The sequence below is a fragment of the Vibrio natriegens NBRC 15636 = ATCC 14048 = DSM 759 genome, assembly GCF_035621455.1.
Taxonomy (GTDB): domain Bacteria; phylum Pseudomonadota; class Gammaproteobacteria; order Enterobacterales; family Vibrionaceae; genus Vibrio; species Vibrio natriegens.
In genome coordinates this window covers 1,960,585-2,075,927 of sequence record NZ_CP141822.1, presented here as the reverse complement: position 1 = coordinate 2,075,927, position 115,343 = coordinate 1,960,585, and the positions used below count along the sequence as shown (strand labels likewise).

The window sequence follows — 115,343 nt, the reverse complement described above, 5'->3', positions numbered from 1 at the left end:
TGGGTATCGCATACGCGTTCGTTTACTTCTTTGTTTTCCGTTGGTTTATCGTTAAGTTCGACATTAAAACTCCGGGTCGCAAAGGCAGCGCAGTAGCGGTTGTATCTAAGAAAGACTACCACGCAGCGAAAGGCGGTGCTGGTGACAACCAAAAAGCAAAAGACATGATCGAAGCACTTGGTGGTGCTGAGAACATCGTTGACGTTGATGCTTGTATCACTCGTCTACGTATCACTGTGAAAAGTGGTGCTGAAGTTAAAGATAACGATTACTGGACTCAGGAGCTTGGTGCTCGTGGTCTAGTTAAAGTTGGCGACACTGGTATTCAGGCTATTTACGGTGCTGAAGCTGCTGGTTACAAAGCTCAAATTAACTCGCTACTTGGTAAATAATGAGTATTGGTGACAAATTTCGTAGAACAGGCGCATTCGTTGTCGACCTGATGATAGCTAAGATGTTTACTCAGGTCGTCTTGTCTGTTCTCGCACTTCTCGTGTCTAGTTTATGGAGCGATAAGGTTTCGGGCTTATCACTCAACGATGATATGGCTCTGCCGGTTTTATTGGCAACGGTAGTGATTATGCTGTTGACCTATATCGGCATCTACCTAGGATACTGCGCGGTTTGTTTTAAAATGATAAACAAGTCGCTAGGTAAGTATCTGCTTCAAGTAGAGAACAGTCGCGGGATTGCGCAACTTGATTTGTCATCATATTTATCTCGTGAAAGAGAGAAGATTGTATATTTTCTTGCAACGCTAGGGCTTTATGCAGCGTACTCAGCGATACAGTTTTACATGTATGACAGAGAACCTTTGCATGAGGTCCACGCCCAGCAAGCTCAGAAGTAACATTTCTTTCTAGTAAAAGCCCGCGATAAGTCAGCGGGCTTTTTTATATTCTAAAAAGCCTAAACTCATCATCCCTTCATTTTTAATTTATTCTCGATTTCAGCATCCTAAGTGCTATTTATCGCCTATGCTTCTGATAGATTTTTTCGTCAATTTATAGATCTGGTGTTTATTGAACTCATAATTGACGCTGCGATTTTGTCTACTTTATTCTTTTAGTGATATTCGCCGTATTTATATTTACCAATAAGGCATTGATGGGCGGTATGAGTCGCATTTTTTAGAGTAATTTGCCAATCAATTTGTTGTTTTCGTGATCTTGAAAGGATTATTGTCATCGAACTTTGAGGGTTATCAATAATATATTTTGAGCCATAAAATATACTCAATTTGTGGTTACATCTTAATTGGGTGCTAACATTTAGGCTACGGGGGGTGGCCGTTAGTACCCAAATAATACTTATATACTTATCAGGAGCTTGAACATGTTCAAAAACCTTTTTGCTAACCTGCAAAAAGTCGGTAAATCACTGATGCTTCCAGTATCGGTATTGCCGGTTGCAGGTATTCTTCTGGGTGTTGGTGCTGCCCATCTGAGTTTCATTCCAGAGATTGTTTCTAACCTAATGGAACAAGCTGGTGGTTCTGTATTTGGCCAAATGGCCTTGCTATTTGCTGTCGGTGTTGCTCTAGGCTTCACAAATAACGATGGTGTAGCAGGTCTGGCTGCAATCGTTGGTTACGGTATTATGACAGCGACGCTTGGTGTAATGGCTGGCGTCATGGGTGTTGAAAAAATCGATACTGGTGTACTAGGCGGTATCTTAAGTGGTGGTTTGGCTGCTTGGGCATTCAACCGTTTCTTCAAGATTCAGCTACCTGAATACCTTGGCTTCTTCGCGGGTAAACGTGCAGTGCCAATCATCACAGGCTTTGGTGCGATCATTCTTGGTGTTATCCTTTCTGTAATCTGGCCACCAATTGGTAGCGGTATCAGTGCGTTCTCTCACTGGGCGGCGGATCAAAACCCACAGCTAGCATTTGGTATCTACGGTATTGTTGAGCGTTCACTGATTCCATTCGGTCTACACCATGTATGGAACGTGCCTTTCTTCTTCGAAGCAGGTAAATGTGTTAACGCTGCAGGCCAAGCTCAAAACGGCGTGTTAACTTGTTACCTTGTTGCTGATGAAGCATCACGTGCTGCTGGTAATGGCTTCGGTCAGCTAGCGGGTGGTTACATGTTCAAAATGTTCGGTCTACCAGCGGCAGCTATTGCTATTGCTCATTGTGCTAAGCCTGAAAACCGCGCGAAGGTAATGGGTATCATGGCGTCAGCTGCGTTAACATCATTCCTTACTGGTATTACTGAGCCAATCGAGTTCTCGTTCCTATTCGTTGCTCCGCTACTATACGGAATCCACGCGCTACTAGCTGGTTCTGCATACGTTGTTTCGAACACGCTAGGCTTTGTTCACGGTACTTCTTTCTCTCACGGTCTTATCGACTTCTTAGTGTTGTCTGGTAATGCTCAGAAGATGGTTCTGATGATTGGTGTAGGTCTGGTTTACGCGGTTATCTACTACGTTGTGTTCCGTGCAGTAATCACTGCTCTTGACCTAAAAACACCGGGCCGTGAAGATGAAGCTGAAGCAGCTGCAACAACTTCTGGCTCAGACATGGGCGGTGAACTCGTAGCAGCATTCGGTGGCAAAGCGAACATCACAGGTTTAGATGCATGTATTACTCGTCTGCGTGTTGCAGTAGCTGATACTGCAGCTGTCGACCAAGACAAACTAAAACAGCTAGGCGCAGCAGGTGTTGTTGTTGTAGCTGGTGGTGTTCAGGCTATCTTCGGTACTAAGTCTGATAATCTAAAAACAGAAATGGATGAGTGGATTCGTAACCACGGCTAATCTCAGTTATCCATTACTTATGTGAAAGGGGGCTTCGGCCTCCTTTTTAATGTCTGCGTGCTCTAACCTCATACGTGAATCACCTCATAGTTGTACAAACTTCCTATATCGATACTTCTTCCTTAAAGTGCTTTGCTGTATTCATGTGACAATAAACTCATCTTTACTTTTTTGAGCGTATCCCTACATCCTTCTTACCCTTCATTGACATTATAAAATCCAGTCGTGTTTGAATTATGCACGATGTTTTTTTAAGAATTGATAATGGTTATGAAGAAGAAACTAATAATACTGGCAGCAGGACTGACGTCTGGCGCTGCAATGGCGGCTAATGGAACATCTGATTTAGCTGTTGGTATGGCAGTCGATCAGCAATTGAGTGTTGTTGTTGAGATAGATAATACGTACCGTGGAATTATCGGTAACGACGGCATGGCTTTTGACTACATTGCTAAACGTGGTACGTTCGACCAAAACGTGCCAGTGACTTGGTATGTCGGTGTTGGTGGTTGGTATGAGTGGGACGATGAATTTGGTGTGCGCGTACCACTAGGTGTCAATTGGGACCTATCTCAGGGCTGGGATGTGTATGCACAGCTACATCCAGAGCTTGACCTGTACAAAGGTGTAGACTTACAGCTTGGTGGTGCAGTGGGCGTGAAATACAGCTTCTAATACCAATTTGATTAACGTCCAATAAAAAATGCCGGCTAAGTAAGCCGGCATTTTTATTGTTAACGTTACGGTTATTGTTTATTCATCGCTCGTTTGATACAAACGGCGGCACCACCCCAAGTAATACCTAAACCAAGAACCATCATGATGATTGCACTGACTGTCATTTTGTTTTCTCCTTGCGGTTTACTGCGTTAATTAATAGCCCGAAGATAAAGAGTGCTGCGATCAACGCCCAGCCCAATGTCAAATCGTAACCACCGTAGCCGTCGGTAAATAGAGCATAAAGCTTGGTTGCTAAGATTACAGCTAGCATAAGTGGTGTTACGAAACGCAAGCAGATTTCAAACCATTGGCCGATTGAGAAGTCCGAACGCTCGTTAACGTAGCCACGAACTTCTGATACACGGTTTAGTAGCCATGCCATCAATACGATTTCTACTAAGCCACCGACCATGATACCGACGTTGTTTGCAAAATGATCGACCAGGTCGAGCAATAGCAGACCACCATTGGTTGCGAATGCCATGGATACGACGAAACCAGTACCGATAACCACGTTTGCGGCTTTCTTACGACTCCAGTTTAATTTGTCGATAATTGCTGAGGTTACTGCTTCCATGATTGAGATATGAGAGCTTAAGCCTGCTACAACTAGAGCAAAGAAGAACAGTGGACCAAGAATGTAAGGTGCTGGCAATAAGTTAATTGCCGCTGGTAACGTTACAAACGCAAGACCAACACCCGCAGAAACCACCTCTGTTAATGGTTTACCTTGCTCCTGAGCCATGTAGCCCAATACCGAGAAGATCATGATGCCGGATAGGATAGAGAAACCACAGTTAATCAATACCGTCATGAACGCATTGTTTGTGATGTCTGATTTCTCTGGCAAGTAGCTAGAGTAGGCCAGCATGATGGCAAAACCAATACTTAGGGTAAAGAAGATCTGACCATAAGCGGCTGCCCATACTTTAACGTCCCAAATTTTGCTGAAGTCTGGTTCGAACATGTAGTTCACGCCGTTCAGTGCACCTGGTAAGAACACCATGCGCCCGATAAGGAACAGCACCATCAAGAAAAGAATTGGCATCATGATTTTAGATGCACGCTCGATTCCTGACTTCACGCCGCTTGCAATCGCAACATAAGTAACGGCCCAAGCTATCACCATAGACAACGCAATCTTCCATTGGATACTGCCTAGATTCGTTGGTGAATTATCACCTAACTTTAGGTATTCACTGAAGAAAAACGCGTTTGTATCTGCTCCCCAACCTTGGCTGAACGACAGACCAAAGTAAGAAATAGACCAGCCGATCACGGCTACATAGTAAACGGCGATGACTGCTGCGACACCCACCTGAAACCAACCAAGCCACTCAAATTTTGAATGAATCTTTGCTAGTGTCTTTGGTGCTGAGCCACGGTATTTTTGACCCATACTGAACTCTAGGATCATGAATGGAATACCTGCAGTGATCATGGCAAAAAGGTAAGGAATAAAAAATGCGCCGCCACCGTTTTCGTAGGCCATGTATGGGAAACGCCAAATGTTACCCAGACCGATCGCTGAACCTACTGCTGCTAAGATGAACCCTGCGCGGGATCCCCATTGTTCTCGCTTCATATTTGACTCCTGTACAACTCCCTAAGGAATGAAGCTCTTTCTGTAAAGCAGGGCAATTTATTAAAAGTTAGGGAAACTGCTATCCATCAGTTTTTATGGCCTAAATTCTAAGTAGTTATTGATTTGCCGTTTTTTATTCTGCTTCACATGAAAGAATTTAGAGTTTAACTCTTAAATTTATGATGTGTGTTTGATAAAACTGAAATATTTATCTGTTTTCGCTATTCAGACTAACTTCTAATAATTACAAGCGCAACAGATTCTAAATGTTAATAATAGTATTTTGTCTGGTTATAATATGGTTAATATTCGTTTTTCTGGAGTTTATTTGAGTTGTGTAAGCTTGATCTCAAAACAAATGACTGCAATGAGGTCGATTACATGGTTATAAGGACTATTTTGATTATTTAGGGTGTACGTCTAGCTTTTGTACACCATCTAGACGATGTTTCGTCATTGTGTTGCAGTTAAAAGCGAAAACTAATTCCGACATTAGATTGAAATTGGTTCATCCAATCGGTGTCATACTTGATGATGCAGTTGGAGCCATCAGATGGCAATGTGCATGAACCTGAAGTGTCGTTGTCGACGACTGTACCTAGCCAACGTAGTTGTGCCGTTAAAGCAATTGCTTGAGAGTATTCATATTCAATACCGGCAAACGCACTCGCAGAAAACCCCACTTTTTTATCCGCCCAGTTCACATCAGTATAAGAGCCGCCTAACCCCAAGCCGGCGTATGTCTGCCAACCCTGTGCAATGGGATAGGCGAGGCTACTTTGAAACTGCAGGTAATGAATGTCTGCTGAGTTGGACAGTGATTTTAGTTCTGTTGGTTGATAGGAATAAAAAAGACCGACTCGCCCCTTAAGAAAAGGTGTTTCGATTGCCAACGCGTAACTCGTCGCTGCATCGATGTCGTAGGTATTGGCATCCGTGTCCTCCACTTTGCCGCCAGCGGTATATCCAATAAATGGTGTGACGATTACATTTGCTTGGACGTTGAAAGCAACGCTCATCAAAATAGTTCCAATCAAATAGCCGACGTTATTCTTCATGCCCTATCTCCTTATTATGCCTAAGCTAATTGTGATGGCTTAGTCAAAATCGTGCGAACAAATTAAGCAAATCTTGAACATGTTTCACGCTGGTGTTATTAATTTGTTACAGTTCAAGGAGGTGTTTATGGAACACGATCTCAAATCCGCACTAATCATCGTTGCCGCTGTTTTCGCAGTTCTTTTGTCATACGGAATTATTGCGATTACTTCGGCTTAATCTAAGTTTAGCTTTATTAGAAGACTTAAGCCGATGATACGTAACAGCGGTATAATCACCGATAGCCATACTGAACTCGATATCAATGTTTACGAACATTTCAGACATGGCAAAACTGCTCTTGTCACGCAAGGAGGAGGGCAGCGAGGAATTTTTACCGCTGGAGTGCTTGATGCATTTTTACTTTCCAACTTTGATCCCTTCGATGAATTCTATGGTACCTCAGCAGGTGCTCTAAACCTTTGCCCTTATTTATGCCGTCAGCATGGGATGGGTAAGGCGTTTATTACCGAATTGACCACCTCGCCTGAGTTTTTTAACCTTTTTCGTTACATTCGTAAGCAGCAATACTTGGGGCTGGAGTGGGCGCTGGAAAGAATTCAGGATTTCCCCTATAAACTGGACCTTGATATGGGGCGCAAAGCACTGGGCATTAGAGGGGCTTTTGCTGCCGTGACTGATGTAGAGACGCTTTCCGATCAGTACCTTCCTATGCTGGGCGATTCCTGGTTTCAAACCATGTTGGCAACGTGTGCGATTCCCAAACTATACCTTGGCCCAGTCGATGTTGGCGGGCGTAAGTTTGTCGATGGTGGCGTTTCCGCCTCAATCCCTGCTCAGGAGGCGTGGAGACAGAATGCGCGCAATATTATTGTTATCCGAACGGAGCCTTACTCAGAAATCGACGCAAGAGTACAAAGTGAAGTCGGGGATAAGTCTGTCCAGTGGTATCGAGAATCGATAAACTCCGTGCAGCAATCGTGGCAACAGAAAGTGAGCCAGTGGAAGTCAGACTGGGCATCCTTTTTTCAGCAGAAAATTAACACGGCCCATCAATCTAAGCTGGCTGGCGAAATGCTTTTGAATGGCGGGCGATGGCTGTTTGGGGCGGATAACTTGTATCGATTGAGTCATCTTATCGGGGAAAACTTCGACTCCGGTTTGGCTGATATGTTGATGATCCATTATCAAACATTCGAGCTGACACAAGCGTTTCTCTCTACACCACCAGATGATACTTTTATTCTACAGATTGCACCCAGAGAAGTGCTTCGGTCCTCTTCTTTGTTAAGCGACCCTGAAGATTTAGAACATGACTATCAGTTGGGTTTGCAGGCTGGTTATAACTTCGTTCAGCTTTATGACCAACTGAATATTGATCTTGACTTAGATGGGCGTGAAAGCGCGTAGTGTTTTCATTCGCTTCAGATGAAAATAAAAAGGGCTCCAATTGGAGCCCTAGATTTTTGTACAGATATATTATGCCGGCATAATACGCATACAGTTGGTTGAACCAACGACATCCATTACGTCACCTTGAGTAATGATGACCAAATCTCCGTCGTTTAAAAAACCTTGTTCTTTTAAGCAGCTAATCGCATCCTGCGCGGTTGGCAATCCTGCATCGCCTTTAGAGTTAAAATAGACTGGTGTGACGCCTCGGTATAACGCAGCACGATTCAGTGTCGATTCATTTCTTGATAAGGCAAAGATAGGCAATCCTGAGCTCAGACGAGACATCATTAAAGCGGTTCTGCCAGACTCGGTTAAGGAGATCATTGCCTTAATACCTTCCATATGGTTGGCAGAATACATGGTTGCCATCGCAATGGTTTCTTCTGCGGTTTCGAAGGAACGTTCAAGGCGATAGGTCGACAGACTGGCTTCAGACATTTTCTCTGCGCCCATACAGACTTCAGCCATCGATTTAACGGTTTCAACGGGGTATTCACCTGCCGCGGTTTCTCCTGACAGCATGACCGCATCGGTACCATCTAAAACAGCATTTGCCACGTCCATGACTTCAGCACGGGTAGGCATTGGGCTTGTAATCATCGATTCCATCATCTGGGTTGCCGTAATGACGATTCGGTTTAAGCTGCGTGCACGACGAATGAGCTTCTTCTGAACACCAATAAGCTCTGGGTCACCGATCTCTACCCCTAAGTCTCCGCGAGCGACCATGACCACATCAGAGGCCATAATGATATCGTCAATTGACTCACTACTCTCTACCGTTTCGGCGCGCTCTACTTTGGCGACCAATTTTGCTTCCAGGCCTGCATCTCGCGCTAAGCGTCGCGCATAGTGCATATCTTCACCATTACGTGGGAAAGAAATCGCTAAATAATCGACTTTGATTTCTGCGGCAGTAAGAATGTCTGCCTTATCTTTGTCCGTTAAGGCTTCTGCGGATAAACCGCCGCCTTTTTTGTTAATGCCTTTGTTGTTTGACAGGGCACCACCAACCGTGACGCGAGTATGTACTTTATTACCTTCTACGCTGGTGACTTGTAACTGAACGCGGCCATCGTCGAGTAACAGAACATCATTAGGTGCGACGTCTTGTGGCAATTCTTTGTAGTCTAAACCGACAGTTTCTTGGCTGCCTTCACCTTTTGGTAAGTCGCTATCTAAGGTGAATTTGTCACCGACTTTGAGCATCACTTTGCCATCTTTGAATGTAGATACGCGGATTTTCGGACCCTGCAAGTCGCCTAAGATAGCAACCTGTCGTCCTAGTTTTGCGGCAATTGCACGGACTTTGTTTGCACGTTGAATATGATCTTCGCTGCTACCGTGTGAAAAGTTCAGCCGCACAACGTTCGCGCCAGCTTTGATGATCTCCTCAAGTACATTGTCTTTATCAGTTGAAGGCCCAAGTGTGGTAACGATTTTTGTTCTTCTCAATTTGGATGTCATAGATTCTCCGAAGAATGCTAGTGTGGGACAAGGTAACTCGAATTGTATTTAAGTATATGCACAGAATGCTTTGGTTAAGATGAACACGAGCAAAAAGTTCTCCATCTTTATAAAAAACCAACTGCATAGATTCGCTTGATGTTTTTAGTGATAGCCACTCGCGTGGAGTGGATGACTAATTTGGTCAAAAAATTAAGTTATTTTTTACACAATTTAACAGGTGTAAATTTTCCGTTATTTGACTAAATACACAAACAAACAGGTTTCTGCGTGATGCTTGTCACGGGGATCTATTAATTCACTTCACAATTAGTTCGCAAAGTAAAAAAATTGCCGTGTTATAGAATTTTGGAGTGCACAATGTACATGGCTCAACCGGGCCATATTGATCATATCAAACAGATCAATGCTGGTCGGGTATACAAACTAATTGACTTAAAGGGTCCAATATCTCGAATTGATTTGTCCAAGCAAAGTGAGCTTGCACCCGCAAGTATTACTAAAATCACTCGAGAATTAATTGAAGCACACTTGATTCATGAAACAACCGTTCAAGAGGCCACCAGTCGTGGTCGTCCCGCTGTCGGTTTGCAGGTTAATAATGAAGGTTGGCAGTTCCTGTCGATGCGTTTAGGCCGTGGTTATTTGACAATCGCTCTCCATGAGCTCGGCGGCGATGTATTAATTGATACTAAAATCGAAATTCATGAGCTAGACCAAGACGATGTGCTTGAGCGTCTGCTTTATGAAATTGATGAGTTTTTTCAAACCTATGCTGATCAGCTAGATCGTGTTACCAGTATCGCAATTACGCTGCCTGGCCTCGTTAACTCAGAGCAAGGTATCGTGTTACAAATGCCGCATTACAACGTAGAAAATTTAGCTCTGGGGCCTGAAATATATAAGGCAACCGGCTTACCCGTCTTTGTGGCTAATGACACGCGAGCTTGGGCATTAGCGGAGAAACTGTTTGGTCACTCTAAAGAGAATGAAAACTCAGTTCTGATTTCGATTCACCATGGTTTAGGTGCCGGTATTATTCTCGACGGTCGCGTGCTGTTAGGCCGTCACGGTAATATCGGTGAATTAGGTCATATTCAAATCGATCCAAATGGTAAACGCTGTCACTGTGGCAATATTGGATGTTTGGAAACGGTAGCAAGCTCACAGGCTATTCGTGAAGAAGTCGTCAGACGGATTGCTGATGGTGAGGCGTCCAGCCTTGCTGAGCAAGAAGAGATGAGTATCGAGAGCATCTGTGAAGCAGCCGCTAATGGTGATCCCCTTGCTGTGGATGTGATTGAAAAACTAGGCCGTTACCTAGGTTCTGCGATTGCGATAGTGATTAACCTGTTTAACCCAGAAAAGATCTTGATTGGTGGCGTCATCAACCAAGCGAAAGACATTCTTTACCCAGCTATTCGTCGTTGTATCGAAGAGCAAAGTTTGCCGGTTTATCACCAAGATCTGGAACTGGTAGAGTCTCGTTTCTACAAACAAGCGACAATGCCGGGTGCAGCACTGGTAAAACAAGCGTTGTATGACGGACAACTGTTGATGAAAGTGGTAGAGGGTTAATCTCTTTTACTGACTTTATTACCGACCTATTAAAGGGATGAGACTTGGGTTCTCATCCCTTTTTGTTATTTACTGCGGTTGGTATCCTTCCTAAACACTAGTGAAAGTCTCGTGATTTGCTTTGTAACGCCGCTAAGTGATGAGTGCAATCAATCAGTTTGCCTGCGATTACGTGTGTCACATCTCCCTCCCTCTCTAAAATTCCTTTTACCATCATCACTTTGGATGTGAGATAAGCTTGCTTTTGGGCTCGGGCAGTCGCACTCCAAACCACGACATTAATATTCCCGGTATCATCTTCTAAAGTGATAAAGGTAACACCCGCAGCGGTACCGGGAGATTGACGTCCGGTGACGAGCCCGACAACGGTCACCAGTGATTTATGTTCTTTCTCGACTAACTGCTGCATGCGAGTAAAGCGAGGCAGCTTACCTGCTTGATCCAATAAAGTAATCGGATGACGATTGAGAGAAAGCCCGGTACTGGCATAATCTTCAATCAGGTTTTCGTACTCAGAAGGTTGGGTTTGATAGCCAGCAACAGGCTCTTGTACATCCTGAAACAGAGGTAGGTCTGATAGGGAGTCCATGGCTGCCCAACGAGCACTGTAGCGATTGCCAGATAATATCTGTAACGCATTCGCGGATGCTAACAGCTCGATATCGCGGCGACTTCTCAACACCTGCTTTACCTCCTGAATTGAGCGATAGCCGTTTTGAGGGCGGCGCTTAAGGAGTTGGTTCGCGCTCTCTTCACTGAGCCCTTTGACTAAGCGAAAGCCAAGCTGCACGGCTAACCGACCGTTAGGGCGCTGGATCAGGTGGTGCTGATAGTGTGAAAGATTAACGCAGACTGGCAAGACTTCGATGCCATGGCGGCGAGCATCCTGCACCAATTGAGAAGGGCTGTAAAAGCCCATAGGTTGACTGTTCAATAGCGCTGTATAAAACTCGGCAGGGTAGTAGTATTTCAGCCATGACGAACAATACGCCAGCACCGCAAATGAAGCGGAATGACTTTCCGGGAAGCCGTATTCGCCAAAACCACAAATTTGCTCAAAGATACGTTCCGCGAATGCTAAATCGTAGCCTCGCTCACGCATACCATCGATAAGCTTAGGTCTGAATTTTGCGAGATCGCCATTCTTTTTCCAGGCAGCCATCGCCCGACGTAGTTGGTCGGCTTCACCGCCACTAAAGCCTGCAGCAACCATTGCGAGCTTGATGACCTGTTCCTGAAAAATCGGAACACCCATGGTTCGCTCTAAGACACTTTTCACGGCTTCTGAAGGGTAGCTGACGGGTTCTTCACCATTGCGCCTTTTCAGGAAGGGGTGAACCATATCACCCTGAATAGGACCTGGACGTACAATCGCTATTTGAATCACCAAGTCGTAATAACAGGCGGGCTTTAAGCGAGGGAGCATGCTCATTTGTGCCCTGGATTCGATCTGAAATACCCCGACGGTGTCTGCTTTCTGGATCATGCGATACACATTGGGATCATCCTGAAGTCGGGTGATCTCAGCAATGGACAGTGATCGCTGGTGGTGCTTTTCGACCAGTTGAAAGCACTTTCTGATCGCATTCAGCATGCCTAATGCGAGCACATCGACCTTGAGCAGTTTTAAGCTTTCTAAATCATCTTTATCCCACTGTATGATAGTACGATCTTCCATCGCCGCGTTTTCCACCGGAACTAACTCGTATAGCGGTCCGGAAGAAATCACAAAGCCACCGACGTGTTGAGACAAGTGGCGAGGAAAGCCGATGATCTCGTTCACCAGTTGAATAAATTGTTGCCCCTTGAGTGATTCCGGATGCAATCCGAGTTCGACAATCTGCGCTTGCCAGCCTTGGCTACGATCGCGGCGATTCACGTTCTTAATGAAAAAGTCGAGCTGGGTTTCTTCAATCCCCAGAGCTTTACCGACTTCTCTGACTGCACTTTTGAAGCGATAGCTGATCACGGTTGCAGCCAGAGCTGCTCGCTCACGACCATATTTCTTATAGATGTATTGAATGACTTCTTCCCGTCGCTCGTGCTCAAAATCGACATCAATATCTGGCGGCTCATCTCGTTCTTTGCTGATAAAACGTTCGAATAGTACCGCGATTTGCCTTGGATCCACGGAGGTGATTTCCAGGCAATAGCACACGACTGAGTTTGCCGCAGAGCCGCGTCCCTGGTAGAGAATGCCTTGCTTTTTTGCAAACATCACGATGTCGTGAATAGTTAAAAAGTAATAGTGGTATTTTAGCTCTTTGATTAATGCGAGCTCATTCTCGATCGTTTGCTGGATAGTTTCTGGAACACCTTCAGGAAAACGTCTTTTCTTGCCGCGCTCAACCAGCATACGTAGGTAAGAATCGGGTGTGTAACCGTCGGGGATGAGCTCGGCAGGGTATTCGTATTTCAGGTCACTCAGCTTAAATTCACACAAATTAGCGATGTGCTGGCTTTCTGCAAGCCATTTTGGTTTGTAGACTCGGGCTATTTTGCTTAGTGGGCGTAGTGCACGTTCTGCGTTGGATAGTCGTTCAAACCCCAGCTTATCGACGCTGCAACCGTGTTTCACTGCTGTAAGTACGTGCTGTAATGGCAGGCGTTCGACCGAGTGCATGAGTACACCACCACAAGCTGTGATAGGTAACTGAAGTTCATGGGCGAGCTTTTCACAATGGTTGGTATATGCCGAATCATCGCCACCAAGGTGACGCTGGATGGCAACCCATAAGCGGTTTGGATGATGTTGGTTTAACCAGCGTCCCCAGTAATGATCGCTGTTTTGGTGGGTTGGGAGCCATAAAACAAAACAGTGACGAATCGACATCAAATCCCATTCAGAGAGTTGATAGCTGCCTTTTTCACTGCGTCGTCTTGCGTTGGTGATGATACGGCACAATTCTGCATAAGCTTTACGGCATGGACACAATAAGACCACTTGGCATTCATCATTGAGCCAAAACATACTTCCTACGATTTGTTTGATATCGAGCTTATGTTGCTGGATCGTGGAATAGGCTTTTACAACACCTGCGACGGAACATTCATCGGTGATTGCAATGGCTTGATAGCGGTAAAAAGCGGCTTGCAGAACCAGCTCTTCTGCATGAGAAGCTCCGGTAAGAAAAGAGAAATTGGACTGACAAAACAGCTCTGCGTAATTCATAACGACTTAACAAAAAAATCCATGAAGAAACCAATGTTTGTATTGATCGCGGAACACCCATAACCAGCGACCTTGCTTGGTGTGTGCAATGTAGTAATCACGCATGATTTCATCGCCATCCCACCACCCTGAAACAATTCGTTCTGGTCCGTGTACCAGAGAGACCTGTTCTTGGAGCGGCATTGGTCTCGGTAACTGCATTGCCGGACGCAGCAACTGAGGAATCGAAGAAAGCGCGACATCGGGTTCATCGGCCGAACGGTATTGGCAGGCTTTTTCTGGCCTTGGGTCGTAGGCAATATCAGGCTTGAGTACGGAGTGTTTTCCCATTTTTGCTTGCAACAAAGAGAGCAGCTCTAACGGATGCATTTGGCCTTTCTGCCCCGCAAAGAGGTCGCAAGCGCTGCTGATTGGTTCACCTTGGCGAATGACCTGTAAAGTCAGGCCAATCACAGGGCCATTGAGTGCCAGAGACTCCAGGCTCAAACTGGCGAGTTGTTGCCAGCGGTGGCATAAGTAGTCGCCTTGTGCTGAGGTAAGCGGCACCGACTGTGTGTGTTTATCTCGCTGGTGGAGCGTTAAGCAAAGCTCAAAAGCAACTTTGTCTCTTAATTTTAGAAAGGTTTCGAGTTGCTTCAGCAGTTTGGCCAAGGGCTTCTCAATCCACTGAACATTTTCTAGCTCAAACAGCAACTCCAAATACACCCTGAATGATTCTGTTGGATGATAAAAATCGACAGGGTGTTTAAATTGGCCAGTCAGACGACCTACATAGTTCACTAAATCAATATCAAAACGGCGAGCGATATCCTGCAGCGGTAACTCAAGCAGGTCTTGTAAAGTACTTACGCCAACACGCTGCAATTTATCCACCGTCACAGTGGATAAATCTGTCAGTGTGAGTGGCAAAGAGGAGAGTGATTGTTGAATAGACGCTTTGTCTTCAATCAACTGGTTACTTCCAGACAGTGCCATGAGTTTGGCTGATAATGGAGAAAACCCACAGCCAAACTGCACACTCAGTTTTAGTGTGGCGAGGTGGGCGGAGACTTTGTGCCAGTAGTTTTGCAACCCATCATAGAGGCTGAGCATGGGTGTTGCGCGTAGCAGGAGCCCCTGATTTGGCATCAGAACCACATCAGACGTGATCAGATATAGCCACTGGGCAACCTCCTGCAATTTCTTCAGTTCAGTTTGGGGATGGTGAGGGTGGACTTGTAAGTCTCGACATAAAGACGCAGCGCTGCCCAATCCCATATTTAGCTTGATGCCTTGCTGCTCAGCAACATCGTTGTATTGAATGATGCGACAACGCTGGCTTTCGACTATCACTACAGGCTGTTCTTGGTTGCCACTAAAAAGTGTGTCCAATTGCAGACGAGGGAAGTGTAAGTAGATCCATAAAGACATGTTGTTATTACCCTTGATTTAACATCGGGAAATTTACGACTGTCGATGGAGTATGAGTCTTAAGCGGCATGACCAGTTGTGGGTAATGATGCTGGTAGTTAATCTCGACCTGACCTTTGCTCCAGCCACCTTTACGTTTTAATACCTCAACGCTTACGCCTTGCTCACTCCCTTGTACTTTGAGGCTGAGTGAGACAGGCAGGGATAGACGGTTTGCTCGGATTGGCTTCAACATAAACAGAGGGCAAGAGCCCTGCTCACTGGCGACCTGTAGACGTTTGACTTGATGGATTTCAAGCTCGTCTTGCCACAATAATACATTGCTACACACACTACTTTTTAGACACTGCTCCGCAGCCCAGAGTGCATCACGCTGATGCTCCGGTGTGATGACCCAGACTTGATTGATATCCAAGCCGATACTGTGCAGAAAGAGTGGATTCATTAACGCTGGCGGTTGAATAAACGCAGTAACGCCTTTAGTTAGCGATGATTTCAAATAAGGCGCTAATAAACGCAATTCACCGACACTGCCCACAGACTCCATTTCGATCACGCCGTGAGGTGGAAAACCTCCGCCCAGTAGAGCGTCCAGCTCAGGAAAAGCAGAGCTGTTGAGGAACTGATGTGAGTCCGCTTTGGTTAAATTTGCCTGCCAAACAAGGTGTTGGCTTTTTAAGTGCTGAATAATATCTTGCATAATTAAATACCTGTATGTATGTACAGTATATTTCTGTGGTGAAAAGTAGCAAGATTTTTGTGGCGAGAAAAATAAAAAAGGCAGCGTTGGCTGCCTTTTCAATCAGTTATGTGAAGGAGTGAGAACGGAATCACTTACGCTTTGGTTGCGCGTCGATACACTGGCCATTCACGTCAGTCACACTCGGATCCATCAGATGCAGGTACAGTGGCATCAGATCTTGTGGTGTTTTTAGTTTGTTAGAATCTTCACCCGGGTATGCTTTTTCACGCATGCGAGTACGTGTGGCACCTGGGTTGATGGCATTAACACGCATTGTTGTATCACTTAGCTCATCAGCCAGCGTTTGCATCATGCCTTCTACTGCGAACTTAGAGATCGCGTATGGACCCCAGAAAGCACGACCAGAGTGACCAACAGTAGAAGAGGTAAAGACAATACGACCCGCTTCAGCTTTACGCATCACAGGTAGCAGCGCCTGAGTCATCAGAACTTCGGCTTTCACGTTAATTTGCATGATGTCATCGAAGTCATCTTCTTTGATTTGTTCAAATGGACAAAGTGTGCTCAGAACCCCTGCGTTGTGCAACAGGCCATCAAGGCGGCCAAACTGGCCTTCGATTGTCTCTGCCATATCGATGTAGTTCTGTTTTGTCGCCCCTTTTAAATCAAGAGGGATAATGGCAGCTTGCGGGTAACCCGCTGCTTCGATTTCATCGTAAATGGATTCAAGGTTTTGAACGTTTCTGCCCAATAAAATCACCGTTGCACCGTGCTTTGCGTATGAAAGTGCGGCTTGACGGCCAATGCCATTACCTGCGCCAGTAACAAGAATGACTTTATCTTTTAAGGCATCTGCTGAAACGGAGTAGTCCACGGTGTTTAATCCTTATTATTGTAAGAGGGTCCATGATAGTTAATTGGCGCAAATTACGCCGCTTTCTTAATGGAAAATCTTGGTAATCGTGACAAGATGGTTACAATACACCAATTCATGTGTTATACCAATTCCAGAACGTTGGTTAGGTATGCTATCAATCAGAACAAGTGGTTACAAACCACGTTGCCTTCTCTCTGATTTTTCGGTGTAGCATAGCAACATATTCTCTGGAGTGAGATAAAGGAGCTCTCATTGGAATTTTTATTAGATTACGGTTTATTCTTGGCCAAGATTGTCACAGTCGTCGCTGCGATCATTGTCATTCTAATCCTGGTTAAATCGGTAGGTGGTAAATCAGGTGCTGCAAAAGGTGAACTTGAGATCACCAACCTTTCTGAGCAGCATAAACAGTCTGTTGAGCAATTAGAGCATCATTTACACGATGACGCTTTCCTCAAGGCTCGTGACAAAGCCATCAAGAAAGAAGAAAAAGAAAAGAACAAATCCCGCGAGAAAGAGATCAAACAAGCCAGTAAAGAAGGTGAGCTAGATAGCAAGCGCGAACCACACCTGTTTGTTCTTGACTTCAAAGGTAGCATTGATGCGAAAGAAGTGAATTCATTACGTGAAGAGATCACCGCCATTTTGGCTGTGGCTCGTGAAGGCGATGAAATCTTACTGCGTTTAGAGTCAGGTGGTGGCATGGTCCACGGCTACGGCTTGGCATCTTCTCAGCTTGATCGCATTAAAGCCGCTGGTTTGCCATTAACTATCGCCGTGGATAAAGTTGCGGCAAGTGGTGGTTATATGATGGCGTGTGTGGCAGATAAAATTGTCTCTGCACCATTTGCAATTGTTGGCTCAATTGGCGTGATCGCACAAATTCCAAACTTCAATAAGTTATTGAAGAAGCATGATATCGAGTACGAACAACTTACCGCAGGTGAGTACAAGCGTACCCTGACGATGTTTGGAGAAAACACCGACAAAGCTCGTGATAAATTCAAACAAGAGCTAGAAGAAACTCACGTACTGTTCAAAGACTTCATTCGTGAGCGCCGCCCAAGCTTAGAGCTAGAGAAAGTAGCGACTGGCGAACACTGGTTTGGTACTCAGGCAAAAGAGCGTGGGCTGGTCGATGAAATCTGCACGTCTGATGATCTCGTTGTTGCGGCATGCAAAGACAAGACAGTCTTAGCCGTTCACTACGTACCGAAGAAAAAACTGGCTGATAAGCTAGCGGGTGTTGCGAGCAAAGTGGCAGACAGTGTTATCTTAAAATTGGCTGAGCGTGGTCAAAAGCCAATCGTGTAATCACGAAAACTGATATCCAATTTGAACATGGCGAGGGTGAGAGCTCTCGCCATTTTTATTTGAGTTTTTAAATTTACTTATAAATCAGGCTGCTCATGCAGTGTGATGCATGGAATGACATTTTTCCTCGCCCGAAAGGGCAATTTCCCTTATAATGCGCGCCTCGAAAACCGAGCAATTTGCTAAAAGAAATAAAAGGTGGAGAAGAACATGTCCTCTCAAACTCCGGTTGTAACCGTAGATGGACCGAGTGGTGCAGGTAAAGGCACTTTGTGTATGTTGCTGGCGAAAAAGTTGGGTTTCCAACTCTTAGACTCTGGCGCGATTTATCGAGTACTTGCACTGGCTGCTATTCACCATGGTGTTGATACTGAGTCTGAGGACGCACTTGTCCCATTGGCTACACACCTAGATGTTCAATTTATCGCTGAAGGTGACTTGGTTAAGGTTATCTTAGAAGGCGAAGATGTCTCCGGTGAGCTTCGTAAAGAAGAAACGGGTATGGCTGCATCTAAAGTCGCTGCGCTACCACGTGTTCGTGAAGCATTATTGCGTCGTCAGCGTGCCTTTGAAACGGCACCAGGTTTGGTTGCTGATGGCCGTGATATGGGAACCGTTGTATTCCCACAAGCACAAGCGAAAATTTTCCTTGATGCGAGCGCAGAAGAGCGTGCAAATAGACGCCTTAAACAGTTGCAAGATAAAGGGTTAGATGTTAGATTTGCTGACCTTTTAAGCGAGATCCAAGAGCGTGACGATCGCGATCGTAACCGCCCAGTGGCGCCACTACGCCCTGCAAAGGATGCGCTTGTGCTAGATTCTACGTCGATGACTATCGACGAAGTGGTAGAAAAGGCACTACAATATATCGAATCGAAGCGAGTTGAGTAACGATACTCAACTAGGCTAAGAGCGTTGGTCGCAAGGATGATGACTGGCGAATTTAATAACCCCATGCGGTAGGATACCCGTGGACGTTTAATTTATTGAAGATTAAATAAATGACTGAATCTTTTGCTCAACTCTTTGAAGAGTTTCTAAACGAAACAGAATTCCAACAAGGCAGCATCGTTAAAGGTACTGTAGTAGCTATCGAGAACGGTTTCGTTCTTGTTGACGCTGGTCTTAAGTCTGAATCTGCTATCCCTGCTGAACAGTTCAAGAACGCTGCTGGCGAACTTGAAGTTGAAGTTGGTGCTGAAGTAGACGTAGCTCTAGACGCTGTTGAAGATGGTTTCGGTGAAACTCAACTTTCTCGTGAGAAAGCTAAGCGTCACGAAGCTTGGATCGTACTTGAGAAAGCTTACGAAGAAGCTGAAACTGTTGTTGGTATCATCAACGGTAAAGTTAAAGGCGGTTTCACTGTTGAACTAAACGGTATCCGTGCTTTCCTTCCTGGCTCACTAGTAGACGTACGTCCAATCCGCGACACTGCTCACCTAGAAAACAAAGAGCTAGAGTTCAAAGTTATCAAACTTGACCAAAAACGTAACAACGTAGTTGTTTCACGTCGTGCAGTTATCGAATCTGAGAACAGCGTTGAGCGTGACGAGCTTCTAGAAACTCTACAAGAAGGTTCTGAAGTTAAAGGTATCGTTAAGAACCTTACTGACTACGGTGCGTTCGTTGACCTAGGTGGCGTTGACGGTCTTCTACATATCACAGATATGGCTTGGAAGCGCGTTAAGCACCCATCTGAAATCGTTAACGTTGGTGACGAGATCCAAGTTAAAGTTCTTAAGTTCGACCGTGAGCGTACTCGCGTATCACTAGGTCTTAAGCAACTAGGCGAAGATCCATGGGTAGCAATCGCTAAGCGTTACCCAGAAGGTCACAAACTAACTGGTCGCGTAACTAACCTAACTGACTACGGCTGCTTCGTTGAAATCGAAGAAGGCGTTGAAGGTCTAGTTCACGTTTCAGAAATGGATTGGACTAACAAGAACATCCACCCATCTAAAGTTGTTAATGTTGGCGACGAAGTTGAGGTTATGGTTCTTGAAATCGACGAAGAGCGTCGTCGTATCTCTCTAGGTCTGAAACAGTGTAAAGCTAACCCATGGCAGTCATTCGCTGAAGCACAAGCTAAAGGCGACAAAGTTACTGGTAAGATCAAGTCTATCACTGACTTCGGTATCTTCATCGGTCTAGAAGGCGGCATCGACGGTCTAGTTCACCTATCTGACATTTCTTGGAATGTTGCTGGCGAAGAAGCTGTACGTGAGTACAAGAAAGGCGACGAGATCTCTGCAGTTGTTCTAGCAGTAGACGCAGAGCGTGAGCGTATCTCTCTAGGCGTTAAGCAAATGGAAAACGACCCATTCAATGCTTACGTTGCAGACAACAAGAAAGGTACTCTAGTTAACGCTACTGTAACTGCTGTTGACGCTAAAGGTGCTACTGTTGAAATCGCAGAAGGCGTTGAAGGTTACATCCGTGCTTCTGAAGTATCTCGCGATCGCGTAGAAGATGCTTCTCTAATCCTAAGCGCTGGTGATGTTGTTGAAGCTAAGTTCACAGGTGTAGACCGTAAGAACCGCGTAATCAACCTATCTATCAAAGCTAAAGACGAAGCTGAAGAGCAAGAAGCAATGGCATCTATCAACAAGCAAGATGACAATGCATTCGGTAACGCAATGGCTGACGCTTTCAAAGCAGCTAAAGGCGAATAATATACTCGCTTAAGCAAAAAAGGAGCCGCAAGGCTCCTTTTTTATATTTATTGCAATAAAAGTAGTAATACTAATATCGGTAAACTATCTTAATAAAAGACATTTCTTCAATGCATACTTTGCGTAAAAATTGTCTAGAATTACGAGCAAGTGTTTGTTGGAATTAGTATTACTTACTATAATGAGTGAGAAAGATACTCAAAGAGGGCAACTATGACTAAGTCTGAACTGATTGAAAGACTCTGCGCTGAGCAAACGCATTTATCAGCGAAAGAGGTAGAGGATGCTGTAAAAGATATTCTAGAGCACATGGCCTCTACATTAGAGAGTGGTGACCGTATCGAGATCCGCGGCTTTGGTAGTTTTTCTCTTCATTACCGTGAGCCTCGCGTAGGTCGCAACCCTAAAACTGGTGATAAAGTGGAACTAGACGGTAAATTCGTCCCACACTTCAAACCAGGTAAAGAACTTCGTGAGCGCGTAAATATTGGCTAATGCTCTCTGATTAGTTTGAAAAAGCGGCATACTTTTGTGTATGCCGCTTTTTTATAATATGTCCAGTAAGACCAATTCCAGTCATTATCTCATCGTTATTGCTGGTTCAAATCGCTGACAACTGCATTAGAACTTTTGTCATTAACACCGCTGGTTACTGCAAGTTCTTCCTTGTTCTAAGCGATTTCTCCTACTCAACTTTCTGATAATTAAATTATTGGTATTAGTGTCAATTATCTCAACTTGCCTTACTCTGGACGGTTTATCGTGCCATAAGTTGAATGTTTATCTATCCAGATTGCTATTAACTTCGATTGTGTGTCTACAAACCGGGTTTCTTGAGGTTACTTGGGTATAGATTATTGCTAATATACGTGGTCTGAAGAAACATTTTACTGCATAATCTGACCTACTTACTCCTCTAAGGGTGATGTAATATGAAAATTATAAAAATCGTTGCTATTTTCGCTCTCTTTTTAATTGCACTAGCATTAGGCTCACAAAACCAAGAGGTTGTGACCTTTAACTATCTTTTAGCAAAAGGAGAGTTCCATCTATCAACGCTATTAGGCGTGGTATTTGTGGTTGGTTTTGGCTTGGCTTGGGTTATCTTCGCTAGCATCCAACTAAAGACTCAACTTCAAGTTCGACGTCTTAAGAAGAAACTGAAAAAGTACGAGCCAGCTAACGCAGAAACTGCTGCTAAGCCTGCTATCGACAAACAGGCATAAGGATAAGGCTTCACTTTAATGCTTGAACTACTCTTCTTGTTATTGCCTATAGCTGCTGCGTATGGCTGGTATATGGGGCATCGCAGCGCTCAACAAGACAAGCAGAAGCAATCACATCAAATTTCTCGTCAATATATGACGGGTCTGAACTTACTGCTTTCTGATCAATCAGATAAAGCAGTAGACCACTTTATTGAATTGCTCCAAGTAGATAACGAAACCATAGATACCCACCTTGCGTTGGGTAATCTTTTTCGTTCTCGTGGAGAAGTCGACCGCGCAATTCGTATTCACCAAAATCTTATTTCCCGCTCGGGTCTGACTCTAGACCAGAAAAATCTCGCCCTTCAGCAACTTGCTAAAGACTACATGGTTTCTGGTTTTCTGGATCGTGCGGAAAAGATATTTGAACAGTTAGTCGAAGAGCCAGAACATCGAGAAGGTGCACTTCAGCAGCTTGTGACCATTTACCAGCAAACGCGTGAATGGGAAAAAGCGATTCACTACGCTAACCAGCTAGCAAAAATGAGTAATAAGCGCTCTAGAATGCGAGCGAATATTGCTCACTATTGGTGTGAAATTGCCATGCTAGATCAAGCTGATGGCAATAAGAGCAAAGCGGTTCAGCATTTCAAAAAAGCACTCTCGGAAGACCCAAAATGTGTGCGTGCCAGTATTGCTTTGGGCCGTATGTATTTAGAGTCGGAAGATTACAAACAAACCATTAAATACTTAACTTCAATCCTGGAGCAAGACAAAGACTTTATTAGCGATGTTTTGCCTACGATTGCAGAGTGCTACCACCACTTAGGGCAAGAAGATGAGCTGGTGGAATTCCTTCGGGCTTGTATCGATAAGAAAGCCGGAGTGTCAGCAGAATTAATGCTGGCACAGCTGGTTGCGCATCACGAAAGTGTGGGCGCAGCACAGGAGCTGTTGACCAAGCAGCTACTGAAAAATCCGACCATGAAAGGTTTCTACCGTCTGATTGATTACCATATTGCAGAGGCGGAAGATGGTCGTGCAAAAGACAGTCTTTCAACCTTACAAGCCATGGTTGGTGAACAGCTAAAAGTGAAACCTCATTATCGATGCAGAAAATGTGGTTTTTCTACTCATTCCCTGTATTGGCATTGCCCGTCTTGTAAGGGGTGGGGAACGATCAAACCAATCCGTGGATTGGATGGTGAGTAATTTTAGTGCAGCTGGCAGGTTTTCTGTCCGCTGCATTTTTTTAGAAAAAAGAAAATTTTAGGAGATGAAATGATCGACCAAAAAGTTATTGTCGCACTGGATTATGATAACCAAGCTGATGCGCTTGCGTTTGTAGATCGCATTGATCCTGCGTCATGCCGTTTAAAAGTCGGCAAAGAGATGTTTACACTATTTGGTCCTGATTTCGTACGTGAGCTACACAAACGTGGTTTCTCTGTATTTTTGGATTTAAAATTTCACGATATCCCAAATACTTGTTCGAAAGCCGTGCGTGCGGCCGCGGAACTGGGTGTTTGGATGGTGAATGTTCATGCAAGCGGCGGTGAACGTATGATGACAGCATCTCGTGAGATTCTGGAACCATATGGTAAAGATCGTCCGTTGCTGATTGGTGTAACGGTACTAACCAGCATGGAACAGAGTGATTTGGCAGGTATAGGTTTGAATGTTGCTCCTCAAGAGCAAGTGATCCGCCTTGCAACACTAACGAAAAACTCGGGTCTTGATGGCGTAGTATGTTCTGCGCAAGAAGCTTCAATGCTGAAAGGCGAGCTAGGCAAAGAGTTTAAGCTGGTGACACCTGGTATTCGTCCTGCTGGTTCTGAGCAAGGTGACCAGCGTCGTATCATGACACCAGTAGACGCGATTCAAGCTGGATCTGACTACTTAGTTATTGGCCGTCCTATTACTCAGGCGAGTGATCCTGCTGCGGTATTGAAGTCAATCAATGACAGCCTAGCGAACATGTAATTACTAAACGCAATGATTGTATTATTGATTTCAAAGGTGGGGCAGTGATGTCCCACCTTTTTCTATTTACTCGATTGGTATTGGATCTGCTAGCCTAAGTTGGAGTGTTTAGGTTTAATGCTCTACGGTCAATCGACTTTGGACTAGGGCATAACACTATGTCGGTCACAATTTCATAACATAAACCGCTGTGATAAACAGAAAATGCAAGCGGGTGTTATTGATGGGTTGCGTTACAAATAGGTTACTAATACTATGACGGAGATGCATTTACTGCGTTGTAAGGTCTAGGATGACCTGGTGAATCTCTTTGAAATTAATGCAGAAGTTGGCAGGACGTCGCTTCGTATTATACTTTTTTACTTTCCTGTCTGCGTAGGGCTATTCTCGCAGATCTTGTGAGCTTCACTCACGGTCTTCCTTGTATCTACCTTAGATCGCAAATCATAACAAGGAAGAAAAATGACCAAGAAACTGCCATTTTCAGTATTAGCAATACTAACGGCGACCAGTTTTCAGCTGAATGCGGCTGAATTGCCAGCCAATATTGAATGGACTTCAAACAACAATGAGCCTCTGTTCGCTTCAGAAGAAGCGGTTCATGGCGGCACTTATCGCACTTATATTCAAAGCTTCCCACAAACATTACGTAGTGTTGGCCCTGATGCAAACTCAGGCTTACGCCAATACCTGATGGATGGTACGCCAAAAATGGCGCAACGCCATCCAAATACGGGCAAATGGATTCCGCAACTTGCTAAGGCATGGGGATTTGGTGAAGATAATAAAACGGTTTATTTTCAGCTAGATGAAACCGCAAAATGGTCGGATGGTGAGAAGATTACTGCCGACGATTACGTCTTTATGATGCAGTACTACACATCGAAAGACATCATTGACCCTTGGTACAATGACTTCTTTACCAACAGTATCGTGAGTGTCGAAAAGATTGATGACTACACCATCCGAGTGAACCTTGCTGTTGCTCAAAGCCATGACTCCCTGATGGTGATGATCAATATGCCTAGTAATGGCTTCCAGCCTCGTCCGAAACATTTCTTCGAAGGTGAAAAAGACGAAAATAATGATGGCATGCCAGACAACTTCGTACGCAAATACAACTTCAAAGCGGAACCAACCGCAGCCCCTTACTACTTGGATCAAATCAAAAAAGGTAAAAGCGTTACCTTTAAACATGTTGGTGAAGACTGGTGGGGTTACAACAATCGTTACTACAAGAACCGTTACAACGTAGATAAAGTACGCATTACCGTCATTCGTGACCCGGATATCGCGCTTAAGCACTTTGAAAAAGGAAATCTAGATTACTTTGAAATGGTGCTACCTAACTATTGGCACGATAAGACCAACACCGATGTTTATAAAAACGGTTATATCGAGAAATATTGGGGTTTCAACCAAGCACCACAAGGTGCTGGTGGTGTTTGGATGAACACAGCAATGCCATTGCTTGATAACCTTGAAGTGCGTAAAGGCATCATGGTTGCGACCGATTTTGACGGTATGATTGAGAATATCATGCGCGGTGACTACTCGCGTAAGCCACATGGCCTTGGTTTTGGCCATGGTGAGTATGACGATCCGAATAATGCACCACCGAAGTTTGATGTAGCTGCAGCCGTGAAACATTTTGAGAAAGCCGGGTTTGATACTGTTGGGGCGGATGGTATTCGTGTGAACGACAAGGGCCAGCGCCTGAGCTTTGCGATTACTTATGGCTACAACTCCTGGACGCCACGCATTGCTTACCTCAAGGAGCAAGCGAAGTTGGCAGGTCTTGAATTTACCTTAAACCTGGTAGACGGTTCATCTGCGTTTAAATATATCCTGGAGAAGAAACATCAACTGGCTTTCTTGAACATGGGGTCGGGTGAGATTCCAGCATACTGGGAATACCTCCACTCAGATAATGCGAACAAACCTCAGACGAACGCACACACTAACTTCAGCAGCCCAGAGCTGGATAAGTTGATTGAGGCGTATGACTCAGAATTTGATCAGCAAAAACGTTATGAACTGTCCCACCAGATTCAAGACTATGTGACCAAAGCAAATATTATTGTCCCTGGTTACATGGTGCCTTATTCACGTGTGGCTCATTGGCGTTGGGTGAAAATTCCAAAAGATGGCATGACAAAAGCGACAGAATGGGTCCTTCATCCAATGGATATTGGTAACTTCTGGATTGATCCTGACGTGAAAAAAGAAACGGAAAAGGCGATGAACGACGGAAAAACATTCCCTGAAGTTAGCGTTGTTGATGACCGTTACAAGTTGTAGTTTTAGCTTCAACTAAAATGTAAGCCCTGTCTCAAAGAGATAGGGCTTTTTACTTTTCGCTACGCGTCTTGTTATCTAACCAAATATGAAGCTTCGAGAAGATAGGTTTTTACATCGCCTAAAGAAGAAAATGCTTGGTCGATGGCTTTGAAACGCTCATCGATAGAATCACTAGAGATGATGTTAACAAACGTTGTAATCGAGAAAGCTTCGTTGGCTTTAAAAAAACGATGCACATTTTCTAGCTGAACTTTATGAATATGCTCAACCTTATTTAGTGCATTGGTTAGGTCTGAGATTGTGATTGACATTGCTACTCTAATTCTTATTCGTGGTCGAAAACCAACCCGTTGTTGGCGGTCTACATTTTCCGCTAGAGTAGCATCAGCATGCTGAAGATGGACTGACGAAGATCAATGTGTTCTGTTCACCACGGTGTATTTAGTTAGATAATGATATTTATTCTTATTCCGTATATTTGCTATTTAAATGAGTAAATAGACATTTAATCTATCTTTCATATTAATTCCAGTTACTAATGTCATCCCCATTTTTACTATATTTTTTTAACTCGATTTAATGTTGCGCCTGCATGACAAAAATATGAATCTTGGCAAGATTGTGGTCTTGGTTAGGATATTTCTACGTCACACATTTAATTTTGTTTTGTTACTAACTATTTCAGAATAACCTAGAGTAATATCACAACATAAAGTATTTAATCTGTCTCATAAGTTATATTTTGTTAATAAACTTTACATATCAATAGATTATGACTAATTTTTAAAGATGGATTTTTGGGTTTGATTTTATGAAGTACTTAGTTACTGGAGCCGCCGGTTTTATTGGTAGCGCAACGGTGAAAAAACTCAATGCTCAGGGACATGAAGTCGTCGGTATTGATAACATCAATGATTACTACGATGTCGAGCTAAAACACGCAAGGTTAAGTTTTATCAAGAATCCGTCATTTCGATTCTTACAAATTGATATTTCAAATAGGGCGGAAATGGAAGCTTTATTTGAGAAAGAGAACTTTGATCGGGTCATTCATCTTGCTGCACAGGCTGGCGTTAGATACTCACTTGAAAACCCTCACTGTTACGTTGAATCAAATGTAACCGGCTACCTGAACATACTAGAGGGTTGTCGTCAGAATAGTGTTCAGCACCTGGTGTACGCCTCTTCTAGCTCCGTTTATGGCTTGAATAGTAAAGTCCCTTTTGCAACGTCTGATAGTGTCGACCATCCCGTATCTCTATATGCCGCGACGAAAAAATCGAATGAGTTAATGGCGCATTGCTATTCTCATTTGTATCAAATTCCTACTACTGGATTACGATTTTTTACTGTCTATGGCTCTTGGGGACGTCCCGACATGGCACCATTTATCTTCACCAAAAAGATACTTGACGGGGAATCGATAGACATTAACAACAACGGTGAGTTGTGGAGAGACTTTACACATATTATCGACATCGTTGAAGGTATCGTTCGCATAGCCGATGTCATTCCTGCCCAAAATGCTCAATGGCAAGTAGAGACGGGCTCGCCAGCGAGTAGCTCTGCGCCGTTTGCGGTTTACAATGTCGGTCACGGGTCGCCTATCAACCTGATGGACTTTATATACGGGATAGAAAATGAGCTCGGCATTGAAGCGAAAAAGAATTTTCGGGATATGCAGCCCGGTGATGTTTATCAAACGTACGCAGATACCGAAGATCTTTATGCAGTAACGGGGTACAGACCTGTGGTATCGATACAAGAAGGTATTGCAGAGTTTGTTTCTTGGTACCGAGAGTTTTATAACAAGTAAAAATAAAGTAAGGCTATAGGGCTTGTCTTTATAGCTTGCTATGACAAGGTTAGAGTGAATGTTGCCGAGTATATCAGTCGTTATTCCTGCTAAAAATGAACAAGGGAATATCGGGAAGTTAGTGAAAGAAATTCATGATAGCTTGAAGGCTTATCCAGAAGTAGAAATTGTGATTACTGACGACGGAAGCACAGATAACACAGTGCAGGAAGCCCTTGATGCTGCGCAGGAGTGTGGTTGTAATCTCCAAGTTGTTAGTCACGAGCAAAGTTGCGGACAAAGCACCGCAGTTTTGACGGCGGTTAAACACGCAAAAGGTGAGTGGATTATTACCTCTGACGCAGATGGTCAGAACGACCCGTCTGACATGCCAAGCATGTTAGAACTCGCAGCTAAAGTGACTAATCCGCATTTTTGTATTGCGGGTTACCGGGCGAAGCGCTTGGATACGGCTTGGGTTCGCTTTCAGTCCAAAGTCGCTAATAAAGTGCGTCATACTTTATTGGGTGATGGTGTGCCCGATTCCGGTTGTGGTCTCAAAGTTATTCCCAAAGCGACTTACTTACGTCTACCTTACTTTGATCATATGCATCGTTTTCTCCCTGCATTGATTAAGTCGCTTAATGGTGAAATTGTGGTTCATCAAGTCGCGCACCGAGACCGAGAAGCAGGGACGTCAAACTATAATGCCTGGAATAGAGCGTGGGTTGGTATCGTTGATTTGTTTGGTGTGATTTGGTTACAAAGACGCACTAAAAATCCACTGGTTAAAGCGGTGAGTGTTGCAGGTACAGAACAACAAGAATGAAGTGGCTGAAGCTTTTTTTATTAATTGCTGTCGGGGTTCTGATTGCGAATCAGCTTGATAACCCCGTCTTGGTGCATTTAACGGATAAAAACTGGCTAGTTGGTTATATCCAACAAAATGGTATGACGGGAGAGCTGGTGGTATTCACTTTCAGCGTTATATTTTTATCCTTAAGTGGGCCTAAGCAAGCAATCGCACTCGTGTTTGGGTATTTATATAATATAAACCTAGGCGTGGTTCTGACATTATTAGCCTGTGTTGTCGGTGCCACATTCAATTATTATTGCGCTCGGTTTATCTTCGCCAACTGGTTATATAGTCATTTCCCTAAAAAAATGATCAAATTCAATTCATTCGCCAGCCGAAAACCATTTTATAAAATCTTGCTGTTGCGTTTGTTCCCTATCGGAAATAATGTTGTCACTAACGTTTTATCGGGCAGCGTGCGAGTTCCTTTTTTTGCTTTCCTTTCTGCAAGTGTACTTGGCTATCTCCCACAAGTGATTATATTCGCGCTAATGGGAGCAGGTATTCAGTCATCAAGTAATACAATGATATATCTCAGTATTTTCTTTGGTGTTGTCAGTGCTTTACTGACTGGTTTTCTGTATAGAGATCATATTAAAAGCCGCGTTGAACTATTAAATATGGAAGAGGAACTATGAATCCTGTTGTTGCGAAGTCCAGGCAAGTTTGGCAAAACGAAGACTATTACCAAACGCTCTGCTTCTTATTGATCCTCGCTATTATCATTATTTTTTCTGGAATTGGCCTACGTGATCCTTGGCCTGCAGATGAACCTCGTTTTGTCGAAGTTGCTCGTGAAATGGTTCAATCAGGTAACTGGTTTTTCCCGATGCGAGGAGGAGAGCTTTATCCGGATAAACCGCCAGTATTTATGTGGTCAATGGCGGCCTTTTATTGGCTGACTGGCAGTATAAAAGCGACCTTCATGTTGCCCAATGCGATTGTTAGCCTGGTCGCATTAATTTGTTGTTATGACATTTCGGCAAAACTGTGGAATGTGAAAACTGCTCGTAGTGTCGGCTTTTTATTACTGCTGGCTCCGCAATTTATTATCCAGTCTAAAGCGGCTCAAATTGATGCTATGGTCGCGGCTTGGATTACCATTGCGATGTATGGGCTGTTGCGACATTTCTTTGTAAAGACCAGTTGGGGATGGTACGGCGTTGCGTGGATTTTCATGGGGCTGGGCATTATAACGAAAGGTGTTGGCTTCCTGCCTGCCTTGTTCTTAGTGCCAGTTTTGTTGCTTCATTTTACGGGCAAACATCGATTCGAAGATGCAGTCTCCTGGAAACTGCTGCTTGGTCCCGTGTTTATGTTAGCAACCATTGCATGCTGGCTGTTACCAATGATTTCGATTGTTGAGATAAGCCACAACCCGGATTTTGCAGCATATAAAGATAATATCTTGTTTAAGCAAACGGGAGAGCGCTACGCAAATTCTTGGGGACATATTAAGCCTTGGCACTATTTCGTCGTCAGTGTCATTCCGGTTATGTGGTTCCCGCTTTACTTTATCTTCTTTAACAAGAACTTCTGGAAACAGTTACGTTTGTCGCCTGCACTTATCAGTGTGCTGTCGTGGATTGTACTGGTTATCGTATTCTTTAGTATCAGCCCAGGGAAACGAGGTGTATACATCTTGCCAGCACTACCAATGATGGCGATTTTAGCTGGCTATGCCTTTAGTCATCAGTCTTGGCCTTCATGGACAAGTAAAGTGCTAAAAGCTCTGACACTAGTTCTTGGCGTGGTTCTTTTTGTGGGTGCAGTGCTGGTAGCGCTGGAGGTGAAAGCAATCACCAAACATTTAGACGATTACGATTCGGCATTACCTTTCGCGGCATTCTTTTTAGTCGCGGCAATAATATGGGGAATAGCTTTCTTCAAATCTCGTACGGTTCCTGCCATTGGCGCGTTTTGGGTAGCGCTGTCACTAACATGGGTTTGGTACAGCTTTGCGGGTTACATGCTGCTCAATCCAATCCGTACGCCAGCAAAAGAAATAATGGCGCAAGCTCATAAGGCGATTGGTGAGGATGGGGAGTTGGGGCTTACTGAGTTTAAAGAGCAGTTTCTACTATTCTCTCCAATATCATTAACGCACTTCAGTTATTTATCTGATCATATAGAGCAAGAGCGCAATGCATGGCTATGGATAAATGAAAAGCCAAATCGTTACATTCTTACCCATGATGGTCATGAGAAGCTTTGTTTTGATATCAATAAAGCGAAGTCACTTGGTAACGCACATCGTAAAGACTGGATGTTATTGAATGAAGAGAGTGCGCTGGACGATTGTGAGCCACCTAAAACCATCAAACGTTATGAGTTACATGTCGTCGAGCCTTACTCATGATAGGTAGTCGGTATATATAGAAAAGGGGAGCAATACGCTCCCCTTTTTTGGCTTTACCTAAACTCTTACAGTTGTTGCGCGATGTTGTCTGTAAGATTTTCCAGTCCGGCCGAAAGTGCACCAACCAGAGCATCGTAACCTTCATCCTGTAAAGGCATTAGGATTTTAACTGGCGAGCGATGTCGGACTTTGCCATTAGCATCAATCAACATCCATTCGCCCTCAAGCTCGGCGTTACCTTGGTAATTTCCATTGAACCTACTCAAACTTAGCTGGAGCTTATTTTCGCTACTTTGATCTATTAGGCTATGTACTTTAACTGGCCAATAATGGCTTTGCTTTTGGCGCAGGTCGTCAATGATTCGCTGAGTTATCTGCTCTGAAATGCTTTGCGCCCATTGGTTGTGTTTAGCCTGAATAATTTGTGATTCAGAAGTACGATACACAATGCCACTATTATTGAGATAGCTGGCCAGCTCAACTGGGCGAACAATCAAAAGAGGGCGTTCAGCCACTGCCGCGCTACTCAACGTTTGAGACTCTACTTTCGGTAACAGATACATCGAACTGGTTGGTTCTGGTGCGCTGCTACAACCTGCTAATAGTGCAGAAACTAAAAGAAATACACGCTTCATTATTTTTGCCCTCTGACAGGTACCGGATCACTGGTTTCTTCTTCTCCAAACACGAGTGAGTTTGGTTTTTCATTGAGTTGTTTGAGTACCGGTTTAAACTCGGTCATTACGCTTTCAAGTTCTTTGAGCGTAGATTCCATTTCGCTGTACATGGTTGAGTTAGGACCGTAACCATCGAGTGTTTTTTGTAGCTGCTGCAGGCTCTGACGAATATCCGCAGGGATCTGCTGAGTATCGTTCTGGCTCAACAATTTATCGATACTGCTTGCCACACGCTCCGCCGAAGCCAACGTACGTTCTGAAGTCTTCAGCGTTTCATTTAACGAGTTTAGCGTGTCTTCCATTGGTAACTTGTTGAGCTTATCCAGGAAATCATTCACTTGCTTTTGAACCTGGGCAAATCCGCCACGCATGGTAGGGAAAACCTCTAAGCCCAAAAACTCGTCTGGTACGTATTTCTCGGCATCTGGATAGAAGTCAGTATCAATGTATAGAGCTCCAGTAATTAAGCTACCGGTTTTCAACGTACCACGAAGGCCTTTGGCAAACTCTAGTTTTAATTTCTCGCTGTAGTCAGACATCGAATCCGTGTGGAAGTGCTCGAACAGGCGGCCTAATTCGATACGCACCAATACCGGAATTCTTTTCACTGAAAAACTTTCTTCTTGAGTCGGGAAGCGCAGTGGTACTCTCATGACGGTACCAATTCGCAGACCTCGGTACTCAACAGGTGCTTTTGCTTTTAGACCACGGACGGATTCATCGAATAACATAACAAATTCAATGTACTCGTCGTACATGCCTTCACGAAGCTGTTTAGCATCATCGTATAAGCGAAAACTTGCCATTTCTTCCGTGAGTGGTTCACCTGAGTCCATGCCGGGAATGGAGTCGAAAGTTACGCCACCTGTCAGTAAGCTTTCAAGAGAGCCGAATTTTAATTCAAAGCCCTCGGTATTGAGTTGTAAATCGACGCCGGAATTGAGCCAAAACTTGGTGCGCGTACGAACTAGATTGTCATACGGCTTAAAGATAAAGAGTTGATAAAGCGCCTGACGGGAATCAACATCAAAACTGGTTTTCTCTACGCGGCCAACGGTAAAACCTTTAAAGATAACCGGATCGCCAACCCCCAGCTTTCCTGCCTCACGGTGAGTTAAGACCAGTCTCAATCCTTCAGCATCGGGAGCTGCAACGGGCGGAACATCTAGTACCGTGAACTTTTCTTTCTCTTCATCTGACTTACCAGGCTGTAGCTGAATGTAAGCGCCAGAAAGTAAGGTTTCTAGTCCAGAAACGCCTTCACGGCCAATACGAGGTTTGACGACCCAAAACATGGTGTCGTCTCTCAGCATACGCGCCGCGTCTTTGTTCATCTGTGCTTTAGCGATGATGTGATCATAATCTTCGCTGAGTGTGACTTCGGTAATAACGCCCACTTTTACGTTAAGCGCTCTTATCTCCGTCTTGCCTGCTTCAATGCCATCGGCTGTCGGTAGCTGCAATGTGATTTGTGGGCCGGTACTGTTGATGTATTGAAACAGCATCCACGCCCCCATAACTAGCGCAAGGATTGGAACAATCCAAATAGCAGAAACCTGCTTTTGCGGTTTTATTTGAGCGGTTGTGTTGTTCTCATCACTCATATTTGGCTTTCTCTTTTAAGTCAGGCATCGGCTCTTGCACATCATTCTGTGGCGATTGCCACAATAAGCGTGAGTCAAAAATCATGGCAGAGAGCATGGTGAAAATAACCACTGCAGCAAATGACAACGCAGCAGGGCCGGGATAAATCGCCATCAGGTTTTGCAACTGAACCAGTGCAACCAAAATAGCGACGACAAAAATATCAATCATTGACCAGCGGCCAATAAATTCAGTTAAGCGATAAATCTTTAAGCGTGAAATACTTTCTTCCGGTGGAAGGTATCGCGCTTTCTGAGCTTGAATGTACAACCACGCCAGAGCGAACATTTTCGCCATCGGAATGAAAACACTGGCAAAGAAAATCACCATAGCGATTGGGTAGGAGCCCAAGTGCCAGAGCAAAATGACCCCTTCCATAATGGTAGAGCCTTCTGAATGCCCAAGGCTAACGGTGTACATCATCGGGTAGAGGTTCGCTGGGATATAAAAAACTATCGACGCAAAAAGTAGAGCCCACGCTTTTTGTAAGTTGTCGGTAGGGTTGTATCGGTGAAGCGGGCTTTTGCAGCGAATACAGGCTTTATCTTCGATGCGGTTTATCTGATGACAAGTATGGCAGCCAATATGATTGTGATTGTGGTGGGTATCACCTTCTGCTACTCCAGGCACCTCTACGGCAGGAATAAAGTGACCCCATAGCCAGCTTCTATCGACCATCGAAATGCACTTTACGACTAAAACGGTGTAAACGCAGAAAGCCCAGAAAGAGGTTCCCATACCGATATCGGCGAGAGAAGCAATTTTGATCAAGCTGACCAGTACACCAATCAAAAAGACATCCACCATCAGCCAGGGCTCGACCTTAAACAGAATACGGCACAAGACTTTTGTCATCCTCTGCTGCTTTTTAGAGGGGGAGTGTTTGAGTGTTTTCAGTGCTTCAAGGTGGAGGAAAAGAATTAAACCCACGTAGATGGTTGGCAGAACAACAACCGTTGCTAATAGCAGTACGCCAAGTAGGACATTTTTGAATTCGGCCAGCATTTTGGCTGCGTGCAGTAACGTGATCTCTTGAGATAAGCCTTGCACACTGAAAGACATAAATGGAAACGAAACGCTGAGTACCAACATAATCAAACATGCCGACGAGATAGCAATGACACTTTGATACGGTTTCGCATTCACTTTGGTAAGTGAGTGTGAACAGCGTGGGCACTGTGCTTTTTGCCCCAGTTCTATCTCAGGAATACGGACAACAAGACCACATTCTTCACATGCTATTAACTGACTTGAGTTTGGTTGAGTGCTCATGGAATAGGATTGTAAATCATTTGCCCGAAAGAATACTCTGTTTTACAGCAGATACTTATATAAGGCAAAGATTTTAACACAAATTCTACTTGCATTTTAGTGACTAATTGGTGTAGATGATTTCTAGGATGGTATTTATTTTGTGCGCAAATAAATTGAGCGCAAAATAGAGGGTGTGTTCAAGGTTAACCTTTTTATGAAAGGGGTTACCTGTCGAATGGCTAACCCTATCTCAGTTGGTGGAATAGAAATCCTGCTCCCAATTAAGGAGCAGGTATTGTTACCTTATTTAACAGTAGTGCTTTCAAACGCATTAGCGCCGATTTGCTTACCATTCAGCGTCTTACCGTAGTAGCCTTGGTGCTGGTGGTACTTTTCAGCGTTCGCGGCAACACTGCCTTTAAAGCGAGGGTCTTGAGGGCGCTCGTGACTATTGACGTACGCGGCCACATCCCATGCTTCTTGTTCTGTCAACTGCACACTTTTGCCAAGCGGCATATTCTCGTAAATAAAGTAAGCCGCGGTGTTGATACGGTGCATGCCTGCGCCCCAGTTATATGCGTTTGCCCCCCAAAGTGGTGGGATGTAAGAGTGACCATCGCTGCCTTTGATGCCAGAGCCATCAACGCTGTGGCAAGTTTCACAGTTCTTTGCGTAAACCAATGCGCCTCGCTCTGGTGACGGTGTTTGCTCTGGTGCCGGTATTTTCGGGTAACCGCGTCCGGCAAGGTTGCCGCGTTCTTCCACAGGTAACGCCTGAGCAATGGTTTCTGGCAGAGGGAAATCTGGCGCTTTCCCGCCCGTTTGCAATGTTTTAGCGTCTATCTCAGGAATTGGTTCATCGCTCATGCCATACTGGTCCAGCAAGCCACCCATGGCAAGCCAGTAGGCGTAAGAACTCAGCGCGATAATCTCTGGTGAATCATAAGCGGGTGCTTTACCGTTCATGGAATATTCGAAGCAGCCTTGAATGCGGTCGGCGTAACTGTTGAGGCGATCGTTTTTCTTACGATAAGCAGGGTAAGCCATGTAAGCTGCCCACAAAGGTGCCGCATTGGCTTTGCGTCCGGCTTCCATATGACAGTTCACACAGTTTTGCTCATTGCCTACGTACGTTCCGCGCATCTGTTGTGAGTTCACAAACAACGAATAGCCACGTTTTACTTGCTCGCCAAACTCTGTGTTGGCAATGGTGCTGAGATCGCGTGGCTTGAGGTATTTATTTTGGCTTTCTTTTTCAACCGCTGGCAGTTCTTTTTGGCGATCGGGCAGTTGGTCATTTGCTATTGCAGCAGCAGAAACCACAGGCAACACGAATAAAGAATAGAAAAGTTTCATGTTTGCTCCTAATAACGCAGTGAGGCAAAGTAGTAGGAAAGGTTTTCGATCTCTTTATCGGTGAGATTCTTCGCGATGGTGCTCATCATATTGAGCGGGTCACCACTGCGAGTTCCGTTTTTCCAAGCCATTAATTGTGCTTTTAAATAATCGGCGTGCTGACTGGCGAGACGAGGGAACTTATCGACCCCCATACCGCTGGCACCATGGCAAGTTGCACAGGCTGGAATGTTGCGGTCCCAGTCTCCCTGGAAAATTAACTTGCGATAAGGGCTGAGAATGTTGGCTTGGTCGCCGCGTTTCTCTGGGTTTGTGAACTCATAGCTTGGTAAGTTTGCGTAGTATTCGAGTACTTCTTTGCGAACGCTCGGATCGCTCACTTCTTGAGCCATACCTTGCATGACCGCATTTTGTCGCTCACCGCTAAGGAACAGCTCTATTTGAGAATTGAGGTAATTAGCATTTAAACCGGCAATCATTGGGGCGATATTGGCCTGGCCCATACCATCTTGACCATGGCAACCGCTACACACACCAGCTTTTTCAGGAATAGACGAGGCGCTAACGCTCATTGTGGTTGCCAGCAAACTGGCTGCGACCACTGAAAGAACTTTTGACATGGTGACTCACTTTGTCTTTTTTAGAATCGCAATATTGTCTTCCTTGTCAATAAGTGGCGGTATTGTGGATTTCCACATATTTGACGGTGAGAACGTGAGAGGGCTGCCCCAAAAGGACAGCCCCGAAGGTTAAGCTTTGATTATCTTAGCTGGCAGGGATTGACGTGCCGCTGCGCCGACCACCCAATCCAATAACACGCCTTTTCCTTCTCGGGTTGGATCTATCAAGCCAATGTCATTGATGTTGACGCCATCCTGGCGGCGAGTTTTCACTGGCTGCTGCTTATCGCCAATCCAGTGCGCGCGTTGTCCTAACTCGGTATGACCAAATCCATGTTCAAAGCCGAGAGTTCCCGGTCGAATGCCGTTAACTACCATCGCGAGCGCTTTGGTGCTTGCCGACGGGGTTTCGATAATAAACTCATCGCCGGTTTCAAGACCTGCTCGCTCGGCATCGATAGGGTGGATATAAACCGGGTTAACCCCTTTGATGGAGTTCAATCTTGGCGATAAATTTGACACCGCACTGTGAATGTTGGACTTAAAATTCGTCAGGCTAAAAGGCCACTCAGAACTCGGGTATTTTTCCTCCAAAGGCGTACCGTCCGCCAGTTTCTGCGGATGCCATGTCGGACATCCGGAATAGAAATCGCCCGTCATGGTGTTTCTTGCGCTACCAACACGCTCGTTCCATATCGCAACTGGACGCGTCCACTTATGTTTCATTTGCTCATCTTGATAGGCTTCTGTGGTGTTTTCGAATCGGCCACCACGAGCAAAAATAAAGGCTACGCGTTTCATCTCCTCTGCGGTGAGTGTTTTTTGCATGGCTGGCATCAAACGCTCTAAGCCCGACCATGCAATATCTTCTGCCGAAACTTCAGGCACGCCGCCTTTCACATAAGCCAAGTTTGCCGCAGAGCGTAGGTAGAAATCTTCTGCGTTATGGAGAGCGTGCCAGTGACCTTGAGCGTCCTGAATTGCTTTGTCTCCAAATCCGCCCAGTTGCATTTTCTTGGCGACATCAATCAAAAAGTTCTCTAAGCAAATCGAGCGGCCGTCGGCGGTTTTATCGGTTCTTGCTTCCACAATCGGCCAGCGAGCGGTCACGGTTTTCACGGGTACGCCATGCCAAGGTGTTGCCATACCCCAGCTTTCATAGGTGACGGTGTCTGGCACAATGTAATCCGATAACGCGGTAGTTTCGTTGATGAAAGCATCGACGGAGACAATTAAACCAAGCTGTTTTGGATCTTTGAGCTTGTCTTCCAGCAATGTTTTTAAACCTGGGACGCCATACATTGGGTTCGCCATATGGTTGACCCAGGCCTTTACTCGGTATGGGTAGCCATCGATGGCTGCCGACAAGTGCTCAGTAAGCAGTGGCGCCGCAAATGGATACCAAGGCGCGCGTGTTGGGTATGGGGATTCACCAGCTTCAACGCGACGTTTGTATTCACTGGTCTTGTGATACGGGAATTTACTGCGAGAGAGAAAGACGCCCTTCGGACCGACTTTGCCTTGAAATTGGGTGAAGTCATAGCGTGGACCATTAGCGGAGGTTGGATAGCCACCTGCTTTCGCCATCGCGCCGCCTTTCATGTTGATATTCCCAATCAGTGCGTTGAGCATCATGATGGTAAACGCATTGTAGAAACCATTAGTGTGCATGTTGCCACCGTGGGTATCGACGACTGCTTTTGTACCGTGACTGGTAAATCGCGTTGCTAATTCCACAATTTGTTCGACAGGGATTTCACACTGTTGACTGTAAAACTCCAGGTTGTATTTAAACGCCTCTTCTTTGAGTCTTTGCAGCGACGATTTTACCCGAACATCACCCGATGTGAGTGTCACGGTTTTATCGACAAACAGTTCTGCTTCATCGGACTGAGTATGAATACTCAATTCACCGCTCTGGGCATCGACAATGACATATGGGTCTGAGTCAGAAAACACATCGCCAGCGAATGACATGTTGAGATCGGACGCACGTAAAAACGTCCCGTTTCTAGGGTGCTGCTCATCGCTGATCACCAGATGAGTGGCATTGCACCAGTGCGCGGTGCCTGCGCGTTTCATTGCGTTTGCGCCTGGCTGGGCTAAGAAGGTTTTATTGTAGCGTTGGTTTTCCATGATCCACTGGATCATGCCAAGCACAAGGGCAGAATCGGTTCCGGGTTTAATCGGAATCCAGCGGTTATTGTCTCCAGCCGCCAAGCTTGACGAACCCGCAGGCAAGCTTGGCGTAATGATGCTGTACTCCAGTTTACCGTTGGTCCGCGCATTGGCGAGTTGCCGAGCCTGACGCTTAAATGGATTACCAGCTTGAGCGGGTGACATACCGATGAAGATAATGTATTCCGCGTTGTCAAAGTCTGGTTTCAAATGCGCGTACTTGTCTAAATCATTCATGAATGCGCCGCTGCCAGCGCGAAATGCATAGCCGCAGTATGAACCGTGGTGACCGAAGTTACGCGTGCCATAACTGTTGAAAGCGAAACGCTTAAAGATGTCGTCCCGGCCTTCGTTGCCGGCATTTGTCATTAACAGTTGGTTGGCTTTGGGGCCATATTCTGGATTATCAGGATCGACTGGTGTCTTTAAATCTCGAATTGCACGCAAGCCATCGACATGACCTTCACCAAACAAATCACCGCCTTCGACGACTTCTTCAATCAACTTATCGTAGCTAATCGGAGTCCATTTTCCTTCGCCTCGCTTTCCTGCTCGTTTAAGTGGTTGGGTAATGCGGTACGGACTGTTACGAATCTCTAGCATGCCATTGCCACGAGCACATGCAGTCGATCGACCTTCAAGACCCGCTTCTCCCGCCAAACTTAAATAGGCGTCTTTGACTGGCGTTTCGAAGGGAATATGTTGCTGTTGAGAGAGTGGGTGATATGGGTTGCCACTGATACGCAAAATTTCGTCAGTACGGTTGTCAATGCGCACACGAAGGCCACACAGTGACCAGCAGCCAAAGCACATCGACGGCGCAACGCGCTGATTTGAATTCGGGATCAGATTGCCTTTGTCACTGACTGTGTATTCAGGTTCCAGAGAGTTGCCGTGGTGACTATCGCGAGTCTTTTTACCCGCAGTGCCTTCAAGCGCACCTTCTACCATATGTTTAGTGGTGGTGGCATAACCTGCAGCGAATGCGCCAAGCCCACCAACGGCAAGCCCTGATTTCAAAAACTGACGGCGTTTGTTATCCATAATGAAATCCTCTTTGATTAGCGTTCGGTTAAGGTGAGTGAAGTCGTTTTTCTATCGGTGTTTTGTTTGGACTGAACCAGTTCTGAGCCGAGTAAGGCCAGTGCTAGCCACAACCCGAACATGCCAATAATGCCGAGCCAGCCATTTCCATTCATAGTCAATTGGTACGGATACAGACCGGCATCGAATTTGGCGATGGTCTGCACTTCCATGATGGTGAACCAGCGAACCAGCCACGCGCTTGCAAGTGAGGTTAATGACATGCAAGACAACCCAAAGATGCGGCGAAAGTGAGAAGATGTGGACGTTTTACTGTCTCTCAACGTAATGAACGCGAGCAACATACTGCCTAAAATTATCAAGGTGATCAGGGCAATGTTTTGTACCCATTGGTCGCTTGAATAAAGTGAGAATGTCGAGTTATTGGATGCCCAAATTGGCATGAGAATCAGGGTTAAGCCTCCGCTTATTAACACAGACTTTTTCAGTAAATTGGTATCGCCCGAGGATAGGCTTTTTGAGTGGTTTGGTAGTAGTAGCCAGATCAGCAGAGCAAAACCAACTGCGCCCATAAATGCAGTGACGAACCAAAGAATAGGCGAAGCAGGTTGATGCCATAAAGAGCGTGACTGAACGACGGCGATTTCAGCACCCGTATAGAGTGCGATGGTTAAGCCAGAAAACACGGTGATCATAGATATCATCAGCATGGCTTTACGGGAGATTTGCCACTCACCAAACGATAACTTCGACAATAAAGGCAGTATTTTCCCCGGTTGCTCACGCAAATTGATCAGGTCCTGACGCAGGTACAGCCAGGCTGTCATCACAGCTAGACCAGAAAATACGGGCAGGAACAGCGAGCCTAAAGACATCCACGACCACGGGGTGAAATGCGCGTAAAAATGCCAAGCGCGCCCCGGCTGGTGTAGATCGCCCGTTAACGCCAACGGTCCCACGATAGCACCTATGGCCAAGGTTAGTACCAATGCAGCGCGCAGCCGGTGGCTGGTGTATTGTTCAAACAGTAAAGCAATCAAAAACAGAATGGCTGCCGCATAAGCAGAACCGATATAGAAGAAATACTGCACTGCCCACGGGAGCCAGGCCATCGCTTGAGGTTGGACTAACACTTCGGTGATGTTCATGCGTGTTCTCCTTGTGGGTCGTAAATCGCTGGTTGTCCGTCTATGTGGTCGGTAAAGCGTTCATCCATGCCGATATAAAAAACGTGCGGTTTGGTGCTTTGTTTGGGCTTGAGCACTTTGATGTCGTTTTGATGTTCTGCAATCAAGCGGCGGATTTCACTTGATGGGTCATTCAAATCTCCAATCACGCGAGCACCGCCCACACAAGTCTCCACGCAAGCTGGCAATAAGCCATTTTCTAGTCGATGTGCGCAGAAGGTGCATTTGTCAGCAGTAAGTGTGTCTTCATTGATAAAACGAGCGTCGTAAGGGCAAGCTTGTACACAATACGCGCAGGCGACGCAGCGGCTGTTGTCCACCATGACGATCCCATCTTCGCGCTGGAAAGTCGCCTGAACGGGACAAACTGCCACGCAGGGCGGGTTGTCACAGTGGTTACAAAGGCGAGGGAGCATAAAGGATTTAGACTCTTGAGTGGCGATAGAACCATCATCGAGCGTCACCTCGTATTGTTTTACTGTGGTTCGGAACTGTCCGATAGGCGCTTGGTTTTCGATACTGCAACCTACAGTACAAGCTTGGCAGCCGACGCATTTGCGTAAATCAATCACCATGGCGTAACGTTTACCGACCTGTCCTTTTCGGTCGGGGGAGTGGTTATTTCGAATGACATTACCCGCGGTGGCAGTGCCAATACCAGCAATTGGGATCAGCGCGGCACCGGCTGTGACAGCGCTGAGAAAGCGACGTTTGGTGGAATCCATAACTCACCTGCTTAGTTGAATTTGAACTGACTGATTCCATTGTGAGAAATGCGCTGCGAGGTCGATATAGTGGATTTCCACATACCCAGATCAAAGTTGATCTAAAACAAATGTGGTTTAGGGAATGTAGCTGTTATTCTTGTTCCATCATTTGCTTAGGGAATATTCAACCTCATCATGAAAAAAACATCGCTGCTGTGTCAGGTTTGGATTCTTTTCTTGGCTGTGTTCTCCTCTTTGGTTCAGGCAACGTCTTCGGTACAAATTGAGCAACAAGGCGTGAAACAGCCTGAAATAAAGAAGAATGAGGTTAAGCAGACAGTTGACGTCGGTGTTTTGGCAATACGTGGTCATCTCTATGCGGAGCAGAGGTGGCAACCGACTATTGATTGGTTAAATAAGCAAATTTCTGAAGTTCACTTTGTTCTTCATCCTCTGAACTTAGATGAAATGGGAGAGGCGGTGAAATTTCAGACCATGGATTTCATCGTAACCAATCCCGGACAAGCGGTTCGATTAGGCAGACAATACGCGCTTTCCTGGATGGCGACCCTGACCAGTCGCGCCCCACAAAACTCAAACTATGGCATTGGGTCAGCGCTGGTGGTGCGGGCAAACTCTCCGTATCAAACACTAAAAGCGGTGTCTGGGTTGCCAGTGGCCGCGGTGTCGGAAAAAGCTTTTGGTGGTTACTTAACTTTGCGCTACCAGATAGTTGAGTTGGGGTTTGACCCGAACGACTTTTTTGCTGATGTTCGCTACCTCGGCTTCCCTATTGACGCCAATCTTTACCAATTACGTGACGGCAATGTCGAAGCCGCTGTGGTGCCCGCCTGTTTATTGGAGAAGATGCAAGATGAAGGTCTGTTACAACAAGGCGGTTTCAGAGTCTTAAATCAACTGCAGTATGAACAAGCCTCCTGTGCGGTGTCGACTCCGCTTTATCCTAACTGGTCATTTGCCAAAACAGAGCGAGGCTCTTCTCTTGTGGCGAAAAAAGTCGCTCAGGTATTGCTTGCGATGCCGCCAGAGCATCCAGCGATTATTGCTGCTGGCGCATCGGGATGGACGTCACCAGTGAGTTTGTTGAGCATTGATAAACTCTATCAAGCTTTAGATTTGCATCCCTTGCAGCAACCTTGGTGGCAGGATGCACTGCGTTGGCTGCGTAACCATCAGGAATGGGCGTGGGCGCTGTTCATTTTTGTGATTGTGTTGAACGCTTACCACTTTTGGCTTGAATATCGTTTTAGTAAAAGCAAGCAGGCGTTGGAGCAGACTTCGCTGAGGCTGAAAGAGAAAAGTGAGCAGTTAGAGCATTCGCAGAGAGTTGCCATTGTCGGAGAAATCGGCAGCAGTCTCGCTCATGAATTAAACCAGCCATTGGCGGCGATTCGAAATTACAGTGAGGGCGGTTTGCTGCGTTTAGCGAAGAAGCGCCCTTACGAAGATATTGTTCCTGTTTTTGATAAGATACAGGGTCAAGTAGAGAGAGCCGACGCGATCATTCAACGTCTAAGAACCTTAATCCGTAAGCGTAGCGTCGATAAAGCGCCATGCGATATTCAAGCGTTAATTGATGACACGGTTGAGTTGCTCCATTTCCGACTGCAAAAGCAAAATGTATCGGTTGTGACCAGTACCGAAGGGGAGGTTCGCCACATTTTGGCCGATGCCGTGGGTGTTCAACAGGTTTTGGTTAATGTGATCAACAACGCGATTGATGCTTGCACTTTGTTTCAGGAGAAATATCACTCGTCCGGTTATCAAGGTAAAATTGCCCTGCACAGTGACTACCAAGGTCATCAGCTTTCCATTCGTGTATTGGATAACGGGACAGGGTTACAGCAAGAAAACCCTACTCAAGCATTTGTGAGCACAAAGGAAGAAGGACTTGGGTTAGGTTTGGCGATTTGTCGTGACGTGTTGGAATTGCACGGTGGCGAGTTTCTTATTCAATCGACCACGCCACACGGTTGTCTGGTTGAGCTTGTGTTTCCATATCAAGACTAACCTGTACTAGGAGCATTCATGAGTAGTACTGAAAAACAGTTACCTGTTTATGTCGTTGACGATGATGAATCGGTGCGTGATTCGCTGGCGTTTATGTTGGAGGAACATGACTTCAGTGTAATGACCTTTGCTGATGGGCAAGCCTTTCTCGATGCGGTAGACATTCAACAGGCGGGTTGTGTCATTCTCGATAGCCGAATGCCCAATCTTCGTGGTCAGCAAGTGCATCAAATTCTTAACGATGCCAATAGCCCACTCGCGGTGATTTATCTGACTGGTCATGGCGATGTGCCGATGGCTGTTGAGGCTTTACAATCGGGGGCGGTGAACTTCTTCCAGAAACCCGTCAAAGGTGATGCACTGGCGCAAGCCATTTTACAGGGGCAGGTACAGTCGGCAGCAAGTTTCGATATGGCTGGAGCAAAGTTGGCGTATGAGTCACTCACGCCTCGCGAAAAGGATATTTTACGTTTAATCATCGAAGGTAAGCGCAATATACGCATCGCCGATGAACTGTGTATTGCAATGAGAACCGTAGAAGTACATCGAGCCAGTTTGTTGAAAAAATTCTCAGCCAAAACGGTCGCAGAGCTAGCGTACATTTACGGTAAATTAGCGCTTGAGTAATCTGATTTTAAGAACTTCAGATTTATACTCTAGCTACATCGACTGAAACACTCAGGTTGTGAGTTTCACCACCATCAAACACGACTCCCTGCAAGGGTGGCACATCAGCGTAGTCGCGTCCCCAGCCAGTAACAATATGTTGATCGTTAGCGATGAGGTCGTTAGTCGGGTCAAATTCCACCCAGCCAAGATCCGGTACAAAAATCGCAAACCAGGCGTGAGAAGCATCAGCACCGACGAGCTTTTCCTGACCTGGAGGCGGCAGAGTCTCTATATAACCACTCATATAACGTGCTGCTAGGCCAACAGAGCGCAGGCAGCCTATCGCCAGTTGGGCATAATCCTGACAAACGCCCCGTTTCTCTTTAAGAACCTGTTCGGTTGGCGTTGTTACGTCGGTTGCGGTTGGATCAAAAGTAAACTCAGTAAAGATTTTATGGGTAAATGCCAAGGCGGCTTTTAACACGGGCTGATTGTCACTAAACAATTCTTGCGCATATTGCCTTAAATTTTCAGAGCGTTTGATTTGTAGTGAGTCGAGGCAAAATTCCTGCGCTAACCTGATGTCCGCACTTTCAGCATTGGCCATGATACTTCGAAGTTCACCGCAGGTAAGCTGATGGTTCTCGATGATGTCGGCCCAGTTGTGAGGCTTTACCTCTAAAAAGCTGGTGACATCAATGGTGAGTTCCTTATGTGGCTCTTGAATAGAGAAGTAAAACGTTTCGTTCCCAAAATAATCCTGTCCTTCGTTTTGGTACAACGGCCTTGGTGTCACTCTAATCTTTCGGTTAAAGCAGCGCTGGTTGTCGGTATCCCTTGGCAACAGGTGAGCCATGTTGTAGCACAGGGTCACTGGCGAACTGTAGGAGTAGGTCGTTTTATGCTGGACTTTATATCTCATACATTCAATTTCCATTTGGGTTTTATCAACTGCTGCGGTCCAGCGGTGTGATCAAAGTATTTGTCGCTTATCAGTGAAGTAAATTGCTCTAATTGGCCGATTATCTTATCCATCAGAGCGCCAAACTCTTCTCTGGTTTGGTTATTTGGATTCGCCTTAGCGAGTTGTTCGAGATCCGTAAGTTGAATGTCGTTCAGCGTGAGTAGGATCAGCCTGGTTTCGCTGGTGAGTCCGCCGGGAATAAAGGCATGATTATCCGGTAGCATATCCAGAAACTCTTTCAGCTTTTCGGTCTGGTAGACCAATGAGCGCGGGTTCGAAGGATCAACCATTAGCAGATCCAAGCCAAACGCCACGCGAGCTCGGGTGCGATAGCGTCTTCTGAAAGAAATGAGCGCTTCCATGCTGAGGAGTACCGACTCCAGCACTTGTTGCTGCGACAAACTTTCTAGCTTGATAATTAGCGTTGACTGGAACAGTTTTGCGGTCTGAATTGCCCTTTCGGTACGCTGGCCAATCTGCTGAAATATCCAGTCTTCTCCTCTAAGCATGCTGTCTTTACTCAGCCCCGACAGTGCCAGTAGCATGGTCATCAAGTTATCCAGTGATTCTTCTGGCGCTTCAGGCAGGCCACTGGTGTAGGCTCTATCCAGCTCGTTAAGGTGGTCACGTAGCTTGTTCAGTACTATTCGGGTGTCGGCAGACAGGCGATCCCGCACATTATCACTGCAAGAAAGCATGGCCAGTAAGTTGGATTTTATACTGCCAATTCGTTTGCCATTCACCACCAAGTCGGCCAGCTCGGCATCTGGATTTTCCAGCAGTTCGGCATTCCCCTCAACAAATCCCGGCAGGCAATTTGTTTGTAAAGAGATCGCCTCCAAAAGGGTCGTCCTTGCTTGAGGTGAGAGCTCTTCGATACCATTCAGTTGTTTAAATAACACCCGCATCAGGCGAATGCTTAACTCAGCGCGTTCCGCATAGCGTCCAAACCAGAAGAAGTTTTCGACTACGCGGCTTGGTACATTCCCGTGCTGAGCAACGTGCAAACCAGGCTCGTCTAGCAGGGACTGATGAGTCAGATCAGGCTTGTTGGCTGTTACCCAGGTATCCTTACTGCGAGCACCCGATAAACTGGTAACGATGTAGTCGTCATCGGATTGAGTCACCCGACTTAATGCACCTGGCATCACGCAATATCGGTCACCGTCAGCGACAGTAAAGGCTTTCAACAGGCTATGTCGGTTTTTTATTTTTGAGCCGGAACAGACAGGCACCGTAGAGCCGGGGATATAAGTCTGCGCTACATACTGTTTTGGATTTGCCTTAATCATCTCCAGCGTTTTTATCTTTTCTTCCGCCGATAAGCAGTGGCCGTAAATTGTCTGGCTGCGAGCTTTTCGATATGAAGGCTTGATAATCAGGTTTTCGAGGTTTTGTTCAACAAACTCTATGGTTCCGTCAACACCGCACCAGTAAGTATCAACGCTATGGAGTTTCAAAGGCTCACCCAGCAAGTATTCACATATCTTGGGAAGAAACGCCATCAGTACCGGAGATTCAAGAACAGCGCTTCCCAGCGGGTTGGCTAATACCACATTGCCGCTGCGTGCCGCTTCTAACAGTCCTGGAATACCAAAAAGAGAGTCAGGTCGCAGCTCTGACTGGTCGCAGTCGTTGTCGTCCGTACGGCGCAGAATGACATCAACTGGCGTTAAACCAGAGAGGGACTTGAGCCAAACTTTTCCGCCTCTTACCGTTAAATCGCCAGCTTGCACCAGCGGGTATCCTAAATAGTTGGCTAAATAGGTGTGTTCAAAATAGGTGCTACTTGATGATCCCGGTGTTAAAAGAACAACTCTAGGTTCGTCGGTTTTATGTGCAGCAAGTTGGTTAAGAGTGTTTCTCATGGTTTGGAAGAAACTGGAAAGACGTCTCACATTACTATGACGAAATACGGATGGCAGCACGCGCGAGATGACGGTTCGGTTTTCCAACGCATAGCCCGCCCCTGAAGGCGCTTGAGTTCTGTCACTGATGACCACGTAAGAGCCGTCTGAGTCTCGCACTAAATCGATGGAATGAAAGATAAGGTTTTTTAGCCCTGGAATGTCAATCCCAAAGCACTGGCGTAAAAAGCCAGGGTGAGAAAAAATAATCTCTGCCGGTATCACACCATCTTTGATAAGGCGTTGTTCGCCGTAGATGTCTTTTAATATCCGATCAAATAACTCTGAGCGTTGTGCCAGACCTTGTTCTGTATCTTTCCATTCGCTCTGAGCGATGATATTAGGCAGCACGTCCAGAGACCAAACTGTAGGCGAAAGTGGATCGTTTTTAAGATCATAAGTCGCACCGTCATCTCTCAGAATTCTCTGAGCACGCTTTTGTAAATCTTCCAGATTACCATTTTCCAGTTTCTCTAAATGCGTAAAGAGAGGCTGCCAGTGCAGTCTGGTTTGCTTGATGTCATCATACGCCTCATCGTAGGCCTTTTTGGATGCCTGATAAGGACCAATCAAGGGCGGGTTTTCTCCCGCCCCAGCGAAGTCTGAAACGAATTGACTCATACTATTTTTTGCTACTACCTTGAGAGTTATTGCCTAGTATATACCACTCGGAAAAGACAACCAGCTGAGTAGAGTTTATACGATTCAATTTTCGCGATGATCTCATCCAATACGTCGACTGCGTTTGCGAAGATCCAGAGTGTTTGGATATTCGTGGCAGATTTCCTCTTTGGGTGGTGCCATTGGGCGCGGCGCAGTCTTGTTCTCATAGAAATTGCGCAGAGCGTTGAACTCCGGTGGCGGGTTAAACGTTCCCTGAGTAAATCCGTGATCCCAGAAACGATTCACCCTCCGAGCCTCAGCCTCATTTCCGTTGACTGGGAAGGTTTCATAGCTTCTTCCCCCAGGATGGCTGACATGGTACGTACAGCCGCCAATCGAGACACCGTTCCAGCTGTCTATCAAATCGAACACCAGTGGAGAATCTATTCCCAGTGTTGGGTGTAGCGCTGAAGGCGGAGCCCAGGCTCTGTATCGCACGGCTGCCACGAATTCGCCTTGTCTGCCCGTCGGTCTCAATGGTATCCGACGGCCGTTACACGTTAGTACATAACGGCTTTCCGTCATTCCCGTCAGGCGAACTTGCAGGCGCTCAACCGACGAGTCGACAAAGCGGCTGGTGCCAGTCTGCGTGACTTCCTCACCGAGAACATGCCAAGGCTCGATTGCCCAGCGCAGTTCGATTTCAATGCCATCTATCTGTTGCCTTCCGTAATGAGGGAAGCGGAACTCTTCAAACGGTGCCAGCCACTCCAATTTAAACGGGAACCCGTGTTGTTGAAGATCGTCCACCACCTCTTTGATATCCTGCCAGACGTAATAGGGCATCATGAACTTATCGTGCAGGGTAGTTCCCCAACGTATCAAAGGCTTGTGGTAAGGATCTTTCCAAAAGCGTGCAACTAAACAGCGCAGTAATAGCGTTTGTACCAATGCCATTCTGGCGTGCGGTGGCATTTCAAAACCACGGAATTCCAGTAGTCCTTGTCTGCCGCTGCTGGTACCTGCCGCATATAACTTATCGATACAAAACTCGGAACGGTGAGTGTTACCCGTCACGTCCACGAGAAGGTTTCTCATCAGTCTGTCGGCCAGCCAAGGCTGATCGACCAGTCCATCCGGAAAGTTCTGGAAGGCTATCTCCATTTCGTACAGGGCTTCGTCTCTTCCTTCATCAGGGCGTGGTGCCTGACTTGTCGGACCAATAAACATGCCGGAGAAGAGGTAAGACAAGCCTGGATGGTGTTGCCAGTAGTTAACCAGACTTCTCAACAGATCTGGTTTTCTCAATAGAGGGCTATCCGCTGGTGTGAGACCGCCAAGCGTAATGTGGTTGCCACCGCCAGTACCGGTATGACGGCCATCCAGCATAAACTTCTCTGTCCCAAGTCGGCATTGGTGCGCCTGCTCGTAGAGCGTTTCGGTGTTTTCTACCAACTCTTGCCAGTTTTTTGCAGGGTGAATATTCACCTCGATCACGCCCGGATCGGGTGTGATAAGGAATTTCTGCAAACGGTAATCTTTCGGTGGCTCGTAACCTTCAATGACAACCGGAATGGAGAGCGCGCTTGCCGTCGCTTCTATTTGATAGATGAGCTCAACATAATGCTCCAGATGGGTCACTGGTGGTAGAAACAGATGTAGTCGGCCATCTCTCGGCTCGACACAAATTGAAGTGCGGATAACATCAACCGTCTTTTTGCTACTTTCCTTGTCTTCGGGTGGAGGTTGTTGAGATTGCTGGCGTTGCGCGACATTCTCCGTTAACGAATAGACAGGCAATGCCTCTCTGGCTTCAAACGGATCACGTTCCGGCGGGATTTCCTCTTCGCTGACCTGCGGCAGAGAATCCAGCGGAAGTCGATACCCCATTGGACTGTCTCCGGGGATAAGCGTGATCACGTCACTTCGCATTGGCCATAGCGAGCTTTGCCAGCCTTGTTCGTCAAATGAAACCGGAAGCACGTAGCCGCTGATGCTTTCTAGGCCTCGTCCTAGCAGCTTTGCCAGACGACGTCTTTCCAAATCATCGCTCAGCTTGGCTTTTTTTGGATTCGCCGACTTTGGCAAGGAACGTTCTAGCCAGAGATAGTAAAGCGAGTCTTCATAGGCCGGTTGCAAATATTGGTTATGGATGCCCAACCGTTCACAAAGCAACTGCCCGAAACGCTCGGCATCCTCAATCGTATGTTGGTAATCTTTGTCCACACGAGCCAGCAAAGACGGATCGTGCCACAGTGCTTCACCATCGGTACGCCAAAAGCAGCCGAGCGCCCAACGTGGTAACTCTTCGCCGGGATACCACTTACCTTGACCGTAGTGCAACAGTGCGTGGGTGTTGAACTTGTCCTTCAGGCTGATGAGCAGATCTTTTGCCAGTTTGAGCTTATCCGCACCTAACGCTTTGGTGTTCCATTGCGCCGAGTCCATATCATCAATCGAGACAAAGGTTGGTTCACCACCCATAGTCAGTCGCACGTCCATCTCATCCAGCTGCTCGTCCACCGCGCAACCGAGCGCTTTGATGTTTTCCCACTCATCATCCGTGTAAGGTTTGGTTACTCGCGGGTCTTCATGAATTCGAATCACCGTATTGCTGTATACAAATTCGCATTCGCATTCGTCGGTCGCACCAGTAATAGGGGCGGCCGAGACAGGATCAGCGGTACAGGCAAGGGGAATATGTCCTTCTCCGGCAAACAAACCGCTGGTCGGGTCAAGGCCAATCCAGCCTGCGCCAGGCAGATAAACTTCACACCAGGCGTGCAGGTCAGTGAAGTCCTCCTCCGGCCCGGATGGCCCATCTAAAGATTTAATATCAGAAGTCAACTGAACCAGATAACCAGAAGCAAATCGTGCAGCCAGCCCAAGGCTGCGAAGGATCTGAACCAGCAACCAAGAGGTATCACGGCAGGAGCCTTTTTTCAGGGTTAGCGTTTCCTGACAGGTTTGTACGCCCGGTTCCATACGAATGCCGTACTCTATCTGTCCAGCCAACTTACTGTTTAGCTCTACCAGAAAATCGACGATGCGCTTTTTGCTGCGGTCGACATCTGCCAGCCATTTTTCGAGTTCTTTACTCGATTCAGTCACCGATAGGTAAGGTGCAAGTTCCTCCTGTAGGAGATCGTCGTATTTGAACGGAAAGTTCTCAGCGTACTCTTCGATAAAGAAGTCGAATGGATTAATCACCGTCATATCGGCGATAACTTCGACCTCAAACTTCAGTTCGCGCATCTTCTCCGGGAAGACCAATCTGGCCTGATAGTTGCCAAACGGGTCCTGCTGCCAGTTAATAAAGTGTTCTTCCGGCTCTACTTTGAGTGAGTAACCATGGATATGAGTACGTGAGTGAGGGGCCGGTCTCAACCTCAATAGGTGAGGTGATACCTTCACGTCGCGGTCGAACTTATACGAGGTTTTGTGCTGAATAGCTACACGTATGGTCATGCCGCTTCTCCGTGATCAAAGTGGAACCAAGTTTCACCAATCTCTGCTTGCAGGCTAATCAATGCCAACTGAATATCGTTCAGGTAGTCACTGAACGCCTGACAGATACTTTCGTTGTGTTCAATGCTGTAGGTGGTATCCAACAACTGTTCTATGTGCAGGATGATCTCTTCGTGTCGTGGCAGATACATTGCCGCGCTTTTGATTTGCTTCAGACAGAATGCTTGCGAGCGAGGAAAATCTTCGTCAGTAAGTAAGAAGGTTGTGGTATTGACACCATCGATACCACAGCGCATGGTTCTCAGGTAGTTCTGATAAGCGCTTTGCGACTTGAGCACCTTCGGCCAGATAATCTGTTCTAGCAAGACCTCTTCTTCCGGTAGGGCTTTTATCTTTAAGCTGACAGCGGAATCCAGAATGCGCGTATTCATATCCGCCCGCTCGAGATAACGTCCCATAATAATAAAGCTCCATGCGGCATCTCGGCTCATGGCGTTACTGAGCAAACCAATGATCTTTCGGCAGCCTTCAAGCACATTGTTTAGATAGTCATAGCGCTCACCCCGATTTATTCCCTTTTGTAGATTCTTGCGAGCATAGATGTCCAGCTCATTAATCAGCTCCCACATCTCTTCGGGAAGGACATCTCGGGTGGTACGGATATTTTCACGTACCATTTTCAGTGAAGATAACATCGAGCATGGGTTATCCTCACTGGCAAGAAGAAAGCGCACTACGTTTCTTTCGTTCTTATCTTTGTACTTTTTATTAAACACCTGCGCACTGCCGCTTATCTCTATCAGGTTGTACCATGAAATACGTACATCCTTTGGTAAATCAAACAATAGCTCATCGTAAACACTGATCAGACGGACAATATTTTCAACGCGTTCCAGGTAACGGGCACTCCAGAACAGTCGTTCAGCAACTCTTGATAGCATCACTTATCTCCTTCTGTTTTTACGATCCAGGTATCTTTACTGCCACCACCCTGAGAGGAATTCACCACCAGAGAGCCTTTTTTCATCGCGACCCGGGTAAGGCCACCAGCGGTCACATAGGTTTTCTTGCTTTGAAGGATAAACGGACGTAGATCCAAGTGTCTCGGCTCCAGTTTTCCTTTTTCTATCAGTGTCGGCGCTGTGGAAAGCTTAAGAGTCGGCTGGGCGATATAGTTGCGAGGGTTGTTTTTAATAAGTTCGGCAAACACGGCCTGTTCTTTTTTGCTGGAGTGAGGACCGACTAACATGCCATAGCCGCCAGATTCATTGGCTGGTTTTACTACGAGCTTATCTAAGTTTTTCAGCACGTATTCTCTGTCATCTTTATCTTCACATAAGAAGGTTTCGACATTAGGCAGGATTGGCTCTTCATCCAGATAGTATTTGATAAGTTGTGGCACATAGGCGTACACCACTTTATCATCTGCGACACCTGCACCTGGAGCGTTCGCTAGCGCAACGTTGCCTTGCTTCCATGCTCGCATCAGTCCAGGAACACCAAGCATAGAGTCTGGGTCGAATGCTTCAGGATCTAAAAACATGTCGTCGATGCGGCGATAGATCACATCCACGCGTTCAGGGCCGTAGATGGTTTTCATGTAGACGCAGTCGTCTTTACCGACATAGAGATCTCCGCCTTCGACTAACTCAGCGCCCATCTGCTGAGCAAGAAAAGCGTGTTCAAAATAGGCGGAATTGTAGATGCCAGGGGTTAAAACGACGATTTCTGGTCGCGGAATATCTCTTGGTGAGAGCGCTTGTAGCGTATCCAGAAGCTGAGAAGGGTAGGAGTCCACTTTTCTGATGTTGTCGTTTTCAAACAGCTCTGGTAGCACCCTTTTCGTGACGGCTCGGTTTTCCAACATATAAGAAACGCCTGAAGGGACACGGAGGTTATCTTCCAGCACGTAAAACTGTCCGTCATCGGCACGCACCAAATCGGTGCCACAAATATGCGCCCATACACCAAAAGGGGGCGAGACACCGACACACTCAGGACGAAAATTTTTCGATTCTTTAATGATATGAGCAGGGATAATGCCGTCTTTAATACAGTTCTGGTCGTGATAAAGATCGTCGATAAAGCGGTTTAGTGCGGTAAGGCGCTGCTTGAGTCCTTTCTCTGCAGTTTCCCAGTCTTTTGCATCTATTGTTCTGGGAATAATATCAAATGGCCAAGCGCGGTCGATGTTGCCTTCTTCGGTATAGACAGTAAAGCTGATACCCATTTCCTGAATTGTAGCTTCCGCCGCCAGCTTACGTTTATCAAGCTCTTCTGGGGGTAAGCTATCGATATAGCTCAGCAGTCTGCATGAAGAGTCTCTGTATTTACCTGCGCTGTCGATCAGCTCGTCAAAGTACTCTCCACTGTCGTACCCTTCGGTTAATTTACTCATAGCGGGGATCCATCCTCTTGCTTTTGAACTCACTTCCCGGCCGTACTTCACTTTTATCCCTAGCAGCAACTTTAGATATTCAAAGAAAAAACCGGCGAGATTTGATGTTCCTGTTTTGATTAGTTTTATTCTTTATTTATTGCATAAGCATGCATCTATCTCATGACAGTAATAAGAATAAAAGCAAATAACAGACCGGAAATTACATAGTCATGGAAGATTAATAATTCTAAAGTGAGTTTAGTCGCTATGAGCAATTGCATGAATAAATCTGGTCAGCGCTAATTTTTTCTAAGCATATTCACTCGTTTGAGTATTCATTACAAAAATTAAGGTATTGATTCTTTTGTGTTTATCAGTTGCAGTGCTTGCCTTGAACGTTTAGATTACCCAAAACAGTATTAAAAAGCGTGGTTGAGAGTTGGCAGATGTGGGACAAATTGAATTTAAGAAAGTTAATCCTGATCCTATGTGTGTTCAGCGTTGTAGTCACATTGCTTAATGCTTTTTACTCTATTTATCGAGTGCAACATAATCTGATTATCAGCAATACAATGGAGTCCAACCGTGTTTACGCTGAGAAAATGGCGGAGATGACGGATGCTTTTATTGATTCTGCAATGTCTCAGCTTGAATACAGTGCAAATACCCTCCGTACGAAAATGGCTGATCCTGATGTCCTGGAAGAAGAAGTTAATCGCTTAAGAACCCAAACCGATTACTTTAACTCTGTGCTCATCGTCAATGCAGAAGGGGTGATCGTTTCTGTTTCTCCAGAAGCGTTACAAGTGAAAGGCATGCGTCTAAGCGGTAAGCGTTTCTTGCAATCTCTGCACTCGCAAGCGCCAAAAATTACAGACCCGTTCGTCTCTCCAGTAGGGAACTATCTAACCAGTATGTCATATCCTATTTTCTCTGAAAGTGGCGAATATCTGGGCTATGTTACGGGCACCATCTATCTCGAACAAAAAAACATACTGAAGACTTTATTGGGACAACATAGCTACAAAGATGGGTCTTATCTGTATGTTGTCGACCAAAATCACACACTGATTTACCATCCAGACAAACGCAGGATCGGACAAAAAATCACCAACAATGATGCAATCAATGCGGTTGTTGAGGGCCAAAAAGGGCAGCAGGACATTGTAAATTCTCTGGGAATCGAAATGCTCGCCGGTTATGCGCCAGTAAATCAATCCGGGTGGGGGATCGTCGCACAGAAGCCTAAAAATCTCACCTTATCCGTACTCGATGACCAAATGTGGACCGTGTTTCTTGAGACATTGCCTATTGGCGCGCTCACACTGTTGCTTATTTGGGTATCTTCCGTTTTTATATCCAAGCCATTGTGGCAGTTAGCCAGTGCTGTAAAGAACTTCGAGAACCATACTTCGAGTGACAACGATTTTACACAGATTAAGCCATGGTATTTTGAAGCGAGTTATCTGAAACGCAGTTTTCTAAGTGCAATGAATATTGTATCTCACACCATTGATCAGCTTCATCTGGACACCTTAACGGATGCGATGACGGGGTTATTGAATCGTAGAGGGTTAGACAAGGCGGTAGAAAGTCTGCGTGAGCAAAATACGCCATTTTCTGTTCTGGCTCTGGATGTTGATTACTTTAAAAAAGTAAATGATACCTTCGGCCATGATGCGGGAGATGCGTTATTAAAGAGTGTTGCGAGTTTGATTCAGGATCAAGCGAGAAAGGGTGACGTCGTGTGTCGCTCTGGCGGGGAAGAGTTTATTGTCTTTTTGACCAAAACCGATCTGGATCAGGCATTTATGGTCGCAGAGCGAGTAAGAAAATCGATTGAATCTCACGAATTTGACACCGTTGGGAATGTAACGATTTCGGTTGGTATATCCCATTGGGATGGAACGAATGAGCCAATCAACGCAGTGCTTAAAAATGCTGATGATGCACTGTATCAAGCTAAACACAATGGTCGCAATCAAACGGTGTTGAGATACTGACGATTTAGAGTTGCTAAATTAGAAAGCGTTCTTGCTGATTCAGAATCACCAGCCAGAGCGCTTCTAAAGCGACTCCACACGTTCGACCTATATGTTTAGCGTCTGCTGTCATTCCACTTTCTACTGTTTCTAACTCTCGAGCAAAGCTTGTTTGGTGCCGATGCCTTCTACACAGAAAGGCGCTTTAATAACGGCGAGTATTCAATATCGAAGTTTTTCTCCTTTTCCTTATTTTTAAAATCGTGAAATAGAGTGGTTTGCACTTAATTCTTTTAGGCGACTCGCATTTTTAATTTTGGTTTGCGTTTAGTGGCGGTTCATCTGGCTTCAGAGTTTGAAGTTTGGTGTTATATTTCAGCATCTTGGCGCGTCTCTAAGATTCCAGTGTACAGCATTGTCTTGATTCCCTACACGCGGCGTTTTTAGTGTGTCAGTTCTTCTCATGTATCCGTTGGAAAGTCGTATCGAGCCCACCGCCAGACATGAAAAACGTTTTACTTTAAGAAATAATTTTAAAGCTAGGGAAAATAATGGAATTAAAAGTATTAGTTGATAACAACACAATCATTGATCGTTATTTTTTAGCCGAACCAGCCGTGTCTTATCTGATTACTGATGAGAATATAAAAATATTATTTGATGTAGGTTATTCAGACGTGTTTATTCAAAATGCAAAGAAAATGGCTGAGTCACTAATGGATATAAATTACGTTGTAATTTCACATGGGCACAATGATCATACCGGAGGTTTGGTTCCACTTGTTAAGCATTACTCTGAGGCGAAAGCTGAGGGGAAAAGCTACGTAAATCCAATAGTTGTCGCCCATCCAGATGCCTTTGCATATAAAGAGTATTCAGGCGATGACATCGGCTCTATCTTAGATGAAACGAGAATAGGTAGATATTTTGGTACTAAAATATCTAAAGAGCCATTCTGGATAACCGACAACATCGTTTTTTTAGGAGAAATCGAAAGAACGAATGACTTTGAGAACATCGACCCGGTAGGAAGGTGTGAACGAGATGGCTCTCTGGGCGATGACTATGTGAAAGATGACTCGGCGTTAGTGTATAAATCGCCTGAAGGCTTAGTGATTATAACGGGCTGCTCCCATTCCGGTATTTGTAATATTATTGAGTATTCAAAAAAAGTTTGTGGCGATAATCGAATCATAGATGTTATCGGTGGCTTTCACTTGATTCAGCCAAGTCCAAAACAATCGAAAGGGACTCTGGATTATTTTAAAAATCAGAAAATCAACGCTATACATCCATGCCATTGCACCAATCTGGAATACAAAATTAAGTTATCTAAATACTCTAGCGTAAAAGATGTGGGCGTTGGCTTATCACTTAATTTTCAATGATTTTTGTAAATAAATAGATCGGAATATCAGGTAAGGGTAGTGATTGCGGTACATTTGGTATGAGATCTTCTAACTCAGGTTGATCTGCGACGTTGTATGCTCCTGTGGGTGGGCTATTGTTTGTATAACCTTTTAAATTTGTACGTCGGTTATGCTGATTGTACACAGTCTTGGAAAGTTCAAAAGGTGTTTAACCATTGGTTTATTGGAGTCGACTTTAAATCATCAATTTCTACAAGAAGAAGGATGTAAAAGTGAAAATCGCTATTTTATCAAGGAATAAGAACCTTTACTCCACGCGCAGATTAAAAGAGGCAGGTGAGGCTCGCGGCCATGAAGTAGACGTTATTGATACGTTACACTGCTACATGGATATCACCAGCAGCAAACCTGCAGTGAGGTTCAAAGGTGAGCAATTACCGCATTACGACGCGATTATTCCACGAATTGGTGCGAGCATTTCGTTCTACGGAACATCAGTAGTCAGGCAGTTTGAGATGACGGGTAGTTTTAGTGTCAATGAATCCGTCGCTATCAGTCGTTCACGAGATAAATTACGCTCTATGCAGCTTCTCTCACGTAAAGGTATTGGATTGCCACGTACAGGGTTTGCTAACCGACCAGACAATGTGAAAGATTTAATCAGAAACGTTGGTGGCGCACCATGTGTGATTAAACTTTTAGAGGGGACACAAGGTATTGGCGTTGTATTAGCGGATACCGCAAAATCTGCAGAGGCTATCGTTGAAGCATTCATGGGGCTAAAAGCCGATATCCTGATACAAGAATTTATCAAAGAAGCGGGTGGCGCTGATATTCGCTGTTTCGTTATCGGTGAGAGGGTTGTCGCTGCAATGAAACGACAAGGCGCAGAAGGTGAGTTTCGTTCAAATCTACACCGGGGTGGCTCGGCAACGTTAGTCAAACTATCTAAAGAAGAACGTGCTACTGCGATCGCTGCGGCTAAAGTGATGGGGCTTAAAGTGTGTGGTGTCGATATTCTAAGAGCGGAACGCGGGCCTGTTGTGATGGAAGTTAACTCTTCACCAGGACTTGAAGGCATTGAAACGGCAACAAAAAAAGATGTCGCAGATTTAATTTTTCAGTTTATCGAAAAGAACGCGAAACCTTACAGAACGAGAACGTTAGGTAAAGGTTGATACTAAAAGTACATATCTGACTCACTTCACTAAGTGATACGGATGTCGGCGTTCTGTAGTCAAACCGGATCACACTGTGGTCGATGCAGCCGATGCAAAGTTGAGATTTCTCTCATCGCATATAGAGCTGATTCGGTTTGACTTGAGCTTTCACCTGACTCGCGTATTATTCTCAGCGTTTCTTCTTTCATTCGATTTTTTATGATCTTATTGGGTTCACGACATCGCGCGCCGCAGAAGCAGGCGAAGTGGCTCCTGGCTATCATTGGCTGGGTCATTGTCGTGTGCCTGATGCAAAACTCCGGCTTTGTATCGTCGTGTTCCATGACCGGAGAGGCGGTTGCGAGCGCTTTGGTCGCTGTAGAAAAGGTTCATGATACTAAGTCAAAAAGTGCCAACAAGTGTGAATTGTCTGAGAAGCTCATTCAGTTTGCTAAACACCATCTCGGGCTGTTCATTGTTATTTTGTTTGTGGGCATTACATTGGTGGCGGTCTGTCGACGTGGTGTATTTGCACAGTTAAGGCAATGGACCGAACCAATACCCTATAAACATCGGGTTCATCTTACATTTTGTGTTTTCCGTGAATGACAAGTGACTTCTGGCTTATGTAGCCAGCGAACTTCTACACTTGTTTTTTATCAGGAATCACTATGAACCATATGACTAAAATGACTCGAGTCGCGTTGATATTCATGACAACGTTACTGTTAAGTTTGTTTTCCTTCCAGCTTTCCGCTCAGACACCCGATACAGGCTGGATGAGCAACCCTCAACATCCACCGGTACAAACACGCTTTGTACTGACCGGCTTGCAAGATCCTCAAGCCAAAACGGTCACTGGCTATCTGGATGTAAAGCTATCGGGAGATTGGAAAACCTATTGGCGCTCACCGGGTGAAGGTGGGGTTGCCCCATCAATTGACTGGCAAGCGTCGAACAATTTGAACAAAGTCGATTGGCTTTGGCCCTACCCACAAAAGTTCGAACTACTGGGCATAGAGACGCAGGGCTACAAGGGCGACACATTATTCCCGATCACGCTGCATATCGAAGACATGAGCAAACCCGTTGCTATTGATGCGGTATTAACGTTGTCTTCCTGCACCACGATTTGTGTTTTGACGGACTATCCAATTCAACTGACGTTTCTGCCTTCAGATTTACAGGTTGATGAAGAGGTGATGTTTCGTTATGCACAAGCACTGAGTAATGTTCCGCAACCTTCGCCATTTATTGAAGTCACGCAGGCAGATTGGGATGCCAATCAATCGATACTGCAGGTAAAGCTGACAAATACCCAAGGTTGGAATCATCCGCAGGTATTGGTAGATGGTGTTGATGACTCCACGCGAGATTACAGCTTCAAGTTAAAAGGAACTTATTTGCAAGGCAATATCCTGACGGCTAGTTATAAAGTGAATACCTGGCTGGGAGAGGTTGACCTTAATAACCAGCCGCTGTTTGTTTCAATCAAGGACGATAACTTATTAGCGGAAGAGGTTAGCCAAGCGCAAGCTGCAGCGATCGTAGATGCGTTACCAGATACGTCTTTAACAAGCGTATTTGTTTTTGCTCTGCTTGGTGGTCTGATTCTTAATATCATGCCTTGTGTTCTTCCTGTGCTTGGGATGAAGCTGAGTAGTATCGTTACTGCTCACGGGGTCGAACGTCGTCAGATTCGCGCACAGTTCGTCGCTTCTTCATTGGGAATTTTGACGTCGTTCTGGATTCTGGCGGGTTTTATCACTGCGCTTAAAATGACAGGCAGTGCGATCGGGTGGGGTGTACAGTTCCAGAGCGTTTGGTTTCTTGGCTTGATGGTGCTGGTTACTGGGCTTTTTGGCGCCAATATGCTGGGGCTATTTCAAATTCGTCTTTCATCTGGCACGAATACGTGGCTGGCTTCCAAAGGCAATAACACTCTTATTGGCCATTATGTTCAGGGTATGTTTGCGACTTTACTTGCGACACCATGTTCTGCGCCATTTTTGGGGACGGCGGTGGCCTTCGCGCTTGGGGCTGATGTGTTTACGTTATTTGCCGTCTTTACTGCGTTGGCAATCGGTATGGCGTTGCCGTGGATTCTGGTCGCTGTTTTTCCGAGTATTGCGCGTAAATTGCCAAAGCCAGGTAAGTGGATGAATGTGGTTAAACTTGGTTTTGGTGTGATGATGCTGGCAACCAGTATTTGGTTGCTGACCTTGATTGCTAATCACTTACCGTTGTTCTGGGTCATTCTGGCTGGCTTGGTCGGGTTTATTTTTATCATGGCGAGGGTCAAAACCGTTTACGGCGAAAAAATGCTGGCGATAACGGGTTCCGCCTCAGTATTTTTGATTGCTGGTGGGTTGCTTCTTGCTAGCTTCACTGCCAGCAAGTGGGCGACACCACTTCCACAAGACCTTGCATGGCAGAGGCTGTCAAACACAGCGATTGACTCTCATGTTGCAAATGGAAGAGTCGTATTTGTGGACGTTACTGCAGATTGGTGTATCACTTGTAAAGCGAACAAGATCGGGGTGATCTGGCAAGATCCAGTGTATTCGTTATTACAAAGTCCAAGTGTCGCGACATTGAAGGGGGACTGGACTCACCCCGAGAGTTCTGTAACGGATTTCCTACGTCTATATGGACGTTACGGCGTCCCTTTTAATATCGTTTATGGGCCAGCAGCGCCCCAAGGCATCCCCTTGCCCGTCATTCTTACGGAGGATGTTGTCGTCAGTGCGATCAAACAAGCGAGTGGGGGAAACAGTTAATGAGCTCTAAAAGCCGTCGTAAATCATGGCAACATTGGCTACTCCAACTCCTACAAATTGTGATCATTGTTACCGTCGTTTCAGTTGGTATGGATTGGTACCGCACCAAAGATATACCCAAACAAAACGCGCCAGCGTTGAGCGCGTTCATGAGCAGTGGTCAATATGTTGATGTCATCGAGAAAAGTCATGAAGAACCCGTGGTTGTCTATTTTTGGGCGACATGGTGTCCGGCATGTAAATTTGTTAGCCCAAGTATGAATTGGATAAGTGATCACTATTCGGTAATTGGGGTTTCTGGTTCTTCAGGAAATGAGGAGCGGGTGAAACAGTTTATGATGTCTAAAGATTATCGATTCAATAATATCAATGATCCTAAAAGTAAAATTATGCAAGATTGGAAAGTCGTTGTTACCCCCACCATTTATGTTTTAAGAAATGGTGAGATAACCTCTATTACAACGGGTATTTCCACGCCGATGGGAATATTAGCAAGAATTTGGTTAGCCAGTTAATTTCCTAAAATAAATCCGATATTCCAACACTGGAATATCGGATTTTTAATACGGCGCTATTTTCTAGCACCAACAGGAATCATAATATGAGCATATGGGGTTCCTTTCCACATGACATAGGGGCCACCATAATAGGGATCGGTTGGTAGTGAATCGAGTAGTGCCTGGTCAGGAGTAATAATCATCAAGTGAGGGCCTTCGACTATCCATTGATTGTCGTCGGTTTTTCCTTCTGCATAAGGGTCGGTATTACTGGCGCCACCATCACCGGCCAACATATAAGAAATACCCAATGCTTTTGCTTGGAATGGCTTTTTATTCATCCAGGCATCTGCCCATTCCATCCACGCTCCGTCCATACACATTGGTGCGGTGCCCTCTAGCTGAGGGGGAGTCGGGAAACAGGTATATTGACTTGACCCTTCTTGAAGGACGTTATTGTTCCAGTCCATCACCGTTACTTTGTCACGAATGGTTGGAGGGGCTGCACTCAATGCGTCATCCAATAAAGCTTGTGAATCATCTGCTGCGTACACACTAAAAGCGCAACTTACCGAAATAAGAGTTGAAATATAAAGAGCTGACTTCATAAATATGGCCTCAAGTTAATACAACATGAGAATGAGAGTGACTTAATTATAGATTAATATTAGCAATGGGTAATTTATTTTTACGGAATACTCATAAGCAATAAGTTTATTATGTTAATTTGAATATTGTTTCTATATACATATGAAACATAGCTTTCACTAATAATGTTTTTACGCTTGTTAAAGCCAATTAAATATTAATGTTGGGAAACGTTTTTATATATCTATCTTTATATCTAAATTTTCATTTAGAGAGCACTATTATTTTATGCTCGTAATGTATTTATATAACAACGAATTAATATAGAAAAAAGCCGCATGATTGCGGCGATGTATAGAAAACCAGTCAGCAAATGGTGCTTTCTAATGCTGGGTGACGTTGTTGTGGAGCATTTCGGGGTGTTTCAATAACATGACTCGAATCCAGTGATGGACGACCCAGATCACCATTGCGGTAAGTAGCACTGCCACAAAAATGGAGCTGAAACGGTACAGGATTGAGAAAAAGGCATCCTTTTGCTCTGGAACCAATGACGTTGTTAAGGGCACTGATAGCGCCGACATGGCGGAAAACGCAATCGCAGCTTTTATTTGCCCCTTGGTCAGCCAGAGGCAGAAAGGCCCCATCGCAATGGTAAATGCCAGCCAGAAAAGTAAGCCATGGCCATACCAACTGCCCAAGATTAATTGCACAGCCATCCCTGCGATGCAGCCTAACGCTGTTCCTATTATGCGGATTTTCGCCATGCCCATTGAACCGGCTAAAGTCATTGGCGTCAGGATGATCAATATGGACGCCTGTGCAGACAACGAATCATACAAATCAGCAACCTGGAAAACGATAAATGCAGCCATAGCGACTACCCAACCCATTGCGACCTGACTGATGTAGTCGATATCTCTTTTCACGGGGGTAGAGATTGCGATGCTTTCGGCTGGTGAATCAGGCTCTGGAAACAGCCAGTAGGCGAGTGCACAAACAAAAATATTACACAAGGTGATGACCCACATGTTGACGTTGAACTCTTCGATATCCATAAAATCGTAGCTGGCGAAGTTCAACACAATGGAGCCAACTAACAGTCCCATGTAGCCGAACAAGAACGTTTTAGGATTCATCATCGCGATACATTTAAACAGCATCATGATGCCGACCGCTACAGTCATCAGCACCGGATGGAATTGTAAGTACTCCAACAGGAAAGTAGCCTGCAGCGTCGTCCAAACGGCGGAGAAAAACACCATCAGTAACGACGGGAGATCAAAACGGTCAATTCTTCCCAGAATAAACAGCGGTACCATGATGGCAAAGAATCCGTATGACCAGTTAAACAGCATACTCAATGCGAGACCTAAAGAGCAGCCGAACCAAATTCGTAAGGTTTTCATGTTGCCGCCTAGTAGATAAAGTGGAACCAACTCGCGAGGTAAATCTGAGCATTAGCCATCATCTGCCAGAAAACACTATTGTCCGGATACAAAACGATGGTTGCACGAGAGCCGACGAATAGGGCGTTTGGTAATGCTTCGTCACTAGTGAGATTAACCCGTGTGCGCTGAGCATCACGTACCCAACGGTTATTCACTTCCACTTTTGTCAACGCACCATTTGGTGTTTGTTGCGCTGCGGCGACACCGTAATCTCTGCTGGATAGATCAAAGTCGTAAACCACCCCGGGATTTGCATCGAAAGTGACTAAGGCATGATAGGTTTTGTCGACGCCAGCGACCGATTTTTCACGAAAGTCAGCAGCAACCCACATAGAACCCGTTGGTACGAACGTTAAAAGCGGCAAGTTACTATTCGCCATGGTGCCGGCTTCCAGTTGTAGGTTAGTTACCACACCATCACTTGGCGCGAGTATTTCGGTATTGGCTAAGTCTAACATCGCTTTGTCGATACCATTTTGAGCGATACGCACGGCGGAACTTTGACCTTTTTGATCACCAAGCTGGGCTTCAATGACTTTTAAGTTCTGTTTTTCCGCTTTTAATGCAGCATTAGATACCTGGTTTTGTGCGAAAGCATCATCGAGCGCTGATTGGGAAATGACTTTCTTACTTGATAGCTTCTGCAAGCGTACGTATTCCCGATGTGCATTATCAAACGTCGCTTGCGCTCTGGCAATATTGGCAATTGCTGCCTCTCGCTGAGAATATAGGGTCGCCTCTTTTTCATATGCGGCTTGCAGCGACAACTTCGCTTGCTCAAGCGCGATTCTGTATTTGCGATCGTCAATCTTAAATAACACTTCGCCCTTGCGGACTTCCTGGTTATTGGAAATCAGAACGTCGGTGACTTTACCAGAGACCTCTGGAGCTAATTGAACAACATACCCCTGAACCCGACCTTCGGTGGTTAATGGAGCGTGACGGTCAGCAATGACGATGTATAAGAATAGAACGATAAACAGGACAATTAATGTACGCATCCAGTGTCTGAATTGTTGGTCAGCAGTCATTGAAAGTTCCGGAGATAGATTAAAGAAAGCGATTATAGATAACTCACTAACAATTCAGTAGAATGATAACACCAACATAAGTGACCTAAAAATAGGACAATGAACGTAAGCTTAGATGATATTTATCTGTTCACCCAGACTGTTGTTCATGGTGGGATCAGTGCGGCGGCTGAGGCGAACCAATTGCAACGCTCCAAAGTGAGCCGCAGATTGCAGGAACTTGAAAAAGCGTTGGGTGTGCAATTACTCATCCGTACTACCAGAAGCATTGAACTAACCGCGCACGGTAAACGCTTATTTGAGTTGGTCGGACAGTCGGTCGATCATATCCAGCAGGGTTTGATTGCAATGCATGAGTACCAGCAAGAGCTTTCAGGGAAGGTGCGATTGGCTATTCCATCCGCTTTAATGAGCTCGGCTGCGTTTAGTGCGATTATTTCTGAATATACTCAGCGTTATCCAGATATCTCTGTGGAGATCGAGAACCATCAAGAGAGTGTCGATCTTAAACGGCAGTCGTTTGATCTTCAGCTTTTGCCCAGCGTCGTTAAAGTGACTGATGACAGCTATATTCAATTTAGTCTGTTGCCCTATACCAGCCATTTTGTTGCATCAAAAGCCTACCTTGAGGCTCATCCTCCAATAGAGTCTTTGGACGATCTTAAGCATCATCGCTTGCTGACTAATCGCTATAACGCGAACCTGTTAGATCCTGCTCTGGATGTTGCATTAAAGTCTGATGACCTCAACCTGTTACGTTCAATGGCGATCGCAGGCAATGGTATTGCTTTTATTCCTCAGACACATTCAAAGCCCTCGTTGCAAGATGGCCTACTTGTCGAAGTGTTGCCCGAAATCGCTCACCCAAAGCAGCATTTGACCCTTATTTATCCGTCTGCTCTGTTTCTGCCAAACAAAGTGGTTGCGTTAATTGAACTGTTTCGAGAAAAGTTTAAATAACAAGAGGTATGGCGATTCAAAATAGTGTGAGCGAGCCTACTCTTTCCGTCGCAGGTTCTCCAACCTAAGCGCATATTAGGTCATTATCGATATTCAACTGGTTTTATTGGGTGTCAAGCACCACATAAAGGAGGTAAGTATGTTATCGAAAGACAACACTGGGTTGATTGTCGTGGATGTACAAGGCAAGCTCGCGACATTAGTGCATGAAAGTGACCAGCTGATTGAAAATGTCGCCAAGTTGGTCAAAGGAGCTAAGGCACTGAACTTGCCAATTATCTGGCTGGAGCAGAACCCTGAAAGGCTAGGGCCAACCTCTGAGCCTATTCGAGTGGAGTTAGAGACAGCACATTTGCCTATTACCAAGTACACATTTGATGGCTGCAAAGAAGAACGTTTTAAGCTAGCGGTAGACAATGCCAAAGTGGATACATGGCTGGTTTGTGGTATCGAGTCCCACATTTGTGTGTATCAAACTGCGCTTTCTTTGCGTCAATCGGGCTACCGCGTTGAACTTGTGACCGATTGTGTGTCGTCGCGTACGGCTGCGAACAAGGCGCTTGCACTGGCGAAGTTAACCGCCAATGGTGTCGTATTAACGGGTCTGGAAATGTGTCTTTACGAAATGGTGGAAGATTGTCGAGTGCCAGAGTTTAAAGATATTCTGGCGTTGATCAAATAGGTCTTCGAGGCGCGGTCTAGGACTGCGCGTTTAGTCAAATTCTCGTTGATACCTTGGCAGCATTGACTCGTTGCCAAGTATCCCTCCTTGATGAACATAGATCAGTGTCTTGTCTGGGTTCTCTTTTCGCCACGAAGCCAGACATTGCCACATATAGGGGTCGTAAAGGAGATCAAACTCCAGATCCGTTTGTTCGTACAAGCTTTTCCATGTCTCATAATCTTCTTTATACAGGCGTCCGAAATGGTGTTTTTTCCGTACCGATAAAACCTGCGGATGGCTGGTTTCGCCCAGCATATTGAACTGCTCAGTTAGATAGTTTTCATCTCCTACGCAAGGGCAGGTTAAGATTTCTATTCCATGAGGGTTAAGATACTTGTGCAGATATAATGCGGTGGTGCCAGTACCGGAAGGAAGCGCAACCGCAAACTGTTCTTTTGCCCTGAAGCGAGTCCAGTCGAGAATCTCGCGCGCAAGTTGCTTTACGCCACCTTCGGCAATTTGAGAGCGTCCGCCTTCAGGCATAAAGAGCGTGGTTTCATCCAATCCACGTATATCCGAGATGAACTGGCTAGGGTGAAGCTCGCTGCCAACGTCTTTCATCGCTGTTATCTGCATCCCTAAATCGAGTGCGCCCCGATAATTACCAATAGGCGTGCTTTTTAACCACTCCGGGATATGACTGACATAAAACTCGAATGCCCACCCTTTAACTTTTGCGAGTGCAGCCAGAGAATACATCGCATTAGACTGGGCTGAGCCATAGCTAATCAGAGTCGTAACATTTGGATCCTGTTCTTCTAATAACATCATGAATTTACGTGCTTTGTTCCCGGAAAAGTGGGAATGCAGTAAATCATCGCGCTTTAGAAAGAATGTCTGACCGTTAAAGCTGTGTTGAGTGATTGGGCTTTCAGAGAGTTTCATGTGATGCCTGACGGAATAAACCGTGTCACCTGATCATTTTAAAAGGTGGCACAGTTTACCGTTATCGCTAAGAGAACAAAAGCGGCGAGGCTTAAAAATACCATTGATTTTTCAAGGTTATTCGTCGGTATGTTCAGATGCCAAATTGATCAACGCTTCACACCCGCCTGATGAGTGCGTATTGATCACAAACTGCCAGCCATAGCGACGGCACAAGTCATCAACGATCATGAGCCCTAAACCGTGTCCGTCAGAGTCTGGAACGGAAGAAAAGCCTTCTCCTTCATCTCGGACAGACAAAGTATCGTCGCTCATTTCAACGTAGATTTTGCCTTTAGAAGTTGCGGCAATACTATTTCGAATCAGGTTACTCAGAACGATATTAAGCACAGCGGTTGTTGCTCTTGTATATGGGCTGCCTGTCACCGTCACTTCAAACTCAAGAGACTTTTCATCAGCCTGTGCCTGACTAAGTGAAACAATGTGGCGTAACTCCTGCTCAGAAATTCTCCGCACAGGGCTATCATCCGAATTTCGCTCATACCGAACTAACCCCAGCAATGCGTCGACCATGGTAGACATCTGCTGCGTTGCGTCCTGAATACGATGAACCTGTCGTTCCTGAAATGGTGTGCTGGAATTTCTGGCTAATAAGCTACTGGAGCCTTTCATGACTGTCAGTGGCGTTCTGAGCTCATGACTGGCGTAGCGTGCAAAGGCTTGTTCTCGCTTAATGACCTGATTTACCTCGTTGCGATACTCGTTAAGTTGAGAGGCAAGGGCTTCGAACTCTTTCGCTGAACCTGGCGGGACAACAAACTTCTTTGTTGTATCGCCTTGGTGCTCATCCAATTGCGTTTTCAGAGTGTTAATCGGCTCAATTAATCGCTGAGACAAGCGGAGTAACAAACTGCCGAAGACAAAAATCAGTGCGAGTACCACCGCCAGCACCAACCCGATAACATAAGAAAACTCGCTCCATGTAATCTCGATTTCATCAATTAACGAAATCAAGATGATGGGATGCTCCTCACCATCCTGCATGTAGGTGCTCATGTAAATCATGCGTGTATAGGGTTCTTCGCCGGCTTCACCTAAAAAATAGTGTTTATCTTGCAAGAAAGGGCGGTAAAAATCGGGAACCAGGTTGATGTCATTGTATGCCGTTGTGAGAAGATCAAGCTTTATGACTCCCTCGGAAGGCGTCTGTTTAAAATGTTCGATTGCTTCTTTTTTGTCGATCATAATTCGGCGCTCACCGACGCGATCTTCTGACCACAGCAGTGATCCACTTACTAACGCAAAGCAGAGCAATCCGATCACGACGGAAACCAGCAAGAAAAACAGTTCGAGTCGACCGGTCATACTTTTCGTATTACCGAGTAAGCGACGAATCATGCTCCCGGCTCCAAGCGGAAGCCGACTTTAGGAATGGTTTTGAGCAAGTGCTCCTCGAAGGGTTTATCGAGTTGTCCGCGCAGCTGATAAATGTGGCTGCGAAGCACATCGTTATTTGGCTCGTTTTCTTGCCATAAACGAAAGGCAATGTCTTCTCGGGTCACGATTTCTGGAGCGCTTTGTACCAGCATTTCAAGAATGGTGTAAGTAGTTGGGTTTAGTGCCAACTGCTTGCCTTGGCGATATGCCTGATGCGTTTTTTGGTCAATCGTTACTTCACCGTACTGGAGTTGGCTTGAGGCAACGGTACCACGATAGCGTTTTATTAGCGCAGTCATGCGAGCTTCGAGAATATCGAGGTCAAAAGGCTTAGTCAGGTAGTCATCCGCTCCATGGGCAAAGCCTTTCAGCATATCGTCGCGACTATCTAGTGCGGTCAGCATGAGTACAGGGGTATTATTTCCTGCGTCTCTTAACTTGTTACACAGCGTTAAACCATCCATACGCGGTAACATTAAATCGAGCAAAATAATGTCGAAAGAGTTACTAAGGGCAAGCTTAAGACCAAGCTCTCCGTTGTCAGCGTAATCAAGCTGCATGCCAGCACACTCGAAATAATCGAACAGCATTCCAGCGATTTCTCGATTATCTTCTACTAAAAGTACACGTTTCATTCATTCTTATCCAATCTCGGCAATGTCGGTTTGCCCTTGACGAACATTATTCACTATAAGCGTGAAAAAGTTGTCAATGTTATAAACGATTCACCAGTATAAGTGACTGATTGAAAGCGTAACACGCAAAACAAAAGGGCTCCAGAATTGCTTCTGGAGCCCTTTATTAGATTTCGTTGTTTCGACGGTTATCGACGCTTAGGTTTGCGCTGACCGGCTGGTTTACCCTGAGCTTGAGGGCGGCCCTGGCCTTGTGGCTTACCGCCATTCGGACGGTTTGAGTTAGAGCCTGCACGCTGGCTGTTGTTATTTCCACGCCCTTGACCACCTTGTGCTTTACCTGCGCCATTACGGTTGCCAGAAGGCTTGCCGTCACGAGAACCACCCTCAGAGCGTTTCTCAAGGTGACCACCAAAACCAGGCTGATTCTTGGTGTGTTTCGTGGCAAAACGGTTTGCACCATGGCGGCCGGATTTGCGACGCTGCGCTGGTGTTTGCGCATCAATGTCTTCAGCCGGAACCAAACAAGTGGCTTTGTCACCAATCAGATGTTTTTTGCCCATGCTAACCAATGCTTCACGAATCATTGGCCAGTTTGCCGGATCGTGGTAACGCAGAAGAGCTTTATGCAGACGACGCTGACGCTCACCTTTAGCGACGGGAATGTCTTCACGCTGTTTGTACTTCACGCGTTTTAGAGGGTTAGTCTCAGAGTAGTACATCGACGTTGCGTTACACATCGGCGATGGGTAGAAGTTCTGTACCTGATCACACTCAAAGTTGTTCTTCTTCAACCAAAGAGCAAGGTTCAGCATATCTTCATCTTCAGTGCCCGGGTGCGCAGAGATAAAGTAAGGGATCAGATACTGTTTCTTACCTGCTTCAGCACTGTACTTCTCGAACATTTCTTTGAAGCGGTCGTACGTACCCATGCCTGGTTTCATCATCAGATCCAGAGGGCCTTTTTCAGTATGCTCAGGTGCGATCTTCAAGTAACCGCCAACGTGGTGAGTGACCAACTCTTTCACGTATTCTGGTGACTCAATCGCAAGATCGTAACGTACGCCCGACGCTACCATTACCTTCTTAACGCCTTCAACCTTGCGCGCTTCGCGGTAAAGGTCGATGGTGTGCTTGTGGTCTGTGTTTAGCTTGTTACAGATACCTGGGAACACGCAAGAAGGGCGACGACAGTTCGCTTCCGCTTTCGGATCTTTACAACCCAGACGGTACATGTTCGCGGTAGGGCCACCAAGATCGGAAATCGTGCCAGTAAAGCCTGGAACTTTGTCGCGAATTTCTTCTATCTCGTTAATGATCGATTCTTTAGAACGGTTCTGGATGATTCGTCCTTCGTGCTCGGTAATCGAACAGAATGAACAACCACCAAAACAGCCGCGCATGATATTCACCGATGTTTTGATCATGTCATACGCAGGGATTTTCGCCTTACCATACATAGGGTGAGGGACACGTGCGTATGGTAAACCAAACACAAAGTCCATCTCTTCTGTGGTCAACGGAATCGGGGCTTGGTTAACCCAAAGTTCACGGTCGCCGTGGCGTTGAATCAACGCACGTCCAGAGTATGGGTTAGTTTCCAGGTGCATCACACGGCTTGCGTGCGCGTACAGAATACGGTCGTTGTTAAGTTTTTCGAAGTTAGGTAAACGTACCGCTGTGGTTTTAGCATCATGACGTGACGGACGAATAGTGATTGGCTGCGCCGCAGCTGGTTCGTCTTTCTTGGTGTCGCACTGCGTTTCTACCTCGTATGGGTTCTTAGGTACGAACGCTTCTTTACGTGGTTTTTCAATACGAGACGAGTCGATGATGGTATAGCTGTCTGGTGCTGCAGGCAGGTTAACCGCTGTACCACGAATGTTCGTCATGTCAGAAATGTTTTCGCCGTTTGCGATGCGGTGTGCCACTTCCACCAGTGCACGCTCAGCATTACCAAATAACAGAATGTCGGCTTTCGCATCAAACAAAATCGAGCGACGAACTTTATCTGACCAGTAGTCATAGTGCGCAACGCGTCGTAGGCTGGCTTCAATACCACCTAGTACGATAGGCACTTCTTTATAGGCTTCACGACAACGCTGTGAATAAACTAAGGTCGCGCGGTCAGGACGTTTACCACCTTCGTTATTCGGTGTGTACGCATCATCGTGGCGAAGTTTTTTATCTGCGGTGTAGCGGTTGATCATGGAGTCCATGTTACCCGCTGTGATCCCAAAGAACAGATTTGGCTGACCAAGCTGCATGAATGCGTCTTTGTTCTGCCATTCTGGTTGAGCAATGATACCAACTCTGAAGCCTTGCGCTTCTAGTAGACGGCCAATGATCGCCATACCAAAGCTTGGGTGATCCACGTAGGCATCCCCTGTCACAATGATAATGTCACAGCTATCCCATCCTAGGGCATCCATTTCTTTGCGGCTGGTCGGCAAGAAAGGTGCCGAACCAAAACACTCGGCCCAGTATTTTTTGTACTCATGAATAGGAGTGATGTTATTGGTCATATTTTGCTCTCTGTTCCAGGGAGCGCGAATTATAGCGATTTGATGATCAGGTATCTATACCAAACTTGTTTATTCAAGCTTAGTTCATCGAGTTTTATTTAGATTGTAAAAATTGGACGGAGTTAACGATGGATTTTTATCTAATATCACCTTGAATCCCTTGTGGTTATTAGGGTTGCGACTAATAGTGTCCCAATCTTAATACAAGAGATAAGCAACCGTGTTCTTATCTTTGTTCCTGTATATAATCAGATTGTGCACAGCAATATAACGCGATTCAGGCGGTTATGTTTGTCACGCTAAGCCAGAGCAGTCGAAGTTAGGGTTTAAGAAGGAAAGGCTAGGTAATGAGGGATTCAGCAAAGATAGCACTAGGTCGAGTACAACCCAAACTCAATCATACAACAGTTATTGAGTGGTCTTACAATCGTTGTACACGTGAGTATGAGTGCGACCAGCAGAGCATGGACGAGGTTTTTGGTTTTCAAAGCTTTGAGGACATGCTTGATCAAATGTCTTCGGAGCAAAGGGAAAACTTCCAGCAGCAAATCAGCGAAGTGGATCTACTCGGCGGCGAGGGCCATTTTTCGTGTTGTTTAGCATCAAACGAAATCGATCTTGTTTGTGCCACGATGAACTTCGAGAAGGTAAATGACTGCGTGGTGAAAGGTACCGTCACGCCTTTGATGAGCATTGCCGGTGGAGGGGAGCAGGCTAAAATATTGGAGACTCTGTTCGACTTACCAAATGTTGGTGTTTTAATCGCGGACGCTAACGCCAATATACTTGGGTGTAACCGAGCTTTCGAACTGCAAATGGGCTATAGAAATAGCGATCTCATCGGCCTCAAAACAGAAGTTTTTCGTTCCTCACATCATAGTCAATCCTTTTATGCTGAGATCTGGAACCGTATCGAGAAAGATGGTTACTGGAGTGGCAATCTTTTTTCCCGAACCGCGAACGGTGGTCATCAAGCTCACCATCTCTACGCTTATCGGCTGAATTTTCAATCTGGGCGAGTATTGTTCCTCGGGTTCTCTACGGATATCTCTGCGTCCTTGGTATGGATGAAAAATCGCAGTGAGCAGGCTCGAGACTGGTTCTCGTTTTTGCCCACAAAAGACCAATTTGAAAACAAACTAGAGCACTTCGCCAGAGAGAGCGGCCATCAAGATCTCAATATCATCATGACGCTGAGGCCGAACTTTAGTCAGAATCGCTTAGTGGAGCAGCAGCTAGGGTTTGCTGACTTTATCACGCGCAGCCGCTACACAAAGCTAGCCGGTCAGTTAACTCGGAACGTATTTGTCGTGTGCTTGCAAACACCGCGTTGCCAGTGGCTAAGCACCATCAAGTTAATCGAAGTGGCTATGAAGGGATTCTTCACGGAATTAAAAAGTGAGATGGGCACAATGGTTCATGACACGATTGTTGAAGGACAAACTGGCGTGTCCGTACTTGGCTACGATACGAGCAGTCCAAAAAAGGCGTTAGCTTTGGCGGTTCAAACGATGGTGTCGTCTAAAGTAGGTGAAGGTGGATACTTCAATTTCTATAACAGCACGCTGCATACCGAGCTGCTAAAACGCCAGCACTTAGAAGCCTTCCTTCAAAAGAAAATCGATGGTGAACTTATAGATGTCTATTTTCAGCCGATTGTGGACACCTACTCAGGTAAAGTCATTAAATTTGAAGCGTTAGCGCGGTTTCACCATGAAAATAGTAGTTACACTACGCAAGAGATGATCTCGGTTATCGAAGATCTGGAATTAATCGCCGAATTAGATGATATGGTTTGTCGAATCGCGCTGGAGCGCTGGTCTGAATTACAAGGCTTCTATGACGATGATGTCGGACTGTCCATTAACCGCTCTCTCAACACTAAGTTAGATGTATTACAGGTGTTGCAACGTTCATTAGATTTGATTAAATCCAGCAGCGTCAATCCTGAGCTGGTGACATTAGAATTAACCGAATCGGCTTACTTTGAGCAAGATGAAGCGCATACTCAAGCCTTGAAGCAGATCAGGCAAGAAGGGATCAAAATCGCCATTGATGATTTTGGTACCGGCTACGCTTCTTTTTCTTATCTCGGAAAAGGACAGTTTGATCTACTCAAAATTGACCGTAAGTTCGTAGCGGATATTCATGAGGGCAGCAGTAATTATTACATTGTTAAAATGATCACCGAACTGGCTCACCAATTGGGAGTAAAAGTGATTGCAGAAGGCGTCGAGCAAGTACAAGAGCGGCGTATTCTGGCCGACCTTGAGGTCGATTACCTTCAAGGGTATTTGTTTTCCCCGGCGGTGCCAGTCACGGATCTGAAGCAAACTAAATATTGCCAGAGCTTATTTAGCTTGGGCTCGGGGTAATGAAAGCCTCTGCCTTCTGTACGTAATCAGAAAATGCTGTCGAAGTGAGTTCGAAAGGCGAACAGAGCCGATGAATGGCCCTATAGGGTTTAGGTGGTTTGGCGATAGGTGATTTGTTATTATCGCCACCCCAAACGACTTTTGAGCTTGCTACATCATGATTCAACAATTGCTGGTTACTTTTCCTCCTATGTTATTTGGCGCACAAGCGCTACTGACTTTGCTTTTAATCAAGGGCGATATTTGTCCGGGTCAGCGAGGTCGTCTGCACAAAATGTTACCTGCAATAGGAGTCATGTGGCTGGCAGTCGCATCATTGCGCATTGAGGCGTTTATGGTGGTGTTTGCGATCTTCTATTTCTATTCTCAGGTTCAGACCAAAAAAACGCGTGAGAAAGGGCCAATTTGGGCATTGCACCTAGCGAATGGTTTGGCGTTTGCCTATGTCAGCATTCAAGTATTTGAACAGGCTAACTGGCCAGCAGCGTTTGCAATGGCGCTCATGATCTTCTTTCTTGGGGCTTCATTCTCTCAACTGCTACTTACGATTGCGCGAAGCCGTTTACAAGCGTTTCATAGAATCTTACCAGTAACCGGTATTGTATCTGGCATGTTGTTGGTGATTGCGACGCTGTTTTCCTCTTACCAGTTGGATGAGGCAGCTTTAAGTGCCGCAACTCAACCAATACTCATTGCCTTGGCGATGTTGATCTCTTCTATTGTGGTTTGGTGTTGGCACATTTTCACCCATAAAAAACCTGAGAAAGTGCAGCTTAGTATCGCTTTCTTATTTGCTATTGTTTCTATGACAAGCCTGCAAAGCTTGTTTGCAATGATCGCTTAATATCCCGTTTGTGAGCTCACGATCTAGAGTGGGCTCACTTTAAATTCGCCAGATTATGTCTACGCTGTATATATACCCGGTCACTTGAGGTTATTGGGGTATAAACCTTGTCGAAGAGGAGTGTCGCGATGGATTTAAGCAATGTAGGTAATCTGGATAGCATTATTCTGTTAGGTATCGTCAACGAAAAACTACGCTTAGAGTGTGACAGTTTTGACGAATTAGTATCGACTTATGAAATGGATACAGAGTCGGTAGTAGGCAAGCTGGATATGCTTGGCTACCAGTACGACCCTCTCACAAACCAATTCAAATCGTACGAACGCTAACAACGTTCAACATCTCCCATTCTTAAGCCATCTTGATGCCATCGAGGTGGCTTTTACATTGTTGTCTTGCGGTTGCGAAAAACGCCTGTAAATAGCGTTTGTCTTTCTCTGAGTTTCGCACAGCAGCAAACAGGCGACGCCACAACCCATTGCCAAATGGCTTACTGGTAATTAATCCTTGTCGAGAAAACTCTGAAATGGCCCAGTTCGGCAGCGCGGCAACCCCTAATCCAGCCGAAACCATTTGCACTAACATCAATGTGTTGTCTGCTTGCTTCCACTTAGCTGGTTCCACACCAGCAGGTTGTAAAAAGTGTTTAACCACATCAAGTCGCTGTTTTTGAACCGGATAAGAGAGCATGGTTTGATCGGCAAGATCTTGAGGATCAATAATCGCTTTATCAGCCAGCGGGTGGCTGGTGGACGTGATTAGACGCATTTCAAAGTCAAACAAAGGCTCGTAGTGCACCTCTGAACGCGGCTGAATATCCGAAGTAATAACCAGATCCAGCTCTCCGGCGAGTAGGGCAGGTAAAGGCTCGAATCCAAAGCCTGAAGAAAAATCCAGCGTCACACTAGGCCACGCCAACTGGTATTCCTTAAGGGCAGGCATCAGCCATTGAAAACAAGAATGACATTCGATAGCCATGTGCAATCGGCCATTAACGTCTTCTTTCAAACTTGCCAGTTCATTCTCTGCTCTAGCGAGTTTCGGTAAAATATCTTCTGCAAGGCGCAATAGAATTTCACCTTCTGAAGTGAATTTCACCGGGCGGGTTTTCCTAAGAAATAACTGGCCACCAATGCGAGACTCCAGATCCTTAATTTGGTGCGAAAGAGCTGATTGAGTCAAATGCAACGCAGTTGCCGTGGCCGTCAGCGAGCCCGTATCTCGAAGCGAGGTAATAGTACGCAAGTGTTTTAGCTCTATCATGAATCTCTTTCATCCTTTAATGCTCACCATGAACTTAATTAACTTAACTGCAAAATATAGAAATGTAAACGTCTAGACGTCTATTAATTAAAGGTATTGTTGCGTTTTACGAGCGCATTATGAATTTTTTTAATAAACAAGTTGAATATTTAGACCTTGTCCAATTTTAGTCTGAGAGAGATAGTTTAGCCATCCAGACATCCTAACGGTTAAGCCAGAGATGTTCTGACCAAAATAAACTGAATAATAAGGACTAGGGAAATGGCGACAATCACACACATACTTGGCTACCCACGCATTGGTGAAAAACGTGAACTGAAATTTGCGCAGGAGAAATACTGGCGCGGAGAAATCGATCAAGCACAACTCCAGCAGGTTGGCGCACAGCTAAGAGCAAACAACTGGCAAGTACAAAGCGATGCGGGTTTGAGTTTTGCCACTGCCGGCGACTTTGCCTGGTATGATCACGTACTGACAACAACATTGTTACTGGGCCACGTACCAAAGCGTCATGCCGAGGGCACACCTAACCTTGATACTTTGTTCAAGGTTGGTCGAGGCCAGTCACATGCTGGTTGTGGCTGTGCAGGCGCAGCAGCCTCTGACATGACTAAGTGGTTCAATACCAACTACCACTACATTGTGCCGGAATTTAGCAAAGACGATACTTTTGAGGTGAGCTGGCCGCAGTTATTTGAAGAGGTGAGTGAAGCCGTCAACGCGGGACACAAGGTTAAGCCTGTTCTACTTGGTCCATTAAGTTACTTGTACTTGGGTAAAGAAGTTGAAGAAGGCTTTGACCGCCTGTCACTGTTACCAAGATTGCTGACCGCGTATCAAGCAATTTTGGCTAAATTGGCTGCTTTGGGTGTGGAATGGGTACAAATTGATGAGCCTATTCTGTCTCTTGAGCTGGAAAGTCAATGGGCGGATTCATTTAAACTGGCGTATCAAATCATCCGCAGTGATGTAAAAGTGCTGCTAACGACTTACTTTGACGCTGTTACCGATACACTGGACAAAATTGTCGACTTACCTGTTGATGGTTTGCACATTGACTTGTCGGCAGCGCCAGACCAGCTTGATGACGTTGTGGAAAAACTACCACAAGGTTGGGTGTTATCGGCTGGCGTTATCAATGGACGCAATGTTTGGAGAGCGGATCTAAGTGCGCAATTGGCGAGCTTACAACCAGTAAAAGAGAAGCTAGGCGATAAGCTGTGGGTTGCAAGCTCATGTTCATTACTGCACAGCCCGGTAGATCTAGAGCTTGAAACAGCGCTGAGTGAAGAAGTCAAAAGCTGGTTCGCCTTTGCGAAACAGAAAGTTACCGAGGTAGCCCTGCTAGGTAAAGCACTGGACGGCGATCAAAATGCGATTCTGGCATGCGACACCTACAGCCAGCCAATCAATGCGCGTAAAACGGCGACACACGTGAATAAACCTCAAGTGCAGGCTCGTATTAATCGCATCACCGCGGAGCTAACACAACGCAGTGCTCCTTATCCTGAGCGTGCGGCGCATCAGGCCGAAGTACTGGGTTTACCACTGTTGCCAACCACGACTATCGGCTCTTTCCCTCAAACCGGTGAAATTCGTGTTCAGCGCAGCGCGTATCGCTCTGGTCAACTTTCTGAGTCAGATTATGTTGCCGCACTTAAAGGGCATATTGCTGATGCGGTGAAACGTCAGGAAGCGCTGGATCTGGACGTGTTGGTGCACGGCGAAGCTGAGCGTAACGATATGGTTGAATACTTCGCAGAAAATCTGGCTGGTTTCCAAACAACCAAATTCGGTTGGGTTCAGAGTTACGGTTCTCGCTGCGTGAAGCCTGCTATTGTCGTTGCGGATATTGAGCGTGAAAAACCAATCACGGTTGAGTGGTCAACGTATGCACAATCCCTGACCAGCAAACAAATGAAAGGAATGCTGACTGGCCCTGTTACGATTCTGTGTTGGACATTCCCGCGTGAAGACATTACTCGTAAGGAGATCACCCAACAGTTGGCGCTGGCGCTGCGAGATGAAGTTTCTGATTTACAAAATGCAGGCATTAATATCATCCAGATTGACGAGCCTGCGATTCGTGAAGGGTTACCGCTTAAGAAGCGTGATCATAAAGCTTACCTGGAATGGGCTGTGGATGCGTTTAAGATTTCTGCAGGTAGTGCGAAGCCGGAGACACAGATTCATACTCATATGTGTTACAGCGAGTTCAATGAAATCATTGATTCAGTTGCGGCACTGGATGCAGATGTGATTACCATTGAGACGTCACGTTCAAATATGGAATTGCTAAAAGCGTTTGAAGAGTTTAATTATCCAAATGAAATCGGTCCTGGTGTTTATGATATTCACTCACCAAACATTCCAAGTGAAGAGTGGATTGAAGGTCTGATCAAGAAAGCGGCAGAAAAAATTCCCGTACAACGTTTATGGGTGAATCCAGATTGTGGTCTAAAAACACGAAACTGGGCAGAGACAGAGGCAGCGTTGGCTAACTTAGTCTCAGCAGCGAAAAAGCTACGTACTGAGCTAGCATAAACAGCAGTTAAAGAAAAAGCAGGGGTGAGACCCTGCTTTTTTGTATCTTTTAACCAGCCATTCAAATGCGATGCTTGGACGGTATCCAATACTCAGCTCGCTCGGCAAATTACTGTGATTAATTGCTACAGCGTTGCTCTGAAATCAGTTCATCCGCCATCAATTGACCGCGCGTATTACGCACTTTCACTCTATACATTAAACCCATATTGATATGATCTCGTATTTCTGGTTTGTGGCAGAATGTGTAGATACTCGAGTTAAGCATTTGTGCTAATGGTTTCGCTCCCATCGCGCCGTCGTTATAAATCATCATCATTTCAACGACATTCTTGTTAGAAGAAACCCGCATAATTTGCAGAGGTCCATATTCCATAGGTAGACCAGCAGAGAGAACACCGGCACGATTAGATGCCATCAGTTCCAGCTGACGCTCTTTATCCGCGGTAGACGTACAGCCTGCTAGCGCACCAAGCGCCAGAAACAAACACAGTAATTTTTTCATAAATTAAAACACTTTTTTGAACGGTTTGACGATCACGTTTTCGTAAACGCCCGCCGCCACGTAAGGGTCTTTATCTGCCCAGGCTTTTGCGTCTTCCAAAGAATCAAACTCTGCTATGACGGTGGAACCGGTAAATCCCGCTTCTCCTGGGTTGTCAGAATCAATCGCTGGCATTGGGCCTGCGGTAAGAAGTCGTCCTTCGTCCTGAAGTTGTTGCAAACGTTCCAGGTGTTGAGGGCGAACACTCATACGCTTTTCTAATGAATTCTCGATGTCCTGAGAAAAGATGACATACCACATAGCATAGTTCCTTAATTGGTAGGTTGAAGTCCTAATTTAACGACTTTTTGGTGACTCTCACAAGTTAACAATAGAAAATGTGAGAATTTTCCTTCTATTAGAACCGTTTCAAACCTATTTTGCGATAGGGCGAGGTTTACCTTCGCTGTCGATCGCGACGTAATTAAAGGTTGCATCACACACCATAAAGCGATCTTCAATGCCGTCTACTTTCACCGGTTTTACCCACACTTCAAGGTCGACACTCATTGAAGTGCGGCCGATGTTTTTACATACACCGTAACAACAGACGACATCACCTACGCTCACTGGTTTTCTAAACGTAATGCTCGAAACAGAAACGGTGACGACGCGTCCGGAAGAAATTTCTTTCGCCAAAATAGCACCAGCTAAGTCAAGCTGAGACATAATCCAGCCACCAAAGATATCGCCGTTCGCATTTGTATCAGCAGGCATTGCGAGGGTACGAAGCAGTAGTTGGCCTTTCGGAGAGTTAAATTCTTGGCTCATTGTGACATCCTAAATCATCGTCAGCGCTTAAATGGGACCAATCTCAGTAAGTAAAAGTTCCCAAGCATTTTAATCTGCCAGGATGTTCTGTTAGTTACTACGATGGATAACAAGCGCAAATATTAATTGGAACAGTAACAAAACAGCGACCCGAAGGTCGCTGTTAAAAATAATTTGCGCGGATTATAGCAAAGCTGAGCCGTTATTCATCAACCGAAACATCGGAGGAGCTATTTTTCTGCTCTTTTGGCATGTGTTTGTAGATGTAAAAACCTGTAGCGATCATATAACTGAATGTCGCTATCAGCAGACCAAACACTTTAAAGTTAACCCAGACATCGAGTGGCAGTTCGTAGGCAACATAAATGTTTAAGCCTGCGCAGAAAGAGAAGAAGCCGACCCAAGCCCAGTTGATGCGTGTCCAAATGTTTTCAGGAAGAGAGATCTCTTTTCCTAGCATCCCTTTTATTGCTGATTTGCCCATCGCGTGACTGACCGCAAGACCAATAGCAAATACCATGTAAACAATGGTCACTTTCCATTTGATGAAGTTGTCATCGTGGAGAAATATGGTCATGCCACCAAATACAGCCACCATCACGAAAGTGATTAACTGCATTTTTTCCACTTTTTTGTAAAGCGCAAACGTCAGGACGATTTGAATAGCCGTCGCGACGATGAGTGCTCCGGTCGCAACGTAAATGTCGTACATCTTATACAAGGCAAAGAAGACAATGAGTGGAATAAAATCAAGAATTTGCTTCATGTTGCAGAAAACTACCTGGTTATTGAGTTGTTCACAGTCTAGCGGAATCTGACGCAATGTGAATAGCTCGAGACAATTGGATACAAAAATTGCCGCGACAATGGCGGCAATCCTTGTCTCTAATTTATAGTTTAGGCGACATTCTGGTATTGGGGGATACGCGTTTTGACATCTTCTAAATAGCCTTCACACAAAAGGTTATCTACTGTGGCAGCGAGTTCGTCATTGGTCATGATGCCGCATGATGACTTGCCCGTCATTAGATTGAGGTATTGGTGATATTCATTTTCGGAATAGTGACCGATACGATCTAACAATAGTGCTTTAATACCATGATGAATCAAGCTGCGATATGTGTCTCTGCTGGGTAACATTGTCATCTCCCTTTAACATTTTTCTACCCGTGCCTAATGCTATGATTTAGGTAGCTCTACTTGTATAAGCATAAGCTATGCCAAGTAATTTAAAGTGAGTTTGACTCAGTGGGTTGGTTTTGAATGAGCCACGTCTGTATTACCTCTCGCAACGCATTTAAGGTTGTTGGCTTGTTCAAGCGACCATCCATGAGTTTAGAAATCTGTGCGAGCTCTAAATCTCCTGATTCCCCTGATAACGCGATGACCTTGACGGAAGGAGAGATTGCTTTAATACGTTGGCTGGCATCAAAACCATTCATAACCGGCATTTGCACATCCATCAGAACCAAATCTACTTTGTGAGATTGAATCATCTCTATTGCATTCGCGCCGTTATTTGCCTGCAAACATTGGACACCTAATTGTTTCAAGTACAGCTGAACTAATGTGCGTTGCACCTCTTTATCATCAACAATGAGCACTGTTGGTGCATGTTCGCCGACTTTTAACTCTTTCATTACATTAGACTTAGCTTCGTCTTTTGCACTGCTTCCATGTTCCGAGTTAACCCTAAACGTTTCTGCTTTTGGTGAGTTCGGTACGACAGGAAAGTAAAGATAGAACTCTGTGAACTCTCCCTTTACAGAGTGGCATTCTATTCGCCCGCCAAATGAACGCATTACTCGCTGACAATAACTTAGCCCCAGACCACTCCCGCCGCTTTTTTGGTAGGAAAAGAAGTCGTCAAAGATCTTATGCACAATGGTGTTATCGATGCCAGGCCCGGTATCACGAAAGATTAATACGTTCTCATACGGTCCAGTTTGAGTACTCATTTCAATTTGACTTGCAGGATAAGAGTCAAAGTAATAAACCGCATTGCGGATCAAGTTAAAAATAACGAAGTTAAACAGGGTTTCATTTAACATCACCACAAAATCATCTTGTTGAGGCAGTTTTACTCGATCGAGACTCTTTTCGTTCTCAAAACCATAGCGAGTGATCGCCTGATTCACCGCGTTGTGAATAGAAGTTGCTACTTGTGGCTCTTGTTCGGGCGATGTGTCGCTGACCTCTCTTAATATGATATCAATCAGTTGCCGACCACGCTGAATTGCCGCTTGCCCCTTATTGATGTCGCCTTTTAGTGTTTCTGGTGGAAACTGGGATTCAATATGTTGAGTCAAAACCTCAAATTGCAATTGTACTTGCGTAAGAGGGTTACGCATTTCATGAGCAATGGAGTGGGCGAGTGCTCGGCTTTGACGAACTTTTCTATCTGCCTCAATCGTGCTTTGCACACGAGTCAGCAGCGTTTGTAAGGCGGAAATCTCTTCGTTAGAAAATAGCTTCTGATTTCGCTTATGGGAAGAAATCAAAAGGTGAGAGACCGAGCGGCTATGGCCATAAATCGGCATGACCAGTGCCGTATCACTGGAACGCATTTTATTGTAGAGCTTTCTCAATGTACTGCTGTTGGCTGAGGTGTACTTTATCTCTTCAGACAGTTCATCAAGAAGCAGAACCGATTTATCAGAATGCAGATAGTCTTCATAGAACGTCTCAGAGCAGTGGCTGTTGACCAATTGCAGTTTGTCTTTGGGGATATCGAGCAGCACCCCAAGCTTTTCCATCGCATCATCAATGGAGCGCTTAAAGTCCTCTTCCAGAGCCAAAATTTGTTGCACCGGAGTTTGCTTTTTAAAATAGACAAAATAGGAGACCAAGCGGCTCACTCGACGATAGAGCCAATGCCAGGTAACACCAATCAGTGCACAGATCGGAATGGAAATAAGCCATTGGTTGCCTTCGGTTATTGGCATCAATACCGCGCCTAACGGCAATACAAAAATACCGCACACCAACAACGTGGTGACGGCGATGTAGGCGAGATATTTCGCACTATAGAAGCGAGAGGTGAGTAAAGCGTAGCCAAAAAATAGCATTTCACTGATGGAGAGTGCTGGTGGCAACCATGTCAGTGAAAAGTCGCCAAGAAAATAGGTCATGCCGAGATGGATGGCCGTAGTTGACAGCATGAATACCAAGATTCCTGCGATCATGTAGTTGCTTTTAGCCAGTGTCAGTTTGCTACTGTTGACTCGCATACGAGCAAGGTTGATGAGTGTAAGCGTAATCAGTATCAGGATGGAATTAAAGAAGTAGGCGGTCTGAGAGCCAAATTCAATCACAAACTCACTGGGTCCCTGTATAGAGACATTCTCTACCGTTAAATCCGGACGTAAATTTATAAAAAGTGAATACCCTGACAGCAGTACAAATATCAGTTGCTGCCATCTTTTTGTACCCCTGTTTTTTTGTTCGGCGAGTAGCTGACAGGAAAAGTAATAAGCAAAGGCAAAAGAGAAGAAGGACGCGAGATTAGCCAGTTTCGCCATGAAAACGCCGCCTTCTGAGCCAAAGTTTACCAATAGGTCAGTATGAAAATAGGCATTGCTGCCAATCCAGATAATGATGCAGGCAGAGTATGCGATGTAGGGCGCATGATGGGTGCCTAAAACGCGCTCGCTGCGACTTTTCAGGCGATAGCAATAGTACAGCTGCCACAAGAGAACAGCGGCTATAGTGACATATAATGTAATGGCTTTTGGATAGAGCAGACCTGCCAAACCAAAATCAAACATTCTGGTTCACCTGTTGAAAACATCTGTTTTGTGGTTCGCAATACTTGCCACTGAATTCTAACAAGAAAGTTTGAGATTTCTCGCGCCACGCTTTGATGAAAATACGGGCACAGCCTGTGAAGCCACGGCTAGGAAAACATAAGTTTACTAGCAGGTGGCAGAACGCCGTACGATGAATGATTTCATGTACAACTATTTGATTTTTTTGAATAGACCAATCTGTATTGGAGATCAGGTCTAAAGACAACTTTAGACTCATGAGACAACCTAGCACTGATATTTTATGTTTTATAGGTGCGTTATATCATGATAAATAATTTATGCTACCAGTTTCTGTTTGTATGGTTACCTAATGCAAAAGTTGGATAAAAAAAGCCGCTCAATTTGAGCGGCTTCTTAAAAGTTGAATTACGGAAAATTAAGCTTCTTGCTTACTCAGCTCAACTTCTTTATTTGCTTGTACTTCTTCTTCTACAAGTGCATCAACAATAACAGCACATGCTGCATCGCCCGTGATGTTCAGAGCAGTACGAATCATATCGAAGATACGGTCAAGAGCGAATAGTAGTGGCAGACCTTCAATTGGAATACCAGCCGCTAGTAGAACCGCAACAACCAAGAATGATGGACCCGGCACACCAGCCTGACCAACCGCACCAAGAGTAGAAGTTACGATGATCGCGATGTAAGCGCCCATGCCTAGGTCGATGTTAAATAGCTGAGCAAAGAAGATTGCTACCAAGCCGTAGTAAATTGCGTTACCAGACATGTTGATCGTTGCGCCAAGAGGCAGAACGAACGAAGCGGTAGAGTTTCTAACGCCTAGGTCTTTTTCACAAGTATCCATCGTTACTGGCAGTGTCGCCATTGAAGATGCTGTTGATAGTGCAACTGCTTGTGGTTTCTTCATTGAAGAGATGAATTTCTTCGCAGAGGTCTTAGTGAAGATATGAACCATCGCAGGGTAGACAACGAAGCCAAAAATTAGGATAGCGGCTGTGTATACAACGAACAGTTTGAATACAACCATCAGTGCGCCGAAACCAAATGTACCCACAGCTTCAGCCATCAGGCCGAATACACCGATAGGAGCAATGATCATCACCTTGTTGATCATCCAAACCATCGCGTCAACAATGCAGTTAACACCGTTGATGATAGGATCACGGCGTTCTTTAGTTTGTTGAGAAATCGCAATACCAAAGAACATACAGAAAACTAGGATCTGTAGGATGTTCGCATCATTCAGCGACTGGAAAACGTTGGTTGGGATCATACCAGTGATGGTAGCCCAGAAAGTTGGCAGCTCACCTTTAGAAGCGTATTCAGCTGAGAACATGCCTTCAACGCCAGAAACGTCGATGCCGATGCCCGGTTGGAATACTTCACCCATAAATAGAGCAAGTGCTACTGCAAGAGCAGATGTTAGACCAAAGTAACCTAGTGTTACTAAGCCAACTTTACCTGCAGACTGGCTATTTCCAAGACCAGCAGCACCAGAAATCAAAGCGACAGCAACCAATGGGATTACTAGCATTTTGATTAGGTTGATAAAGATAGCACCAAGTGGCGCGAAGACCGTAGCGTCGTGACCCATTAGAGCACCAGCGGCTGTACCCACGATCATTGCAATGACGACTTGCACGCCAATGTTGTTTAGCAAACTCTTTTCTTTTAACACTTCCATAACCTCTGTGCTAATAAAATGTAAAATCCTAAAATTACACACTGTTCACATATAAATAAACGGAGAATAATTTCGCCCTCGCTTTTTACACTTATCATTCACAATTGGCAATATGCTAAACAGGGTTATTGATGAAAAAATCGATATTTCATTGACGAATGCTAACTTTTTGCTCAAAAGCAAACGTTTGCTATTTGTTTATCAAATGCATTAATGGTTGTTACATTAATTTGGTTAATGAGGTTAGCGATTGAGGATGAAATATTTGTTAACAACTTGTTTCCTGTTTTTGGGTTGGGGGAGGGCGTATTTATTGCCTGATATTTATGACAATAATTAGGATGCAAGCTCACACTTTAGTGATTTCACGGTTATAAATGTTAAATATTTTACATTCTTGGGATGTTAAGTCTTGTAAATATAATGTTAACAAGTGGTGGGTTGAAGATGCAATAACCGTAAAAAGCCACTCTATCGTTAACTTTTTGTTGTTGAATCCTTAAGAACAACGTGAATGCCAATAATCTAGAGGTGGAGTCATTATGATGAATCTTGCTGCTGCGCTGCAGCGAAATGCTGCCAGTAAGCCTGATAAGACAGCGTTGATATGCGGTGACTTGGAAATTTCTTATTCTCAATTTGATGCGATCGCGGGCAAAATTGCGACGTCTTTGATCAATAGTGGTGTCAAACCGGGTGACCGAGTCGCGTTGTCGTGTCCTAATCTGCCTTTCTTTGCGTTTATTTATTTCGCTGTTCAGAAAGCGGGCGCCGTTGCCGTACCACTCAACGTGTTGTTGAAAGCGAGAGAAATCAAATATCACCTGGAAGACTCAAACGCTAAGTTTTTCTTCTGTTTTGAAGGTACACCAGAGTTACCAATGGCCAGAGAAGGTGTGAAAGCCTTCAAGGAAGTTGAAACCTGCGAAAACATGATTGTCATGACCCAGTCGCAGGCTGATTTAGAGTGGGGTGGTGTACCAACTCTTAACGCTTTCATTCGTGATGTTGAACCGCTGGCTGATTACGTGCCTCGTAATGCGGATGACACTTGTGTTGTATTGTATACCTCAGGTACGACGGGAATGCCGAAAGGTGCGGAACTAACGCAACAAAACATCGTGATGAACGCGATTGTTGGGCAGAACATCATGGCTGCTCAAGGTGATGATGTACACTTAGTGACCTTGCCTCTGTTCCACACATTTGGCCAAACCGTGCACTTGAACGCCAGTGTCTTGAGTGGTGCAACTTTGGTTCTTGTTCCTCGATTTGAACCTTCTCATGTTCTTGAATTGATCGAAAAACATAAAGTGACCATTTTTGCGGGCGTACCAACAATGTACATCGGTATGCTTCATGCGGATGCTGATTATGATATTTCGTCGCTGCGCGTGGCGGCAAGTGGTGGTTCATCGTTACCAACGGAAGTGTTCCGTGCGTTTGAAGAGAAGTTCAATGTGCCTATTCTGGAAGGCTACGGTTTATCTGAAACGAGTCCTATCGCCTGCTTTAACCATTTAGATCAAGAGCGAATTCCTGGTTCGGTTGGTCAACCTATCCAAGGTGTTGAGGTTAAGCTTGTCGACCTAGAGGGTAATCAAGTCCCTGTGGGTGAAGAGGGTGAAATCATCGTACGCGGTCACAATGTGATGAAAGGCTACTTGGGCCGCCCAGAAGTAACAGAGTCAGTACTGAAAAACGGTTGGTTCCACACGGGTGACGTTGGCCGTTTTGATGAAGCAGGTAACTTGTACATCGTGGATCGAATCAAAGATTTGATTATTCGTGGTGGCTTTAACGTTTACCCGCGTGAAATTGAAGAAGTGTTCATGACGCACCCTGCTGTTGCGATGGTCGCGGTGATTGGTATTCCTCATCAAGAGTACGGAGAGGAAATCAAAGCTTACGTAGTGCTTAAGCCTGATCAGGACATTGAAGCGGCCGACCTTCAGGCTTGGGGACGTGAACACTTAGCGGCATTTAAATACCCACGCTTTGTCGAGATTCGAGACCAGCTTCCGATGAGTGCAACGGGTAAGATTTTGAAACGTGAATTGAAATCTGAACTTAAAGTCGCTTAGACAAATGATGAAATGCAAGCCAGCTAGTGATTAGCTGGCTTTTTTTGTTTTCTGATACTTTTTATTTTCTGATACAGGGGATGATGCAGGGGCATGGGTTATTCAAGTTGTTTGAGATATTCTTCCATCTCCAGAGGATTGGGAATTGTGATGCTCCCGTAGCTCAGAGAGAGTATTCCCTCGCTTTCCATTTTTTTTAAGACTTTGTGTACGCTTTGTCTTGTCAGTCCCATCATATTTGCGATGTGTTCTCTTGTGACACGAACCATACATGGCTCTGCACTGATTGCCCGATTGGTTTGATAAGTCGCGAGTAAGAGCAACCGGCGACCAATACGCTCTTCAATGCCTCGTATTGCATCGTCTTCTATAACGGATATTGCCGACCACAGCCTTCGACTCATCAGATCCAGAATGACTGGGTAACTTTGCGGGTACTTAGCCAGCAACTGACGGAATTTATCCCCTTGTAGCTCCAGGAGTGTCACGTCGGAATGAGCCGTAGCTCCGAATATGCGCGGCATACCGGGTGAGAAAACATTGTCTCCGAACCAGCCGCCCGCATCAAAAATCATTAACGTGACTTCTTTGCCTTTTGTACTTATCGAGTTGACTCTTACTGCTCCTTTAGCAATCACCATCAGAGATGAATGCTTGTCTCCTTTGTTACAGATAAGCGCTTTTTCGTCGAAATGCCGGGTTCTTGCAATTTGTACCGCGTCATTGATGCCCTCTTCAGGTAATCCAGATAGTACGGGGCATTGAAGCAACAACTTTTTTAACTCTTCCATGTCGGTACCTTAATGCAGCACTGTTAACTGAGCTATTTTAACATTTTATAATTCGATGCACTCAGGGCGCTTGTCTCGGGAGAGGGTAATAATCTGAATTTGTGATGGGTCTCTATTTGAGTGCGCATCATTTATTTAGACAGTGGTTGGTTTGAGAAACGGTTGATATGAAAAGTAAGTGGCTTAAATAGAGAATCGAGTCGTTTATCCGCCAAACATAAAAACGCCCGCTTATAGTTATCAGCGGGCGTTTATTTACATCAAGAAGAGGGCTTATTTTTGAGTAGCGGCCTTCATTGCCGAAACAAACTCACCAAGCTTGTCCAGCATAATCTGTGGCTGCTCTGCGTGCGTCTCAATGATTTTAACCACGGCTGAACCAGAGATGGCGCCAGCGGCACCAGCCTCTATTGCTTGTTTCACTTGTTCTGGCTCAGAGATACCGAAGCCAAGTAACGCTGGTGGAGCATCGAATTGGTTTAGTCTTTCTAACAACTGTCCAACAGGCATATTTGCCTTCGTTTCTGTCCCTGTTACACCCGCTCGAGAAAGTAGGTAGGTATAACCGCCACTTAGCTCTGCCACTTGCTCCAGGGTTTCATCGCTGGCCGTTGGTGGCGCAATAAAGATCGGATGAATGCCGAACTTCTCAGCGGCTGCGACGAACTCTGCGCTTTCATTGGTTGGTACGTCGGCAATCAGAACAGAGTCGATACCGGCTTTGGCACAGTGTTCGTAAAAGTTTTCAATACCGCGAGAGTAAACCAAGTTCGCATACATCAATAGCCCGATTGGTAGATCTGGGTATTGGGCGCGAATCTTGCCTATTTGCTCAAAGCAGATACTTGGTGTTGCGCCAGACTCCAGTGCACGTTTATTTGCTCCCTGAATTGTCGGGCCATCTGCTAGTGGGTCAGAAAACGGAATGCCCAGCTCAAGTGCGTCAGCACCCGATTCAACAAGGGTTTCCATAATTTTGTATGATTGTTCTGCATTGGGATCACCTACCGTTACGAACGGTACAAACGCGCCTTGGTTCTTTTCGTTCAGGCGAGCAAACATCTTCTCATAACGACTCATTAGATCACTCCTTTTTCTTCTAGGATGGCGTTTACGGTGAAGATGTCTTTGTCACCACGACCGGATAAGTTGACGACTAAAAGCTGCTCTTTTTCTGGATTTTCGCGAGCCATACGCAACGCGTGTGCAAGTGCGTGAGACGATTCAAGTGCCGCAATGATACCTTCACTACGCGCAATTTCCTGGAAAGCATCCAAGGCTTCATCATCGGTTACATTGGCGTATTCCGCGCGGCCAATGGAATTCAAGTAAGCGTGCTGAGGCCCAACAGATGGAAAATCAAGACCAGCAGAAACGGAGTAGGACTCTTCGATCTGTCCGTTTTCATCTTGCATGATTGGCGCTTTCATACCGAAATAAATGCCTGTCTTACCGTGTTTCAGCGGCGCACCGTGTTGGTCGGTATCGATACCTTTACCTGCAGGTTCGACTCCAATAAGGCGAACACTTTCTTCTTCGATGAAATCAGCAAACATACCAATGGCGTTAGAGCCACCGCCAACACAAGCGATAACTGCATCTGGAAGACGTCCTTCACGAGCCAGAATCTGGTTCTTGGTTTCTTCACCAATCATACGCTGAAACTCGCGAACAATAGTTGGGAACGGGTGAGGGCCCGCTGCCGTACCTAGTAGGTAGTGCGCGTCTTCGTACGTTGCTGACCAGTCACGCAGTGCTTCATTACACGCATCTTTAAGTGTTGCCGAACCAGAATGTACCGGAATGACTTCAGCGCCCATGAGTTTCATGCGGAACACGTTCGGGCTTTGACGCTCAACGTCTTTCGCACCCATATAAACGCGACATTTCAGACCAAGTAGCGCACATGCTAGTGCTGTTGCGACACCGTGTTGACCCGCACCGGTTTCAGCGATGATTTCTGTTTTGCCCATGCGCTTAGCCAGTAGAGCCTGACCTAGCACCTGGTTAGTTTTGTGTGCGCCGCCGTGGAGTAAGTCTTCACGCTTTAGGTACAGTTTGGTCTTTGTACCTTTAGTTAAGTTGCGAGTAAGCGTTAGCGCCGTAGGGCGACCTGCATATTCCTGAAGAAGTGTCATGAATTCGCTACGGAACTCTGGATCTTCCTGTGCGTCAATAAATGCTTGCTCAAGTTGCTCCAATGCAGGAACGAGGATTTGCGGAACGTACTGACCGCCATATTCGCCAAAGTAGGCATTCAGTTTTGCCATCGTGATAGTCCTTCTCGTAATTTTCTTGCTACGAATAATTTTAGTAGTTGCGAATTGCGTTAAACGCGGCCTGCAACTTCTGTGCATCTTTTTTACCTGGCGCGCTTTCTACGCCAGAGTTTAAATCTAATCCCAAGCAACCTAATGACGCCGCTTGTTGAGCATTCTCAGGCGACAGTCCACCTGCTAACATGATTTGACTTGGGTCGCCGATAAGAGACCAGTCGAAAACTTGTCCGGTACCACCAGATTTATTCCCGACCTGCGCATCCAATAAATGGCGATCAACGTTTTCCGCAAGCAAAGTTGGCGCGCTCTCTTTGACGCCATACGCTTTCCAAATTTCAACGCCAGCAGGAAGTTCAGCTTTTAACTGGTTGACGTAGGTTTGATCTTCAGCGCCGTGCAGCTGAACCGCTTTTAAACCAAGCGATGTCACAATTGCGGCTACAAAATCAATCTCATGATTTTGGAACACGCCTACATATTTAAGTGGCGCGCCGCTCATGGTGAGTCGAGCCGTCTCTAAATCCACCGCTCGTTTAGACTGTTCAACAAAAATCAGTCCGCCAAATACCGCTCCCGCTTTATAAGCTTTTGCTGCATCGTCAGGGTGGGTCAAACCACAAACCTTATTTTCACCCAATGTGACTTTACGAACAGCGAGCTCCAGATTGTCTTCGGACATAAGCGAACTGCCAATCAGGAATCCGTCCGCGTAAGCCGCTAAATCTCGAACTTGTTGGTGTGTGTAAATGCCTGACTCTGAAATCACGGTTGCTTTTGGCGCGAGCTTTCGAATCAACGGTGCTAACTCTTTGGTACGGTTAAGGTCAGTACTTAAGTCGCGTAGGTTACGGTTGTTGATACCGATAACAAGTGCACCCAAATCAACCGCACGATGCAGCTCTTCTTCGTTGCTGACTTCTGTCAGAATACCCATGTTCAGGCTGTGAGCGACTTCAGCTAATGCTTTGTATTCTTCATCGTTAAGTACAGACAGCATCAATAAGATGGCGTCAGCCCCGTAGTGGCGCGCTAAGTAAACTTGGTAAGCGTCTACCATGAAATCTTTACAAAGTACGGGCTGAGTGACCTGACTGCGGACTTGTGGAATAAAGTCGAAGTTGCCCTGAAAGTACTTCTCGTCGGTTAAGACAGAAATGGCATCTGCATGATTGTTGTAAACTGATGCGATGTAATCCAGATCAAAGTCATCTCTTATGAGCCCTTTCGAAGGTGAGGCTTTTTTACACTCAGTAATAAAGACCGTCTTATCGCCGCTGAGCGCATCGTAGAAGCTACGATCTGAAAGTTCTAAATCGGATTGAAATGTACTCAAATGCTGAGAAGCTTTGCGCTCTGCGACCCACTGATATTTGTCGCGAACGATCTTAGCGAGAACTTCCGCCATTTCCGCTTCTTTTTTTGACACGTGCTCAGAAAGGTTATCAGCTTTTTGAGTGTTGAAATCCGTCATCTTGATTATTTCCTTAAGCGTGTGCGGCAAGTTGCTGAACTAACTGATAAGCCTTGCCTGAATTCATTGCCTCAATGGCTTGCTGCGCATTGGCTTTTAAATCTTCGTGACCGAACAGACGCATGAGCAATGCAACGTTCGCCGCGACAGCACCGAGCTGAGCGTCGGTTCCTTTTCCTGTGAGAATATTGGTGATGATTGCTTTATTCTCTTCTGGAGCGCCACCTTTAATCGCTTCTAGCGGGTGAGTTTCTAAACCGAAGTCTTGCGGAGTCAGAGTGTATTCAACAATTTGACCGTCTTTGATTTCTGCCACCGTGGTTGGCCCATGAATGGCCACTTCATCGAGCCCGCTACCATGTACGACTGCGGCGCGCTTCATACCCATTTGTAGCATGGTTTCTGCAATAGGACGAACTAGTTCTTCGCTGTAAACACCCATTAATTCAATGTTAGGGTGAGCAGGGTTAATCAGTGGACCAAGAATATTGAAGATAGTGCGTGTTTTCATCGTTTGGCGCACTGGCATCGCATGGCGCACGCCACCGTGGTATTGGGGGGCAAACAGAAATGCAACGCCAATTTCGTCCATGGCTTTACGCGTGTCTTCTGGGCTCATGGCAAGGTTGATGCCGAAAGAGTCCAGTAGATCAGAAGAGCCTGACTTACTGGAGACACTGCGGTTGCCGTGTTTGGCGACTTTCAAGCCGCAAGCCGCAGCGACAAATGCTGCCGTGGTGGAAATGTTGATGGTATCGTGACCATCGCCACCAGTACCGACAATATCGGCAAAGTCATACTCAGGACGCGGGAACGGCTTTGCGTTGGCGAGCAGGGCTTTTGCTGCGCCGGAAATCTCGTCTGGAGTTTCGCCTTTGATCTTAAGCGCCGTTAACGCTGATGCCATCAAAATTGGGTCGAGTTCACCACGAATAATGGTATCGAACAGTTGCTGACTTTCTTCTTGAGTCAAAGCCTGTTGGTCATAAAGTTTATTGATAATCGCTTCCATAATTCCTCTCCCTATTTCTTTATGCGTTGTTTTTCTCAAGCGCCCATTCGATAGCATTGGCTAATAGGGTTGCTCCATACGTGGTCATGATCGATTCCGGGTGGAACTGAAATCCGCAAACTTTGTCCTGTTCGTGTACTACTGACATGGTTAATCCATCCACTTCAGCGGTAATGGTCAGCGTTTCTGGAACAGAGGTTGCGACCAATGAGTGATAACGGGCAATGGCCAGTGGTGATGGCAAATTGGCGTAAGTGGCGTGATTGTCATGTTCCATCATCGACACTTTGCCGTGAATGATCTCACCTGCGCCCGCAACCGTGCCGCCATAGGCTTCAACGATGGCCTGATGGCCAAGACAGATGCCTATCATTGGCACTTTGCCTTTCATGCGCTGAATTAAGTCTGGCATTGAGCCCGCTTCAGAAGGAGCTCCTGGACCTGGAGAGAGCAGAACAACTGGGTTTTCTAGCTCATTGACCGCGTGTTCTATGGTCTCGGCAGCAATGTTATTACGGTAAATGGTGACGGAATGACCAAGCGAACGAAATTGATCAACCAAGTTATAGGTAAAAGAGTCAAAGTTATCGATAAATACTATGTTAGCCATGCTCTGCTACTCCTCATGTGCTGCTTGAATAGCAGAAATAACGGCTTGTGCCTTACCGCGGGTTTCGTCCGCTTCCGCTTGTGGATCTGAATCGAAAACTACCCCTGCGCCTGCTTGTACTTGGGCAATACCGTTTTCAACATAGGCAGAGCGAATCACGATACAAGTATCTAGCGTGCCTTCTCCGGTTAGGTAACCAACTGCACCGCCATAGCTTCCGCGGCGAACACCTTCCACGTCACGAATTAACTGCATAGCACGAATTTTTGGCGCGCCTGTCAGTGTGCCCATATTCATGCTTGCCTGATAAGCATGCAGGGCGTCTAAATCTTCGCGTAATTGACCGACGACGCGTGAAACTAAATGCATCACATGGCTGTAACGGTCTACCTTGAGTAGGTCAGCTACATAGCGAGTACCTGCCTCAGAGATACGTGCGACGTCGTTACGTGCCAGATCAACTAGCATCATGTGTTCTGCGTTTTCTTTCATGTCGGTACGCAGTTCAAGTTCGATACGGCTGTCGAGATCGAAATCGATTTCTCCATTCGGGCGCTTACCACGGCGGCGAGTGCCTGCGATTGGGTATATCTCAACCTGATTGGTGTCGGTTTCGTACTTCAAAGCACTTTCTGGCGAAGCGCCAAATAGAGTGAATAACTCATCTTGCATGTAGAACATGTATGGGCTTGGGTTGCTCTTCTTCAGCTCTTTATATGCCGCTAGTGGGGAAGGGCAAGGAAGCGTGAAACGGCGTGAAGGAACAACCTGGAAAATATCCCCTTTCACTACGTACTCTTTTAAATCACTGACAATCTGGCAGAAGTCTTCATCCGAGATGCTTGGTTGAGCTGTCACATCGGTCAGTTTGGCCGCACTAGGCAGATGCTTAGGCGCGCTACACTGTTCGCCGATCTCTGCAATGCGAGCTTCTAAAGTCGCTTGTTGCGAGTTATCGACAAATAGCGTTGCTTGCAAATGGCAAGACTCAGTTTGATGGTCAACGACGAGTAGTGTCTCGGCAACGTAAAAAACGTAATCTGGGCATTGATTGGTCGCATCTGCATGACCCAAAGGTTCGAAACTTGCCACTAAGTCGTAAGCGAATAAACCACCGAGGAAAATCGCGTGCTTATCTTTATCTTCTAGATCAAAACTGTGTTGAACTAAGCGCAGTGCATCGAATGAAGAAGCTTCACGTAAGCGAGAGTCTTCATCCAGAGTGTCGCATGGCTGGGAAAATTCAAGTGTGAAAGTCTCACCATCAAATTGAGAAGTAACGTCACTACGTACGTTCTTATTGAGGTGAGCAAGCAAGTTTTTACCATTGTCCGTTAATGCCTGCATGGTGACGGTATGGTCAAAACAAACGATGCGAACCGCAGAGTCAACGATCAAAAGTGACTTCAGGTCCTGTTTCGAATCAATTTCCGCAGATTCCAGAAGTAAGCTATCCGTCTTATTTTCACACAGGGTGTGAAACAAGCGGGTTGGGTCTTGAGTGTAAGGAACAGAAGCCGTTAGCACTTCCAGTTGTCCAAGATTCTTGATTTCAATGGCCTTGTTCACAAGACCTCCTTATAGCTATTTTAATCTTCCTGCTGAACATAGTGGCATAAACTAGGCGTTGGCCCAATTAAGAGTTTACGAGATCCGGTCAATGTTTAAGCAGTTAAACGTAAAAAGGGCGAAAAAATAAAAAGCCCGCTTTGGCAGCGGGCTTTTTAACGTTTGAATTTCTAAACTAGAAGTACACGTTTGCCCACCAAGAACTTGTCCAAGTGCGCCACCAAGCAACGTCTGCCGAGCTTGTCTTATTTAGACAAACTGCAACTTTCGCTTTTTGGTTTTGCTTCAATTCTTGTAACATAGTGAGCCTTGAATAATGTGTTCTGTATTTGTGTACTAGTTAACTAGTGCGGAGATAAAAAGTCAACCCCAAAACAGCATTAAAACGATAAAAAATATGAGAATTGATTTACATAGCCATACCACAGCCTCTGATGGCCGACTGGAACCGAAAGATTTAGTGGATAGGGCACTGAGTTTTGATATCGAAGTTTTGGCGATTACAGACCATGATACCGTTGACGGTTTAGTGCCAGCGAAACAGTATGTAGAAGATAATCAGTTGCCGATCAAAATTATTAACGGCATCGAAATCTCAACCGTTTGGCAAAATAAAGATATCCATATCGTGGGTCTGAATATTGACCCTGATAATCCAGCATTGAAGACGCTTATTGAACAACAAAAACAGCATCGAATCACTCGTTCAGAGCTGATCGCATCGCGTCTGCAAAAAGCAACTCGTGAAGGCGTTCTGGAAGAGGTACAGCAGATTGCAGGTGATGCGCCAATTACACGTGCCCATTTCGCGAAATGGTTGGTGGACAATGGCTTCGCTAAAAACATGCAAATGGTGTTCAAAAAGTTCCTTACGCGTAACAACCCTGGTTATGTGCCGCCGAATTGGTGTTCGATGAAAGATGCGATAGATGCTATTCACGCTGCTGGTGGCCACGCGGTGTTAGCTCATCCGGGTCGATATCAGTTGACAGCAAAGTGGATTAAGCGTCTTCTTGCGGCATTCTCGGAAGCAAATGGTGACGCGATGGAAGTCGCTCAGCCACAACAAGCACAACAAGAAAGACGCAATCTGGCGGATTATGCTATACAATACAAACTATTAGCGTCCCAAGGTAGCGACTTTCACTATCCGTCTCCTTGGATGGAGTTGGGTCGAAACCTCTGGTTGCCGTCAGGCGTAGAACCAGTTTGGAAAGATTGGGGCATTGACCCTTCGTTGGATCGCAACGAAGTCCACGCTCCATAAGGATATAGAGCCGAGAGGCTCGATAATGAGGAATTACAATGAGCCAGTTTTTTTACGTTCATCCAGAAAACCCACAGGCTCGCTTGATTAATCAAGCAGTAGCAATCATTCGTAACGGCGGTGTCGTGGTTTACCCAACCGATTCGGGTTACGCACTTGGCTGTCAGCTGGAAAACAAACAGGCGTTAGAACGTATCTGTCAAATTCGTCGCTTGGACGATAAGCACAACTTCACGTTGTTATGTCGTGATTTATCCGAGATTTCGCTGTACGCACGCGTAGACAACGGCGCATTTCGATTACTGAAAAACAATACACCGGGGCCTTACACATTCATCTTCAAAGGTACAAAAGAAGTGCCTCGTCGTTTAATGAATGCAAAGCGTAAAACCATAGGTATCCGTGTTCCTGATAACCAAATCGCGCTTGATCTTTTGGAAGCATTGGGTGAGCCATTGATGTCTACGTCGTTGATTTTACCTAACAGTGACGTAGCTGAATCTGATCCAGAAGATATCCGTGACAAGTTAGAACATGCGGTTGACGTAATACTTAACGGCGGTTATTTGGGTGAACAACCGTCAACGGTTATCGACTTTAGTGAAGGTGACCCTGTCGTGGTTCGTCTTGGATCGGGTGACCCTGCGCCATTTGAATAAGTGTGGTGCTAGCTTGATGTGATAAAGGAGGCTGAGATGCCTCCTTTTTTGTATCTGGCGTATCGATTCGAAAACGAAGTAAATTCTTTAAGCGAACTCGAAAAGATCGATGCCTTTGTGATCCGCATAATCGATGTAACTCGATGTGACGCCATTAAGTGTCACTTCAACATTGTACTCATCGCTGGAGAATACCGCCCAGCCACACTCATTGTATGAAAGGTCAAGATCTTCTGCTGAGTCAAGAAACGTATCGCGAATCCCATCCCCGTTAGTATCTCTTCCAAAGTCGAAAACCAACTTATCCGAGAAAATACTGAAATCCAGTACTTCTGCTATCACTTCGATTTCATTAGAAGAAACAGGTTGATCAGGAACACCAATCGCCATTCTGTTGGTGAACACGAATGAATCTGCGCCAAAGCCACCACTTAATACGGACTCACCATCACCGATAACAATGGTGTCATTGCCCCAACCGCCACTAATAAAATTGTTGCCTGAATAATCGAAAATGATGTCGTCTCCGAATCCGCCGTACAGCGAGTCATTTCCTAAACCACCAGACAGATAATCATTACCGAAGCCACCAGAGATGAAGTCGTTTCCCCGCCCGCCGAACAAGCTGTCTTCACCCCAGCCACCGAAAACATAATCGTTCCCGTCGAATCCGACGAAATTATCTTTACCGCCAAAACCGAAGAAGATATCGGTTGTGTCGGTGCCTTTGGTACCAGTCATATTGTCATCGTCGCAGGTGCCAAATATCCAATTGAGAGTAAGCGCTGTGTTTGACATTTCATTGTCCTTTTTATCTGATTATCTTAGCGGGCAAGTCAGTAAGTTGTTGTTGTAACAACCGTGATAATTTTATCAGCTGAAGTTGGAACGCAGCGGGCGAGAGAGTTCTAAATTAGTACGGTTCTTCGCCAGAATATTGATGGCCAGTAGGAAAAAAGTGGTATATCGGAGTTCAATCAGGTTACAAGCAGAAGGCGGAGAATAGAGAGGATTTCTCTTACATTAAACCAGAAAGTTACGTATAATGGCCGACTGAAAAAATCCCGTGAAGATGGGTAATTGCATAATACAGACCAATCCTGGTCTAGACGTCTGTGAAGACGACACATAGGTAGATAAATGAGCGAAAAGTTACAAAAAGTATTAGCACGTGCTGGTCACGGTTCTCGTCGTGAGATTGAATCGTTAATTAAATCTGGTCGCGTAAGCGTGAACGGTAATGTTGCTAAGCTTGGTGAAAGACTTGAAGATGAGAACAGCGTGGTTCGTATCGATGGTCACATTGTATCTGCGAAGATACAAGAAGAAGTGATCTGTCGTGTACTAGCGTACTACAAGCCTGAAGGTGAACTGTGTACTCGTCATGATCCGGAAGGTCGCCGTACTGTTTTTGATCGCCTGCCAAAGATTCGTGGCTCGCGTTGGATTTCGGTAGGTCGTCTGGACGCGAACACATCAGGTCTGTTGCTTTTCACTACGGATGGTGAATTGGCAAACCGCCTAATGCACCCAAGTCGCCAGGTTGAGCGTGAATATCTAGTACGTGTGTTCGGTGAAGTAACTGAACAAAAAGTTCGTAATCTAGTAAAAGGCGTAGAGCTGGAAGACGGTATGGCTCGCTTTGAAGACGTTGTTTACGCTGGTGGTGAAGGCATGAACCACACCTTCTATGTAGTAATCAACGAAGGTCGTAACCGAGAAGTCCGTCGTCTATGGGAATCTCAAGATTGTACGGTAAGCCGCCTGAAACGTGTTCGTTACGGTGATATCTTCCTGGACAAGAAACTGCCACGCGGCGGTTGGATGGAACTGGATCTGAAAGAAGTAAACTACTTGCGTGAGCTAGTAGAACTTCGTCCAGAGAAAGAAACCATGCTTGATCTGAACAAAGATAACACTTCACGTAAGCGTGAACGTGCACGTAGCCAAAAAATTCGTCGTGCAGTTAAGCGCCACGAAGAACGTGTAAATACGCCGAAAGGCCGCAGCAATAATCCTGCTCGTCGTAAGACAAAGAAAAGTGCGGGTGAGCAAGGCGTACGTAACAAACATCGTTAAGCGTTATTAAAAAATCAGAAAGGCTTGCCCATTGGCAAGCCTTTTTCTTATCTGAAAATCGAGGGATGGAAGCTTCTCTGGTAGATAAGAAGTTAGATAAAAAAACACCAGCATAAAGCTGGTGTTTTTATTCATGATAGGGGAAGCGTTAGTCGCGCTTCCAAAGCATATGACAGAACTTGTGGTCTGGGTCTCGGCTGATTAGCATACGAGCAAATACGTCATCAAGTACGTCATTTTCCTCGTTCACCAGGCCGATACGCACTTCTGCATACACTTCTTTGTCGATCTCGAAGCCTACATGTTCAACCCAGTCTTCACCAGTTTCGACAAGTTCTGCGGCACCACGATCTTCAAACTGTGCAGTAAACAGAATGACATCAGCTGGCTCAAGGTTATCTGGAGCCATTTCAAGAAAAATGTCGTACGCAGCGTCGATAACGTCGTCGTAAGAAATCAAATCAGACATGCTTATGCTCGGCTCATGTATTTGCGTTCTGCAGTGTTAATCACCACTCGGTCACCCGTTGCGATGTACTCTGGAACTTGAACAGTAAGACCAGAAGCAAAGCGGGCAGGTTTAGTACGTGCAGAAGCTGACGCACCTTTGATTGAAGGGTCAGTTTCTTCGATTACTAGCTCAACAGAAGATGGCAGTTCAAGGCCAACCGCTGAACCGTCTACCAAGATAACGTGAATACCTTGTGTGTCTTCGTTAATGAATAGCATCTCATCAGCTACGTCACTTTCTTTAAATGTGTATTGTGAGTAGTCTTCGTTATCCATGAAGATGTGTTCATCGCCATCTGCGTATGAGTACACAACGGCACGCTTGTTCATTTCTACTGTTTCAACAACATCATCAGACTTGTAACGCTCGTCTACACGTGCACCTGTTGTTAGATCAGTACAACGCATCTTGTAGATTTTCGCGCCGCCACGACCGCCTGGAGTCGTCACTTCGATGTCTTTAACTAGAAGAGTTTTACCATTAGACTCGATTGCGAAGCCTTTCTTGATTTCACTTGCCTTTGGCATTGTATTTTCCTATTGATACTTATTACGCAAAACTTGATGATTATAGCGTTAAGTTGTCTTGCTGGCATCAAAATTCATCGCTGAGATTGGCTTCATCTCTCATGAATAAACGCGTTATTAAGCTTGATCCAAATTCAGTGCTGGTAGATCATAATGTTCTTGAATCTTAAGCTTTAGATCGCGTTACTTTCAATGTCTCTTCCTGTTATCGACTCAAAACAACCTTTTCAAACCGAATTCGAACCTCTGATCAGAGAAGTTCTTACGTGCCTTACAAGTGGGCTAGGGCAAAACTTACATAGTGTGTATGTCTATGGCAGTGTTGCGCGTAAAACAGCGGTGGCAGGTAAGTCGAACCTCGATTTAGTGGTTGTAACTAAAGCGGCATTTGAGTCTAACCGAGCCACGTTATTGAACACGATCAAGTGGCGAGCACAGCAAGGCTACCCGCAAGTAAACGGTGTTTCAGTCCGAACCGCGCTGGTTAGTGATGTTGCGAATCTCGACAGTATATTCACCTGGGGCTTTATGCTTAAACATTGCTGTGTCTGTATTTATGGTGATGATTTAGCGGACTGCTTTGGCGATTATGTTCCAAGCTGGGAGATTGCTAAACATTGGAACATGGATGTGGAAGAGTGGCTCTCCGTGTATCGTGCGAAAATAGCACAGGCAAAAAGTGTCGAAGAGCAAACTCAAGCTCAGACGGTAATAGCCAAAAAGTTGTTGCGGGCGTCGTATTCTCTGATTATGTACCGCGATAAACGCTGGTTTGACGACCCTGTGGAATGTGGTCAGGTATTTTTGACCTACCATCCAGAAATGCAATTGGAGATCGAACGTCTGGGTATATTGCTTGCGGGACGGGCTATTCCAAAACGCTCGGTGATAGGGCTTTTAGATAGCTTTGGCAGCTGGCTAGTCAAGCAGTATCAAAAAACAGAGTTTCGCATCGGTTAGCTAAAGCCGGTTGTTAAAACAAGCCCATCTGTGGCGCCGACAAGGTTTCAAAGTCGGTTCCGATAAAAGGTAAAATGGCATCAGCGACGGGCTTCAACTGCTTATCGATATAGTGTTGGTAGTCAATTAAGCTACTGCGGTATTCATGTGGCTCTGGCCCATTAACGGTAATCACATACTCAATTCGACCTCGGTTTTGGTACTGTAATGGTCGACCAAGCTTGGCATTGATTTCGTCTGCCATTCGAGCGGCACGCACTTGGGGCGGAATGTTCTTTTGGTATTCGTGCAGTTTACGGCGCAGTCGCTTCTGATAAATCAATTGGTCATCGAATTCGCCGTTATTGGTTTTCTCAACCACTTCGCGCACATAGTCACTTGGATCTTCACCATGGAAGATCATGCCATAAAGTGTGTTTTGGAATCTTTGCGCCAGCGGTGTCCAGTCTGTGCGTGCGCTTTCTAGTCCTTTGAAAATAATCCGCTCGTTTGCACCTTCACCAATTAATCCTGCGTATCGCTTCTTCGAGCCAGTTTCCGCCCCGCGGATGGTAGGCATCAAAAATTTACGATAGTGGGTCTCGTATTCGATTTCTAGCATTGAAGTGAGGTTGTATTCTGAACGAAGATGCTCCTGCCACCAGTTGTTAATGTGGTCGACTAATTGATTTCCGACTTTATCGGCCTCTGTCTGACTGTAGGTGCGGTTTAACGACACAAAGGTGGAGTCCGTGTCCCCGTAAATGACCTGATAACCTTGTTCTTCGATCAGCACTTTGGTCTGCTTCATGATCTCGTGTCCGCGAATGGTGATACTGGATGCCAGTCGGGTATCAAAAAATCGGCAACCGGAGGAGCCTAATACGCCATAAAACGAGTTCATGATGATCTTAATTGCCTGAGAAAAGGCTTTTTCGTTGTTCTTTTTGGCAACGTCACGTGCTGCCCAGAGCTTTTCAATCATCTCGGGCAAAAAGTGTTTTGTGCGATGGAATTGGCCACCACGAAATCCGGGTACCGCTTGATTGTCTTGTTTACCGATCTCTAGTTGTAGCCCTTCAACAAGTCCCATCGGATCTATCAAGAAGGAACGAATGATGGACGGGTACAGGCTTTTAAAATCCAGCACTAAAACGGAGTCGTAAAGGTTCGGAATTGAATCCATTACGTACCCGCCAGGGCTGGCTATCCAGTTTTCTGGGTGTAAATTTGGCGCTACATAACCCGCGCGGTGAATTTGCGGCAGATAGAGATTAGTAAATGCAGCGACCGAGCCACCGACTCGATCCAGCTCTACGCCTGTTAATCGTGATCGTTCAATCGCGAAAGCGAGCAGGTGAGTGTGATCGAAAATCTTATTTACCAACACACAATCCTGAAGATTATACTTCGCTAACGAAGGCTTATCTGAACGATACATGCGATTGATCTCATCCATTCGATCATGCACGTTGTGAATCTCTTTACCTTCACCGAGTAATTCCTGAGAAACGGATTCCAGAGACCAAGAGCGAAAGTGGTATGTCGCGGTTTTTAGCGTGTCGATACCGTCCATCACCACGCGGCCGGGAATAGAAATGAACCCCTGTTGGCTTTGTGAGGAACTGCGGAAGAAACTCGCTTGATCCGCTCTGCCTAACTTGAGCTTCATGTTGTGCCATTCCGCTCTTTTGTGCAGTAGGCGGAAATCGAAGTCAATCACGTTCCAGCCGACCACCACATCAGGGTCAAACTGCTTAAACCAAGCGACTAAAGCATCCAGTAAGGCTTTCTCGTTTTGTACCCACTCGATAGGGGTATCTGCAGGTTCAGGATCGCCTATCATAATGACGCGCGAGTCCATTGGACTGTCCAGACCAATAGAGTAGAGAATGCCTTTTTCCGAACACTCGATATCTAAAGAGACAACTTGCAGCTTCGGCTCATAGTCGCCAGAACGGCATTTTGCATGTTGAATGCGTTGGTATCCGTTGTAAGTTTGCTGGTTACCTGTAAATTCGATACCACCTCTGATGAAGCGCTCCATCAAATAGCGATCAGCAAGCCGAATGTCGCCTTCGTACGTGATAATGTCGTGATGTGAAAAGTGACCTTGTAACGACATGGCGTCTCGGGTAAGTCGTGTATAACAAGCCACAAGAGGGGTAAGCTCGAACGTTTTAATCTCTAACAAACGAAATTCGACGTGAATTTTGTTTGATTGGGCGAGCTCTCTGGCTTGCTCTAGGTCTGATTGAGCAATAAAGAACACTGGTTTTTCGCCATGAATCAGCAACTGAGTTGGTCCAGCTTCGGTTGATACCCATAGCTCTATCTGAGTCTGACCTTGGATATCTCGCGCCTGACGAGTGAGTAGGAAGCCTTGCTGGATGTTCAAGTGAGAAAAACCTTATCGATAATTTAAGCCGGATATTCTAGCACTAAGAGATAAGAAGGAAACGCGTAGTGGTGGCCGTTGCTGGTTTTGTCGCCGAATCAGTTCAGGCATCAAGTCTGTATGCTAAAAATGTTCTGTTGCTAAGAATAGCGGTGAATTCAAACGATGGCATTCCTGCATGATGGCACTTGGGATCTGACCTGAGAGCATGGTATCTCGTTTATAGATTGACCATTTGGCCCTGATATTGAGTTGCGTTGGGCAATATAAAATCTAGTTGCTTGATTTATTACGATTAATGTTGTTAATTATCTTCAATTATATTTCGGTTCTGCGCAGTACGCTCTGAAATAACAGAGTGGTTTATGAATAAGTTCTTGCTAAAGTTTGCGTTTGAGCACATATTCATAGAAAGCAATTTTTCGTCAAATACGTTAGTATTAGGCGTCATACTGATATCCACATAGAACATCATGTGGGTGCAGAACCAATAGAAAGTGTGGAGATACAAGTTTGATAAATGTTTTCCTTGTAGATGATCACGAGCTGGTTCGCACAGGGATACGACGTATTATTGAAGACGTCCGTGGAATGAACGTAGCAGGAGAAGCTGACAGCGGTGAAGAGGCAGTAAAATGGTGTCGCAGTAATCATGCTGACGTCGTTTTAATGGACATGAACATGCCAGGAATCGGTGGCTTAGAAGCGACTAAAAAGATTCTTCGCGTGAATCCTGATGTAAAAATCATCGTACTTACCGTTCATACAGAAAATCCGTTTCCAACCAAAGTAATGCAGGCGGGTGCTTCTGGTTATTTAACCAAAGGTGCAGGCCCAGACGAGATGGTTAACGCGATTCGTGTGGTAAATAGTGGGCAGCGTTACATCTCACCAGAGATTGCGCAGCAGATGGCATTGAGTCAATTCTCACCTGCCTCTGAAAACCCTTTTAAAGATTTATCTGAACGTGAATTGCAAATCATGTTGATGATTACCAAGGGTCAGAAAGTCACGGATATTTCTGAACAACTTAACTTGAGTCCAAAAACAGTTAACAGTTACCGCTATAGACTGTTTAGCAAATTGGACATTAATGGCGACGTTGAGTTAACACACTTAGCGATTCGTCACGGAATGCTGGACACTGAGACGCTTTAGTGTGAATCCTCCTTTTGATTCGGCTTCCTTTCTCAAGACAGTAACTCATCAGCCCGGCGTGTACAGAATGTACAACGCCGAGGCTGTTGTTATTTACGTCGGAAAAGCCAAAGACCTCCAAAAGCGCCTTTCGAGTTACTTTCGTAAAAAAGTCGACAGTGAAAAGACACGCGCACTCGTTCGCAATATTGCCAAAATCGACGTTACGGTCACTCATACCGAGACCGAAGCGCTGATCCTTGAACACAATTACATTAAGCAGTATTTACCGAAATACAACGTACTGTTGCGTGATGATAAATCCTACCCTTACATCTTTATCAGCGGACATAAACATCCGCGCTTATCGATGCATCGAGGTGCTAAAAAGCGCAAAGGCGAGTACTTTGGCCCGTATCCGGATTCCGGTGCAGTGCGCGAAACGTTACATCTACTGCAAAAGATATTTCCCGTTCGCCAGTGCGAAGATACAGTCTATTCGAACCGTACTCGTCCATGTCTGATGTTTCAAATTGGGCGTTGCGCAGGACCGTGTGTCAGCTCAATCATTTCAGACGACGAATATGCGGAGCTGGTGGGTTTTGTTCGCCTATTCTTGCAAGGCAAAGACCAGCAAGTACTTAAGATGCTAATTGAGAAAATGGAGCATGCTAGCCAGCAGCTACGCTTTGAAGATGCGGCAAAGTTTCGTGATCAGATTCAGGCAATCCGCCGTGTTCAGGAACAACAGTACGTTTCCGAAGACAGTATGGACGATATGGATGTACTTGGCTTTGCACAGGAAAGCGGAATTGCGTGTATCCATATTCTGATGATTCGTCAGGGGAAGGTTTTGGGTAGTCGAAGTCACTTCCCTAAAATTCCGCAAAATACCAGTCAGCAAGAAGTGTTTGATAGCTTCTTAACTCAGTATTATTTGAGTCACAACGAAGCGCGTACTATTCCCGCCCGGATTATTCTCAATCAGGAGCTGGCAGAGGATATTGAGCCGATTCAAAAAGCACTCTCCGAAGTTGCAGGACGTAAGGTTCGCTTTCATACATCACCCACTGGTGTCAGAGGGCGCTACCTCAAACTGTCGAATACCAATGCACTAACGGCAATTACCACTAAAATTAATCATAAGATGACCATCAATCAGCGCTTTCACGCCCTACGTGAAGTGCTGGATATGGAGTCGATAACGCTCATGGAATGTTTTGATATCTCTCATACGATGGGAGAGAGCACAATTGCGTCGTGTGTGGTTTTCAATAATGAAGGTCCGGTTAAACAAGAATATCGCCGTTACAACATTACGGGTATTACTGGTGGTGATGATTATGCCGCGATGGGGCAGGTATTGGATCGCCGATATTCAAAGCAACTGGATGTGGAGAAGATCCCAGACATCATTTTCATCGATGGTGGTAAAGGTCAGCTAAACCGTGCCCATGAAATCATTTCACAACACTGGGGAGATTGGCCAAAACGACCAATTTTGATCGGTATTGCGAAAGGGGTAACGCGTAAGCCCGGGCTGGAAACGTTAATCACGGTAGATGGCCATGAGTTTAATCTGCCAAGTGACGCCCCGGCGCTTCACCTTATTCAGCATATTCGAGACGAAAGCCATAATCATGCGATTGCAGGACATCGGGCTAAACGTGGCAAAACACGACGTACGAGTGCGCTAGAAGGGATTGAAGGTGTTGGACCGAAGCGACGCCAGGCTTTGCTGAAATACATGGGCGGATTACAGGAACTTAAACGTGCAAGTGTCGAAGAAATCGCCAAAGTACCGGGGATTAGTCACTCTTTAGCAGAAATTATTTTCCAAGCATTGAAACAATAAGGAAAATCCCGCAACATTAGCACGCAATGTGTAAGAGAATAATAAAATGCGATTGAATATCCCGAACATTCTGTCTCTTCTTAGACTGTTCTTAATTCCAGTTTTTGTGGTTGTTTTTTATCTGCCTTATTCATGGGCGCCTTTTGCTTCGGCAATGGTGTTTTGGGTAGCAGGCTTTACCGATTGGCTAGATGGTATGTTGGCTCGTAAACTTGGCCAAACATCTCGTTTTGGCGCGTTTATCGATCCGGTAGCTGATAAAGTGCTGGTTGCGACAGCGTTGATTTTGATTACAGAACACTACCACACCATATGGGTGACAATTCCCGCTGTTACCATGATTGCTCGTGAGATCATTATTTCTGCCCTACGAGAGTGGATGGCTGAAATTGGTAAACGCGCCAGTGTCGCGGTTTCTTGGGTCGGTAAAGTTAAAACTCTCGCACAGATGTTTGCGTTGTGGGTGTTGATTTGGCGTTATGATGAATGGATGGTTTGGGTTGGCTTTGCGGCGCTTTACATCGCTACCGTCCTGACGTATTGGTCTATGATCCAATATCTCGCAGCAGCAAAAGACGATTTGCTCGATGAGAAGCATCATTAATAAAAAGTATTTATACTGAGCAGGCACCCAATGCCTGCTTTTTTGTGCCCGTTAGAAATTAATAGCTATTGGCGTACAAAAAATAAATGTGATTTAGATCCTGTTTTTCTTAGTGTTGCTTATCCGATACAACGAATAACCTGATTATGAACGGTTGATGTGAGCTGATTCTCTGGTATCTCTGGTAGGGGAGTAGCCAAAGTTTCACGATAAACAAGTGTATTTGAGCAAGTTTTTGTATTAAAACTAAGCAATCTACCGCCTTTCGCACAAATTCTAGTCAAACGATTTAAAAAAATAAAAATAGTGTTGACTCGATCGCTCGAATCCGTAGAATGCATCCCGTACCCAAGAGAGCACAGCTCAAAAGGGTGGTTAGAAAAGGTTATCTTTTCTTGCAATGAGGCGCCTTGGCAGAGTGGCTATGCAGCGGATTGCAAATCCGTGGACCTCGGTTCGACTCCGGGAGGCGCCTCCATTATTCTTTTGAGAGCAAATGGCTTTCGAGAATAAATGCGACACTAGCTCAGTTGGTAGAGCGCAACCTTGCCAAGGTTGAGGTCACGAGTTCGAACCTCGTGTGTCGCTCCAAAAATTTAAAGATATGGCGTTAAGCGGTATCAGATGGTGTTTTACTTTTCTGTAAAGGCATCACAAAGTATATTTGTGTGCCCTGGTGGTGGAATTGGTAGACACAAGGGATTTAAAATCCCTCGGCGTTCGCGCTGTGCCGGTTCAAGTCCGGCCCGGGGCACCATCTCATGCGACACTAGCTCAGTTGGTAGAGCGCAACCTTGCCAAGGTTGAGGTCACGAGTTCGAACCTCGTGTGTCGCTCCAAAATACGAAAACCCAGCATTATTATGCTGGGTTTTTTCGTTTCTCTCCCTAGAAAATAGCAGTTTCTAGGAACTCTCACATATTTCGCTTCCCAGCCGTACTTTCTGATCACATCGTTCAGTGTTATTCGCGGTCTAATTTATTCGTATTTTCAGCTTGTTATGTGTATCTGTTGTGCGTTGCGATTACCTTATATAGGCTAAGGTTACAAGTTCTGCCGCCATTGGCAAAATACAATTGCGTCCGAGATCAATAAATCAATGATGAAAAATCATTGCCATGAGATTTTATTTTGTGATAAATTCGCGCGCAATCTCGGAGCGTAATTTACGCCTTTGGTTCTCTGGGGGATACGCGTAGTGAACATTCAAGCTGATTGTGACACTACGTAGGGTAGGTATCGGCAAAGCCTTTTGTTGATAGACGGGATACTAATGCTGTAAGTGCAGCATATTAATGGGAAACCCAACATTGCAACCTTTGAATAAACACACACTAATCAGCTTCATACTGCCGAAATGTCCTGTTTTACAAAACGGGTGCATTACGGAACCTTGATTACGTCCCAGCGCATATAGAAGTCACGAATGTCGTGACAGGATTATCTGTGTTTGTCATCTCAGCCATGACAAATGCGGAGGTTTACTTATTTCTCCTGTAACTTTTTTCTAATGATAATTAAAACAGGATGAAGAACTAATATAATTCAAGGGATTACCTAGTATGACCACTGCCTTTGAAGTCGATAACAATATCGCAAACATTTTTTCATCACAGGTTCCAGTTGTTGAGGGAACGTACGACTTAACTCCAGACCAAGTGTTACTTGATCAGGCTGAGCACGAATCAGCGGTTCGCTCTTATCCTCGTCGCTTGCCGATTGCTATTAAACAGGCTTATGGCTGTTTAGTAGAAGATACTCGAGGTCAAATCTTTTTGGATTGCCTTGCGGGTGCGGGTACTTTGGCACTGGGTTATAACCACCCAGAAATCAATCAAGCATTGAAAGATCAGCTAGATTCTGGCCTGCCTTATCAGACGCTTGATATTGCTACCTCGGCGAAAACGCATTTCATTCAGTCTGTGAAGTCTTTTCTTCCTCAAGAGCTGGGTGATAACTGTGTGATTCAGTTCTGTGGACCATCTGGTGCCGATGCAGTTGAAGCGGCGATCAAACTGGCGAAACAGACGACTGGCCGTAACACTATGTTCGCATTCCGTGGTGCTTACCATGGTATGACTAACGGTACGATGGGCATGATGGGTAACTTAGGTACTAAGGCTCGTCGCACAGGTCTGATGTCAGACGTACATTTTATGCCTTTCCCATACAACTTACGTTGCCCGTTTGGACTTGGTGGCGATGAAGGTGCGAAAGCGAGTATTCGTTACATCGAGCGTCTTCTAAATGATGACGAAGCAGGCATTATGAAGCCGGCGGCAATCATCGTTGAACCAGTACAAGGTGAGGGTGGTGTTATCCCTGCACCAGCATTCTGGCTGCGTGAGCTTCGCCGTATCTGTGATGAACACGGCATTCTGTTGATCTTCGACGAAATTCAATGTGGTGTTGGTAAATCTGGCTACAACTTTGCTTTCGAAGAAGCCGGCATCGTTCCAGACGTGTTGTGTTTGTCGAAAGCGATCGGTGGTGGTATGCCGATGTCGCTTCTTGTTATCAACAAGCAGCACGATACCTGGAATCCGGGCGAGCACACGGGTACGTTCCGTGGTAACCAGCTTGCAATGGTTAGTGGTGCGAAAGCGCTAGAAATTATTCAACGTGACAACCTTGTCGAGCATGCAAACATTGCTGGCCAATACCTTCGTTTTGGTCTGGAAGGCATTCAGAAGCGCGTTAACTGTATCGCAGAAGTGCGCGGCAAAGGTTTGATGCTGGGCGTTGAAATTAAGAAACCTAATGGCGAATTGAACAAGTTCGGTGAGCCTGTGGCTGATGGTCAGTTGACGCTTGCGATTCAACGTGCGGCGCTAGAGCGTGGCTTGATGGTAGAGAAGGGTGGCCGTGAAGGCTCTGTAATTCGTTTCCTTCCACCACTGATCATTTCATTTGAGCAAATCGACTTTGCTCTGCGTGTGCTTGAAGAAGCCATCATTGCTGCTGGCGGTAGCCATGTTGAAGCTTCACCACAGGAAGAGTGGAAAAAGCACTTCGTTCACACTGGTGAATTAGGTAGCACTGAGTTTGCATCAGTGATGAACCACACGACTGCAGCTATGAAGTCTGTATTCGAACAAGTAAGTGCACCATACTCAGGTATGGACCCTAAAGCGTTAGAAGAAGCGATCAATGCTGTCGACCTAGACAACAAAAATGCGCCTCTTAAATCAGTGATTGACGACGCTGCAGAGCTTGTTGCCAAGAATGCGATCTTTACACAGCACCCTGATTGTATTGCGCATTTACACACGCCACCGCTCATGCCTGCGATTGCGGCTGAAGCGATGATTGCAGCTCTGAACCAGTCTATGGACTCTTGGGATCAAGCGTCTTCTGCGACTTACGTTGAGCAAAAAGTGGTGAACTGGCTTTGCGACAAATACGAGCTAGGCGAGCAAGCTGACGGTATTTTCACTAGCGGCGGCACTCAAAGTAACCAAATGGGCTTGATGCTGGCGCGAGACTGGATCGCAGACAAACTAAGCGGTCACTCTATTCAGAAGCTAGGTCTTCCTGAGTACGCCGACAAACTGAGAATTGTGTGTTCGAAGAAATCACACTTCACGGTTCAAAAATCAGCGTCTTGGATGGGGCTTGGCGAAAAAGCAGTCATGACTGTTGATGCTAATCCAGACGGCACGATGGATGTGAACAAGTTGGATGAGGTGCTGACTCAGGCAAAAGCGGAAGGTTTAATACCATTTGCGATCGTTGGTACAGCTGGTACAACCGATCACGGCGCGATTGATGATCTAGACTTCATTGCAGACATGGCTGAAAAACATGAACTGTGGATGCATGTCGACGGCGCATACGGTGGTGCTTTGATTCTTAGCAGCCAAAAAGCTCGCCTGAAAGGTGTTGAGCGTGCGCAGTCTATCAGCGTTGACTTCCACAAGTTGTTCTACCAAACAATCAGTTGTGGTGCGCTTCTTGTTAATGACAAGTCAAACTTCAAGTTCCTGCTTCATCATGCAGATTACTTGAACCGCGAACACGACGAACTACCAAACTTGGTAGATAAGTCTATCGCAACAACTAAGCGTTTTGATGCTTTAAAAGTGTTTATGACAATGCAAAGCGTGGGGCCAAAAGCTCTAGGCGACATGTACGACCATTTGCTTGATCAAACGCTAGAAGTAGCAGATATGATCCGCGATAACGACAACTTTGAGTTGTTGGCGGAACCATCACTATCTACCGTTCTGTTCCGTGCGACACATGAATCCGCAGATCTTGATGAACTAAATAAAGCGTTGCGTTTCGAGGCGCTGACTCGCGGAACCGCAGTACTGGGTGAAACCATTGTTGACGGTAAAACCGCACTTAAATTTACGATTTTGAACCCGTGTCTAACGACGGCGGACTTTGAATCTTTGCTCTCAAAAATCCATATGCTAGCAGTTGAGCTAGTTTAACAAAGGTAACGGAAAACTATGGCAATTCTACAGATTGGTGCAGGCGGCGTTGGCTGGGTAGTTGCACACAAAGCAGCACAAAACAACGACGTTCTGGGTGATATCACAATCGCATCACGTACCGTAGGTAAGTGTGAGAAAATCATCGAATCTATTCAGAAGAAAAACAACCTGAAAGATTCAACTAAGAAATTAGAAGCTAGAGCAGTTAATGCTGACGACGTAGATTCTCTTGTTGCTCTTATTAAAGAAGTGAAGCCTGATCTTGTGATCAACGCTGGTCCTCCATGGGTAAACATGCCAATCATGGAAGCATGTTACCAAGCGAAAGTGTCATACCTGGATACATCAGTGGCAGTTGACCTGTGTTCTGAAGGTCAGCAAGTACCTCAGGCTTATGATTGGCAGTGGGGTTACCGTGAGAAGTTCGAAGAAGCGGGCATCACAGGTATCCTAGGTGCTGGTTTCGATCCAGGCGTAGTATCGGTATTTGCAGCGTACGCAGTTAAGCATCTGTTCGATGAAATCGATACTATCGACGTAATGGACGTAAACGCTGGTGACCACGGTAAGAAGTTTGCGACAAACTTCGACCCAGAAACCAACATGCTAGAGATCCAAGGCGACTCTTTCTACTGGGAAAATGGCGAGTGGAAACAAGTACCTTGTCACTCTCGTATGCTTGAGTTTGAATTCCCTAACTGTGGTTCACACAAAGTGTACTCAATGGCGCACGATGAAGTTCGTTCAATGAAGGAATTCATCCCTGCAAAACGCATTGAATTCTGGATGGGTTTCGGTGACCGTTACCTAAACTACTTCAATGTAATGCGTGATATCGGCCTATTGAGCCCAGATCCACTAACGCTGCACGATGGTACAGTAGTACAGCCTCTGCACGTATTGAAAGCGCTACTACCAGATCCAACTTCTCTTGCACCAGGCTACACCGGTCTAACGTGTATCGGTACTTGGGTTCAAGGTAAGAAAGACGGTAAAGAGCGCAGTGTCTTCATCTATAACAATGCTGACCACGAAGTGGCATACGAAGACGTAGAGCACCAGGCGATCTCTTACACCACAGGTGTACCAGCGATCACTGCGGCACTGCAATTCTTCCGTGGCGAGTGGGCGGATAAAGGTGTGTTCAATATGGAACAGCTAAACCCAGATCCGTTCCTGGAAACCATGCCTTCTATCGGTCTGGATTGGCATGTTCAAGAGCTTGAAGCAGGTCAGGGACTTCCAGTTATCCACGAACTTAAAAAGTAATTATTTAAGCTCGTAGCAAACCTGGAATTAACTTAAATCTAAGCCGATGCGAATGCGTCGGCTTTGTTCGATTTTATAGTGCCTTCGTTTAGGCGAGGGGACTCAAGGTATTACAATGCAACACAACGAACTAAAAACCCCGTACTTCATGATCAATGAAGACAAGCTGGTAGAAAACCTAGAGAAAGCGAAACAGCTGAAAGAAATCTCAGGTGTGAAGCTGGTTCTTGCACTGAAGTGTTTCTCAACTTGGGGTGTTTTCGACATCATCAAGCCTTACTTAGACGGAACAACAAGTTCTGGCCCGTTTGAAGTGAAGCTTGGTCATGAAACGTTTGGCGGTGAAACGCACGCATACAGTGTGGGTTACAGTGAAGACGACGTACGTGAGGTTGCTGACATCTGTGACAAGATGATCTTTAACTCGCAATCTCAGCTTGCTGCTTACCGTCATATCGTTGAAGGTAAAGCGTCAATTGGTCTGCGCTTGAATCCAGGCGTGAGCTATGCAGGTCAAGATTTAGCGAACCCTGCACGTCAATTCTCTCGCCTTGGTGTACAAGCGGATCACATCAATTCAGAAGTATTTGACGGTATTGATGGTGTGATGTTCCACATGAACTGTGAGAACAAAGACGTAGATGCGTTTATTGGATTACTGGATGCGATTTCAGAACAGTTTGGTGAGTACCTAAACAAGCTTGATTGGGTAAGCATGGGCGGTGGTGTATTCTTCACCTGGCCTGGTTACGATATTGAAAAGCTTGGTCTTGCGCTGAAAGCCTTCTCTGAGAAACACGGCGTACAAATGTACTTAGAGCCTGGTGAAGCGATCATTACTAAGACCACGGATCTGGTTGTGACTGTGGTTGATATCGTAGAGAACGTTAAGAAAACTGCGATTGTTGACTCTGCAACTGAAGCACACCGTTTAGATACGCTGATTTACAACGAGCCGGCTTCAATTCTAGAAGCGTCTGAGAATGGCGAGCACGAATACGTGATCGGTTCATGCTCATGCCTTGCGGGTGACCAATTCTGTGTGGCGAACTTTGAACAGCCGCTAGAAATTGGCCAACGTCTACACATTTTAGATAGTGCAGGCTACACCATGGTGAAACTAAACTGGTTTAACGGTTTGCGTATGCCTTCTGTTTACTGTGAGCGTTCAAACGGCGAGATTCAAAAGCTGAACGAGTTTGATTATTCAGATTTTAAACGTTCACTATCTCAATGGTCAGTGAAATAAGCGTTCTGGCTTTCTGTACTATATCAATGCAAAAGAGCAGCTGAGGCTGCTCTTTTTTATAGGAGGCGGGGCAGGTCAATAGACCCTAGTCTTCTATGATAACCCGAGTATCCTCACTCAGCGCTTCTAGCTCATTCGCTACATCCTCAATTTCCATTTCGCTTGGCAGTTTAATAGCGATTTTTGCACTGAACAGGCTTGAGCTGACGCCGCCACCTCCAGCAATAAAGACACGTTGACAGTCCATATCTAAAATCGAGATGCCTTGATCATCAAGAATATGGGTTATCTCATTTACGATGCCAGCTCTGTCGTTGGCGTCGAGTCTGAGCTGGAAGATAGTGTCGGCACTATGCGAGTATGGTTCGGAATCGACGAATTTAACCACTAATGTCTGACATGCGGAAAATGCGTCTTTAACGATATCGGCTTTTTCTTTTGGTAATTCAATTTTAATCACCCCCGCCACTTGGTCTTCAATAAAGTTAACTTTACTGATTAACCATTTACCTCCATTTTCATGAGTGATGGCAGCAAGTTCCTTGATGGTCGCAGGTGATGCCTGACCAGCAAAATTAACGATAAACACAGTGTTCATATGGTCCCCTCCTGGAAAAAGGTTTGGACGCGGCACGGGATTACGTAGCGCTTAAGTTATTGGAATAAATCCTTTTATTCAGTGTAGGTGTTAGGTGGGGGATATGTTTGATGAAGGTCAATTTTTTGGGCTAATTCTTGAAGCGAATATTTAAAACTGTGTTTGAACCACAAAAAAGCAGCCAGTCGGCTGCTTTATCGGTTTACGTCAGATTAGAACGTGACTTTTAATTCCATGCCATAGAACTGGCTGTCGTAACTGGCA

At 45.5% G+C, this 115,343-nt stretch carries 95 protein-coding genes, 4 tRNA genes and 1 other annotated feature (2 of these 100 only partly in view); of the genes, 48 read left to right on the top strand and 51 right to left on the bottom strand.

All coding sequences use genetic code 11. The features are described from left to right. The 4 genes from VER99_RS09370 to VER99_RS09355 all read left to right on the top strand — a co-directional run. On the top strand, positions 1–392 hold the 3' end of the coding sequence (locus tag VER99_RS09370; RefSeq protein WP_020335632.1) for a PTS transporter subunit EIIC. Its footprint begins 1,225 nt before the window's first position; 392 of the gene's 1,617 nt are visible here — the last part of the coding sequence; its start codon lies off the left edge, out of view; it ends in the stop codon at positions 390–392. Further along, positions 392–850 (top strand): hypothetical protein, encoded by a 459-nt coding sequence (locus VER99_RS09365; RefSeq protein WP_014232483.1) that lies wholly within the window; start codon positions 392–394, stop codon positions 848–850. The genes VER99_RS09370 and VER99_RS09365 overlap by 1 nt, the downstream gene beginning before the upstream one ends. A 485-nt stretch (positions 851–1,335) precedes the next feature. After that, positions 1,336–2,766 carry a PTS glucose transporter subunit IIBC gene (ptsG, locus tag VER99_RS09360; RefSeq protein WP_020335630.1) on the top strand — a complete coding sequence of 477 codons (1,431 nt, stop codon included), beginning with the start codon at positions 1,336–1,338 and terminating at the stop codon, positions 2,764–2,766. 264 nt (positions 2,767–3,030) lie between these two features. Then, positions 3,031–3,441 carry a hypothetical protein gene (locus VER99_RS09355; RefSeq protein WP_014232481.1) on the top strand — a complete coding sequence of 137 codons (411 nt, stop codon included), beginning with the start codon at positions 3,031–3,033 and terminating at the stop codon, positions 3,439–3,441. Between the two features lie 71 nt (positions 3,442–3,512). Here the strand turns inward: VER99_RS09355 and VER99_RS09350 are convergent, their stop codons facing one another. From VER99_RS09350 to VER99_RS09340, 3 genes are all read right to left on the bottom strand, one after another. Next, on the bottom strand, positions 3,513–3,608 hold the full coding sequence (locus VER99_RS09350) for a MetS family NSS transporter small subunit (protein ID WP_020335628.1): 96 nt from the start codon (positions 3,606–3,608) through the stop codon (positions 3,513–3,515). Continuing rightward, complete coding sequence (locus VER99_RS09345) at positions 3,605–5,071, bottom strand: sodium-dependent transporter (protein WP_020335627.1); 1,467 nt, start codon at positions 5,069–5,071, stop codon at positions 3,605–3,607. The genes VER99_RS09350 and VER99_RS09345 overlap by 4 nt, the downstream gene beginning before the upstream one ends. 467 nt (positions 5,072–5,538) lie before the next feature. Next, on the bottom strand, positions 5,539–6,129 hold the full coding sequence (locus VER99_RS09340; protein WP_020335626.1) for an outer membrane beta-barrel protein: 591 nt from the start codon (positions 6,127–6,129) through the stop codon (positions 5,539–5,541). A gap of 127 nt (positions 6,130–6,256) precedes the next feature. Here VER99_RS09340 and cydH point away from each other — a divergent pair, with 127 nt between their 5' ends. Beyond that, entirely contained in the window at positions 6,257–6,349 is a 93-nt protein-coding gene (cydH, locus tag VER99_RS09335) for a cytochrome bd-I oxidase subunit CydH (protein ID WP_020335625.1), read from the top strand. A gap of 33 nt (positions 6,350–6,382) precedes the next feature. Then, positions 6,383–7,540 (top strand): patatin-like phospholipase family protein, encoded by a 1,158-nt coding sequence (locus VER99_RS09330; RefSeq protein ID WP_020335624.1) that lies wholly within the window; start codon positions 6,383–6,385, stop codon positions 7,538–7,540. A gap of 69 nt (positions 7,541–7,609) precedes the next feature. Here VER99_RS09330 and pyk read toward each other — a convergent pair whose 3' ends face one another. Next, positions 7,610–9,052: a pyruvate kinase gene (pyk, locus tag VER99_RS09325; protein WP_020335623.1), complete on the bottom strand. Its 1,443-nt coding sequence runs from the start codon at positions 9,050–9,052 to the stop codon at positions 7,610–7,612. A 360-nt stretch (positions 9,053–9,412) separates the two neighbouring features. Here pyk and mlc point away from each other — a divergent pair, with 360 nt between their 5' ends. Further along, a complete protein-coding gene (gene mlc, locus VER99_RS09320) occupies positions 9,413–10,630 on the top strand; it encodes a sugar metabolism global transcriptional regulator Mlc (RefSeq protein WP_014232474.1) in 1,218 nt (405 codons plus the stop codon). Positions 10,631–10,727: 97 nt separating this feature from the next. On the opposite strand, the gene VER99_RS09315 is transcribed toward mlc, so the two are convergent. The 4 genes from VER99_RS09315 to VER99_RS09300 all read right to left on the bottom strand — a co-directional run bounded on the left by VER99_RS09315 (position 10,728) and on the right by VER99_RS09300 (position 16,789). Next, positions 10,728–13,802 carry an error-prone DNA polymerase gene (locus VER99_RS09315; RefSeq protein WP_020335622.1) on the bottom strand — a complete coding sequence of 1,025 codons (3,075 nt, stop codon included), beginning with the start codon at positions 13,800–13,802 and terminating at the stop codon, positions 10,728–10,730. Positions 13,803–13,808: 6 nt separating this feature from the next. After that, positions 13,809–15,212 carry a Y-family DNA polymerase gene (locus tag VER99_RS09310; RefSeq protein ID WP_020335621.1) on the bottom strand — a complete coding sequence of 468 codons (1,404 nt, stop codon included), beginning with the start codon at positions 15,210–15,212 and terminating at the stop codon, positions 13,809–13,811. 7 nt (positions 15,213–15,219) lie between these two features. Beyond that, positions 15,220–15,912 (bottom strand): translesion DNA synthesis-associated protein ImuA, encoded by a 693-nt coding sequence (gene imuA, locus VER99_RS09305; protein WP_020335620.1) that lies wholly within the window; start codon positions 15,910–15,912, stop codon positions 15,220–15,222. A gap of 130 nt (positions 15,913–16,042) precedes the next feature. Then, complete coding sequence (locus tag VER99_RS09300; RefSeq protein WP_020335619.1) at positions 16,043–16,789, bottom strand: YciK family oxidoreductase; 747 nt, start codon at positions 16,787–16,789, stop codon at positions 16,043–16,045. Between the two features lie 255 nt (positions 16,790–17,044). On the opposite strand from VER99_RS09300, the gene sohB reads away from it, so the two are divergent. From sohB to VER99_RS09260, 8 genes are all read left to right on the top strand, one after another. Then, positions 17,045–18,106: a protease SohB gene (gene sohB, locus VER99_RS09295; RefSeq protein WP_020335618.1), complete on the top strand. Its 1,062-nt coding sequence runs from the start codon at positions 17,045–17,047 to the stop codon at positions 18,104–18,106. 210 nt (positions 18,107–18,316) lie between these two features. Next, the gene (cmk, locus tag VER99_RS09290; protein ID WP_014232468.1) at positions 18,317–18,997 is read left to right on the top strand and encodes a (d)CMP kinase; all 681 of its coding nucleotides are present in this window, start codon (positions 18,317–18,319) and stop codon (positions 18,995–18,997) included. Between the two features lie 110 nt (positions 18,998–19,107). Continuing rightward, complete coding sequence (gene rpsA / locus VER99_RS09285; RefSeq protein WP_014232467.1) at positions 19,108–20,778, top strand: 30S ribosomal protein S1; 1,671 nt, start codon at positions 19,108–19,110, stop codon at positions 20,776–20,778. 213 nt (positions 20,779–20,991) lie between these two features. Then, positions 20,992–21,273 (top strand): integration host factor subunit beta, encoded by a 282-nt coding sequence (gene ihfB, locus VER99_RS09280; protein ID WP_014232466.1) that lies wholly within the window; start codon positions 20,992–20,994, stop codon positions 21,271–21,273. Positions 21,274–21,710: 437 nt separating this feature from the next. After that, complete coding sequence (locus tag VER99_RS09275) at positions 21,711–22,004, top strand: LapA family protein (RefSeq protein ID WP_014232465.1); 294 nt, start codon at positions 21,711–21,713, stop codon at positions 22,002–22,004. 18 nt (positions 22,005–22,022) lie between these two features. Beyond that, complete coding sequence (lapB, locus tag VER99_RS09270) at positions 22,023–23,198, top strand: lipopolysaccharide assembly protein LapB (RefSeq protein WP_014232464.1); 1,176 nt, start codon at positions 22,023–22,025, stop codon at positions 23,196–23,198. A gap of 69 nt (positions 23,199–23,267) precedes the next feature. Next, positions 23,268–23,969, top strand: a complete 702-nt coding sequence (gene pyrF / locus VER99_RS09265) for an orotidine-5'-phosphate decarboxylase (RefSeq protein ID WP_020335616.1) — start codon at positions 23,268–23,270, stop codon at positions 23,967–23,969. A 462-nt stretch (positions 23,970–24,431) separates the two neighbouring features. Continuing rightward, the gene (locus tag VER99_RS09260) at positions 24,432–26,270 is read left to right on the top strand and encodes an extracellular solute-binding protein (RefSeq protein WP_020335615.1); all 1,839 of its coding nucleotides are present in this window, start codon (positions 24,432–24,434) and stop codon (positions 26,268–26,270) included. 71 nt (positions 26,271–26,341) lie between these two features. Here VER99_RS09260 and VER99_RS09255 read toward each other — a convergent pair whose 3' ends face one another. Next, a complete protein-coding gene (locus VER99_RS09255) occupies positions 26,342–26,581 on the bottom strand; it encodes a hypothetical protein (RefSeq protein ID WP_014232461.1) in 240 nt (79 codons plus the stop codon). 500 nt (positions 26,582–27,081) lie between these two features. Here VER99_RS09255 and VER99_RS09250 point away from each other — a divergent pair, with 500 nt between their 5' ends. The 4 genes from VER99_RS09250 to VER99_RS09235 are packed head-to-tail and all read left to right on the top strand — an operon-like array spanning position 27,082 to position 31,280. Further along, the gene (locus tag VER99_RS09250) at positions 27,082–28,086 is read left to right on the top strand and encodes an NAD-dependent epimerase (protein ID WP_020335614.1); all 1,005 of its coding nucleotides are present in this window, start codon (positions 27,082–27,084) and stop codon (positions 28,084–28,086) included. Positions 28,087–28,144: 58 nt separating this feature from the next. After that, positions 28,145–28,894, top strand: a complete 750-nt coding sequence (locus tag VER99_RS09245; RefSeq protein ID WP_014232459.1) for a glycosyltransferase family 2 protein — start codon at positions 28,145–28,147, stop codon at positions 28,892–28,894. After that, the gene (locus tag VER99_RS09240) at positions 28,891–29,559 is read left to right on the top strand and encodes a TVP38/TMEM64 family protein (RefSeq protein WP_020335613.1); all 669 of its coding nucleotides are present in this window, start codon (positions 28,891–28,893) and stop codon (positions 29,557–29,559) included. Before VER99_RS09245 ends, VER99_RS09240 begins: the two co-directional genes overlap by 4 nt. After that, positions 29,556–31,280, top strand: a complete 1,725-nt coding sequence (locus tag VER99_RS09235; RefSeq protein ID WP_020335612.1) for an ArnT family glycosyltransferase — start codon at positions 29,556–29,558, stop codon at positions 31,278–31,280. The genes VER99_RS09240 and VER99_RS09235 overlap by 4 nt, the downstream gene beginning before the upstream one ends. A 65-nt stretch (positions 31,281–31,345) precedes the next feature. On the opposite strand, the gene VER99_RS09230 is transcribed toward VER99_RS09235, so the two are convergent. From VER99_RS09230 to dsrO, 8 genes are all read right to left on the bottom strand, one after another. Next, positions 31,346–31,915, bottom strand: coding sequence for a PqiC family protein (locus tag VER99_RS09230; RefSeq protein WP_020335611.1), 570 nt, complete (start codon positions 31,913–31,915; stop codon positions 31,346–31,348). Continuing rightward, positions 31,915–33,561 (bottom strand): intermembrane transport protein PqiB, encoded by a 1,647-nt coding sequence (pqiB, locus tag VER99_RS09225; protein ID WP_020335610.1) that lies wholly within the window; start codon positions 33,559–33,561, stop codon positions 31,915–31,917. The genes VER99_RS09230 and pqiB overlap by 1 nt, the downstream gene beginning before the upstream one ends. Further along, positions 33,554–34,873, bottom strand: a complete 1,320-nt coding sequence (locus VER99_RS09220; protein ID WP_020335609.1) for a paraquat-inducible protein A — start codon at positions 34,871–34,873, stop codon at positions 33,554–33,556. The genes pqiB and VER99_RS09220 overlap by 8 nt, the downstream gene beginning before the upstream one ends. Positions 34,874–35,158: 285 nt before the next feature. Then, a complete protein-coding gene (locus VER99_RS09215; protein WP_020335608.1) occupies positions 35,159–36,211 on the bottom strand; it encodes a c-type cytochrome in 1,053 nt (350 codons plus the stop codon). An 8-nt stretch (positions 36,212–36,219) separates the two neighbouring features. Continuing rightward, positions 36,220–36,783, bottom strand: coding sequence for a c-type cytochrome (locus VER99_RS09210; RefSeq protein WP_373423023.1), 564 nt, complete (start codon positions 36,781–36,783; stop codon positions 36,220–36,222). A 177-nt stretch (positions 36,784–36,960) separates the two neighbouring features. After that, positions 36,961–40,053, bottom strand: coding sequence for a tetrathionate reductase subunit A (locus tag VER99_RS09205; RefSeq protein WP_020335605.1), 3,093 nt, complete (start codon positions 40,051–40,053; stop codon positions 36,961–36,963). A 17-nt stretch (positions 40,054–40,070) separates the two neighbouring features. Further along, entirely contained in the window at positions 40,071–41,201 is a 1,131-nt protein-coding gene (nrfD, locus tag VER99_RS09200) for an NrfD/PsrC family molybdoenzyme membrane anchor subunit (RefSeq protein WP_020335604.1), read from the bottom strand. After that, positions 41,198–41,965 carry a sulfate reduction electron transfer complex DsrMKJOP subunit DsrO gene (gene dsrO / locus VER99_RS09195; protein ID WP_020335603.1) on the bottom strand — a complete coding sequence of 256 codons (768 nt, stop codon included), beginning with the start codon at positions 41,963–41,965 and terminating at the stop codon, positions 41,198–41,200. Before dsrO ends, nrfD begins: the two co-directional genes overlap by 4 nt. Positions 41,966–42,142: 177 nt before the next feature. Here dsrO and VER99_RS09190 point away from each other — a divergent pair, with 177 nt between their 5' ends. Further along, positions 42,143–43,978 (top strand): sensor histidine kinase, encoded by a 1,836-nt coding sequence (locus VER99_RS09190; protein WP_020335602.1) that lies wholly within the window; start codon positions 42,143–42,145, stop codon positions 43,976–43,978. 18 nt (positions 43,979–43,996) lie between these two features. Next, entirely contained in the window at positions 43,997–44,605 is a 609-nt protein-coding gene (locus VER99_RS09185) for a response regulator transcription factor (RefSeq protein WP_020335601.1), read from the top strand. Between the two features lie 22 nt (positions 44,606–44,627). Here VER99_RS09185 and VER99_RS09180 read toward each other — a convergent pair whose 3' ends face one another. The 5 genes from VER99_RS09180 to VER99_RS09160 all read right to left on the bottom strand — a co-directional run bounded on the left by VER99_RS09180 (position 44,628) and on the right by VER99_RS09160 (position 53,927). Beyond that, positions 44,628–45,509 (bottom strand): transglutaminase family protein, encoded by an 882-nt coding sequence (locus tag VER99_RS09180; RefSeq protein WP_020335600.1) that lies wholly within the window; start codon positions 45,507–45,509, stop codon positions 44,628–44,630. Then, positions 45,506–48,079 (bottom strand): circularly permuted type 2 ATP-grasp protein, encoded by a 2,574-nt coding sequence (locus tag VER99_RS09175; protein ID WP_020335599.1) that lies wholly within the window; start codon positions 48,077–48,079, stop codon positions 45,506–45,508. The genes VER99_RS09180 and VER99_RS09175 overlap by 4 nt, the downstream gene beginning before the upstream one ends. Before the next feature lie 102 nt (positions 48,080–48,181). Next, the gene (locus tag VER99_RS09170) at positions 48,182–51,529 is read right to left on the bottom strand and encodes a transglutaminase family protein (protein WP_020335598.1); all 3,348 of its coding nucleotides are present in this window, start codon (positions 51,527–51,529) and stop codon (positions 48,182–48,184) included. Beyond that, positions 51,526–52,470: an alpha-E domain-containing protein gene (locus VER99_RS09165; RefSeq protein WP_020335597.1), complete on the bottom strand. Its 945-nt coding sequence runs from the start codon at positions 52,468–52,470 to the stop codon at positions 51,526–51,528. The genes VER99_RS09170 and VER99_RS09165 overlap by 4 nt, the downstream gene beginning before the upstream one ends. Next, entirely contained in the window at positions 52,470–53,927 is a 1,458-nt protein-coding gene (locus tag VER99_RS09160; RefSeq protein WP_020335596.1) for a circularly permuted type 2 ATP-grasp protein, read from the bottom strand. Before VER99_RS09160 ends, VER99_RS09165 begins: the two co-directional genes overlap by 1 nt. 428 nt (positions 53,928–54,355) lie before the next feature. On the opposite strand from VER99_RS09160, the gene VER99_RS09155 reads away from it, so the two are divergent. The 6 genes from VER99_RS09155 (at position 54,356) to VER99_RS09135 (ending at position 61,716) form a co-directional block, all read left to right on the top strand. Further along, positions 54,356–55,912, top strand: coding sequence for a sensor domain-containing diguanylate cyclase (locus tag VER99_RS09155; RefSeq protein WP_020335594.1), 1,557 nt, complete (start codon positions 54,356–54,358; stop codon positions 55,910–55,912). 530 nt (positions 55,913–56,442) lie between these two features. Beyond that, positions 56,443–57,279: an MBL fold metallo-hydrolase gene (locus VER99_RS09150; RefSeq protein ID WP_020335592.1), complete on the top strand. Its 837-nt coding sequence runs from the start codon at positions 56,443–56,445 to the stop codon at positions 57,277–57,279. 254 nt (positions 57,280–57,533) lie between these two features. Further along, positions 57,534–58,439, top strand: a complete 906-nt coding sequence (rimK, locus tag VER99_RS09145) for a 30S ribosomal protein S6--L-glutamate ligase (protein WP_020335591.1) — start codon at positions 57,534–57,536, stop codon at positions 58,437–58,439. Positions 58,440–58,640: 201 nt separating this feature from the next. After that, a complete protein-coding gene (locus tag VER99_RS23000) occupies positions 58,641–59,030 on the top strand; it encodes a hypothetical protein (protein WP_020335590.1) in 390 nt (129 codons plus the stop codon). Between the two features lie 62 nt (positions 59,031–59,092). Beyond that, positions 59,093–61,201: a protein-disulfide reductase DsbD family protein gene (locus VER99_RS09140; protein ID WP_020335589.1), complete on the top strand. Its 2,109-nt coding sequence runs from the start codon at positions 59,093–59,095 to the stop codon at positions 61,199–61,201. Next, positions 61,201–61,716: a protein disulfide oxidoreductase gene (locus tag VER99_RS09135; protein WP_020335588.1), complete on the top strand. Its 516-nt coding sequence runs from the start codon at positions 61,201–61,203 to the stop codon at positions 61,714–61,716. The genes VER99_RS09140 and VER99_RS09135 overlap by 1 nt, the downstream gene beginning before the upstream one ends. A gap of 56 nt (positions 61,717–61,772) precedes the next feature. On the opposite strand, the gene VER99_RS09130 is transcribed toward VER99_RS09135, so the two are convergent. From VER99_RS09130 to VER99_RS09120, 3 genes are all read right to left on the bottom strand, one after another. Beyond that, complete coding sequence (locus VER99_RS09130) at positions 61,773–62,306, bottom strand: hypothetical protein (RefSeq protein WP_014232435.1); 534 nt, start codon at positions 62,304–62,306, stop codon at positions 61,773–61,775. A 363-nt stretch (positions 62,307–62,669) separates the two neighbouring features. Then, positions 62,670–63,695 (bottom strand): DUF2955 domain-containing protein, encoded by a 1,026-nt coding sequence (locus tag VER99_RS09125; RefSeq protein ID WP_020335587.1) that lies wholly within the window; start codon positions 63,693–63,695, stop codon positions 62,670–62,672. Between the two features lie 8 nt (positions 63,696–63,703). Next, complete coding sequence (locus tag VER99_RS09120; RefSeq protein WP_014232433.1) at positions 63,704–64,768, bottom strand: HlyD family secretion protein; 1,065 nt, start codon at positions 64,766–64,768, stop codon at positions 63,704–63,706. Between the two features lie 99 nt (positions 64,769–64,867). Here VER99_RS09120 and VER99_RS09115 point away from each other — a divergent pair, with 99 nt between their 5' ends. Next, positions 64,868–65,728: a LysR family transcriptional regulator gene (locus VER99_RS09115; RefSeq protein WP_020335586.1), complete on the top strand. Its 861-nt coding sequence runs from the start codon at positions 64,868–64,870 to the stop codon at positions 65,726–65,728. 139 nt (positions 65,729–65,867) lie between these two features. Then, the gene (locus VER99_RS09110) at positions 65,868–66,410 is read left to right on the top strand and encodes a hydrolase (RefSeq protein ID WP_020335585.1); all 543 of its coding nucleotides are present in this window, start codon (positions 65,868–65,870) and stop codon (positions 66,408–66,410) included. A gap of 30 nt (positions 66,411–66,440) precedes the next feature. On the opposite strand, the gene VER99_RS09105 is transcribed toward VER99_RS09110, so the two are convergent. The 4 genes from VER99_RS09105 to VER99_RS09090 all read right to left on the bottom strand — a co-directional run bounded on the left by VER99_RS09105 (position 66,441) and on the right by VER99_RS09090 (position 71,934). After that, entirely contained in the window at positions 66,441–67,337 is an 897-nt protein-coding gene (locus tag VER99_RS09105; RefSeq protein WP_020335584.1) for a 1-aminocyclopropane-1-carboxylate deaminase/D-cysteine desulfhydrase, read from the bottom strand. 117 nt (positions 67,338–67,454) lie between these two features. Further along, on the bottom strand, positions 67,455–68,735 hold the full coding sequence (locus tag VER99_RS09100) for a sensor histidine kinase (protein ID WP_020335583.1): 1,281 nt from the start codon (positions 68,733–68,735) through the stop codon (positions 67,455–67,457). Next, positions 68,732–69,409 carry a response regulator transcription factor gene (locus VER99_RS09095; RefSeq protein ID WP_020335581.1) on the bottom strand — a complete coding sequence of 226 codons (678 nt, stop codon included), beginning with the start codon at positions 69,407–69,409 and terminating at the stop codon, positions 68,732–68,734. Before VER99_RS09095 ends, VER99_RS09100 begins: the two co-directional genes overlap by 4 nt. Before the next feature lie 188 nt (positions 69,410–69,597). Continuing rightward, positions 69,598–71,934, bottom strand: coding sequence for a YgiQ family radical SAM protein (locus VER99_RS09090; protein WP_014232427.1), 2,337 nt, complete (start codon positions 71,932–71,934; stop codon positions 69,598–69,600). Positions 71,935–72,281: 347 nt separating this feature from the next. Here VER99_RS09090 and VER99_RS09085 point away from each other — a divergent pair, with 347 nt between their 5' ends. From VER99_RS09085 to VER99_RS09075, 3 genes are all read left to right on the top strand, one after another. Continuing rightward, on the top strand, positions 72,282–74,309 hold the full coding sequence (locus VER99_RS09085) for a sensor domain-containing phosphodiesterase (protein WP_020335579.1): 2,028 nt from the start codon (positions 72,282–72,284) through the stop codon (positions 74,307–74,309). A gap of 157 nt (positions 74,310–74,466) precedes the next feature. Continuing rightward, the gene (locus VER99_RS09080) at positions 74,467–75,153 is read left to right on the top strand and encodes a hypothetical protein (RefSeq protein WP_020335578.1); all 687 of its coding nucleotides are present in this window, start codon (positions 74,467–74,469) and stop codon (positions 75,151–75,153) included. A 128-nt stretch (positions 75,154–75,281) separates the two neighbouring features. After that, positions 75,282–75,482 carry a DUF4250 domain-containing protein gene (locus tag VER99_RS09075; protein WP_014232424.1) on the top strand — a complete coding sequence of 67 codons (201 nt, stop codon included), beginning with the start codon at positions 75,282–75,284 and terminating at the stop codon, positions 75,480–75,482. Positions 75,483–75,504: 22 nt separating this feature from the next. On the opposite strand, the gene metR is transcribed toward VER99_RS09075, so the two are convergent. Next, entirely contained in the window at positions 75,505–76,416 is a 912-nt protein-coding gene (gene metR / locus VER99_RS09070; protein ID WP_014232423.1) for an HTH-type transcriptional regulator MetR, read from the bottom strand. 261 nt (positions 76,417–76,677) lie between these two features. Between metR and metE the strand changes: the two genes are divergently transcribed. Beyond that, positions 76,678–78,960, top strand: a complete 2,283-nt coding sequence (gene metE, locus VER99_RS09065; protein ID WP_020335577.1) for a 5-methyltetrahydropteroyltriglutamate--homocysteine S-methyltransferase — start codon at positions 76,678–76,680, stop codon at positions 78,958–78,960. Positions 78,961–79,078: 118 nt separating this feature from the next. Here metE and VER99_RS09060 read toward each other — a convergent pair whose 3' ends face one another. The 7 genes from VER99_RS09060 to VER99_RS09030 form a co-directional block, all read right to left on the bottom strand. Next, the gene (locus VER99_RS09060) at positions 79,079–79,465 is read right to left on the bottom strand and encodes a GspS/AspS pilotin family protein (protein WP_014232421.1); all 387 of its coding nucleotides are present in this window, start codon (positions 79,463–79,465) and stop codon (positions 79,079–79,081) included. Between the two features lie 3 nt (positions 79,466–79,468). Further along, positions 79,469–79,765, bottom strand: coding sequence for a YciI family protein (locus VER99_RS09055; protein ID WP_014232420.1), 297 nt, complete (start codon positions 79,763–79,765; stop codon positions 79,469–79,471). A 114-nt stretch (positions 79,766–79,879) separates the two neighbouring features. Beyond that, positions 79,880–80,275: an acyl-CoA thioester hydrolase YciA gene (yciA, locus tag VER99_RS09050; RefSeq protein ID WP_014232419.1), complete on the bottom strand. Its 396-nt coding sequence runs from the start codon at positions 80,273–80,275 to the stop codon at positions 79,880–79,882. A gap of 202 nt (positions 80,276–80,477) precedes the next feature. Further along, positions 80,478–81,041, bottom strand: a complete 564-nt coding sequence (locus tag VER99_RS09045) for a septation protein A (RefSeq protein ID WP_014232418.1) — start codon at positions 81,039–81,041, stop codon at positions 80,478–80,480. A 131-nt stretch (positions 81,042–81,172) separates the two neighbouring features. Then, positions 81,173–81,415, bottom strand: coding sequence for a hypothetical protein (locus tag VER99_RS09040; protein WP_014232417.1), 243 nt, complete (start codon positions 81,413–81,415; stop codon positions 81,173–81,175). An 89-nt stretch (positions 81,416–81,504) separates the two neighbouring features. Beyond that, positions 81,505–84,042: a quorum-sensing autoinducer 1 sensor kinase/phosphatase LuxN gene (luxN, locus tag VER99_RS09035; protein WP_020335576.1), complete on the bottom strand. Its 2,538-nt coding sequence runs from the start codon at positions 84,040–84,042 to the stop codon at positions 81,505–81,507. 418 nt (positions 84,043–84,460) lie between these two features. After that, entirely contained in the window at positions 84,461–85,729 is a 1,269-nt protein-coding gene (locus VER99_RS09030; protein ID WP_014232414.1) for a dicarboxylate/amino acid:cation symporter, read from the bottom strand. A 542-nt stretch (positions 85,730–86,271) separates the two neighbouring features. Between VER99_RS09030 and VER99_RS09025 the strand changes: the two genes are divergently transcribed. Continuing rightward, positions 86,272–87,813, top strand: coding sequence for a long-chain-fatty-acid--CoA ligase (locus VER99_RS09025; RefSeq protein WP_020335574.1), 1,542 nt, complete (start codon positions 86,272–86,274; stop codon positions 87,811–87,813). Between the two features lie 98 nt (positions 87,814–87,911). On the opposite strand, the gene VER99_RS09020 is transcribed toward VER99_RS09025, so the two are convergent. The 8 genes from VER99_RS09020 to VER99_RS08985 form a co-directional block, all read right to left on the bottom strand. Beyond that, on the bottom strand, positions 87,912–88,604 hold the full coding sequence (locus VER99_RS09020; RefSeq protein ID WP_014232412.1) for a Crp/Fnr family transcriptional regulator: 693 nt from the start codon (positions 88,602–88,604) through the stop codon (positions 87,912–87,914). Positions 88,605–88,877: 273 nt separating this feature from the next. Beyond that, positions 88,878–89,684 carry a tryptophan synthase subunit alpha gene (gene trpA / locus VER99_RS09015; protein ID WP_014232411.1) on the bottom strand — a complete coding sequence of 269 codons (807 nt, stop codon included), beginning with the start codon at positions 89,682–89,684 and terminating at the stop codon, positions 88,878–88,880. Continuing rightward, the gene (gene trpB, locus VER99_RS09010) at positions 89,684–90,874 is read right to left on the bottom strand and encodes a tryptophan synthase subunit beta (RefSeq protein WP_020335573.1); all 1,191 of its coding nucleotides are present in this window, start codon (positions 90,872–90,874) and stop codon (positions 89,684–89,686) included. Before trpB ends, trpA begins: the two co-directional genes overlap by 1 nt. A gap of 40 nt (positions 90,875–90,914) precedes the next feature. Next, on the bottom strand, positions 90,915–92,354 hold the full coding sequence (gene trpCF, locus VER99_RS09005; protein WP_020335572.1) for a bifunctional indole-3-glycerol-phosphate synthase TrpC/phosphoribosylanthranilate isomerase TrpF: 1,440 nt from the start codon (positions 92,352–92,354) through the stop codon (positions 90,915–90,917). 13 nt (positions 92,355–92,367) lie between these two features. Beyond that, positions 92,368–93,366, bottom strand: coding sequence for an anthranilate phosphoribosyltransferase (gene trpD / locus VER99_RS09000; protein WP_020335571.1), 999 nt, complete (start codon positions 93,364–93,366; stop codon positions 92,368–92,370). Positions 93,367–93,385: 19 nt separating this feature from the next. Next, positions 93,386–93,976 carry an aminodeoxychorismate/anthranilate synthase component II gene (locus VER99_RS08995; RefSeq protein WP_014232407.1) on the bottom strand — a complete coding sequence of 197 codons (591 nt, stop codon included), beginning with the start codon at positions 93,974–93,976 and terminating at the stop codon, positions 93,386–93,388. Positions 93,977–93,982: 6 nt separating this feature from the next. Continuing rightward, on the bottom strand, positions 93,983–95,545 hold the full coding sequence (locus VER99_RS08990; RefSeq protein ID WP_020335570.1) for an anthranilate synthase component 1: 1,563 nt from the start codon (positions 95,543–95,545) through the stop codon (positions 93,983–93,985). Between the two features lie 125 nt (positions 95,546–95,670). After that, positions 95,671–95,774, bottom strand: a sequence feature (Trp leader region). Further along, positions 95,721–95,846, bottom strand: coding sequence for a trp operon leader peptide (locus VER99_RS08985; RefSeq protein WP_014232405.1), 126 nt, complete (start codon positions 95,844–95,846; stop codon positions 95,721–95,723). (Overlaps the previous feature by 54 nt.) Before the next feature lie 96 nt (positions 95,847–95,942). Between VER99_RS08985 and rnm the strand changes: the two genes are divergently transcribed. Both rnm and VER99_RS08975 read left to right on the top strand, forming a co-directional pair. Further along, complete coding sequence (gene rnm, locus VER99_RS08980) at positions 95,943–96,812, top strand: RNase RNM (RefSeq protein WP_020335567.1); 870 nt, start codon at positions 95,943–95,945, stop codon at positions 96,810–96,812. A gap of 38 nt (positions 96,813–96,850) precedes the next feature. Continuing rightward, on the top strand, positions 96,851–97,471 hold the full coding sequence (locus tag VER99_RS08975; RefSeq protein ID WP_014232403.1) for an L-threonylcarbamoyladenylate synthase: 621 nt from the start codon (positions 96,851–96,853) through the stop codon (positions 97,469–97,471). 87 nt (positions 97,472–97,558) lie between these two features. Here VER99_RS08975 and VER99_RS08970 read toward each other — a convergent pair whose 3' ends face one another. Beyond that, positions 97,559–98,269 (bottom strand): calcium-binding protein, encoded by a 711-nt coding sequence (locus tag VER99_RS08970; protein WP_020335566.1) that lies wholly within the window; start codon positions 98,267–98,269, stop codon positions 97,559–97,561. Positions 98,270–98,611: 342 nt separating this feature from the next. On the opposite strand from VER99_RS08970, the gene rluB reads away from it, so the two are divergent. Next, positions 98,612–99,550, top strand: coding sequence for a 23S rRNA pseudouridine(2605) synthase RluB (rluB, locus tag VER99_RS08965; protein WP_014232401.1), 939 nt, complete (start codon positions 98,612–98,614; stop codon positions 99,548–99,550). A 148-nt stretch (positions 99,551–99,698) separates the two neighbouring features. Here rluB and VER99_RS08960 read toward each other — a convergent pair whose 3' ends face one another. Continuing rightward, positions 99,699–100,019: an HI1450 family dsDNA-mimic protein gene (locus VER99_RS08960; RefSeq protein WP_014232400.1), complete on the bottom strand. Its 321-nt coding sequence runs from the start codon at positions 100,017–100,019 to the stop codon at positions 99,699–99,701. Between the two features lie 2 nt (positions 100,020–100,021). Further along, on the bottom strand, positions 100,022–100,588 hold the full coding sequence (gene efpL / locus VER99_RS08955; protein WP_014232399.1) for an elongation factor P-like protein EfpL: 567 nt from the start codon (positions 100,586–100,588) through the stop codon (positions 100,022–100,024). A gap of 192 nt (positions 100,589–100,780) precedes the next feature. On the opposite strand from efpL, the gene VER99_RS08950 reads away from it, so the two are divergent. Beyond that, positions 100,781–101,548, top strand: coding sequence for a nucleotidyltransferase family protein (locus tag VER99_RS08950; protein ID WP_020335564.1), 768 nt, complete (start codon positions 100,781–100,783; stop codon positions 101,546–101,548). 13 nt (positions 101,549–101,561) lie between these two features. On the opposite strand, the gene VER99_RS08945 is transcribed toward VER99_RS08950, so the two are convergent. Beyond that, positions 101,562–103,925 carry a DNA polymerase II gene (locus VER99_RS08945; RefSeq protein ID WP_020335563.1) on the bottom strand — a complete coding sequence of 788 codons (2,364 nt, stop codon included), beginning with the start codon at positions 103,923–103,925 and terminating at the stop codon, positions 101,562–101,564. Between the two features lie 513 nt (positions 103,926–104,438). Here VER99_RS08945 and uvrY point away from each other — a divergent pair. The 10 genes from uvrY to nspC all read left to right on the top strand — a co-directional run bounded on the left by uvrY (position 104,439) and on the right by nspC (position 114,481). Beyond that, the gene (uvrY, locus tag VER99_RS08940) at positions 104,439–105,083 is read left to right on the top strand and encodes a UvrY/SirA/GacA family response regulator transcription factor (protein WP_014232396.1); all 645 of its coding nucleotides are present in this window, start codon (positions 104,439–104,441) and stop codon (positions 105,081–105,083) included. Between the two features lies 1 nt (position 105,084). Beyond that, positions 105,085–106,917 (top strand): excinuclease ABC subunit UvrC, encoded by a 1,833-nt coding sequence (uvrC, locus tag VER99_RS08935; protein ID WP_024372803.1) that lies wholly within the window; start codon positions 105,085–105,087, stop codon positions 106,915–106,917. Positions 106,918–106,963: 46 nt separating this feature from the next. Beyond that, positions 106,964–107,521: a CDP-diacylglycerol--glycerol-3-phosphate 3-phosphatidyltransferase gene (gene pgsA, locus VER99_RS08930; protein ID WP_014232394.1), complete on the top strand. Its 558-nt coding sequence runs from the start codon at positions 106,964–106,966 to the stop codon at positions 107,519–107,521. A 404-nt stretch (positions 107,522–107,925) separates the two neighbouring features. Further along, a tRNA-Cys gene (locus VER99_RS08925) sits at positions 107,926–107,999 on the top strand. Between the two features lie 37 nt (positions 108,000–108,036). Next, a tRNA-Gly gene (locus tag VER99_RS08920) sits at positions 108,037–108,112 on the top strand. Between the two features lie 79 nt (positions 108,113–108,191). After that, positions 108,192–108,278: transfer RNA gene (locus tag VER99_RS08915), tRNA-Leu, on the top strand. A 6-nt stretch (positions 108,279–108,284) separates the two neighbouring features. Next, positions 108,285–108,360, top strand: a tRNA-Gly gene (locus VER99_RS08910). A gap of 723 nt (positions 108,361–109,083) precedes the next feature. Then, the gene (locus tag VER99_RS08905) at positions 109,084–111,960 is read left to right on the top strand and encodes a pyridoxal phosphate-dependent class III aminotransferase (protein ID WP_020335559.1); all 2,877 of its coding nucleotides are present in this window, start codon (positions 109,084–109,086) and stop codon (positions 111,958–111,960) included. An 18-nt stretch (positions 111,961–111,978) separates the two neighbouring features. Continuing rightward, positions 111,979–113,232 (top strand): carboxynorspermidine synthase, encoded by a 1,254-nt coding sequence (locus VER99_RS08900; RefSeq protein WP_014232392.1) that lies wholly within the window; start codon positions 111,979–111,981, stop codon positions 113,230–113,232. A 115-nt stretch (positions 113,233–113,347) separates the two neighbouring features. Then, positions 113,348–114,481: a carboxynorspermidine decarboxylase gene (nspC, locus tag VER99_RS08895; protein ID WP_014232391.1), complete on the top strand. Its 1,134-nt coding sequence runs from the start codon at positions 113,348–113,350 to the stop codon at positions 114,479–114,481. An 85-nt stretch (positions 114,482–114,566) separates the two neighbouring features. Here nspC and VER99_RS08890 read toward each other — a convergent pair whose 3' ends face one another. Both VER99_RS08890 and VER99_RS08885 read right to left on the bottom strand, forming a co-directional pair. Further along, on the bottom strand, positions 114,567–115,079 hold the full coding sequence (locus VER99_RS08890) for a glycine cleavage system transcriptional repressor (protein ID WP_020335558.1): 513 nt from the start codon (positions 115,077–115,079) through the stop codon (positions 114,567–114,569). Between the two features lie 212 nt (positions 115,080–115,291). Further along, positions 115,292–115,343 carry the final stretch of a DUF3943 domain-containing protein gene (locus VER99_RS08885; RefSeq protein ID WP_024372913.1) on the bottom strand. 851 nt of this gene lie beyond the right edge of the window, so only the last 52 of its 903 coding nucleotides appear in the window; its start codon lies off the right edge, out of view — the gene reads right to left on this strand; it ends in the stop codon at positions 115,292–115,294.

Excerpts from the sequence above, each read along its gene's own strand:
- VER99_RS09355 (WP_014232481.1), top strand. The coding sequence starts at position 3,031 with ATGGTTATGAAGAAGAAACTAATAATACTGGCAGCAGGACTGACGTCT.
- VER99_RS09165 (WP_020335597.1), bottom strand. The coding sequence starts at position 52,470 with ATGCTATCAAGAGTTGCTGAACGACTGTTCTGGAGTGCCCGTTACCTG.
- pyk (WP_020335623.1), bottom strand. The coding sequence starts at position 9,052 with ATGACATCCAAATTGAGAAGAACAAAAATCGTTACCACACTTGGGCCT.
- VER99_RS08890 (WP_020335558.1), bottom strand. The coding sequence starts at position 115,079 with ATGAACACTGTGTTTATCGTTAATTTTGCTGGTCAGGCATCACCTGCG.
- VER99_RS09045 (WP_014232418.1), bottom strand. The coding sequence starts at position 81,041 with ATGAAGCAAATTCTTGATTTTATTCCACTCATTGTCTTCTTTGCCTTG.
- VER99_RS09030 (WP_014232414.1), bottom strand. The coding sequence starts at position 85,729 with ATGGAAGTGTTAAAAGAAAAGAGTTTGCTAAACAACATTGGCGTGCAA.
- imuA (WP_020335620.1), bottom strand. The coding sequence starts at position 15,912 with ATGCAAGATATTATTCAGCACTTAAAAAGCCAACACCTTGTTTGGCAG.
- VER99_RS09215 (WP_020335608.1), bottom strand. The coding sequence starts at position 36,211 with ATGAAACTTTTCTATTCTTTATTCGTGTTGCCTGTGGTTTCTGCTGCT.
- dsrO (WP_020335603.1), bottom strand. The coding sequence starts at position 41,965 with ATGGATTCCACCAAACGTCGCTTTCTCAGCGCTGTCACAGCCGGTGCC.
- VER99_RS09110 (WP_020335585.1), top strand. The coding sequence starts at position 65,868 with ATGTTATCGAAAGACAACACTGGGTTGATTGTCGTGGATGTACAAGGC.
- ptsG (WP_020335630.1), top strand. The coding sequence starts at position 1,336 with ATGTTCAAAAACCTTTTTGCTAACCTGCAAAAAGTCGGTAAATCACTG.
- cydH (WP_020335625.1), top strand. The coding sequence starts at position 6,257 with ATGGAACACGATCTCAAATCCGCACTAATCATCGTTGCCGCTGTTTTC.
- yciA (WP_014232419.1), bottom strand. The coding sequence starts at position 80,275 with ATGAGCCAAGAATTTAACTCTCCGAAAGGCCAACTACTGCTTCGTACC.
- VER99_RS08960 (WP_014232400.1), bottom strand. The coding sequence starts at position 100,019 with ATGTCTGATTTGATTTCTTACGACGACGTTATCGACGCTGCGTACGAC.
- VER99_RS09080 (WP_020335578.1), top strand. The coding sequence starts at position 74,467 with ATGATTCAACAATTGCTGGTTACTTTTCCTCCTATGTTATTTGGCGCA.
- VER99_RS08975 (WP_014232403.1), top strand. The coding sequence starts at position 96,851 with ATGAGCCAGTTTTTTTACGTTCATCCAGAAAACCCACAGGCTCGCTTG.
- VER99_RS08985 (WP_014232405.1), bottom strand. The coding sequence starts at position 95,846 with ATGTTACAAGAATTGAAGCAAAACCAAAAAGCGAAAGTTGCAGTTTGT.
- rnm (WP_020335567.1), top strand. The coding sequence starts at position 95,943 with ATGAGAATTGATTTACATAGCCATACCACAGCCTCTGATGGCCGACTG.
- VER99_RS09250 (WP_020335614.1), top strand. The coding sequence starts at position 27,082 with ATGAAGTACTTAGTTACTGGAGCCGCCGGTTTTATTGGTAGCGCAACG.
- trpA (WP_014232411.1), bottom strand. The coding sequence starts at position 89,684 with ATGAGTCGTTATGAGAAGATGTTTGCTCGCCTGAACGAAAAGAACCAA.
- VER99_RS09235 (WP_020335612.1), top strand. The coding sequence starts at position 29,556 with ATGAATCCTGTTGTTGCGAAGTCCAGGCAAGTTTGGCAAAACGAAGAC.
- VER99_RS08995 (WP_014232407.1), bottom strand. The coding sequence starts at position 93,976 with ATGGCTAACATAGTATTTATCGATAACTTTGACTCTTTTACCTATAAC.
- VER99_RS09100 (WP_020335583.1), bottom strand. The coding sequence starts at position 68,735 with ATGATTCGTCGCTTACTCGGTAATACGAAAAGTATGACCGGTCGACTC.
- VER99_RS09025 (WP_020335574.1), top strand. The coding sequence starts at position 86,272 with ATGATGAATCTTGCTGCTGCGCTGCAGCGAAATGCTGCCAGTAAGCCT.
- VER99_RS09155 (WP_020335594.1), top strand. The coding sequence starts at position 54,356 with ATGTGGGACAAATTGAATTTAAGAAAGTTAATCCTGATCCTATGTGTG.
- VER99_RS09115 (WP_020335586.1), top strand. The coding sequence starts at position 64,868 with ATGAACGTAAGCTTAGATGATATTTATCTGTTCACCCAGACTGTTGTT.
- VER99_RS09180 (WP_020335600.1), bottom strand. The coding sequence starts at position 45,509 with ATGAGATATAAAGTCCAGCATAAAACGACCTACTCCTACAGTTCGCCA.
- rpsA (WP_014232467.1), top strand. The coding sequence starts at position 19,108 with ATGACTGAATCTTTTGCTCAACTCTTTGAAGAGTTTCTAAACGAAACA.
- mlc (WP_014232474.1), top strand. The coding sequence starts at position 9,413 with ATGTACATGGCTCAACCGGGCCATATTGATCATATCAAACAGATCAAT.
- VER99_RS09095 (WP_020335581.1), bottom strand. The coding sequence starts at position 69,409 with ATGAAACGTGTACTTTTAGTAGAAGATAATCGAGAAATCGCTGGAATG.
- VER99_RS09330 (WP_020335624.1), top strand. The coding sequence starts at position 6,383 with ATGATACGTAACAGCGGTATAATCACCGATAGCCATACTGAACTCGAT.
- VER99_RS09230 (WP_020335611.1), bottom strand. The coding sequence starts at position 31,915 with ATGAAGCGTGTATTTCTTTTAGTTTCTGCACTATTAGCAGGTTGTAGC.
- luxN (WP_020335576.1), bottom strand. The coding sequence starts at position 84,042 with ATGTTTGATTTTGGTTTGGCAGGTCTGCTCTATCCAAAAGCCATTACA.
- metE (WP_020335577.1), top strand. The coding sequence starts at position 76,678 with ATGGCGACAATCACACACATACTTGGCTACCCACGCATTGGTGAAAAA.
- nspC (WP_014232391.1), top strand. The coding sequence starts at position 113,348 with ATGCAACACAACGAACTAAAAACCCCGTACTTCATGATCAATGAAGAC.
- VER99_RS09105 (WP_020335584.1), bottom strand. The coding sequence starts at position 67,337 with ATGAAACTCTCTGAAAGCCCAATCACTCAACACAGCTTTAACGGTCAG.
- VER99_RS09260 (WP_020335615.1), top strand. The coding sequence starts at position 24,432 with ATGACCAAGAAACTGCCATTTTCAGTATTAGCAATACTAACGGCGACC.
- VER99_RS09085 (WP_020335579.1), top strand. The coding sequence starts at position 72,282 with ATGAGGGATTCAGCAAAGATAGCACTAGGTCGAGTACAACCCAAACTC.
- VER99_RS09345 (WP_020335627.1), bottom strand. The coding sequence starts at position 5,071 with ATGAAGCGAGAACAATGGGGATCCCGCGCAGGGTTCATCTTAGCAGCA.
- VER99_RS09240 (WP_020335613.1), top strand. The coding sequence starts at position 28,891 with ATGAAGTGGCTGAAGCTTTTTTTATTAATTGCTGTCGGGGTTCTGATT.
- VER99_RS09040 (WP_014232417.1), bottom strand. The coding sequence starts at position 81,415 with ATGTTACCCAGCAGAGACACATATCGCAGCTTGATTCATCATGGTATT.
- pyrF (WP_020335616.1), top strand. The coding sequence starts at position 23,268 with ATGATCGACCAAAAAGTTATTGTCGCACTGGATTATGATAACCAAGCT.
- trpB (WP_020335573.1), bottom strand. The coding sequence starts at position 90,874 with ATGGCAAAACTGAATGCCTACTTTGGCGAATATGGCGGTCAGTACGTT.
- VER99_RS09075 (WP_014232424.1), top strand. The coding sequence starts at position 75,282 with ATGGATTTAAGCAATGTAGGTAATCTGGATAGCATTATTCTGTTAGGT.
- lapB (WP_014232464.1), top strand. The coding sequence starts at position 22,023 with ATGCTTGAACTACTCTTCTTGTTATTGCCTATAGCTGCTGCGTATGGC.
- VER99_RS09365 (WP_014232483.1), top strand. The coding sequence starts at position 392 with ATGAGTATTGGTGACAAATTTCGTAGAACAGGCGCATTCGTTGTCGAC.
- VER99_RS09150 (WP_020335592.1), top strand. The coding sequence starts at position 56,443 with ATGGAATTAAAAGTATTAGTTGATAACAACACAATCATTGATCGTTAT.
- VER99_RS09120 (WP_014232433.1), bottom strand. The coding sequence starts at position 64,768 with ATGACTGCTGACCAACAATTCAGACACTGGATGCGTACATTAATTGTC.
- VER99_RS09245 (WP_014232459.1), top strand. The coding sequence starts at position 28,145 with ATGTTGCCGAGTATATCAGTCGTTATTCCTGCTAAAAATGAACAAGGG.
- VER99_RS09175 (WP_020335599.1), bottom strand. The coding sequence starts at position 48,079 with ATGAGTCAATTCGTTTCAGACTTCGCTGGGGCGGGAGAAAACCCGCCC.
- VER99_RS09125 (WP_020335587.1), bottom strand. The coding sequence starts at position 63,695 with ATGAAAACCTTACGAATTTGGTTCGGCTGCTCTTTAGGTCTCGCATTG.
- VER99_RS09090 (WP_014232427.1), bottom strand. The coding sequence starts at position 71,934 with ATGACCAATAACATCACTCCTATTCATGAGTACAAAAAATACTGGGCC.
- VER99_RS09275 (WP_014232465.1), top strand. The coding sequence starts at position 21,711 with ATGAAAATTATAAAAATCGTTGCTATTTTCGCTCTCTTTTTAATTGCA.
- VER99_RS08970 (WP_020335566.1), bottom strand. The coding sequence starts at position 98,269 with ATGTCAAACACAGCGCTTACTCTCAATTGGATATTTGGCACCTGCGAC.
- VER99_RS09350 (WP_020335628.1), bottom strand. The coding sequence starts at position 3,608 with ATGACAGTCAGTGCAATCATCATGATGGTTCTTGGTTTAGGTATTACT.
- VER99_RS09160 (WP_020335596.1), bottom strand. The coding sequence starts at position 53,927 with ATGAGTAAATTAACCGAAGGGTACGACAGTGGAGAGTACTTTGACGAG.
- metR (WP_014232423.1), bottom strand. The coding sequence starts at position 76,416 with ATGATAGAGCTAAAACACTTGCGTACTATTACCTCGCTTCGAGATACG.
- VER99_RS23000 (WP_020335590.1), top strand. The coding sequence starts at position 58,641 with ATGATCTTATTGGGTTCACGACATCGCGCGCCGCAGAAGCAGGCGAAG.
- VER99_RS09255 (WP_014232461.1), bottom strand. The coding sequence starts at position 26,581 with ATGTCAATCACAATCTCAGACCTAACCAATGCACTAAATAAGGTTGAG.
- rluB (WP_014232401.1), top strand. The coding sequence starts at position 98,612 with ATGAGCGAAAAGTTACAAAAAGTATTAGCACGTGCTGGTCACGGTTCT.
- VER99_RS09170 (WP_020335598.1), bottom strand. The coding sequence starts at position 51,529 with ATGACCATACGTGTAGCTATTCAGCACAAAACCTCGTATAAGTTCGAC.
- trpCF (WP_020335572.1), bottom strand. The coding sequence starts at position 92,354 with ATGACGGATTTCAACACTCAAAAAGCTGATAACCTTTCTGAGCACGTG.
- VER99_RS08905 (WP_020335559.1), top strand. The coding sequence starts at position 109,084 with ATGACCACTGCCTTTGAAGTCGATAACAATATCGCAAACATTTTTTCA.
- VER99_RS09315 (WP_020335622.1), bottom strand. The coding sequence starts at position 13,802 with ATGAATTACGCAGAGCTGTTTTGTCAGTCCAATTTCTCTTTTCTTACC.
- pgsA (WP_014232394.1), top strand. The coding sequence starts at position 106,964 with ATGCGATTGAATATCCCGAACATTCTGTCTCTTCTTAGACTGTTCTTA.
- efpL (WP_014232399.1), bottom strand. The coding sequence starts at position 100,588 with ATGCCAAAGGCAAGTGAAATCAAGAAAGGCTTCGCAATCGAGTCTAAT.
- VER99_RS09130 (WP_014232435.1), bottom strand. The coding sequence starts at position 62,306 with ATGAAGTCAGCTCTTTATATTTCAACTCTTATTTCGGTAAGTTGCGCT.
- VER99_RS09020 (WP_014232412.1), bottom strand. The coding sequence starts at position 88,604 with ATGGAAGAGTTAAAAAAGTTGTTGCTTCAATGCCCCGTACTATCTGGA.
- VER99_RS09055 (WP_014232420.1), bottom strand. The coding sequence starts at position 79,765 with ATGTGGTATGTCATCTTTTCTCAGGACATCGAGAATTCATTAGAAAAG.
- pqiB (WP_020335610.1), bottom strand. The coding sequence starts at position 33,561 with ATGAGTGATGAGAACAACACAACCGCTCAAATAAAACCGCAAAAGCAG.
- VER99_RS09205 (WP_020335605.1), bottom strand. The coding sequence starts at position 40,053 with ATGGATAACAAACGCCGTCAGTTTTTGAAATCAGGGCTTGCCGTTGGT.
- trpD (WP_020335571.1), bottom strand. The coding sequence starts at position 93,366 with ATGGAAGCGATTATCAATAAACTTTATGACCAACAGGCTTTGACTCAA.
- VER99_RS09340 (WP_020335626.1), bottom strand. The coding sequence starts at position 6,129 with ATGAAGAATAACGTCGGCTATTTGATTGGAACTATTTTGATGAGCGTT.
- nrfD (WP_020335604.1), bottom strand. The coding sequence starts at position 41,201 with ATGAACATCACCGAAGTGTTAGTCCAACCTCAAGCGATGGCCTGGCTC.
- VER99_RS08900 (WP_014232392.1), top strand. The coding sequence starts at position 111,979 with ATGGCAATTCTACAGATTGGTGCAGGCGGCGTTGGCTGGGTAGTTGCA.
- VER99_RS09185 (WP_020335601.1), top strand. The coding sequence starts at position 43,997 with ATGAGTAGTACTGAAAAACAGTTACCTGTTTATGTCGTTGACGATGAT.
- cmk (WP_014232468.1), top strand. The coding sequence starts at position 18,317 with ATGTCCTCTCAAACTCCGGTTGTAACCGTAGATGGACCGAGTGGTGCA.
- VER99_RS09060 (WP_014232421.1), bottom strand. The coding sequence starts at position 79,465 with ATGAAAAAATTACTGTGTTTGTTTCTGGCGCTTGGTGCGCTAGCAGGC.
- VER99_RS09310 (WP_020335621.1), bottom strand. The coding sequence starts at position 15,212 with ATGTCTTTATGGATCTACTTACACTTCCCTCGTCTGCAATTGGACACA.
- VER99_RS09190 (WP_020335602.1), top strand. The coding sequence starts at position 42,143 with ATGAAAAAAACATCGCTGCTGTGTCAGGTTTGGATTCTTTTCTTGGCT.
- ihfB (WP_014232466.1), top strand. The coding sequence starts at position 20,992 with ATGACTAAGTCTGAACTGATTGAAAGACTCTGCGCTGAGCAAACGCAT.
- VER99_RS09210 (WP_373423023.1), bottom strand. The coding sequence starts at position 36,783 with ATGAGCGTTAGCGCCTCGTCTATTCCTGAAAAAGCTGGTGTGTGTAGC.
- VER99_RS09135 (WP_020335588.1), top strand. The coding sequence starts at position 61,201 with ATGAGCTCTAAAAGCCGTCGTAAATCATGGCAACATTGGCTACTCCAA.
- VER99_RS08950 (WP_020335564.1), top strand. The coding sequence starts at position 100,781 with ATGTCTCTTCCTGTTATCGACTCAAAACAACCTTTTCAAACCGAATTC.
- VER99_RS09140 (WP_020335589.1), top strand. The coding sequence starts at position 59,093 with ATGAACCATATGACTAAAATGACTCGAGTCGCGTTGATATTCATGACA.
- VER99_RS09220 (WP_020335609.1), bottom strand. The coding sequence starts at position 34,873 with ATGAGCACTCAACCAAACTCAAGTCAGTTAATAGCATGTGAAGAATGT.